Origin of the sequence: Variovorax frigidus (genome assembly GCF_051216515.1) — a bacterium.
Lineage (GTDB): Bacteria > Pseudomonadota > Gammaproteobacteria > Burkholderiales > Burkholderiaceae_C > Variovorax.
Window position 1 is genome coordinate 56,458 of the sequence record NZ_JBPJZF010000003.1, and the last position, 113,397, is coordinate 169,854.

The 113,397-nt window shown below is 69.2% G+C and carries 93 protein-coding genes, 5 tRNA genes, 1 pseudogene and 1 riboswitch (2 of these 100 cut by a window edge); of the genes and pseudogenes, 64 read left to right on the forward strand and 35 right to left on the reverse strand.

The window, feature by feature from the left end; translation table 11 throughout:
• The 12 genes from folC to ACSFBC_RS09670 form a co-directional block, all read left to right on the forward strand.
• Positions 1-968, forward strand: the 3' portion of a protein-coding gene (folC, locus tag ACSFBC_RS09615) for a bifunctional tetrahydrofolate synthase/dihydrofolate synthase (protein ID WP_435510104.1). It extends 328 nt beyond the left edge of the window; the window shows 968 of its 1,296 coding nt (coding positions 329-1,296); its start codon lies beyond the left edge, outside the window; the stop codon is at positions 966-968.
• Between the two features lie 60 nt (positions 969-1,028).
• On the forward strand, positions 1,029-1,898 hold the full coding sequence (locus tag ACSFBC_RS09620) for an SPOR domain-containing protein (RefSeq protein ID WP_435510105.1): 870 nt from the start codon (positions 1,029-1,031) through the stop codon (positions 1,896-1,898).
• 15 nt (positions 1,899-1,913) lie between these two features.
• Positions 1,914-2,402, forward strand: a complete 489-nt coding sequence (locus ACSFBC_RS09625) for a CvpA family protein (RefSeq protein ID WP_435510106.1) — start codon at positions 1,914-1,916, stop codon at positions 2,400-2,402.
• A gap of 14 nt (positions 2,403-2,416) precedes the next feature.
• Complete coding sequence (gene purF, locus ACSFBC_RS09630) at positions 2,417-3,919, forward strand: amidophosphoribosyltransferase (RefSeq protein WP_435510107.1); 1,503 nt, start codon at positions 2,417-2,419, stop codon at positions 3,917-3,919.
• Between the two features lie 14 nt (positions 3,920-3,933).
• Complete coding sequence (locus ACSFBC_RS09635; protein ID WP_435510108.1) at positions 3,934-5,160, forward strand: O-succinylhomoserine sulfhydrylase; 1,227 nt, start codon at positions 3,934-3,936, stop codon at positions 5,158-5,160.
• Positions 5,161-5,167: 7 nt separating this feature from the next.
• A complete protein-coding gene (gene gltX / locus ACSFBC_RS09640; protein ID WP_435510109.1) occupies positions 5,168-6,556 on the forward strand; it encodes a glutamate--tRNA ligase in 1,389 nt (462 codons plus the stop codon).
• A gap of 36 nt (positions 6,557-6,592) precedes the next feature.
• Positions 6,593-6,668, forward strand: a tRNA-Ala gene (locus tag ACSFBC_RS09645).
• A gap of 61 nt (positions 6,669-6,729) precedes the next feature.
• Positions 6,730-6,805 (forward strand) — tRNA-Glu (locus ACSFBC_RS09650).
• A gap of 70 nt (positions 6,806-6,875) precedes the next feature.
• Positions 6,876-6,952, forward strand: a tRNA-Asp gene (locus ACSFBC_RS09655).
• Positions 6,953-7,068: 116 nt separating this feature from the next.
• Positions 7,069-7,144 (forward strand) — tRNA-Glu (locus ACSFBC_RS09660).
• Between the two features lie 71 nt (positions 7,145-7,215).
• Positions 7,216-7,292: transfer RNA gene (locus ACSFBC_RS09665), tRNA-Asp, on the forward strand.
• A gap of 170 nt (positions 7,293-7,462) precedes the next feature.
• A complete protein-coding gene (locus tag ACSFBC_RS09670; protein WP_435510110.1) occupies positions 7,463-7,948 on the forward strand; it encodes a GFA family protein in 486 nt (161 codons plus the stop codon).
• Positions 7,949-7,962: 14 nt separating this feature from the next.
• On the opposite strand, the gene ACSFBC_RS09675 is transcribed toward ACSFBC_RS09670, so the two are convergent.
• Genes ACSFBC_RS09675 through ACSFBC_RS09685 form a run of 3 tightly spaced genes read right to left on the reverse strand, consistent with a single transcriptional unit; the run spans position 7,963 to position 12,923 of the window.
• Positions 7,963-8,697 (reverse strand): amino acid ABC transporter ATP-binding protein, encoded by a 735-nt coding sequence (locus ACSFBC_RS09675; protein WP_435510111.1) that lies wholly within the window; start codon positions 8,695-8,697, stop codon positions 7,963-7,965.
• Positions 8,694-9,959: a M20/M25/M40 family metallo-hydrolase gene (locus ACSFBC_RS09680; protein ID WP_435510112.1), complete on the reverse strand. Its 1,266-nt coding sequence runs from the start codon at positions 9,957-9,959 to the stop codon at positions 8,694-8,696. The genes ACSFBC_RS09675 and ACSFBC_RS09680 overlap by 4 nt, the downstream gene beginning before the upstream one ends.
• Before the next feature lie 9 nt (positions 9,960-9,968).
• Complete coding sequence (locus tag ACSFBC_RS09685; RefSeq protein ID WP_435510113.1) at positions 9,969-12,923, reverse strand: FAD-dependent oxidoreductase; 2,955 nt, start codon at positions 12,921-12,923, stop codon at positions 9,969-9,971.
• Positions 12,924-13,025: 102 nt separating this feature from the next.
• Here ACSFBC_RS09685 and ACSFBC_RS09690 point away from each other — a divergent pair, with 102 nt between their 5' ends.
• From ACSFBC_RS09690 to ACSFBC_RS09710, 5 genes are all read left to right on the forward strand, one after another.
• The gene (locus ACSFBC_RS09690; protein WP_435510114.1) at positions 13,026-13,922 is read left to right on the forward strand and encodes a dihydrodipicolinate synthase family protein; all 897 of its coding nucleotides are present in this window, start codon (positions 13,026-13,028) and stop codon (positions 13,920-13,922) included.
• A gap of 52 nt (positions 13,923-13,974) precedes the next feature.
• Positions 13,975-14,805, forward strand: coding sequence for an ABC transporter substrate-binding protein (locus ACSFBC_RS09695; protein WP_435510115.1), 831 nt, complete (start codon positions 13,975-13,977; stop codon positions 14,803-14,805).
• A 44-nt stretch (positions 14,806-14,849) separates the two neighbouring features.
• Positions 14,850-15,572 carry an amino acid ABC transporter permease gene (locus tag ACSFBC_RS09700; RefSeq protein WP_435510116.1) on the forward strand — a complete coding sequence of 241 codons (723 nt, stop codon included), beginning with the start codon at positions 14,850-14,852 and terminating at the stop codon, positions 15,570-15,572.
• A gap of 13 nt (positions 15,573-15,585) precedes the next feature.
• Positions 15,586-17,040, forward strand: a complete 1,455-nt coding sequence (gene hydA / locus ACSFBC_RS09705; protein ID WP_435510117.1) for a dihydropyrimidinase — start codon at positions 15,586-15,588, stop codon at positions 17,038-17,040.
• A gap of 69 nt (positions 17,041-17,109) precedes the next feature.
• Positions 17,110-17,796, forward strand: a complete 687-nt coding sequence (locus ACSFBC_RS09710; protein WP_435510118.1) for a GntR family transcriptional regulator — start codon at positions 17,110-17,112, stop codon at positions 17,794-17,796.
• 1 nt (position 17,797) lies between these two features.
• Here ACSFBC_RS09710 and ACSFBC_RS09715 read toward each other — a convergent pair whose 3' ends face one another.
• Together ACSFBC_RS09715 and ACSFBC_RS09720 are read right to left on the reverse strand one after the other, a co-directional pair.
• Positions 17,798-18,271 carry a LysR substrate-binding domain-containing protein gene (locus ACSFBC_RS09715; RefSeq protein WP_435510119.1) on the reverse strand — a complete coding sequence of 158 codons (474 nt, stop codon included), beginning with the start codon at positions 18,269-18,271 and terminating at the stop codon, positions 17,798-17,800.
• 5 nt (positions 18,272-18,276) lie between these two features.
• Positions 18,277-18,714, reverse strand: coding sequence for a LysR family transcriptional regulator (locus tag ACSFBC_RS09720; protein ID WP_435510120.1), 438 nt, complete (start codon positions 18,712-18,714; stop codon positions 18,277-18,279).
• Between the two features lie 99 nt (positions 18,715-18,813).
• Here ACSFBC_RS09720 and ACSFBC_RS09725 point away from each other — a divergent pair, with 99 nt between their 5' ends.
• From ACSFBC_RS09725 to ACSFBC_RS09735, 3 genes are read left to right on the forward strand one after another with little or no spacing between them, the layout of a single operon-like run.
• Entirely contained in the window at positions 18,814-19,806 is a 993-nt protein-coding gene (locus ACSFBC_RS09725) for a Bug family tripartite tricarboxylate transporter substrate binding protein (protein ID WP_435510121.1), read from the forward strand.
• Positions 19,806-20,843: a hydroxyacid dehydrogenase gene (locus ACSFBC_RS09730; RefSeq protein ID WP_435510122.1), complete on the forward strand. Its 1,038-nt coding sequence runs from the start codon at positions 19,806-19,808 to the stop codon at positions 20,841-20,843. The genes ACSFBC_RS09725 and ACSFBC_RS09730 overlap by 1 nt, the downstream gene beginning before the upstream one ends.
• On the forward strand, positions 20,840-21,532 hold the full coding sequence (locus tag ACSFBC_RS09735; RefSeq protein ID WP_435510123.1) for an RraA family protein: 693 nt from the start codon (positions 20,840-20,842) through the stop codon (positions 21,530-21,532). The genes ACSFBC_RS09730 and ACSFBC_RS09735 overlap by 4 nt, the downstream gene beginning before the upstream one ends.
• 163 nt (positions 21,533-21,695) lie before the next feature.
• Here ACSFBC_RS09735 and ACSFBC_RS09740 read toward each other — a convergent pair whose 3' ends face one another.
• Positions 21,696-22,418: a GAF domain-containing protein gene (locus tag ACSFBC_RS09740; RefSeq protein ID WP_435510124.1), complete on the reverse strand. Its 723-nt coding sequence runs from the start codon at positions 22,416-22,418 to the stop codon at positions 21,696-21,698.
• Between the two features lie 7 nt (positions 22,419-22,425).
• A complete protein-coding gene (locus ACSFBC_RS09745; RefSeq protein ID WP_435510125.1) occupies positions 22,426-22,659 on the reverse strand; it encodes a YegP family protein in 234 nt (77 codons plus the stop codon).
• A gap of 362 nt (positions 22,660-23,021) precedes the next feature.
• Between ACSFBC_RS09745 and ACSFBC_RS09750 the strand changes: the two genes are divergently transcribed.
• Positions 23,022-24,332 (forward strand): D-amino acid dehydrogenase, encoded by a 1,311-nt coding sequence (locus tag ACSFBC_RS09750; protein ID WP_435510126.1) that lies wholly within the window; start codon positions 23,022-23,024, stop codon positions 24,330-24,332.
• Positions 24,329-25,414, forward strand: a complete 1,086-nt coding sequence (gene alr, locus ACSFBC_RS09755; RefSeq protein WP_435510127.1) for an alanine racemase — start codon at positions 24,329-24,331, stop codon at positions 25,412-25,414. Before ACSFBC_RS09750 ends, alr begins: the two co-directional genes overlap by 4 nt.
• A gap of 18 nt (positions 25,415-25,432) precedes the next feature.
• Here alr and ACSFBC_RS09760 read toward each other — a convergent pair whose 3' ends face one another.
• Positions 25,433-26,374, reverse strand: a complete 942-nt coding sequence (locus ACSFBC_RS09760) for a LysR family transcriptional regulator (RefSeq protein ID WP_435510128.1) — start codon at positions 26,372-26,374, stop codon at positions 25,433-25,435.
• Positions 26,375-26,479: 105 nt separating this feature from the next.
• Here ACSFBC_RS09760 and aptA point away from each other — a divergent pair, with 105 nt between their 5' ends.
• Positions 26,480-27,832 (forward strand): omega-aminotransferase AptA, encoded by a 1,353-nt coding sequence (gene aptA / locus ACSFBC_RS09765; RefSeq protein ID WP_435510129.1) that lies wholly within the window; start codon positions 26,480-26,482, stop codon positions 27,830-27,832.
• Between the two features lie 21 nt (positions 27,833-27,853).
• Here aptA and ACSFBC_RS09770 read toward each other — a convergent pair whose 3' ends face one another.
• Positions 27,854-28,318: a winged helix-turn-helix transcriptional regulator gene (locus ACSFBC_RS09770; protein WP_435510130.1), complete on the reverse strand. Its 465-nt coding sequence runs from the start codon at positions 28,316-28,318 to the stop codon at positions 27,854-27,856.
• 387 nt (positions 28,319-28,705) lie between these two features.
• Between ACSFBC_RS09770 and hglS the strand changes: the two genes are divergently transcribed.
• The 5 genes from hglS (at position 28,706) to ACSFBC_RS09795 (ending at position 35,456) form a co-directional block, all read left to right on the forward strand.
• Positions 28,706-30,064: a 2-oxoadipate dioxygenase/decarboxylase HglS gene (hglS, locus tag ACSFBC_RS09775; protein ID WP_435510131.1), complete on the forward strand. Its 1,359-nt coding sequence runs from the start codon at positions 28,706-28,708 to the stop codon at positions 30,062-30,064.
• Positions 30,064-31,278 (forward strand): aminotransferase-like domain-containing protein, encoded by a 1,215-nt coding sequence (locus ACSFBC_RS09780; RefSeq protein ID WP_435510132.1) that lies wholly within the window; start codon positions 30,064-30,066, stop codon positions 31,276-31,278. Before hglS ends, ACSFBC_RS09780 begins: the two co-directional genes overlap by 1 nt.
• A 355-nt stretch (positions 31,279-31,633) precedes the next feature.
• Positions 31,634-32,227 carry an amino acid synthesis family protein gene (locus ACSFBC_RS09785; protein WP_435510133.1) on the forward strand — a complete coding sequence of 198 codons (594 nt, stop codon included), beginning with the start codon at positions 31,634-31,636 and terminating at the stop codon, positions 32,225-32,227.
• Positions 32,228-32,333: 106 nt separating this feature from the next.
• Positions 32,334-34,685: a DUF6351 family protein gene (locus ACSFBC_RS09790; RefSeq protein WP_435510134.1), complete on the forward strand. Its 2,352-nt coding sequence runs from the start codon at positions 32,334-32,336 to the stop codon at positions 34,683-34,685.
• A 90-nt stretch (positions 34,686-34,775) separates the two neighbouring features.
• The gene (locus ACSFBC_RS09795; protein WP_435510135.1) at positions 34,776-35,456 is read left to right on the forward strand and encodes a Crp/Fnr family transcriptional regulator; all 681 of its coding nucleotides are present in this window, start codon (positions 34,776-34,778) and stop codon (positions 35,454-35,456) included.
• A 16-nt stretch (positions 35,457-35,472) separates the two neighbouring features.
• Here the strand turns inward: ACSFBC_RS09795 and ACSFBC_RS09800 are convergent, their stop codons facing one another.
• Positions 35,473-36,375 (reverse strand): LysR family transcriptional regulator, encoded by a 903-nt coding sequence (locus ACSFBC_RS09800; protein WP_435510136.1) that lies wholly within the window; start codon positions 36,373-36,375, stop codon positions 35,473-35,475.
• 123 nt (positions 36,376-36,498) lie between these two features.
• On the opposite strand from ACSFBC_RS09800, the gene ACSFBC_RS09805 reads away from it, so the two are divergent.
• From ACSFBC_RS09805 to ACSFBC_RS09830, 6 genes and pseudogenes are all read left to right on the forward strand, one after another.
• On the forward strand, positions 36,499-37,887 hold the full coding sequence (locus tag ACSFBC_RS09805) for an L-serine ammonia-lyase (RefSeq protein ID WP_435510137.1): 1,389 nt from the start codon (positions 36,499-36,501) through the stop codon (positions 37,885-37,887).
• A gap of 297 nt (positions 37,888-38,184) precedes the next feature.
• Positions 38,185-38,574 (forward strand): annotated as a pseudogene (locus ACSFBC_RS09810) (HU family DNA-binding protein); the annotation flags it as partial.
• Positions 38,575-38,887: 313 nt separating this feature from the next.
• Positions 38,888-38,997, forward strand: a riboswitch (glycine riboswitch).
• 55 nt (positions 38,998-39,052) lie between these two features.
• Positions 39,053-40,369 carry a D-amino acid dehydrogenase gene (locus ACSFBC_RS09815; RefSeq protein WP_435510138.1) on the forward strand — a complete coding sequence of 439 codons (1,317 nt, stop codon included), beginning with the start codon at positions 39,053-39,055 and terminating at the stop codon, positions 40,367-40,369.
• A 143-nt stretch (positions 40,370-40,512) separates the two neighbouring features.
• Positions 40,513-41,838, forward strand: coding sequence for an MFS transporter (locus ACSFBC_RS09820; RefSeq protein WP_435510139.1), 1,326 nt, complete (start codon positions 40,513-40,515; stop codon positions 41,836-41,838).
• A 33-nt stretch (positions 41,839-41,871) separates the two neighbouring features.
• Positions 41,872-43,311, forward strand: coding sequence for an FAD-binding oxidoreductase (locus tag ACSFBC_RS09825; protein WP_435510140.1), 1,440 nt, complete (start codon positions 41,872-41,874; stop codon positions 43,309-43,311).
• A gap of 49 nt (positions 43,312-43,360) precedes the next feature.
• Positions 43,361-44,308: a LysR family transcriptional regulator gene (locus ACSFBC_RS09830; RefSeq protein WP_435510141.1), complete on the forward strand. Its 948-nt coding sequence runs from the start codon at positions 43,361-43,363 to the stop codon at positions 44,306-44,308.
• Positions 44,309-44,372: 64 nt separating this feature from the next.
• Here ACSFBC_RS09830 and ACSFBC_RS09835 read toward each other — a convergent pair whose 3' ends face one another.
• Positions 44,373-44,735: a DUF4148 domain-containing protein gene (locus tag ACSFBC_RS09835; protein ID WP_435510142.1), complete on the reverse strand. Its 363-nt coding sequence runs from the start codon at positions 44,733-44,735 to the stop codon at positions 44,373-44,375.
• Positions 44,736-44,950: 215 nt separating this feature from the next.
• Between ACSFBC_RS09835 and recC the strand changes: the two genes are divergently transcribed.
• The 4 genes from recC to ACSFBC_RS09855 all read left to right on the forward strand — a co-directional run bounded on the left by recC (position 44,951) and on the right by ACSFBC_RS09855 (position 56,410).
• A complete protein-coding gene (gene recC, locus ACSFBC_RS09840; RefSeq protein WP_435510143.1) occupies positions 44,951-48,409 on the forward strand; it encodes an exodeoxyribonuclease V subunit gamma in 3,459 nt (1,152 codons plus the stop codon).
• The gene (gene recB, locus ACSFBC_RS09845; RefSeq protein WP_435510144.1) at positions 48,406-52,098 is read left to right on the forward strand and encodes an exodeoxyribonuclease V subunit beta; all 3,693 of its coding nucleotides are present in this window, start codon (positions 48,406-48,408) and stop codon (positions 52,096-52,098) included. Before recC ends, recB begins: the two co-directional genes overlap by 4 nt.
• Positions 52,095-54,080, forward strand: a complete 1,986-nt coding sequence (gene recD / locus ACSFBC_RS09850) for an exodeoxyribonuclease V subunit alpha (RefSeq protein ID WP_435510145.1) — start codon at positions 52,095-52,097, stop codon at positions 54,078-54,080. The genes recB and recD overlap by 4 nt, the downstream gene beginning before the upstream one ends.
• A gap of 140 nt (positions 54,081-54,220) precedes the next feature.
• Positions 54,221-56,410 carry a putative bifunctional diguanylate cyclase/phosphodiesterase gene (locus ACSFBC_RS09855; protein WP_435510146.1) on the forward strand — a complete coding sequence of 730 codons (2,190 nt, stop codon included), beginning with the start codon at positions 54,221-54,223 and terminating at the stop codon, positions 56,408-56,410.
• A gap of 4 nt (positions 56,411-56,414) precedes the next feature.
• Here ACSFBC_RS09855 and ACSFBC_RS09860 read toward each other — a convergent pair whose 3' ends face one another.
• The 6 genes from ACSFBC_RS09860 to ACSFBC_RS09885 form a co-directional block, all read right to left on the reverse strand.
• The gene (locus tag ACSFBC_RS09860; RefSeq protein ID WP_435510147.1) at positions 56,415-56,933 is read right to left on the reverse strand and encodes a murein hydrolase activator EnvC family protein; all 519 of its coding nucleotides are present in this window, start codon (positions 56,931-56,933) and stop codon (positions 56,415-56,417) included.
• A gap of 47 nt (positions 56,934-56,980) precedes the next feature.
• Positions 56,981-58,765, reverse strand: a complete 1,785-nt coding sequence (locus ACSFBC_RS09865) for an ABC transporter ATP-binding protein (RefSeq protein ID WP_435510148.1) — start codon at positions 58,763-58,765, stop codon at positions 56,981-56,983.
• A 19-nt stretch (positions 58,766-58,784) separates the two neighbouring features.
• Positions 58,785-59,258, reverse strand: coding sequence for a CreA family protein (locus tag ACSFBC_RS09870; protein WP_435510149.1), 474 nt, complete (start codon positions 59,256-59,258; stop codon positions 58,785-58,787).
• A 7-nt stretch (positions 59,259-59,265) separates the two neighbouring features.
• Entirely contained in the window at positions 59,266-59,820 is a 555-nt protein-coding gene (locus tag ACSFBC_RS09875; RefSeq protein WP_435510150.1) for an NUDIX hydrolase, read from the reverse strand.
• Positions 59,821-59,823: 3 nt separating this feature from the next.
• Positions 59,824-60,525, reverse strand: coding sequence for a fumarylacetoacetate hydrolase family protein (locus ACSFBC_RS09880; protein ID WP_435510151.1), 702 nt, complete (start codon positions 60,523-60,525; stop codon positions 59,824-59,826).
• A gap of 129 nt (positions 60,526-60,654) precedes the next feature.
• Entirely contained in the window at positions 60,655-61,716 is a 1,062-nt protein-coding gene (locus ACSFBC_RS09885) for a porin (protein WP_435510152.1), read from the reverse strand.
• A 235-nt stretch (positions 61,717-61,951) separates the two neighbouring features.
• Between ACSFBC_RS09885 and maiA the strand changes: the two genes are divergently transcribed.
• Complete coding sequence (maiA, locus tag ACSFBC_RS09890; RefSeq protein WP_435510632.1) at positions 61,952-62,602, forward strand: maleylacetoacetate isomerase; 651 nt, start codon at positions 61,952-61,954, stop codon at positions 62,600-62,602.
• Positions 62,599-63,345 carry a peptidoglycan editing factor PgeF gene (gene pgeF / locus ACSFBC_RS09895; RefSeq protein ID WP_435510153.1) on the forward strand — a complete coding sequence of 249 codons (747 nt, stop codon included), beginning with the start codon at positions 62,599-62,601 and terminating at the stop codon, positions 63,343-63,345. The genes maiA and pgeF overlap by 4 nt, the downstream gene beginning before the upstream one ends.
• On the opposite strand, the gene ACSFBC_RS09900 is transcribed toward pgeF, so the two are convergent.
• Positions 63,277-63,597 (reverse strand): hypothetical protein, encoded by a 321-nt coding sequence (locus ACSFBC_RS09900; protein WP_435510154.1) that lies wholly within the window; start codon positions 63,595-63,597, stop codon positions 63,277-63,279. The genes pgeF and ACSFBC_RS09900 overlap by 69 nt on opposite strands.
• 112 nt (positions 63,598-63,709) lie before the next feature.
• Here ACSFBC_RS09900 and phaC point away from each other — a divergent pair, with 112 nt between their 5' ends.
• Genes phaC through ACSFBC_RS09930 form a run of 6 tightly spaced genes read left to right on the forward strand, consistent with a single transcriptional unit; the run spans position 63,710 to position 69,075 of the window.
• Positions 63,710-65,416 carry a class I poly(R)-hydroxyalkanoic acid synthase gene (phaC, locus tag ACSFBC_RS09905; protein WP_435510155.1) on the forward strand — a complete coding sequence of 569 codons (1,707 nt, stop codon included), beginning with the start codon at positions 63,710-63,712 and terminating at the stop codon, positions 65,414-65,416.
• A 49-nt stretch (positions 65,417-65,465) separates the two neighbouring features.
• Positions 65,466-66,644: an acetyl-CoA C-acetyltransferase gene (locus ACSFBC_RS09910; RefSeq protein WP_435510156.1), complete on the forward strand. Its 1,179-nt coding sequence runs from the start codon at positions 65,466-65,468 to the stop codon at positions 66,642-66,644.
• A gap of 37 nt (positions 66,645-66,681) precedes the next feature.
• Positions 66,682-67,806: a saccharopine dehydrogenase family protein gene (locus ACSFBC_RS09915; RefSeq protein WP_435510157.1), complete on the forward strand. Its 1,125-nt coding sequence runs from the start codon at positions 66,682-66,684 to the stop codon at positions 67,804-67,806.
• A gap of 17 nt (positions 67,807-67,823) precedes the next feature.
• Positions 67,824-68,174 (forward strand): DoxX-like family protein, encoded by a 351-nt coding sequence (locus ACSFBC_RS09920; protein WP_435510158.1) that lies wholly within the window; start codon positions 67,824-67,826, stop codon positions 68,172-68,174.
• Entirely contained in the window at positions 68,171-68,647 is a 477-nt protein-coding gene (locus ACSFBC_RS09925; RefSeq protein WP_435510159.1) for a DUF2269 family protein, read from the forward strand. Before ACSFBC_RS09920 ends, ACSFBC_RS09925 begins: the two co-directional genes overlap by 4 nt.
• The gene (locus tag ACSFBC_RS09930; protein WP_435510160.1) at positions 68,644-69,075 is read left to right on the forward strand and encodes a putative toxin-antitoxin system toxin component, PIN family; all 432 of its coding nucleotides are present in this window, start codon (positions 68,644-68,646) and stop codon (positions 69,073-69,075) included. Before ACSFBC_RS09925 ends, ACSFBC_RS09930 begins: the two co-directional genes overlap by 4 nt.
• Here ACSFBC_RS09930 and ACSFBC_RS09935 read toward each other — a convergent pair.
• Both ACSFBC_RS09935 and ACSFBC_RS09940 read right to left on the reverse strand, forming a co-directional pair.
• Positions 69,069-69,980: a BUD32 family EKC/KEOPS complex subunit gene (locus tag ACSFBC_RS09935; protein WP_435510161.1), complete on the reverse strand. Its 912-nt coding sequence runs from the start codon at positions 69,978-69,980 to the stop codon at positions 69,069-69,071. The genes ACSFBC_RS09930 and ACSFBC_RS09935 overlap by 7 nt on opposite strands.
• Positions 69,977-71,728, reverse strand: a complete 1,752-nt coding sequence (locus ACSFBC_RS09940) for an FMN-binding glutamate synthase family protein (RefSeq protein WP_435510162.1) — start codon at positions 71,726-71,728, stop codon at positions 69,977-69,979. Before ACSFBC_RS09940 ends, ACSFBC_RS09935 begins: the two co-directional genes overlap by 4 nt.
• On the opposite strand from ACSFBC_RS09940, the gene ACSFBC_RS09945 reads away from it, so the two are divergent.
• Entirely contained in the window at positions 71,727-72,542 is an 816-nt protein-coding gene (locus tag ACSFBC_RS09945; protein WP_435510163.1) for a UPF0149 family protein, read from the forward strand. The genes ACSFBC_RS09940 and ACSFBC_RS09945 overlap by 2 nt on opposite strands.
• 24 nt (positions 72,543-72,566) lie before the next feature.
• On the opposite strand, the gene ACSFBC_RS09950 is transcribed toward ACSFBC_RS09945, so the two are convergent.
• Genes ACSFBC_RS09950 through ACSFBC_RS09965 form a run of 4 tightly spaced genes read right to left on the reverse strand, consistent with a single transcriptional unit; the run spans position 72,567 to position 74,535 of the window.
• Complete coding sequence (locus ACSFBC_RS09950; RefSeq protein WP_435510164.1) at positions 72,567-72,875, reverse strand: GNAT family N-acetyltransferase; 309 nt, start codon at positions 72,873-72,875, stop codon at positions 72,567-72,569.
• Between the two features lie 19 nt (positions 72,876-72,894).
• Positions 72,895-73,386 (reverse strand): nuclear transport factor 2 family protein, encoded by a 492-nt coding sequence (locus ACSFBC_RS09955; RefSeq protein WP_435510165.1) that lies wholly within the window; start codon positions 73,384-73,386, stop codon positions 72,895-72,897.
• Positions 73,383-73,904, reverse strand: a complete 522-nt coding sequence (locus ACSFBC_RS09960; protein ID WP_435510166.1) for a CinA family protein — start codon at positions 73,902-73,904, stop codon at positions 73,383-73,385. Before ACSFBC_RS09960 ends, ACSFBC_RS09955 begins: the two co-directional genes overlap by 4 nt.
• Positions 73,905-73,929: 25 nt before the next feature.
• Entirely contained in the window at positions 73,930-74,535 is a 606-nt protein-coding gene (locus ACSFBC_RS09965; protein WP_435510633.1) for a phosphatidylglycerophosphatase A family protein, read from the reverse strand.
• Between the two features lie 146 nt (positions 74,536-74,681).
• On the opposite strand from ACSFBC_RS09965, the gene ACSFBC_RS09970 reads away from it, so the two are divergent.
• Genes ACSFBC_RS09970 through ACSFBC_RS09980 form a run of 3 tightly spaced genes read left to right on the forward strand, consistent with a single transcriptional unit; the run spans position 74,682 to position 76,974 of the window.
• Positions 74,682-76,139, forward strand: coding sequence for an MFS transporter (locus ACSFBC_RS09970; protein WP_435510167.1), 1,458 nt, complete (start codon positions 74,682-74,684; stop codon positions 76,137-76,139).
• Entirely contained in the window at positions 76,136-76,621 is a 486-nt protein-coding gene (locus ACSFBC_RS09975; protein WP_435510168.1) for a DUF2165 family protein, read from the forward strand. Before ACSFBC_RS09970 ends, ACSFBC_RS09975 begins: the two co-directional genes overlap by 4 nt.
• Positions 76,618-76,974, forward strand: coding sequence for a tetratricopeptide repeat protein (locus tag ACSFBC_RS09980; RefSeq protein WP_435510169.1), 357 nt, complete (start codon positions 76,618-76,620; stop codon positions 76,972-76,974). Before ACSFBC_RS09975 ends, ACSFBC_RS09980 begins: the two co-directional genes overlap by 4 nt.
• On the opposite strand, the gene thiL is transcribed toward ACSFBC_RS09980, so the two are convergent.
• From thiL to apaG, 5 genes are read right to left on the reverse strand one after another with little or no spacing between them, the layout of a single operon-like run.
• Positions 76,962-77,963, reverse strand: coding sequence for a thiamine-phosphate kinase (thiL, locus tag ACSFBC_RS09985; RefSeq protein WP_435510634.1), 1,002 nt, complete (start codon positions 77,961-77,963; stop codon positions 76,962-76,964). The two genes, ACSFBC_RS09980 and thiL, sit on opposite strands and share 13 nt — an antisense overlap.
• Positions 77,963-79,093 (reverse strand): YbdK family carboxylate-amine ligase, encoded by a 1,131-nt coding sequence (locus ACSFBC_RS09990; RefSeq protein ID WP_435510635.1) that lies wholly within the window; start codon positions 79,091-79,093, stop codon positions 77,963-77,965. The genes thiL and ACSFBC_RS09990 overlap by 1 nt, the downstream gene beginning before the upstream one ends.
• A 53-nt stretch (positions 79,094-79,146) precedes the next feature.
• A complete protein-coding gene (locus ACSFBC_RS09995) occupies positions 79,147-80,430 on the reverse strand; it encodes a cation:proton antiporter (RefSeq protein ID WP_435510170.1) in 1,284 nt (427 codons plus the stop codon).
• Positions 80,427-82,415: a site-specific recombinase gene (locus ACSFBC_RS10000; RefSeq protein WP_435510171.1), complete on the reverse strand. Its 1,989-nt coding sequence runs from the start codon at positions 82,413-82,415 to the stop codon at positions 80,427-80,429. The genes ACSFBC_RS09995 and ACSFBC_RS10000 overlap by 4 nt, the downstream gene beginning before the upstream one ends.
• A gap of 20 nt (positions 82,416-82,435) precedes the next feature.
• Positions 82,436-82,831 (reverse strand): Co2+/Mg2+ efflux protein ApaG, encoded by a 396-nt coding sequence (apaG, locus tag ACSFBC_RS10005; RefSeq protein WP_435510172.1) that lies wholly within the window; start codon positions 82,829-82,831, stop codon positions 82,436-82,438.
• A gap of 50 nt (positions 82,832-82,881) precedes the next feature.
• Here apaG and rpe point away from each other — a divergent pair, with 50 nt between their 5' ends.
• Positions 82,882-83,568, forward strand: a complete 687-nt coding sequence (rpe, locus tag ACSFBC_RS10010) for a ribulose-phosphate 3-epimerase (RefSeq protein ID WP_435510173.1) — start codon at positions 82,882-82,884, stop codon at positions 83,566-83,568.
• 85 nt (positions 83,569-83,653) lie between these two features.
• On the opposite strand, the gene ACSFBC_RS10015 is transcribed toward rpe, so the two are convergent.
• The gene (locus ACSFBC_RS10015) at positions 83,654-83,905 is read right to left on the reverse strand and encodes a hypothetical protein (protein ID WP_435510174.1); all 252 of its coding nucleotides are present in this window, start codon (positions 83,903-83,905) and stop codon (positions 83,654-83,656) included.
• 97 nt (positions 83,906-84,002) lie between these two features.
• Between ACSFBC_RS10015 and ACSFBC_RS10020 the strand changes: the two genes are divergently transcribed.
• The 3 genes from ACSFBC_RS10020 (at position 84,003) to ligD (ending at position 88,551) form a co-directional block, all read left to right on the forward strand.
• Entirely contained in the window at positions 84,003-84,962 is a 960-nt protein-coding gene (locus ACSFBC_RS10020; protein WP_435510175.1) for a succinylglutamate desuccinylase/aspartoacylase family protein, read from the forward strand.
• A 92-nt stretch (positions 84,963-85,054) separates the two neighbouring features.
• On the forward strand, positions 85,055-86,008 hold the full coding sequence (gene ku, locus ACSFBC_RS10025; protein ID WP_435510176.1) for a non-homologous end joining protein Ku: 954 nt from the start codon (positions 85,055-85,057) through the stop codon (positions 86,006-86,008).
• 14 nt (positions 86,009-86,022) lie between these two features.
• The gene (ligD, locus tag ACSFBC_RS10030; RefSeq protein WP_435510177.1) at positions 86,023-88,551 is read left to right on the forward strand and encodes a DNA ligase D; all 2,529 of its coding nucleotides are present in this window, start codon (positions 86,023-86,025) and stop codon (positions 88,549-88,551) included.
• A gap of 6 nt (positions 88,552-88,557) precedes the next feature.
• On the opposite strand, the gene ACSFBC_RS10035 is transcribed toward ligD, so the two are convergent.
• Positions 88,558-89,376, reverse strand: coding sequence for a transglutaminase-like domain-containing protein (locus tag ACSFBC_RS10035; protein WP_435510178.1), 819 nt, complete (start codon positions 89,374-89,376; stop codon positions 88,558-88,560).
• Positions 89,377-89,676: 300 nt separating this feature from the next.
• Here ACSFBC_RS10035 and ACSFBC_RS10040 point away from each other — a divergent pair, with 300 nt between their 5' ends.
• Complete coding sequence (locus ACSFBC_RS10040; RefSeq protein ID WP_435510179.1) at positions 89,677-89,823, forward strand: hypothetical protein; 147 nt, start codon at positions 89,677-89,679, stop codon at positions 89,821-89,823.
• A 47-nt stretch (positions 89,824-89,870) separates the two neighbouring features.
• The gene (katE, locus tag ACSFBC_RS10045; protein ID WP_435510180.1) at positions 89,871-92,048 is read left to right on the forward strand and encodes a catalase HPII; all 2,178 of its coding nucleotides are present in this window, start codon (positions 89,871-89,873) and stop codon (positions 92,046-92,048) included.
• Positions 92,049-92,127: 79 nt separating this feature from the next.
• Here katE and ACSFBC_RS10050 read toward each other — a convergent pair whose 3' ends face one another.
• On the reverse strand, positions 92,128-92,835 hold the full coding sequence (locus ACSFBC_RS10050) for a glutathione S-transferase N-terminal domain-containing protein (protein WP_435510181.1): 708 nt from the start codon (positions 92,833-92,835) through the stop codon (positions 92,128-92,130).
• A gap of 235 nt (positions 92,836-93,070) precedes the next feature.
• Between ACSFBC_RS10050 and ACSFBC_RS10055 the strand changes: the two genes are divergently transcribed.
• Together ACSFBC_RS10055 and ACSFBC_RS10060 are read left to right on the forward strand one after the other, a co-directional pair.
• Positions 93,071-93,556 carry a GNAT family N-acetyltransferase gene (locus tag ACSFBC_RS10055; RefSeq protein WP_435510182.1) on the forward strand — a complete coding sequence of 162 codons (486 nt, stop codon included), beginning with the start codon at positions 93,071-93,073 and terminating at the stop codon, positions 93,554-93,556.
• Positions 93,553-94,185, forward strand: a complete 633-nt coding sequence (locus ACSFBC_RS10060) for an FMN-dependent NADH-azoreductase (RefSeq protein ID WP_435510183.1) — start codon at positions 93,553-93,555, stop codon at positions 94,183-94,185. Before ACSFBC_RS10055 ends, ACSFBC_RS10060 begins: the two co-directional genes overlap by 4 nt.
• Positions 94,186-94,270: 85 nt before the next feature.
• Here the strand turns inward: ACSFBC_RS10060 and ACSFBC_RS10065 are convergent, their stop codons facing one another.
• Positions 94,271-96,088 carry a glutamine--tRNA ligase/YqeY domain fusion protein gene (locus ACSFBC_RS10065; protein ID WP_435510184.1) on the reverse strand — a complete coding sequence of 606 codons (1,818 nt, stop codon included), beginning with the start codon at positions 96,086-96,088 and terminating at the stop codon, positions 94,271-94,273.
• Between the two features lie 172 nt (positions 96,089-96,260).
• Between ACSFBC_RS10065 and ACSFBC_RS10070 the strand changes: the two genes are divergently transcribed.
• The 6 genes from ACSFBC_RS10070 (at position 96,261) to ACSFBC_RS10095 (ending at position 112,139) form a co-directional block, all read left to right on the forward strand.
• Complete coding sequence (locus ACSFBC_RS10070; RefSeq protein WP_435510185.1) at positions 96,261-96,626, forward strand: hypothetical protein; 366 nt, start codon at positions 96,261-96,263, stop codon at positions 96,624-96,626.
• A gap of 340 nt (positions 96,627-96,966) precedes the next feature.
• A complete protein-coding gene (locus ACSFBC_RS10075; protein WP_435510186.1) occupies positions 96,967-97,707 on the forward strand; it encodes an STN domain-containing protein in 741 nt (246 codons plus the stop codon).
• Between the two features lie 2 nt (positions 97,708-97,709).
• Complete coding sequence (locus tag ACSFBC_RS10080) at positions 97,710-98,222, forward strand: RNA polymerase sigma factor (protein WP_435510187.1); 513 nt, start codon at positions 97,710-97,712, stop codon at positions 98,220-98,222.
• 99 nt (positions 98,223-98,321) lie between these two features.
• Positions 98,322-99,326 carry a FecR family protein gene (locus ACSFBC_RS10085; RefSeq protein ID WP_435510188.1) on the forward strand — a complete coding sequence of 335 codons (1,005 nt, stop codon included), beginning with the start codon at positions 98,322-98,324 and terminating at the stop codon, positions 99,324-99,326.
• Between the two features lie 316 nt (positions 99,327-99,642).
• Positions 99,643-111,315, forward strand: coding sequence for a filamentous haemagglutinin family protein (locus ACSFBC_RS10090; protein WP_435510189.1), 11,673 nt, complete (start codon positions 99,643-99,645; stop codon positions 111,313-111,315).
• An 80-nt stretch (positions 111,316-111,395) separates the two neighbouring features.
• A complete protein-coding gene (locus ACSFBC_RS10095) occupies positions 111,396-112,139 on the forward strand; it encodes an RNA polymerase sigma factor (RefSeq protein ID WP_435510190.1) in 744 nt (247 codons plus the stop codon).
• 3 nt (positions 112,140-112,142) lie between these two features.
• Here ACSFBC_RS10095 and ACSFBC_RS10100 read toward each other — a convergent pair whose 3' ends face one another.
• The gene (locus tag ACSFBC_RS10100) at positions 112,143-112,961 is read right to left on the reverse strand and encodes a LytR/AlgR family response regulator transcription factor (protein WP_435510191.1); all 819 of its coding nucleotides are present in this window, start codon (positions 112,959-112,961) and stop codon (positions 112,143-112,145) included.
• Positions 112,958-113,397 carry the end of a sensor histidine kinase gene (locus ACSFBC_RS10105; RefSeq protein ID WP_435510192.1) on the reverse strand. Its footprint extends 628 nt past the window's final position, so only the last 440 of its 1,068 coding nucleotides appear in the window; its start codon lies beyond the right edge, outside the window — the gene reads right to left on this strand; its stop codon occupies positions 112,958-112,960. The genes ACSFBC_RS10100 and ACSFBC_RS10105 overlap by 4 nt, the downstream gene beginning before the upstream one ends.

Sequence of the window (113,397 nt, forward strand, 5' to 3'; positions counted from 1 at the left end):
CGCTGACCTACTTCGAGCTGACCACGCTGGCGATCCTGCGCTGCATGGCCGCCAGCAAGTCGGACGTGGCGATTCTCGAGGTCGGCCTGGGCGGGCGGCTCGATGCGGTCAACATCATCGATGCCGACTGCGCGGTGATCACCAGCATCGACCTCGACCACATGGAATACCTCGGCCCCGACCGCGAGAGCATCGGCTTCGAGAAGGCCGGCATCCTGCGCACCGGCCGGCCGGCCATCGTGAGCGACCCGATGCCGCCGCAGAGCGTGATCGACCATGCGCGCGAAATCGGTGCCGACCTGTGGCGCTTCGGGCAAGACTTCAATGTGTCGGGCGACAAGCAGCAGTGGGGCTGGAGCGGCCGCGGCCGCCGATATAGCGGCCTGGCCTATCCGGCGCTGCGCGGTGCCAACCAATTGCTCAACGCGGCCGGCGTGCTGGCCGCGCTCGAAGCGCTGCGCCAGCGGCTGCCGATCACCGCCCAGGCGGTGCGCACCGGCCTGGCGATGGTCGAGCTGCCCGGGCGTTTCCAGATCGTGCCGGGCGAACCCACGCTGGTGCTCGACGTGGCCCACAACGCGCACGCCGTGGCCGCGCTGGCCGAGAACCTCGACGCGATGGGTTTCTTCCCGACAACCCATGCCGTCTTCGGTGTGATGGCCGACAAGGACCTGGCGCCGATGCTCGCGCGCATCGGGCCGCTGATCGACCGCTGGTACTTCACCGACCTGCCCACGCCGCGCGCGGCGTCCGCGGCCGACCTGCTGGCCCGGTGGCAGGCCCAGAACACGCGCAAGGACGCGAGCGGCAGCGTGCACGCGGGACCCATGGCGGCGCTGCAGGCGGCCATCGATGCCGCAAGCCCCACTGATAGAATCGTGGTCTTCGGATCGTTCTTCACGGTGGGTGGCGTGCTCGCGCACGGGACGCCCCGCCTGCAGGCCAAACACCTGCTCTCAGGCGCCTGATCGGCGGGTGTCCGGGCCCTTCGCAACCACACCGCGCAGCTCTCATCAGGGATCGAACTCATGGCGTTTTTCAAGTTCCGCTCGCGTGGCCAACCCACCAATGAAGGGCGCAACGCCAGCGTGGCGGCGGCTCCGGCCGAAAGCGTGGACGCCATGCGGCGCCGCGCCCGCCATCGGCTGCTGGGCGCCGCGGTGCTGGTGCTGGTCGGCGTGATCGGCTTCCCGCTGCTGTTCGATACCCAGCCGCGTCCGGTGGCCGTCGACATCCCGATCGAGATCCCCGACCGCAACAAGGTCGCGCCGCTGCCGGCACCGGTCGCGCCCGCGGCCCCCGTCGCCCAGTCGCCCGCACCTGCCCCGGCGGCTCCAGCCCCCGACAACCGCACCCGCGTGGCCAGCAACAGCCCCTCGTCCGGCGGCGTCATCACCGAGACGGCCGATGGCCGCGAGCTGCCGGCCGAGCGGCCGGTGGCGGCGGCACCGCCGGCCGAGACCCGGCCGGAGCCCAAGCCCGAGGCCAAGCCGAAGCCCGAACCCAAACCCGAGGTCCGCCACGAGGCCAAGCCCGAAGCCAAGCCGGCCGCGCCCGCCAAGCCGCCGGCCGACGACGGCGCGCGTGCCCGCGCGCTGCTCGACGGCAAGCCGCCGGCCGCTGCCGCCGCGGCGGCGGTCAAGCCCGCCGCCGCCACCACCAACGACGCCGGACGCTTCGTCGTGCAGGTCGGTGCCTTCGCCGAGGCCGACAAGGCGCGCGAAGTGCGCCAGAAGCTGGAGAAGGCGGGGCTCAAGACCTACACCAACGTCGCGAAGACGGCCGACGGCGAACGCACGCGTGTGCGGGTCGGTCCCTTCGCCTCGCGCGCCGAGGCGGAGCGCGCGGCGGGTCGCGTCAAGGGCTTGTCCTTGCCCGCGTCCGTCCTCAGCTTGTAGTCACTGCGCGCCGACGTGGCCCTGCTCGACTGGATCGCCGTCGCGCTGCTCGCGGTGTCGTTGATGTTCGGCCTGGTGCGCGGGCTGGTGTTCGAAGTGATTTCGCTGGCCGGCTGGGTGGTCGCCTTCTTCTGCGCGCAATGGTTTGCGGCGGATGTGGCCGCATGGCTGCCCATCAGCGGCGACCCGGAGGCTTCCTGGCGCTATGCGCTGGCCTTCGTGCTGCTGTTCGTCGGCGTGGCTTTCGGTGTGGGCCTGGTGGCCTCGCTGACGCGCAAGCTGATCGCCGCCGTGGGGCTGCGCCCGGTCGACCGCCTGCTCGGCGCGGCCTTCGGACTGGCCCGCGGCGCGGTGGCGCTGCTGGCGATGGCGGTGGTTGTTCATTTGCTGACGTTGAGCGACAGCGCCTGGTGGCGCGAATCGCACAGCGCAGTCGTCCTGGATGCGGCGTTGCAGGGATTGAAGCCTGCACTGCCAGAGAAGTTGGCCAGTTACCTGCCCTGAGAAGGAAAGACCCCATGTGTGGAATCGTCGGCGTTGTCAGCAACGCGCCCGTCAATCAGCTGCTCTATGACGCGCTGCTGCTGTTGCAGCATCGCGGCCAGGATGCGGCCGGCATCGTCACGCTGCTGGAACGCAAGTTCTTCATGCAGAAGGCCAAAGGCATGGTGCGCGACGTGTTCCGCACCCGCAACATGCGCGCGCTGCCGGGCGACGTCGGCCTGGGCCAGGTGCGCTACCCGACCGCGGGCAACGCCTACAGCGAGGAAGAGGCCCAGCCCTTCTACGTGAACGCGCCCTTCGGCATCGTGCTGGTGCACAACGGCAACCTGACCAACGCCCACGCGCTGCGTGCCGAGCTGTTCTCGACCGACCACCGCCATACCAACACCGAGAGCGATTCCGAAGTGCTGCTCAACGTGCTGGCGCACGAACTCGAGCGCTCCTCGCGCGGCGTGCCGCTGAACCCGCCCGAGATCTTCGAGGCGGTCAAGAGCATGCACAAGCGCCTGCGCGGCTCCTATGCCGTGGTGTCGCTGATCGCCGGCCACGGCCTGCTGGCGTTCCGCGATCCCTACGGCATCCGCCCGCTGTGCATGGGCCGCAACCCGGCCGACGGCACCGTGATGGTGGCCAGCGAATCGGTGGCGCTCGAGGGCTCGGGCCATGTGTTCGAGCGCAACATCGAACCCGGCGAAGCGGTGTTCATCGACCTCGCGGGCAAGGTGCATTCGATGCAGTGCGCCGAGTCGCCGAGCCTGAATCCCTGCATCTTCGAATTCGTCTACCTCGCGCGTCCCGACTCGGTGCTCGACGGCATCTCGGTCTACCAGGCGCGCCTGAACCTCGGCGAAACGCTGGCCAAGCGCGTGGTCTCGACCGTGCCGCCCAACGAGATCGACGTGATCATCCCGATCCCCGAGTCGAGCCGCCCGAGCGCGACGCAACTCGCGCACCTGCTGGGCGTGCCGTACCGCGAAGGCTTCGTGAAGAACCGCTACGTGGGCCGCACCTTCATCATGCCGGGGCAGGGCGTGCGCAAGAAGTCGGTGCGCCAGAAGCTCAACGTGATCGCGAGCGAGTTCAAGGGCCGCAACGTGCTGCTGGTCGACGATTCGATCGTGCGCGGCACCACCAGCCGCGAGATCGTGCAGATGGCGCGCGATGCCGGCGCCCGCAAGGTCTACCTCGCGAGCGCGGCGCCGCCGGTGCGCTACCCCAACGTCTACGGCATCGACATGCCGACCAAGGACGAGCTCGTGGCGCACGACCGCACCGTCGAGCAGATCCGCGAGCTGATCGGCTGCGATGCGCTGATCTACCAGGACGTCGACGCCATGAAGCGCGCCATCGGTTCGCTCAACCCCAAGCTCGCGGGCTTCGATGCCTCGTGCTTCGATGGCGTGTACGTGACGGGCGACATCGACATCGATGCCATCAACCGCATGAACGGCAACCGCCCGCGCATCGAGGAAACCGAGGAAGACTCGTCGCGCCTGTCCCTGCCCAATCCGAGCTGAACAAGAGGCCCCCCGTGACCGACCGCACCCTGCCCGAAGGCCTGCACCGCGACACGCTCGCGCTGCGCACCGGACTGGCGCCGAGCCAGCATGGCGAGCATTCCGAAGCGCTGTTCCTGACCAGCGGCTTCGTGCAGCCCGACGCAGAAACGGCGATGCGCCGCTTCGCCGGCACCGAGGACGGCTTCACCTACTCGCGCACCTCGAACCCCACGGTGGCCAGCTTCGAGCAGCGCCTGGCGGCGCTCGAGGGCACCGAGGCAGCGATCGGCGCCTCGACCGGCATGGGCGCGATCCTCATGATGTGCATGGGCCTGCTCAAGGCCGGCGACCATGTGATCTGCTCGCGCTCGGTGTTCGGCTCCACGCTGAACCTGTTCGGCAAGGAGTTCGCCAAGTTCGGCGTGGAGACCACCTTCGTCTCGCAGACCGACGTGGCCGAGTGGCGCGCGGCGCTCAAGCCCCACACCAGGCTGCTGTTCGCCGAGACGCCGACCAACCCGCTGACCGAGGTCTGCGACATCCGCGCGCTGGCCGACCTGGCGCATGGCGCGGGTGCGCTGCTCGCGGTCGACAACTGCTTCTGCACGCCGATCCTGCAGCGCCCCGCCGAACTGGGTGCCGACCTCGTGATCCATTCGGGCACCAAGTACCTCGACGGCCAGGGCCGCGTGATGGCGGGTGCGATCTGCGGTCCGTCGAAGCTCATCGTCGACGTGTTCGGCCCGGTGGTCCGCACCGCCGGCATGGCGCTGTCGCCGTTCAACGCATGGGTGGTGCTCAAGGGCATGGAGACGCTGGGCATCCGCATGCAGGCGCAGTGCGCCAATGCGCTGGCCGTGGCGCAGTGGCTCGAGCAGCAGCCCGGCATCGCACGCGTCTACTACCCCGGCCTCGCCTCGCACGGGCAGCACGAACTCGCGATGCGCCAGCAATCGGGGCAGGGCGGGGCGGTGGTGTCCTTCGACGTGGTCGGCGACAACCCCGAGACCGCGCGCGCCAATGCCTTCCACGTGATCAACAGCACGCGCGTGCTGAGCATCGCCACCAACCTCGGCGACACCAAGTCCATCATCACGCACCCCGGCACGACCTCGCATGGCCGCCTCACCGAGGCGCAGCGCCAGGCCGCGGGCATCGGCCAGGGGCTGATCCGCCTCGCGGTCGGCCTCGAGTACATCGACGACATCACGGCCGACCTCTCCCGAGGTCTTTGCGGCCTGAGCACCCTGAATTCCTGAGAACCACATGACCGGCAAAGTTAGAACCCGCATCGCACCGTCGCCCACCGGCTTCCTTCACCTGGGCACGGCCCGCACCGCGCTCTATTCGTGGGCCTATGCGCGCCACCACGGCGGCGAGTTCGTGCTGCGCATCGAGGACACCGACGTGGCCCGTTCCACGCAGGACTCGACCGACCAGATCCTCGCGTCCATGCACTGGCTGGGCCTCGACTACGACGAAGGCCCGATCTACCAGATGCAGCGCCTCGAGCGCTACCGCGAAGTTGTCGCGAAGCTGATCGCAGAGGGCAAGGCCTACCACTGCTATTGCTCGCCGGCCGAACTCGACGAGATGCGTGAGGCGCAGCGCGCGCGCAACGAAAAGACGCTGTACGACCGCCGCTGGCGCCCCGAGCCCGGCAAGGTGCTGCCGCCCGTGCCCGAAGGCGTGCCGCCGGTGGTGCGCTTCTGCAACCCGCCCGAAGGCGACGTGAGCTGGAACGACCTGGTCAAGGGCGAGATCACCATCAACAACCGCGAGATCGACGACCTGATCATCCTGCGGCCCGACGGTGTGCCGACCTACAACTTCGCGGTGGTGGTCGACGACTGGGACATGGCGATCACGCACGTGTTCCGCGGCGACGAGCACATCAACAACACGCCATGGCAGATCAACATCTTCCGCGCGCTGGGCGCCGCGCTGCCGGCCTTCGGCCATGTGCCGGTGATCCTGGGCGACGACGGCCAGAAGCTGTCGAAGCGGCGCGGCGCGGTGAGCGTCACGGCGTATGAAGAGAACGGCTACCTGCCCGAAGCGATGCTGAATTACCTCGCGCGCCTGGGCTGGAGCCACGGCGACGACGAACTGTTCACGCGCGAGCAGATGGTGAGCTGGTTCGACGGCTCGCACCTGTCCAAGAGCCCCGCGCAGTGGGATGCGGCCAAGCTCGCCTGGGTCAACGCCCAGTACATCAAGGCCAGGACCGGCGACGAACTCGCGCCGCTGGTGGCGGCGCAGCTGCAGAAGCGCGGCATCGTGGCCGATGAACGGCTGGGTGCGATCTGCACGCTGTTCAAGGACCGTTGCGAGACCACCGTGGCCCTCGCCGGCTGGGCGGCGGCCTTCTATGCCGACATCGAAGTGAGCGAGGCCGATCGCGCGCAACATCTCACCGATGCGGTGAAGCCGGCGATCGCCACACTCGTTGAAAAATTGATGACAGTCGCCTGGGATCGGGCCTCGATCGCAGCTATGATCAAGGAAGTTCTCGCCGCACATGCATTGAAGATGCCGGTGTTGGCGATGCCAGTACGAGTGCTTGTGATGGGAACATCGCAGACACCGTCCCTCGATTCGGTGATCGAAATTTTTTCCCGCGAAAAAGTTATCGAACGTCTGAAAAGGGCCTGATTTTTCGGGCTATAATTCGAGGCTCGACACCCACACGGGGGTATAGCTCAGCTGGGAGAGCGCTTGCATGGCATGCAAGAGGTCATCGGTTCGATCCCGTTTACCTCCACCATTAAAGTGTCGAGAGTTTTGAAGAAGAAAAGTGCTGATCTCAGCACGGTTCCTAAGGTTTTGACCCTATCGTCTAGAGGCCTAGGACACCACCCTTTCACGGTGGCTACCGGGGTTCGAATCCCCGTAGGGTCGCCAGTTTCACGCAAGTGAAGCAGGCAACGAGTCGTCAGCACTCGGCTCCGCAAGGAGTGAACGTTGTCTACCAGGAGTGGTAGTTCAGTTGGTTAGAATACCGGCCTGTCACGCCGGGGGTCGCGGGTTCGAGTCCCGTCCGCTCCGCCAAGGTTCACGAGGTTCGCCTCGAAAGTACCCACGAAAGTGGGTATTTTTTTGTGCCGAACAAGTCTCGCAAGAGCAAAGGACAAGCGCTGATCGCAGCGCGGTTCCCCAGGTTTTTCGACCCTATCGTCTAGAGGCCTAGGACACCACCCTTTCACGGTGGCTACCGGGGTTCGAATCCCCGTAGGGTCGCCAATTTCACGCAAGTGAAGCAGGTCTACGAGTCGTCAGCACTCGGCTCCGCAAGGAGCGAACGTTGTCTACCAGGAGTGGTAGTTCAGTTGGTTAGAATACCGGCCTGTCACGCCGGGGGTCGCGGGTTCGAGTCCCGTCCGCTCCGCCAGTATCGATAAGGGTTAGCAGGTAAGTATCTGCTAACCCTTTTTTTGGCTCGGCTGTCCTGCCAGTGTCCTGCGCGGCCCGACTGTCCGCTCGCTCTTCATGTGCGGGCCGATGACCCACAGGTATAGAGTGGTGCGACAACGGATCTCTCCGATACGTTTGCAAAGACCTATGCACCTCGAAGGCTCCTGCCATTGCCGCGCTGTTCGTTTCTCGCTCGAAGCCGACAGCCCCGTTCCGTTTCTGCACTGCCATTGTTCGATCTGCCGCAAGACGGCCGGCGGCGGTGGCTACGCCATCAACCTGGGCGGTGACGCCCGCACCCTGAAGGTCCAGGGCGAGAAGCACCTGGGCACCTACCACGCCGTGATGCGGGAGGAGGGCAAGCGCGCCACCCGCTCGAAGGCCCAGCGCCGCTTCTGCCTCAAGTGCGGCAGCGCGCTGTGGCTGTGGGACCCGCGCTGGCCCGAGCTGATCCATCCGCAGGCCTCGGCCATCGACACGCCGCTGCCCAGGCCGCCCGAGGTGGTGGAGGCGGCGCTGGACTTCGCCGTCGGCTGGGAGGATGTTCCCAAGGGGCGGGGCCACAAGCACTTCGCGCGCTTTCCCTCCGAGTCGCTGGCAGAGTGGCACCAGCGGCACGGCCTCGAGGGTTAGCGCACGGGCCTCGCTCAGTGCTGCAGGATCTTCGAGAGGAACTGCTGTGCGCGGTCGGAGCGCGCGGACGGATTGCCGAAGAACTCTTCCTTGGGGCAATCCTCGACGATGCTGCCGCGGTCCATGAAGATCACGCGGTGCGCCACCTTGCGCGCGAAGCCCATCTCGTGCGTGACGCACATCATGGTCATGCCTTCGCGTGCCAGCTGCACCATCACGTCGAGCACTTCATTCACCATCTCGGGATCGAGCGCGGACGTGGGTTCGTCGAACAGCATCGCGATCGGGTCCATCGCCAGCGCGCGCGCGATCGCCACGCGCTGCTGCTGGCCGCCCGAGAGCTGCGAAGGAAACTTGTGCGAATGGGCCTGCATGCCGACGCGTTCGAGCAGCGCCATGGAACGCGTGCGCGCCTCGCTCGACGAGCGCTTGAGCACCTTGACCTGCGCGATCGACAGGTTCTGCTCGATCGAGAGATGAGGAAAGAGCTCGAAGTGCTGGAACACCATGCCCACGCGCGAGCGCAGTCGGTTGATGTCGATCTTGGGGTCGCCCACCGAGACACCATCGACCGTGATGCTGCCTTGCTGGAAGGGCTCGAGCGCGTTCACGCACTTGATCAGCGTGGACTTGCCCGAACCCGAGGGGCCGCAGACCACGACGACCTCGCCCTTGCGGACCTGCGTCGTGCAATCGGTCAGCACCTGGAAGGCGCCGTACCACTTGCTCACCTGGTTGATTTCGATCACGGGGTTTCCTTTGCTGGCGGCGCCAGGAGTTGCAGGAGCGTGTTGGCGACGACCACGGTCGCCTTGCGCAGTTCGTCGAGCGGCACGCGTTCGTCGGCACGGTGGCCGTTGGCTTCGAGCAGCGATTCGGGGCCGGCGCCGTACATCACGGTCGGGATGCCGGCTTCGCTGTAGAGCCGCGCATCGGTGTAGAGCGGCACGCCGATCGGCGTCACCGGCTTGCCCATGACCGCGCTGGCCTCGCGGCACATGAGCTCGGCGAATTCGGCCGCGCCGGCGGCGGGCGCGAAGGGGCGGGCCAGCAGGATCTGCCGGATCTCGACCGCGATGCCCGGCAGCGCGGCGCAGGCGTCCTCGATGACCTGGCGCAGTTCGGCCTCGACGGCCTCGGGCACTTCTTCCGGCACGATGCGGCGGTCGATGCGCAAGCTCAGCCTGTCGGCCACCACGTTGGTGTTGATGCCGCCCTCGACCAGGCCGACGACCATCGTCGGATGCGTGATGCCGGGGGTCTGCGATGGCCGGTGCACCAACTGGTTGCGGTAGCGGTACAGCGCGGGCAGCAATGTCGCGGCGGCTTCGATGGCATCGGCGCCGGTGTCGGGCCACGCCGCGTGCGCGGAGGTGCCGCGCAGCGTCACCTCGAGGTGCAGGCAGCCGTTGTGCGCCACGACCACGTGGTGCGAGAAGGCGGCCGAGATCACATAGTCGGGACGGCTCAGGCCCTGCGAAAGAATCCAGCCGGGGCCGGTCATGCCGCCGGTTTCCTCGTCGTAGGTCAGGTGCAGTTCGACCGTGCCGGCCAGCGGCATGCCGCTGGCGCGCAGTTCCTTCAAGGCACGCAGCGCGAAGGCATAGGTGGTGAAGTCCGACTTCGAGACCGCGGCGCCGCGCCCGTACAGCCAGCCGTCGCGTACCTCGCCACTGTAGGGCGAGCGGCTCCAGCCGGAGCCCGGCGGCACCACGTCGCCATGCGCGTTGAGCGCGATCACCGGGCCGTCGCCGAAGCGCTCGCGCACGATCAGGTTGGTCACGCTGCGCATGCCGTGCTGCTGCGCGAAGGCGGGCGGCACGGCGTGGCGCTCGACCACCAGGTCCATGTCCTCGAGCAGGCGGGCCGTGAGTTCGGCATGCGGCGCGCAGTCGCCGGGCGGGTTGTCAGAGGGGCATTGCACCAGCCGCGCCAGGGTTTGGACCTGGGCTTCGAAGTGCGTGTCGATGAATTGGCGCAGCACGTCGCGCGCGCGAGAGGGGTCGGTCATGGGGCTCCGTCAGAGGAATCGGTCGATGCGGAAAGGCGTGATGTCGATGTCCGTGCGCCCGCGCACGATCAGGTCGGTGACCAGGCGCGCGGCGATCGGCGCCAGCGTGTAGCCGTTGGAGGTGACGGCGGTGTAGAAGCCGGGCACGCCGGGCACGTCTCCCAGGATCGGCGCGCCGTCGATGTTGACGTTCATGCCGGCCCAGCAGCGCACCATGTGCAGGCCACTCACGGCCGGCAGCACCTGGCGCGCGACCCACAGGCCGCCCTCGATGCTGTTGCGCTCGGCGCGGTTGAGCCGCATGCCTTCGTGGAAGGCCGCGGTCCAGCCGCCGCCGATGATCAGACCGCCGGTGGCCGCCTGCTTGAGGCTCAGGTGCCGGTCGGCATGCGCGACCAGGTGGTTGACCAGCGGCGGCGCGGGCTCGGTCACGATCATTTGCAGCGGCGCGCCCTTGACCGGGATCGGCACGCCGAGCATGTCGCCCACCTTGCTCGACCACGCGCCGCTGGCGTTCACCACCCGGCCCGCGTGGATCACGCCGCGCGAGGTGTGGACCACGAAGCCGGCGCCGTCGCCGGGGCGGCGTTCGATGTTCTGCACGTCGCAGCCGCGCAGGAAGCGCGCGCCCTGCTGCCGCGCGAGCGCGGCCACGGCGTAAGTCGCGCGCAGCGGATTGATCTTGCCTTCCATCGGGCAGAGCTCGGCGCCAAGCAGTTGTGGTGACAGGGCCGGCGACAGCCGGCGCAGCGTGGCGGCATCGATCACCTGCGCGTCGATGCCGTGGCTGCGTTCCAGCGCGGCCTTGGCTTCGATGAAGCGCATGCCGGCCTCGGAGTCGGCCACCATCAGGCCGCCGGTGATCTTGATCTCGAGGTCTTCGCCGCTCTCGGCCTCGATCTCCTGCCACAGCCGCACCGACATCGGGCCCAGCGGCAACGTGGCCGCGGCCGGGCCGCCGCCTTCCTGGGCCTTGGCGCCGAAATCGAAGGACAGCAGCTGCACGTGCAGGCTGCCCGCATTGGCGCCCGAGGCCTGGAGGTTGAGGTCGTCGCGGTCGACCACCGTCACGTCCTGGCCCGCCTTCGACAGGTAGTGGCCGAGGCAGGAGCCGAGCACGCCGGCGCCGATCACCAGCACGTCGGTGCGCAGCAAGTCGAAGGGCGCGTGCTCGACCGGGCGCGCGAGGTTCGGCGTGATGGCCGGCTTGTGGCCGCCCCATTCGGGTTTCTCGAAGCCCAGCGCGCCGGCCGGCACCGGCTTGGCCGGCGGACGCGGCGCGAAATACTGCTCGACCTCGAGCGGCCTTCCGGTCATCTCGCTGACCAGCCTGGCCGCCGTGACCGCGCAATAGCGGCCCTGGCAGCGGCCCATGCCCAGCCGCGTGTTGCGCTTGAGCGCGGCCAGCGTGTCGCGGCCCGCGCGGATCTGTTCGCGCACCGAGCCGAAGGTGATCTCCTCGCAGCGGCACAGCAGCGTGTCATCGCCGACCGCGTCCAGCGCCACGGGCGGGGCGTCGTAGAGCGACCAGAGCGCCTGCTGGAAGCACTCGGCCTGGCGCAGCTGCGTGCGGATCTTCGCGGGCGCGACGGCGGTCGGCAACGACAGACAGAGCTTGTGTGCCGCGGCCCGGCCGGCCAGCGTGCCGCGCGCCAGCGCCACGCGCGAGCCGCCCATGTCGGCGCCGTCGCCGACCACGAACACGTCGGCCAGGCTGGTGGCGCCGTTCTCGGCAGTCACGGTCGCGAGATAGCCCAGGTGGCGATCGACCACGCGGTGTTCGCAGCCCAGCATGCGCGCCAGTTCGGTCGAGGGGATGAAGCCGTAGCCCAGGCACAGCGTGTCGGCCTCGAAGCGGATCGGCGGCGCGGCCGTGGCCCGGCCGTGCGCGTCCAGCGCCACGGCCTGCACCGCCTGCAGTTCGCCGTCGCCTTCGGCCGCCACCACCGCATGGCGCCAGAGCACCGGCACCTGGTGCGCGCGCAGTTGCCGCAGGTAGGCCCACCCCTGGCGCACCAGGTCGGGGGCGGTGCGCGCGGTCGTCAGCAGCTCGCGCCAGTCGCGCAACGAGGGGCGTGCCGCCGATTCGAGCACCGCGAGCACCTGCGCGCCGCCGGCCAGCAGTTCCGCCGCAAGCTGCAGGTTGAGCGGGCCGTTGCCGGCGATGACCACGCGCCGGCCCGGTGCCACGCGGTAGGCCCGCGCCAGTGTCTGCGCCGCGCCGGTCGTCATCACGCCGGGCAGGGTCCAGCCGGGGAAGGGCACGGGCCGTTCGTAGGCGCCCGGGGCGATCACCAGCTGGCGGCAGCGGATGTTGGTGGCCCGGCCGTCGATCAGGGCGCTCACTTCATGCGCCGAGAACGCGGCCCAGACCTGCGCACCCTGGGCCACGGCAACGCCCGCGGCCAGCACCGCGCGTTCGAGCGCCAGGCCGTCGGCGAACTGGCGGTCCGCGGGGCGGGGCGCCTGCTGCGAGGGCGCGAGCGGCTTGTAGAACTGGCCGCCCGACTGCAGCCGCTCGTCGAGCACCAGCACGCTGGCGCCGGCCTGGCGCGCGGCCAGCGCGGCCGACAGGCCGGCCGGTCCGGCGCCCACCACCAGCACGTCGACCTCGCGCTCGGCCGGCCGGGCGTCGGCGGCCGGGGCCATCGGCTGCAGCGGATCGGCCGGCGTGCCGGCGGGCATGGCCGAGCGGACCTGCTGGCCGTCCGCCACCTTGGTCAGGCAGGCGCGCTGGCTGGCCACGCCGTCGACCGTCACCAGGCAGTCGAAGCAGGCGCCCATGCCGCAGTAGAGGCCGCGGCGCTCGCCGTCGCGCGTGTGCCGCAGCTGGCGGAGGTGGCTGGCCGCGAGCGCGGCCGCCACGGTCTCGCCCTCGAGGCCATCGACGGGCTGGCCGTCGTACCAGAAGCGGATCGGCCGGCCGGCGGCGGCGATGGAGGAATGGGTGAGGCGTGCGCTCATGAACAGGTTCGAAACAAAAAACCGCTTGGTGCGATTGAACGTATACGTATACTAGTCGTATACAAATACTTCGTCACCCGATTTTTTACCGAGGACCGACCCATGACAGCGTTTCGTGGCACCTATACGGTGCTGATCACCCCGATGACCGCCGACGGAAAGCACGTTGACGTGCCTGCGCTCAAGAAGCTGGTCAACTGGCAGATCGAAGAGGGCATCCACGGGCTGATTCCCCTGGGCAGCACCGGCGAATTCCTGTCGTTGACGCCGGAAGAACGGCAGTTGGTGATCGAGACCTGTGTGCAGACCAGCGCAAAACGCGTGCCCGTTTTGATCGGCACCGGCGCGGAGTGGACCGACGAGTGCGTGCGGTTGAGCCGCGAGGCCGAGCGCATGGGCGCCGACGGCGTGATGATCATTCCGCCCTTCTACAGCTCGCCCACCGACGACGAGCTGTTCGCCCACTACCGCAAGGTGGGCGAGGCGATCAACGTGCCGATCATGGTCTACAACAACCCGGCCACGGCCAATGTCGACCTCAGGCCCGAGCTGGTCGCGCGCCTTTCGCACATCGACAACTGCCTCTACATCAAGGAGTCGACGCTCGAGGTCACGCGGGTGCGCGACATCATCGAACTCTGCGGCGACCGCATGACGGTGTTCGCGGGCATCCTGGGTTACGAGTCCTTCTGGCTGGGCGCGCAGGGCTGGGTCGCGGTCTGCTCCAACCTGATCCCGAAGATGTCAGCCCGCCTGTTCGAGCTCGTGGCCGACGAGCAGGACATGCCCGCCGCGCTGGCGCTCTACAAGAAGATGCTGCCGATCGTGCGCTGGGTCGGCGGCCACCGCTATGTCGCGGCCTCGAAGGACGGCCTCTCGATGATGGGTCTGCCCGTGGGCCAGCCGCGCGCCCCGCGGCTGCCGCTGCCCGCAGCCGATGCCGCCGACCTGCGCCTGGCACTCGACCGGCTCGGCCTGCTCGACTCCATCGCGCGCTGAGCGCCGCCTTTCCCCACTCCCTGCCTCGTTCCACCTTCACCAGGACATCACCATGAAACTGCTCTCCGCTCTCGCCACGGCCGCTGCTCTTTCCATTCTCGGGACGGGGATCGCCAATGCCCAGGCCTGCACCTCGCCGGTGCCCGACGCCGCGCTGGTGAAGAAGGGCACGCTGATCATGTCGGTCAACCCGACCCTGCCGCCAATGCAGTTCGTCGACCAGACCGGTGCGCTCAAGGGCATGCGGGTCGAGTTGGGCGAGGCGATCGCCAAGCGGCTGTGCCTGAAGCCCGAGTACGTGCGCATCGAGTTCTCGGCCATGATCCCGGGCCTGCAGGCCGGCCGCTGGGACGTCATCAACACCGGCATCTTCTACACCGACGAGCGCGCCAAGCTGATGCAGATGCTGCCCTACGAAGACCAGGCCATCAGCATCAGCACCGCCAAGGGCAACCCGCTGAAGATCGCCAAGCCCGACGACCTCTCGGGCAAGAGCATCGGTGTGGAGATCGGTGGCTTCGAAGAGCGCAAGGCGCGCGAGCTCGACAAGCAACTGACCGACAAGGGCATGAAGGGCATGACCATCCGCACCTTCGAGAACTTCGCGATGGCCTTCCAGTCGCTGCGCGCGGGCCAGGTCGATGTCGCGCTGTCGATCGACTCCACCGGTGCCGAGTACCAGAAGCGCGGCGACTTCGACCGCGTGCTGCACGGCCTGTTCCCGACGCCGGTCGCGCTGGCCGCGAAGAACAAGGAGCTGTCGAACGCGGTGGCCAAGGTGCTCAACGACATGAAGGCCGACGGTTCCTTCGCCAAGCTGTTCGACCAGTACGGCGTCAAGGCGATCGACGGTGCCGTGGTCGTCAAGGGTCCCGCGAGCTGAGCGCGCGTCGCGTTCGTCACTGACTCCGCAATCAAGGAAATTCCATGGGACAAGGCTGGAACTGGTCGGGCTTCTTCGACTATCTGTTCAACCCGTACATCCTCGAGGGTGCGCTCACGACGCTGTGGCTGACGCTGGCGTCCATCGCGGGCGGACTGGTCGTGGGCTGCGCGCTGGCCTTGGCCCGGCTGTCCCGCCACCGCTGGCTCGCGGCGCCGGCGCACTTCTACATCTGGGTCTTCCGCGGCACGCCGCTGCTGGTCCAGCTGATCATCATCTACACCGGGCTGCCGCAGCTGGGCGTGAAGCTGTCGGTGGTCGAGTCGGCGCTGCTCGGCCTGATCCTCAACGAGGCCGCCTACCTGGCCGAGGTGGTGCGCGGCGGCATCCAGGGGGTGTCGGCGGGGCAGACGAACGCTGCGCGCGCCGTGGGCTTCAGCAGCGCCCAGAGCATGCGCTACATCGTGATGCCGCAGGCCATGCGCCTGATCATCCCGACGCTGGGCAACAGCATCAACGGCCTGCTCAAGACCACGTCCATCACCTCGGTGATCTCGATGGAGGAACTGCTGCGCCGGACCCAGGTGCTGATCCAGGAGAAGTTCATGGTGCTCGAACTGTTCGTCGTGGCTGCCATCTACTACCTGCTCATGACCACGGTGTGGGACTTCATCCAGCGCCGCATCGAGCGCCACTACGGCCGCGCCTACGGCAACGCGACCGAGCCGGTAGCGCCCCCCGCCGACGCGGTGCTCGAGCAGCGCTAGCCGGAGAAGCCTCATGCAGCACTACGACCTGATCCTGCGCAACGCCGACATCGCCACGGTCGGCGACCGCTACACCGCCGACATCGGCGTGCGTGACGGGCGCATCAGCGCGATCGCGCAGCAGCTCGACGGCAGCGCCGCGCGCGAGATCGACGCGGCCGGCCGGCTGGTCACACCCGGCGGCGTCGACGGCCATTGCCACTTCGACCAGCCCACCAGCGACGGCTCGCGCTTCTCCGACGACTTCTTCACCGGCACGCGTTCTGCCGCCTGCGGCGGCACGACGACCGTGCTGCCCTTCGCCGCGCAGCAAAAGGGCGGCAGCATCCAGGACGCGGTCGACGACTACCACCGCCGCGCCGACGACAAGGCCGTGATCGACTACGCCTTCCACCTGATCGTGTCCGACCCCACCAAGGACGTGACGCAGCGCGAGCTGCCGGCGCTGATCGAGAAGGGCTACACCTCGTTCAAGGTCTACATGACCTACGAGGACCTGAAGCTGGACGACCGCCAGATCATCGAGGTGCTCGCGGTGGCGCGCCGCCAGGGCGCGATGACCATGGTCCATGCCGAGAACAGCGACTGCATCGCCTGGCTCACCGAGCAGCTGCTCGATGCGGGCCTGACCGCGCCGCGCTACCACAGCAGCTCGCGGCCGATGGCTGTGGAGCGCGAGGCCACGCACCGCGCGATCGCGCTGGCCGAACTGATCGACACGCCGATCCTGATCGTGCACGTGTCGGGCCGCGAGGCCGTCGAGCAGATCCACTGGGCGCGCGGGCGCGGGCTGCCGATCTTTGCCGAGACCTGCCCGCAGTACCTGTTCCTGAGCGCGGAAGACCTGGGCATCGACCCCGACGACCCCATGCACGGCGCCCGCTGCATCTGCAGTCCGCCGCCGCGCGACAAGGCCAACCAGCAGTTCATCTGGAACGCGCTCTCCAGCGGGCTGTTCACGATCTTCTCGTCGGACCATTCGCCCTTCAACATGAACGGCCCCGACGGCAAGCGCGTGGCCGGCGACGACGCCTCCTTCGACCGCATTCCCAACGGCATCCCCGGCGTCGAGACCCGGATGCCGCTGCTGATGAGCGAGGGCGTACTCACCGGGCGCATCGACATCCACCGTTTCGTCGAACTCACGGCCACCAACCCGGCGCGCATGTACGGCCTGTACCCGAAGAAGGGCACGATCGCGGTGGGCGGCGACGCCGACTTCGTGGTCTGGGACCGGTTCGACGCCGGCCAGGAGAAGGTGATCGCCAACGACATGCTGCATCACGCAGCCGACTACACGCCCTACGAGGGCATGCGGCTGCGCGCCTGGCCCGGCATCACGGTGTCGCGCGGACGCGTGGTGTGGCAGGACGGCGTCTTCTCCGCCGAACCCGGCTCGGGCCAGTTTCAGCCCTGCCTGCGGCCACGCGCGCCCAACGCCGGCAGTCCGCTCGACAAGTGGCTGTGAGACCATCCACACCGCAGCGGCCGGCCTGCTAAGCTTTTTGCCCCGTCTGTGGAAACTCTCTTCTCTCGCATGCCAAGTCTTCCCAGCCCGGCCCAGCCCGCCACCATCACCATCGCACCGCTCGAGGTGCGCTCCGCCAGCCTCGCGGAACAGGCTTACACGAGCCTGCGCACCCTGATCCTGGACCGCAAGATATCGGCCGGCAGTCCCTTGCAGGAAGGCCGGTTGGCGGAAGAACTGAGGATCTCGCGCACACCGATGCGCGAGGCGCTCGTGCGGCTCGCCGGCGAAGGCTTGCTGGTGCGCCGCGATGCGCGTTCCTATGCGGTGCGTGCGCTGGGCACCAAGGAGTACTTCGACTGCATGCGCGCGCGCGAGATCATCGAGGGCGAGGCCATCGTGCTCGCGGTCGACAAGATCAGCGACGCGCAGATCGATGTGCTCGAGGCCGACCTCAAGTCACTCGACGCGGGCGAGCACGACGAGACCGAGCACTGGCATTTCGACGACCGCTTTCATCAGATCATTTCAGCCGCCAGCGGCAACGTCGTGCTGCCTCGACTGGTCGAGGAGTTGCGCGTGAACGCGCGTCTGTTCCGGCTGCACAGCCCGCTGCACCGTCAACGCGAGAACCACGACGAGCACGGCGAGATCATCCTGGCGTTGCGCGCGCGCGACCCGGTGCGCGCGCGTGCCGCCATGTGCGCGCACCTGCGCAGCCTTCAGGAAGACGTCAAGCGCGCGATCGTCGGCTAGTCTAGAGCCCCTGCGCCTCGGCCATCAGGCCTGCACCGCGCGACTGCAGCAGCGACACCAGCCTTTGCGCAGCCGGCGACAGGTAGGCACTGCGCCGGTAGGTCACGCCCAGAGTGCGTTGCAGCGTGGTTTCGTGCAGCGGCACCTCCTTCAAAACGCCCTGGCTGCCGCTGCCCAGCGTGCGCCGCGAGACGAAACTCAGCAATCCGGTACGCAGGATCAGCGCGGGCAGCAGCGGTATCGAGTTGGCAGTGATCTGCACCCGAGGCAGCGGCAGGCCGTGCGACTGGAACACCATGTCCAGCCACTGGCGACTCGGGATCGATGTCACGGGCAACACCCAACCGTAAGTCGAAAGGGCCTGCAGCGTCACCCTCGGCGATGCAAACACGGGGTGCTGAGGGCTGGTGGCCACCACGACGGCATCGTCGAAGATCGGGTGCGTCTCGAACTGCGGATCGGGTGGCGGAACCAACCCGATCAGCAGTCGATGCGGCCCTCGTGCAGCTGTTCACGCAGCGCCATGCTCGGGCCGACGGTGATGTCGATCGTGGTGCCGGGGGCTTCCGACAGCAGCAATTGGCACAGAGCGGGCAGCACATGGTCGGCCGCGATCGGGCCGCTGCCGATGCGCACGTGCCCGGCATTTCCCTGGGCGAAGTCGCTCACTTCACGCTGGGCTTCTTCCGATGCGCTGCGCAGCAGCCGGGCCCGCACCAGCAGGACCTCGCCCACGGCCGTGAGCTGGATGCCCCGTCCGGCGCGGCTGAACAGCGGCGCACCGAAGGCGTCCTCCAGCCGCTGCATGCACTTGCTGAGCGCCGGCTGTGTGCGCCCAAGCCGCTCGGCGGCCTGGCCCAGGTGGCCCAGTTCGGCGACCACCTCGAAGTACCCCAGGTCACGCAGGTTGATGCTCATTCATAACTTAAAGAGATGATTGAATGAATAGTAGCAAATGGACGGAATGGGTTTGGCTCCTCAGAATTCGCGGCTCACGCCAACACCAGGAGACAAACCATGGTTCAAAGACGCACCCTTCTCACCGCGATCACCGCGGCCGCCCTCCCGTGGATCGCCTCCGCCCCGGCCTGGGCTCAGACCGGCGGCGCCTGGCCGCAGCGGCCGATTCGCCTGGTGGTACCTTTTCCGCCCGGCGGCAGCGCCGACTTTCTCGGTCGGCTGGTGGCCGAGAAGATCACGGCGGCCACCGGCTGGGCGGTGGTTGTCGAAAACCGAGCCGGCGCGGCAGGCAATATCGGGCTCGATGCGGTGGTGCGCGCGCTGCCCGACGGCTATACCTTCGGCATCGGGCAGACCGCCAACATGGCGATCAATCCTTCGCTGTACACGAAGATGCCTTTCGACCCGCTCAAGGACCTGCAGCCGATCGCGCTGGTCGCATCGCAGCCGATGGTCGTCACCGTCAAGGCAGCGTCTCCGTTCCGCACCCTGAGCGACCTCCTGGCCGAAGCCAGGAAGCGCCCCGATCCGATGCGTGTGGCCTTTGCAGGCAACGGCACGGTGGGCCACCTGGCGATCGAATTGCTGGAGCGCCGCGCCGGCATTGCGCTGCTGAATGTTCCATACAAAGGTGCCGGTCCGGCCGTGAACGACCTGCGCGCCGGACATGTGGACTTCTATGTCGGCAACTCGGTGTCGGTGCTGGGCCAGGTCAAGGGCGGTGACTTGCGCGCACTGGCGGTCACCTCGCCCGGCCGGCTGCCGGCCTTGGCCGCGGTGCCGACCGTGGCCGAGTCGGGCTTTCCGGACTTCGATGCCCAGACCTGGTCGGGTGTGGTGGCGCCGATGGGTGTGCCGCCGGCCATCCTCGAGCGCATGTACGCCGAAGTCAGCCGGGCGCTGGCGCGGCCCGATGTGCTGGCCAAGTTCGCCGCCGAGGGCAGCACGGCCGCCACGGGCCGCAGCACGCAGCAATTCGCCGAGCTGATCGGCAAGGAGCACCGCGTCTGGGGTGACGTGGTGCGCCAGGCCAAGATCCAGCTCGACTGATGTCCAAGCGCACACCACCCCTTTCCTCGACAGCGCGGCCGCCCTTCACCGTGCTGGTCACTGCGCCCACACTGGCAGCGCCCGGGGCGGCGTTGTTGGACGACGCCGGTTGCCGTGTGCTGTACCTGCCGTCGGGCGCGGGCGACGACGCGGTGGCCCGCATGCTGGCGGCCGAGCCGATCGACGCCGTCATCTCGCGCACCCTGGCGCTCACCGCGCGCGACATGGCGGCCTGCCCGACGCTTCGCATCATCTGCAAGCACGGCGTGGGTGTGCCCAACATCGACGTGGCCGCAGCGACACGGCGCGGCATCCCGGTGTGCGTCACGCCGGGGGCCAACGCGCAGTCGGTGACGGAGATGACGCTGGGGCTGATGTTCGCCGCGGCTCGGCGGATTCCCTGGATGGACGCCGAGCTGCGAGCGGGTCGCTGGTCGCGCGCGCAGAACGGGCTGGAGCTGCATGGCCGCACGTTGGGCCTTGTCGGCATGGGCGCGGTCGGGCAGCGGGTGGCCACCGTGGCCATGGCACTCGGCATGCCCGTGGTGGCGTTCGATCCGTCTGTGTCGGCGCTGCCCGCCGCTTTGTCGGGCGCGCGCCTGCTGCCCTCGCTGGATGCCGTGGTGGAGGTCGCCGACGTGCTGAGCCTGCACGTGCCGCTCACCGCCGCGACGCGCGGACTGATCGACGCGACACGCATCGCGCGCATGCGCCCCGGCGCGATTCTGATCAACACGGCGCGTGGCGAGGTGGTGGACGAAGCGGCGCTGGTCGCCGCCTTGCGCAGCGGCCGGCTGCGTGCGGCAGGCCTGGACACCATGGCCGTCGAGCCGTTGCCGCCCGGTCACCCGCTGATCTCGCTGCCCAACGTGGTGCTGACGCCGCACGTCGGCGGCTCGACCCCGGCGGCGCTGGACGCCATGGCGCTGGGTGCCGCGCGCACCGTGCTGGCGTATCTGCAGGGTGGACCGCTGGACCCTGCCACCTGCATCAATGCTTCCGACCTTTACCTTCTTCGTGAACGAGACGCGCCATGAACACCTCTGCCTCCTTCCCCCCCGGCTATCAGATCAACCCGCGCGCAGACAGCCTGCCCGCCGCACTGGTGGACGCCTTTCGCCGCATTCCCGTGGCCGTGGCGGGTGACTGCATGGGCCGCAGCGTGGGCGCCATCGGCCTGCATGGCTATCACGGCAGCCTGGATACGGTGCTGTGCGGGCCGGCCTTCACCGTGCGGGTCCGTCCCGGTGACAACCTGATGATTCACAAGGCGTTGATGATGGTGCAGCCGGGTGACGTGCTGGTGATCGACGGCGGCGGCGACCTCACCCAGGCATTGATGGGCGGGCTGATGCGCGCCACCTGCCAGGTGCGCCAACTGGGTGGCCTGGTGATCGATGGCGCATTGCGCGACCGCCTGGAGTGGGCCGAAGGCGGTCTGCCTGTGTTTGCGCGTGGCCATACCCACCGCGGTCCGAGCAAGGAAGGCCCGGGCGAGATCAACGTGCCGGTGGCCTGTGCCGGACTGGCCGTGATGCCGGGCGACCTGGTACTGGGTGACGCCGACGGGGTCATTGCCATCCCTGCAGCCGAAGCCGCGTTGGTGCTGCAGCGCGCCAAGTCGCATCTGGAGAAAGAAGCCCGCATCCGCGCCAGCAACCTCGCGGGCACGTCCGACCCGGAGCGTTTCAACGCGCTGCTGCGCGCCAAGGGTTTGCCGGTGTGAGGGGAAGGCCGACCGAGCATTGCTTTGACGGCAAAGGCAAAGGAGTCGTCGATGCTCTTGACGAAACTCACATGACCCCGACGGCCTTGCTGAGAAAAATCCGGCACTGATGGACGGCAGCGCGGCCATCAGCGAAGAGGGAAAGAAGGTATGGGGCCGACGCCTAGCCGGGGGCCGAGCCGGTCGTCGGTGCCAGGGGCGGCACCGCGGCCAGGGCCGGTGACGGCTCCGGCAGATAGTGCACGAACACCTCGGCCACGAGCCGAAGCAGTTCGAAGTCCTCGTCTGGGAGCGCCAGCGCGGCCGTGTCGAAGTGGCAGATGGTGCCGAGCACCCGGCCCTGCATGGAGACCAGCGGCACGGCGTGGTACGAATTCAGCACGCCCTGGTAGACGTTGCCGTCCAGTCGCGTGTCGCGGGCGGAGTTCTCGGTCCTGAACTGCCCGTCGCGGATCGCGTACTGGCAGAAGCTCTGGTTGTAGGCGACCGATCGCAGGTTCGGTGGGATGGCCTCGTGCTGTTTGTCGAAGAAGCCGACGTTCACCAGGCGCTGCGCATCCGCCATCGCATAGACAGCGCTGTAGCGGTGACCGATCGTCTGATTGAGCACGCCCAGCGCCGCGTCGAGTCCCTGCGTCCTCAGCGCGCCGCAAACCTGTATGAAGGTCTCGGTCATGCGTGCGGTCGGCCCCGCGGAGAGACGGTCCGGCAGGGTCTCGATCTCGACCGGGGCATCGGGGATGCAACGGCACACCTCGTCGGCATTGAGGACCGCGCGCGCATAGGTCGCGAAAGTGCCGCAGCTCTCCGCCATGCCCAGCCCGTCGGGGCTGTGCAATTCCCATCGCCAGCGGCCGGTGGCATCGAGGGAAACGGCTACGCGCATGGTGATGTCACCTGGATGCCTTTTCGTTGGGCGTCGACCGGCCCGCCAGCGCGTCGAGACTCGCGCCCGTCGGCCCCAGCTCCCGTGCGGCGGCGACCCCGTGCCGCAGCGCCTGGATCGCGTGTTCGACCTGGATGCGTTCGCCGTAGCTGCCGACGCTTCTGGAGATCGCTAGGCCGTCTGCGTTGCGAAGCTCCCATGACCAACGATCTCGGTGCTCGGGAATGATCACGAATTTCATGCGGGCTCCAGGGCCTGCCCTCTTTGCCGTCCGAACGGAGAAGCGCCGGAAGAGCGCCTCTGGGGGGCCATTGGGCGAAGGATACTCGCGTCGCCCGCAGATCCGTCGTCGCATCGACCGTCAACGCCGGGGCCGGCGCGCGACCGCGCCAGCACCTTCGGCCGACGACCCGTTTCACCGCGCATGCCCTGCGAGCATCGCAGTCGACATCGCCCGACGCCGGGCCTTTCACTTCCGGCACCGCGTTTACGGAGGCGCGCCAGCAAGATTCACTGCCAGAGGCCCGAAGTTCGATCGAACTTGCGGGGCCTCCCGCCCTAAATTCGTGGGATCACTCCATCCATCACACACAGGGTCTCGCCATGAAAGTCATCGTCCTCGGCGGCGGCGTCATCGGAATCAGCAGCGCCTACTACCTCGCGAAATCGGGTGCCGAAGTCACGCTGCTCGACCGGCAGCCGGGGCCGGCGCTCGAAACCAGCTTCGCCAATGCGGGCCAGGTCTCGCCGGGCTATTCCACGCCCTGGGCCGCGCCCGGTATCCCGCTGAAGGCCATCAAGTGGATGTTCCAGAAGCACGCGCCACTCGCGATCCGGCTCGACGGCAGCCTGTTCCAGCTGCAGTGGATGGCGCAGATGCTGCGCCATTGCTCGCCCGAGCGCTACGCGATCAACAAGGAACGCATGATGCGCGTGGCCGAGTACAGCCGCGCCTGCCTGCAGCAACTGCGCGCCGACACCGGCATCCAGTACGAGCAGCGCACCGGCGGCACGCTGCAGCTGTTCCGCACGCAGGCGCAAGTCGATGCGGTGCAGCGCGACATCGCGGTGCTGGAGGAATGCAACGTGCCCTACGAGCTGCTCCGCGCCGACCAGCTCGCTTCGGTCGAGCCCAGCCTGGCGCAGGCCCGCGACCGGCTCGCGGGCGGCCTGCGCCTGCCCAAGGACGAGACCGGCGACTGCCATCGCTTCACCACGGCGCTGTGCGCGCTCGCGCGCGGGCTGGGCGTGGACTTCCGTTTCGGCCAGTCGGTCGACGGGCTGGTCACCGAAGGCGGCCGCATCACCGGCGTGCGCTCCGGCGGTCAGGTGTTGAAGGCCGATCGCTTCGTGCTGGCCTTCGGCAGCTATTCGCGCGACTTTCTGCGTTCGGCCGACATCGACCTGCCGGTCTACCCGGTCAAGGGCTATTCGCTGACCGTGCCGCTGGTCGATCCGGCCTTCGCGCCGCAGTCGACCGTGCTCGACGAGACCTACAAGATCGCGGTCACACGCTTCGACGACCGCATCCGCGTGGGCGGCATGGCCGAACTCGGCGGCTTCGACCTGCGGCTCGATCCGCGGCGCCGTGCGACGCTCGAGCACGTGGTCAGAGACCTGTTCCCCGGTGGCGACGTGGCGGCCGCGAGCTTCTGGACCGGCCTGCGGCCCATGACGCCCGACAGCACGCCGGTGATCGGCGCAACGAAATACCCGAACCTGTTCCTCAACACCGGCCACGGCACGCTGGGCTGGACCATGGCCTGCGGCTCGGCCAAGCTGATCGCCGACATGGTGACGGGCCGGCGCCCGGAGATCAGCAGCAGCGGGCTGGGCATCGACCGCTATGCGAGCGACGGCGCGCGCCATCGCGCGCTCCAGCCCTCGGCGGCCTCGGCCCCAGCCTCCGCATGACCCGGCCCTCCCGTGCGCGCATCGACCTCGGTGCGCTGCGCCACAACTACGCCCTGGTGCGCCGGCTGCACGGCGGGCGGGCGCTGGCGGTGGTCAAGGCCAACGCCTATGGCCATGGTTCGGTGCGCTGCGCGCAGGCGCTGGAAGGGCAGGCCGACGGTTTCGCGGTCGCCTTCCTCGACGAAGCCGCGACCTTGCGCGCGGCCGGCATCCGCTCGCCCATTCTCGTGCTCGAGGGGCTGTTCGATGCCGACGAACTGGCGGCGGCCCATGCGCTGGACCTCTGGACCGTCGTGCACCACGAGGCGCAGCTGCGCATGATCGAGCGCGATCCGTATCCGGGCACGCTGCAGGTCTGGCTCAAGGCCGACTCCGGCATGGGCCGGGCCGGCTTCGCGCTGGCCGACATGCCGGCCGCCCATGCGCGCCTGCGCGCCAGCGGCAAGGTCTCGGACATCGTGCTGATGACGCACCTGGCGTTGGCCGACGAGCCCGGCCGGGACATGACGGCGCGCCAGCTCGCGGCCTTCGATGCCGCGACCCGCGAATTGCCCGGCGACCGCAGCCTGAGCAACTCGGCCGGCCTCCTCGGCTGGCCCGGGGCCCGTCGCGACTGGGCGCGGCCCGGCATCTGCCTCTACGGCGCGGACCCGATGCCGCCGGCCTGGCGCGAGGAAGCGAGCGGGCGCGCGCAACCGCTGCGGCCGGTGATGCATTTCGAGAGCCAGGTCTTCGCGGTGCGCACGCTGCAGCCCGGCGATGCGCTGGGCTACGGCGCCACCTTCGTGGCCGATGCCCCCACGCGCGTGGGACTGGTGGCCGCGGGCTACGCCGACGGCTATCCGCGCCTTGCCGGCACGGGCACGCCGGTGGCGGTCGACGGCGCGGTGACGCGGCTCCTCGGCCGGGTCTCGATGGACATGCTGACGGTCGACCTGAGCACACGGCCCGAGGCCGGCATCGGCAGCCGCGTCGAACTGTGGGGCGCGCAGATCGACGTGAACGAAGTGGCGCGGCGCGCGGGCACCATCGCCTACGAGCTGCTGTGCAACCTCAAGCGCGTGCCCGTCGTCTGCGAATAGAAGAAGAGGCGGCGGGCTTCAGGCCGGCGCATGCGCCGCCACCAAGCAGTCGGCGAACATCTGCGTGGCGCGCGACGGTGCGGGCGACTTGCGCACCAGGCTGACGAACTGGCAGGCGTAGTGGAAGCGCTTCGGCGCGATCACGCGCATCAGGCCGCGCTGCTCGAAAGCCTCGGCATAGTGATTGGGCAAAAAACCGAGGAACTCGCCCGAGAGGATCAGCGTGGCGATCGACTCCTGGTCGAAGCCCGTGGCCTTGCGCGGCAGCTCGGCGCGGTGGCTGAGTTCCATGTTGGGCGAGTGGTAGCCCAGGCCCGCGAAGGCGTGCGTGCGCAACTTCGCCCAGGTCAGGCCGGTGTGCGAGGCGCCGAACAGCGGATGTTGCTGCCCGCAATAGAGCAGCATGGTCTCGCCGAACAGATCGGCATAGGCCAGGCTCTCGGAGCTGCGGTGGGAGGGAATGACGCCGACCTGGAAGCGGCCGTCGATCACGCCGCGCTCGATGGCGTTGATGCTCGCCACGTGCAGCGACAGGCGCACGCCCGGTGCGGCCGCGCGGAAGCGCGCCACGGCCTCGCCCAGCCGGGCCTGCGGATTGGTCGCGGTCTTGTCGAACACCGCCACGTCGAGCTGCCCGCCCAGGCGCTGGTGGATGTCGTCGATGCTGCTGCGGAAGGCATCGACCGAGGCCAGCAACCGCAGCGTCTGCTCGTAGACCTGCTGACCCTCGGAGGTGAGCGCGAAGCCGGCCCGGCCGCGTCGGCACAGCACCATGGCCAGTCGCGTCTCGAGGTCCTTGACGTGGCGGCTCACGGTCGAGGCGCCGATGTTGAGCTCGAGCTCCGCCGCGGTCATGCCGCCGCATTCGACGACGGTCTTGAACACCCGCAGCAGGCGCAGGTCCATGTCGCTCAACTGGCCGAGCAGGGCGCGCGATTTCGGCCTGGTACTTACTTTCATGGATCGGCAAGTGAACGTGGATATCGCGTCATTCTCGCCGGTGACGCGAAGGCCAAGAATCGCGGCTTCTCCACCGCTTCGAGCCGCGTTGCCGCGGGCCGCCCCATGTCCATTTCGACCGTCGCCCCACCCGCATCGCCGCAGCGCACCGACGCCCAGTCGCTCGACGCCTACTGGATGCCCTACACCGGCAACCGCCACTTCAAGGCCGACCCGCGGATGATCGTGGAGGCCAAGGGCACCTACTTCACCGACGGCGAAGGCCGCAAGGTGTTCGACGGCCTGTCGGGCCTGTGGTGCACCGGCCTGGGCCACGGCCGCCCCGAGATCACCGAGGCCGTGAGCCGGCAGATCGCCAAGCTCGACTACGCGCCGGCCTTCCAGTTCGGCCATCCGCTGGCCTTCGAGCTGGCCAACCGCATCAAGGAACTCACGCCCGCGGGCCTGGACCGCGTGTTCTTCACCAACTCCGGCTCCGATGCGGCCGACACCTCGCTCAAGATGGCGCGGGCTTACTGGCGCGCCAAGGGCAAGGCGAGCAAGACCCGCCTCATCGGCCGCGAGAAGGGCTACCACGGCGTCAACTACGGCGGTCTGTCGGTGGGCGGCATCGGCGGCAACCGCAAGGTCTTCGGCGCCGGCATCGAAGCCGACCATCTGCCGCACACGCTGCTGCCCGGCCACACGTTCACGCGCGGCATGCCCACGCAGGGCGCCGAACTCGCCGACCGCCTGCTCGACCTGATCGCGCTGCACGACGCCTCGAACATCGCGGCGGTGATCGTCGAGCCGATGTCGGGCTCGGCCGGCGTGGTGGTGCCGCCGCAGGGCTACCTGCAGCGCCTGCGCGACATCTGCACGGCCCACGACATCCTGCTGATCTTCGACGAGGTCATCACCGGCTTCGGCCGCTGCGGCGCGATGACGGGCGCCGAGGCCTTCGGCGTCGTGCCCGACATCATGAACATCGCCAAGCAGGTCACCAACGGCGCACAGCCGCTGGGCGCGGTGGTCGCCAAGGACGAGATCTACCAGACCTTCATGGAGGCGGGCGGCCCCGACTACATGGTCGAGTTCGCGCACGGCTACACCTACTCGGCGCACCCGGTGGCCTGCGCGGCCGGTGTCGCGGCGCTCGAGGTGCTGAAGGCCGAGGACATGATCGGCCGCGTGAAGACGCTGGCACCGTATTTCGAGGACGCGGTCCACAGCCTGAAGGGCCTGCGGTACGTGACGGACATCCGCAACTACGGCCTGGCCGCGGGCATCACGCTGGCGGCGGTGCCGGGTGAACCCGCGCGCCGGCCCTTCGAGGTCGCGATGGCGTGCTGGCGCAAGGGCTTCTACGTGCGCAGCGGCGGCGACACGATCCAGCTGGCGCCCGCCTTCGTCACCGAGAAAGCGGAGATCGATCGGCTCATCAACGCCCTGGGCGAGGCGCTGGCCGAAACCGCCTGAGCGTGCGCGGCGCAGGGCCGCTCAGCGGTCCATGCGCAGCGCCATGCTCTCCTTGATCTCTTCCATCACCACGTAGCTGTGGGATTCGGCGGCGACCGGCAGCTTCTTGAGGATGTCGCCGAGCAGGCTGCGGTATTCGTCCATGCCGCCCAGCCGGGCCTTGACCAGGTAGTCGAAGTTGCCCGAGACCAGATGGCACTCCTGCACGTCGGGCACGTGCAGCAGTTCCTGGCGCACCTTGTCGAAGACCTCGCCCGACTTCGCGGCCAGCTTGATCTCGACGAAGACCAGCAGCGTCTTGCCCAGCGCATGCGGCGACAACTGCGCGTGGTAGCCGGTGATCACGCCCTCGCGCTCCATGCGCTTGACCCGCTCGGAACACGGCGAGGTCGACAGGCCGATGCGCTGCGCGAGTTCGGTCATGGCGATGCGGCCCTCGCGCTGGAGGATGTCCAGAATCTTCCGGTCGGTGCGGTCCAGTTCCATCGTCGTCGCTTCGTTCAACGCGCCCAAGCGGCGCGACAGGAATTCTTGCTGGGAATCGCCGCAAGCACAATCGAATCGACTGGGTTTTTGCGTGTTTGGCGGATCAATTCATGGTGATCGGGGCATTCCACCGAAGGCCGATGCCAGGCCGAATGACACCGTCGCCGACGTTGGGCGTCAATGTCGCTAAGGGTGGGGTGGGGTGGGGCGGCGAGGCATGACGCCAGAGGTTCATTCCGAAATCAGATGAAGTCCTTCCGTAATGTCGTTTGCGCGGCCGTGCGGACCTACCTACGATGCCTTCCTCCCCATGGGCGTGCCATTCCATCCTGTCATGACCGGATGGCGCGGCCTGCGCCCGCACAGCACTCTGAACGAAGCCCTTCGATGCCAGCCAGCTCCCTGCTTTCCCCGGACGCGATCCGCGCCGATTTTTCCGCCGCGTTGTCGGCCATGTACCGCGAGGAGGTGCCGCAGTACGGCCTCCTCATGGACCTGGTGGCCGACGTCAACGCGCAGGCGCTGAAGGCGGACCCCGCGCTGCGCGACGCACTGGCGGCCGGCGACCAGATCGCGCGCCTCGACCAGGAGCGCCACGGCGCGATCCGCGTGGGGACCGAGGAAGAACTGGCGTGCATCGCGCGCATGTTCGCCGTGATGGGCATGGCGCCCGTGGGCTACTACGACCTGGCCGAGGCCGGCGTGCCGGTGCACTCGACGGCCTTCCGGCCCGTGTCCGATGCCTCGCTCGCGGCCAATCCCTTCCGTGTCTTCACCTCGCTGCTGCGGCTGCCGCTGATCGAGGACCCGGCCTTGCGCGAAGAGGCCGCGGCCATCCTCGCGCGCCGGAACATCTTCACGCCGAAAGCGCTGGCGCTGCTGGAACTGGCCGAAGCCCAGGGCGGCCTGGATGCGGCGCAGGCCGCGGCCTTCGTGCCGGCGCTGCTCGACACCTTCCGCTGGCACGGCGACGCCACGGTCGACGCAGCGACCTATGCACGCCTGCTGGCATCGCACCGCCTGGTGGCCGACGTCGTGTGCTTCCGCGGCCCGCACATCAACCACCTGACGCCGCGCGCGCTCGACATCGATGCCGCACAGGCCGAGATGCCGCGCCGCGGCGTCGGAGCCAAGGCACTGATCGAGGGACCGCCGACGCGGCGCCATCCGATCCTGCTGCGCCAGACCAGCTTCAAGGCGCTGGAGGAACCGATCGCCTTCGCGGGCGCCGACGGCGCCGACGGTGCGCACACCGCGCGCTTCGGCGAGATCGAGCAACGCGGCGCCGCGCTCACGCGCACCGGCCGCGCGCTCTACAACCGTCTGCTGAGCGAGGCACGCGATGGCGACGCCAACGTGCCCTACGCCGAGCGGCTCGTGCGTGCCTTCGAGGCTTTCCCCGACGACCTGGGCGAGATGCGGCGTGCGGGCCTGGCCTTCTTCCGCTACCGGGCGGTGGGCGCAGCCGATGCCGATGCGGCGTCGCAGTCGATCGATGAGTTGATGGCGCGCGGCATCGTGCAGGCCGAGCCGATCACCTACGAAGACTTCCTGCCAGTGAGCGCGGCCGGCATCTTCCGCTCGAACCTCGGCGATGCGAGCGGCCCGACCTACGACGCGCCCGGCAGCCGGGCCGAGTTCGAGCGCGCGCTGGGCCGCGCGGTGCACGACGAGATCGCACTCTACGAAGCGGCCGAGCAGCACTCGATCGCCGAGGCGCGCGCGGCGCTCGCACGGGCCTCGTGATGCCGATGCACCCGATCCCCTTCGCCTCGCCCTTCGCCGATCCGGCCGGCTCGCCGATCCGCGAGCTCTTTCCCTACCTGAGCCGGCCCGGGATGATCTCGCTGGCCGGCGGCTACCCCTCGGCCAGCCTGTTCGACCAGGCGGGTCTGCAGGAGGCCGGCCTGCGCGCACTGGCACGGCCCGGCGTATCGCTGCAGTACAGCGCGACCGAAGGGCTGCCCACCTTGCGCGATGCGCTTCGGCAGCTGAGCGCCGCGCGCGGCGTCCATTGCGCGAGCGACGAACTCATCGTGACCACGGGCTCGCAGCAGGCCTTCGACCTGCTGGTGCGCGTGCTGATCGAACCCGGCGATGGCGTGTACGTCGAGTCGCCCACCTATCCGGCCACGCTGCAGGCGCTGAAGCTCGCGCAGGCGCGCATCGTGCAGGTGCCCGCCGACGAACAGGGCCTGCAGGTCGATGCGCTCGAAGCCCTGCTGGCCGGCACGCCGGCGGCGCGCCGGCCCAAGCTGCTCTACACCGTGCCCAACTTCTCGAACCCCGGCGGCACGCTGCTGCCGGCCCCGCGGCGCGAGGCGCTGGTGCAGCTGGCGATCCGCTACGACTTCCTGATCGTGGAAGACGACCCCTACGGTGCGCTCGACTTCGGCGACGGCACGCCGGCCACGCTGTTCGAGACCGCGCGCGCGCTGGCGCCCGAGCGCAACCCGGTGCTGTATCTGTCGAGCCTGTCGAAGACCGTGGCGCCGGCGCTGCGCATCGGATGGATGGTGGCGCCGCCCGAGGTGCTGCGGCGCTGCGCGATCGCCAAGCAGACCGCGGACCTCTGCACCTCGTCGTTGGCGCAGGCGATCGCCGCCGAGTACCTGGCGGGCGGCAGCGCAGATGCGGCCGTCGCCGCGATGCGCGCCGAGTACGGCCTGCGCATGCGGCACATGGTGGGCGCGCTGCGCGACCGGCTCGGGCCGCGCGTGGCCTTCGTCGAGCCGGCCGGCGGCATGTTCGTGTGGCTGCGCACCGCGCCTTCGATCGATCCGCAGCGCCTGTTCGAGGCCGCGGTCGAGGCCGGCGTGCTGTTCGTGCCGGGCCATGCCTTCTTCGCGGCCGACGGCGATCCGCACTGCATGCGGCTGACCTATGCGTCGCCGGACGTCGCGCAGATCTCCGAGGGTGTCGCGCGCCTCGCGCAGGCCTTCGACCGCGCCGGCCACTGAGACCACTGAGACGTCTGCCGCGCCCACGAAAAAGCCGCCTCGAGGGCGGCTTTTGTCTGGGAGATTGGTCGTGGGCTCTTACGCGACCCACGTTACGGCACATTCACATGCAGGAACACTCTGTAATTTTTCTCGTCGTGAGCGTTCTGTATCGACGTACCGCCGTGAGATTCGGCGCTGCCTGCAGGGCAAGCCCAATGCAACCTTGGGCGTCTCGTATTATACACAAAAGTTGAATGCTGTCATTTCCATTCAAGGAAACCGGAATGAAGGCGCCGGTGAACCCTTCTGCACCGGCTTTTGACACGCGCACTGATGCTGTTCACGCGGGCAGGGCCTGCCTAGGCTCGATGCCATGCCTTCCACCTCCTCGCCGACCCTCCAACTGCGCAAGCGCAGCCTTCAGATAGAGACCATCTTCCACGAGGGCGGTCCGCCCGCCAGCCGTCCGGTCCGGGTGGCCGCAGCCTGCGCGGTGGTGCGCAATCCCTATGCCGGGCGCTTCGAGCCCGACCTGTTCGCGTTCATGGAAGCGCTCAAGCCGCTGGGCCAGAGCCTGGCGGAGGAACTGGTCGCCACCTTGGGCCGGGACCGGGTCGAAGCCTACGGCAAGGCCGCCATCGTGGGCGTGAACGGCGAGATGGAACACGGCGCCGTCTGGCACGAGGCGGGCGGCTGGGCGATGCGCGAAGCACTCGGCGCGCCCCAGGCCATCGTGCCCTCGGTCAAGGCGGTCGCAGGCACGGGCTATCGCCTGATGGTGCCGCTGCACCACGTGCATGCGGCCTACGTGCGCAGCCACTTCAGCGCAGCCGAGATCGGCATCCAGGACGCGCCGCGGCCCGACGAGATCCTGTTCGCGCTGGTGATGTCCGACGGCGGCCGGATCCATGCGCGCGTGGGCGGGCTGAGGGCGGAGCAGATCTCGGTGGGCGACGGGCAGCGCTAGGGTTAGTCCCGACGAAGGCCTTCGGCCAATTGTCGTCACCGCCACAAACTCATCGGAGGTGCAGTCCTAGCATTCGTTGGCTTTCACAAAAAAACGGAGACAAGCCATGCGAGTTCAGTCGAGATTCATCTTCCATGCGTCGGCTGCGGCCGTTGCCGCGGGACTGTTGGTCGGTTGCGGTGGCAGTGGCGGTGGCGATGCCGCGCCCCCGAGCACGGGTGGCGGGGGCACGACGCCTCCGGCCGCGACCGGTGCGCTGGCGCTCAAGACGCTGTCGAACCGCGCCGACATGATCAGCGACGGCGACGCATTGGTGGAGGTGGTGCTGCCCGCGGGTCTGGCCGCCGGCGACGTGCGCCTCGACCTGAACGGCTCGGACGTGACCGGCGCCTTCGCCGCGCGCGACAACGGGCGGGTGATGGGATTGCTGACCGGTCTGCGCGACGGCGAGAACCTGCTGTCCGCGACGGTCAAGGGCAAGGCCAGCGGCGCACGCCTCACGATCACCAACTTCTCGCGCGGCGGCAACATCTTCGCCGGCGCACCGATCCAGCCCTGGGTGTGTGCCACGCGCACGGGCAGCACCGTCCTGGTCTCGCCGGAAGGCACCAACCTGTCGGGCACGGCGACCACGCGCCTGAACGGCCTGGACTCTGAGCCCCTCGATGCGGACTGCAATGCGCCGGCCAAATACAGCTACTACTACCAGCCCAAGGCCAAGGAAGGCACGGCCTGCACCTTCACGGTCGGCGACCCCAATGCCTGCCTGCTGCCTTATCCCGCCAATGCACGGCCCCAGGACGTCGACATCGCCGACTTCACCAACGACCGCGGCGACAAGGTCAAGGCGCTGCTGCGCGTGGAACTCGGCACCATGGGCCGCGGCATGTACCAGATCGCCACGTGGTTCGATCCGGCGCAGCCCTGGGCGCCCTGGGCGCCGCAGAAGGGCTGGAACGGCAAGTTGCTCTGGAAGATGGGCGCATCGGCCTCGGGCAACCGCTTCCAGCAGCAGCCCGGCAACGCGATCTTCGACGACAACGCATTGCGCGCGGGCTTCGCGACAGTGAACTCGCAGCTCACCAACCACCAGGACAACAACAACGAAGTGCTGGCCACCGAGAACATCATGATGGTGAAGGAGCACCTGATCGACACCTACGGCGAGGTGCGCTACACGATGAGCGACGGCGGCTCGGGTGGCTCGATGATGCAGACCGTGCCGGCCTCGGTGATGCCCGGTCTGCTCGACGGCCTGCAGACCGGCGTGAGCTATCCCGATGCCGTGAGCACCTGGATGGAGACGCGCGAGTGCGGCATGCTCACGCACTACTACGCCACCACAGCAGGCTCGGCCCTGAGCGACACGGCGCGCGCGGCGGTGAACGGCCACCCCAGCGCCGTCCATTGCTTCACCTGGGCGCTGTCCTTCATCAACCCGCAGGACCCGAAGCTGCCCGACAACTGCGGCAACGGTTTCCCCGCGGGCATCGTCTACGACCCCCGCCTGCGGCCGACCGGCGTGCGCTGCTCGATCCACGACGTGCTGACGCCGGTGGTCGGCACGGTCACCGACACCGACCGCACGGTGAAGCCCAACCTGCCCTACGACAACGCGGGTGTCCAGTACGGCCTCAAGGCCTTGCAGGCCGGCGCGATCACGTCCGAGGAATTCGTTGCGCTCAACGAAGGCGTGGGCAGCTACGACCTCGACATGGTCTGGTCGGGCGGCTCGGCGACGGCGCCGACCATCCCTGCGCCGCGGGCCCGCGTATCGCCCACGGCGATGGTGCCCTTCTACAAGAGCGGCCTCGTGAGCGTGGGCAAGAACCTGGCGCAGGTGCCGATCATCGATCTGCGCCCGGAGATGGGACCGGACATCCACATGGCCTGGCGCTCGTACGCGCAGCGCGCCCGCCTCGACGCGGCCAACGGCGGCCACGCCAACCACGTGATGTTCGGCAGCGCGTCCTACTATGTCGACGGGACGGCCCTCAATCGCAAGGCCTTCCACACAATGGACCGCTGGCTCGCCGCCATGGAGCAGGACAAGTCGGCGGACCTGAAGCCGGCCAAGGTGCTGCGCAACAAACCGCGCGATGCGGTGGACTTCTGCATCGCCACGGCCGGGGTGACCGACGCCGAACTGGTGGACGTGGGCTTCGGCAGCGCGGCCTGCGCGGTCAAGCCCTATGAATCGCCGCGCATCGTGGCGGGCGGTCCGCTGTCGGAAGACGTCTTCAAGTGCCAGCTCAAGCCGCTGGACTTCGCGTCCACCGACTACGGCAGCGCCACCTTCTCGGCAGGGCAGCGGGCGCGGCTGAGCGCGGTGTTCACCGACGGCGTGTGCGACTGGCGCAAGCCGGGCGTGGGCCAGACCGCCTGGGCACCCACGAGCTTCCGCGCCGGGCCGGGCGGGCAGCCGTTGCCCGCGGTGCCGACGTCGACATCGTTCTGACAGAAAGGCGGGCACCGGGGCGCGCGCCCCGGTGCTCTACATTCAGCCGATCGCGGCCCGCCGCCCACCCCACGCCGAACACGTTTTCCCATGCCGCCTTCCCGGGAACTCCGTCCTTTCTTCGAACGCTGCATCTGGCCGCGTGCGCTGACCCACGCGGAATGCACCAAGGCCTTCGATTCGCTCTACGTCAAGCACCACGAGACGCACGCTTCCGTGTGCCAGCGCGACGAGATCGCCGACAGCTGGATCGGCGTGCTCGAGGGCTTCCTGCGTGTGCAGGACACCACCGCCGACGGCCGGCTCGTGATGTTCACCGGCGTGGCGGCCGGCGGCTGGATCGGGGAGGGCTCGCTGCTCAAGCCCGAACACCGCAAGTACGAGATCATGGCCACGCGCCCGACGGTCACGGTGCACCTGCCTCGCGCCACCTTCTCCTGGCTGCTCGAGCGCAGCATCCCGTTCAACCACTTCATGCTGTCGCACCTCAACGAACGGTTGGGCCAATTCATCGCGATGGTGAAGTTCGACCGGCTGCTCGAACCCACGGCCCGTGTGGCGCGGGGCATCTCGAGCCTCTTCCATCCCGTGCTCTATCCCAACACCGATGCCACCTTGCACATCAACCAGGAAGAGCTGGGCCTGCTGGTCGGCGTGTCGCGCCAGCGCGTGAACACGGCGCTGACCGAGCTGGCATCGGCCGGGCTGATCCAGCGCGGCTACGGCTACATCACCGTGACCGACCGGCAGGCGCTGGCCCGCTACCCCTGAACTTTCAAGCGCGCGCTCAAGGCTTCAGCGACTTCGCCGTGCGCAGCAGCTGTTCGACGAACACGCGGATCGCCGGGTGGGTCCGCTCGCCCTGGCGGAAGGCGGCCGAGATGTGCCGGTGGACCCTGGGCCGCAGCGGCACCGCGGCGAAGGTGCCGCGCATCTGGCCCAGGCGCAGGCCGGGGATGATGGAGACGGCGCAGCCCGCGCTGACCATGGCCGCGATGATCTCGGAGCCCAGGCACTCGGCGCTCACGCGTGGCGTGTAGCCCGCGCGGCGGCACAGGCCCAGCACGAACTCGCCATACACGCTGCTCGCGGAGTCGAGCGCCCACTCCTCGTCCTTGAGCTCGGCCAGCCCCAGCGTCTTCTTGCGCGCGAGCCGGTGCCCGGTGGCCAGGATGACGTGCAGCTCGTCGTCGATCAGCGGCACGTGCTTTACCGTCTGGCCGCCGCGCGTCTGGCGCCCGCCGAGGTCGTCCACGATCGCGATGTCGGTGCTCCACGAGCCCAGCGCGGCCAGTCCTTCGGCGGGCTCCATCTCGACCAGCGTGATCTGCAGCCGCGGGTAGGCCGCACGCAGCGCCTGGATCACGGGCGGCAGCAGCGCGGCCGCGGCCGTGGCGAAGGCCGCGACGCGCAGCGTGCCCGCGATCTCCTGGCGGATCTGCGCCAGCTCGGACTTCGCCTCGTCCAGCACGGTGAGCACGCGTTCGACATGCCCCACCAGCACCTCGCCCGCGTGCGTGAGCTTCACGCCCCGGCCGCGCCGCTCGGTCAGCGCCACGCCGACCTCCGCCTCGAGCTGCGCCAACTGCTGCGAGACCGCGGACGGTGTCAGGCACAGCACATCGGCCACGGCCGTCATGGTCTGGCGGTTCGAGAGTTCCCGCAGTGCCCTGAGTCGTGCGAAGTCCATGGCAGGCCCGTCGATAGTTAAGAATTTATTGAATATATCCAAAGAAATGATCAATGGTGCTGATCTGAAAGCCGCCCTAGGATCGCGCCGTTTCCTGCTTTTCATTTCAGAACGGACCTCCTCTTGGCAGTCAGCGTCTTCGACCTCTTCAAGATCGGCATCGGGCCTTCGAGCTCGCATACGGTCGGCCCGATGCGGGCCGCGCGCCTGTTCACGAAGGCGCTGGAGGACACGGGCCTGCTGGGCGGTGTGCGCCGCGTCGTGTCTGAAATGTTCGGCTCGCTGGGTGCGACGGGCAAGGGCCACGGTACCGACGTGGCCGTGCTGCTGGGCCTGGCCGGCCACGAGCCCGACACCGTCGACGTGGATGCGGTGCCGGCCCTGTTGGCCGACATCCGTGGCCGCAAGTCGTTGCACTTGGCCGGCGTTCACACCATCGCTCTGGACGAGAAGGCCGACCTGTTGCTCTACAGCCTCAAGGCACTGCCTTTCCATCCCAACGGCATGCGATTCACGGCCTTCGATGGCGACGGCGGCAGGTTGCTGGAGAAGACCTACTACTCCGTGGGCGGCGGATTCGTCGTGAGCGAGACCGTGGCCGGCGACGGTTCGCGGCAGAAGCTGATCGCGCCGGACACCGAGATCCTCGAATGGCCCTTTCACAGCGGTGCCGATCTGCTGGGCCTGACCACGCAGCACGGCTGCAGCATCGGCGACGTCATGCGGCGCAACGAACGGCATTGGCGGACCGACGAAGAGACCGATGCGGGCCTGCTGCGGATCTGGCAGGTGATGCAGGCCTGCGTCGAGCGCGGCTGCCGCACCGACGGCGTGCTGCCCGGGCCGTTCCGCGTCCGGCGCCGGGCCGCGGCGTTGACGCGGCGGCTCGGGGACTTCCGCGCGGCCATGGTGGACCCGCTCACGGTGATCGACTGGGTCAACGTCTTCGCCCTGGCCGTCAACGAGGAGAACGCCGCGGGCGGCCGTGTGGTCACGGCACCCACCAACGGCGCGGCCGGCATCGTGCCCGCGGTCCTGCACTACTACATGCGCTTCGTGCCCGGCGCCAGCGAGCGCGGGGTCGTCGACTTCCTGTTGACCGCCGCGGCCATCGGCCTGCTCTACAAGGAGAACGCTTCGATCTCCGGCGCCGAGGTGGGCTGCCAGGGCGAGGTCGGCGTGGCCTGCTCGATGGCCGCGGCCGGGTTGTGCGCGGTGCTGGGCGGCAGCCCCGAGCAGGTGGAGAACGCGGCCGAGATCGGCATGGAGCACCACCTGGGCCTGACCTGCGACCCGGTGGGCGGGCTGGTGCAGATCCCCTGCATCGAGCGCAACGCCGTGGCCTCGGTCAAGGCCATCAACGCGGCGCGCATGGCGCTCTACGGCGACGGCGTGCACCACGTGAGCCTCGACCAGGTGATCAAGACCATGCGCGAGACCGGCGCCGACATGATGACCAAGTACAAGGAAACCTCGCGCGGCGGGCTGGCCGTGAACATCGTGGAATGCTGAAGCTGCGGTCTGCATTCGCGCAAGGGACTGAAGCGGGGGCCGATGCGCACGCGTTGTCTCGACAGAGAAGGCAGCACCGGGCGATTTGGGTTCATGGCTGCGCGAGGGTACTTTCCAGAGGGGTCGCCGGGCTATCGGGTGTCTGAAGAGGGCTCAAATCCGGTGCGCGCAGAAGGGTGCCCGGAGGGCGATTTCCGCGGCACTGTTGCGGCTCCGGCTACACTCCGCGCCGCATTGCAGCCGTATCAGGCCTTGCGGCCGTTGAGAGAAACGGCCAACTCATCTTAGGAAAATTCAGTGAACCGTATCGAACTCGTCGAGAAAATCGCCACCGCCCACAACACCAGCAAGGCCGAAGCGGCCCGCATCCTGGAGACCATCACCGGTGCCATCGTCGCCGCGGTCAAGAAGGGCGACCCGGTCCAGATCGTGGGCTTCGGCACCTTCAAGCAAGTCGCACGCGCTGCACGTTCGGGCTTCAACCCGCAAGCCGGCACGAAGATCAAGATCGCCGCCCAGAAGGTGCCGAAGTTCGTTCCGGGCGCTGCCTTCAAGGCCGCCATCGACCCCAAGGCTGCCAAGCGCAAGGCCGACAAGGTCGCTGCAAAGCCGGCTGCTGCACCCGCCAAGAAGGCTGCCGTGGCTGCCAAGCCCGCTGCCGCACCCGCGAAGAAGGCTGCTGCCGCTCCTGCCAAGGCACCTGCCAAGGCTTCGGCGAAGGCTGCCGCACCTGCGAAGGCTCCGGCAAAGGCCGCAGCGGCCCCCGCCAAGGCACCGGCCAAGAAGGCTGCCGCCAAGAAGTAATTGCTGTTCGCAGCATGATGGACGACGGCCCTTCGGGGCCGTTTTCTTTGGGCCCACCGATCGCGGTGTGAAGCCGCGGAGTTGCCAGCCTTCGTGCAATGGCGGGATAATGCAAGCCTTCCAGGAGAAGCAACGACCCCCAGGGGTCGTTCTACCGAAGGCGCATCCCCGAAACGCTCAGGTCCCGTACTGGATTCATCATCAAACTGGAGAGTGCTGCCGGCGTCATGCCGAGCCGCCGCCGAAGGTGCAAACCGCGTCGCAGGACGCGGTGAATCTCTCAGGCAAAAGGACAGTGGGGCCGACGACCAATTCTGGTCGCCGGCCCTTTTTCTTTTGCGTTTTCGAACTGGAGATGATGATGAAAGTGATCGTGATGGGCGCCGGCGTGATCGGCGTCGCCACCGCATGGTACCTGCGGCAGGCCGGCCATGAAGTGACCGTGCTCGAGCGCAATGTCGGTGCCGCGCGCGAGACCAGCTTCGGCAACGGCGGCCAGATCTCGGTGAGCCATGCCGAACCCTGGGCCAACCCCTCGGCGCCGTTCAAGCTGCTCAAGTGGCTGGGCCGGGAAGATGCGCCACTGCTGTTCCGCCTGCGCGCCGACCCCGCGCAATGGCGCTGGGGCCTCAAGTTCCTCGCCGAATGCGGCGCGAAGCGCTCGACCCGCAACATGGTGCAACTGCTCAACCTGGGCACCTACAGCCGCGACAGCCTGCAGCAGCTGCGCCGCGACACCGGCATCGCCTACGACCACCTGACCAAGGGCATCCTGCACTTCTATACCAGCCAGAAGGAGTTCGATCTGGCGCTCGAGCCGGCGCGCATCATGCGCGAGCTGGGCTGCGAGCGGCAGGTGATCGATGCCGACGAGGTGGTGCGCATCGACCCCGCCATGGCCGCGATCCGCCCGCGGCTGGCCGGCGCCACCTACACCAGCGCCGACGAATCGGGCGACGTGCACAAGTTCACCACCGGCCTCGCGCAGAAGGCGGCCGAGCAGGGCGTGCAGTTCCGTTACGGCGTGCGCGTCCAGCGGCTGCGCACCGAAGGCGGTGCGATGCGCGGAGTGGAGATCGCGAGCGAGAGCGGCATGTACGAGGTGGTGCAGGGCGATGCCTACGTGCTCGCGCTGGGCAGCTTCAGCGCCCCGCTCGCGCGCGGCGCGGGTGTGTCGCTCGACATCTATCCGGCCAAGGGTTACTCGGCGACGCTGCCCATCCTCGATGCCGACAAGGCGCCCAGCGTGAGCCTGACCGACGACGAGCACAAGCTGGTCTTCTCGCGCTTCGGCGATCGGCTGCGCATCGCGGGCACGGCCGAGCTCAACGGCTACGACCTGTCGCTGAACCCGGTGCGTTGCGAAGCCATCGTGCGCCGCACGCTCGACATCTTCCCGGGCGTGAGCCGGCCCGAGCTCGCGAGCTACTGGGCCGGCCTGCGTCCGGCGACGCCAGGCAACGTGCCCTACATCGGCCGCAGCAAGGTGCAGGGCCTGTTCCTCAACACCGGCCACGGCACGCTGGGCTGGACGCACGGCTGCGGTTCGGGCCGCGCGCTGGCCGAACTGATGTCGGGCCGGCGGCCCGAGGTCGACTTCGCCTTCTGCGGGCCGACCCCCGCGCGGGCCGTCGTCTCGACCGTGCTGGCGCCGGATCGGCGCGGCCGCGCGGCCTGAGCCATCTCGGCGCGAGATGCGCGCTTCGCCCATCGGTATGAATTTTCCGCGTTAACCCGCTGCGGCGGGCGGCGGTGCGCGCGCGACGATTCGCGCATCGCCGGGCGTGAGAACATGCCCGGCTGTCACCCGGGACCTTCTCCATGAACACCTCTGCCATGCCGCGCCCTTCGTCGGGCGCCGGCGCCTCCCTCGCCGCGGACGCGGTCTACCGAAAAGTCAGCTGGCGGCTGATCCCGCTGCTCTTCGTCTGCTACATCGTCGCCTACCTCGACCGTGTCAACGTGGGCTTCGCCAAGTTGCAGATGCAGGACGCGCTGCAGTTCAGCGAAGCCGTCTACGGCCTGGGCGCGGGCATCTTCTTCATCGGCTACTTCCTGTTCGAGGTGCCGAGCAACGTGATCCTGCACAAGGTCGGCGCCAAGCGCTGGATCGCGCGGATCATGGTGACCTGGGGCCTGCTGTCGGCCGGCACGATGTTCGTGACGACGCCCATGTCCTTCTACCTGGTCCGCTTCTTCCTGGGCGCGGCCGAGGCGGGCTTCTTCCCCGGCATCATCCTGTACCTCACCTACTGGTACCCGGCGGCGCGCCGCGGCAAGGCGACCTCGCTGTTCCTGGCCGCCATTCCCTTCGCGGGCATCCTCGGCGGGCCGTTCTCGGGCTGGATCCTGCAGAGCATGGCCGGCGTCAACGGCTGGCAGGGCTGGCAGTGGCTGTTCCTGCTGCAGGGCCTGCCGACGGTCGCCATGGGCTTCCTGGTCTGGCGCTACCTCGACGACCGCGTGAAGGACGCGCGATGGCTCGAGCCGGCCGAGCGCGAACTGATCGCGCGCGACATCGCGGCCGACGGCAGCGGGAAGTCCGAGGCCAAGGTGCTCAGCGTGCTGACCAACGGCCGCGTGTGGCTGCTGGCGCTGGTGTACTTCACCTTCACGGCGGGGCTCTACGGCATCTCGTTCTGGCTGCCCAGCATCATCAAGTCGATCGGCGTGAAGAGCGCGCTCGACATCGGCCTCTTGAGCGCGATCCCCTGGTCCTTCGGCGTGGTCGCGATGTACCTGGTGGCCCGCAGCGCCGACAAGCGGCTCGAACACCGATGGCACTCGGCCGTCGCCGCGGTGGTGGGCGCGCTCGGCCTGGTGCTGAGCGTGGCCATGCACGGCAACGCGGTCTGGGCCATGGCGGGCCTGACCATCGCGACCATGGGCATCATGGCCACGCTGCCGGTGTTCTGGGGCCTGCCGACCAGCTTCCTGGGCGGCGCGGCCGCGGCGGCCGGCATCGCCTTCATCAATTCCTTCGGCAACCTCTCGGGCTTTGCCGCGCCCTTCCTGATCGGCGTGATCAAGGACATCACGAAGAGCACCGACTCGGGCCTGCACATGCTGGCCGGGCTGCTGGTGCTCGGGGCCGTGCTGGTGCTGGTGTTGGCCAAGCCCACGGCTGCGTCCCGCGGCAACCGCTGAGCGGCGGTACGCCCTTTTTTGACAGGAGCCCCCATGTCCCCCCACGCGAACACCGCAGCGGGCGCGCCGCTGCATGCCCCGCGCCGCTCACCTTCGCCCGCGCTGACCGCGCAACTGCAGGCGCATTTCGGCGCGCGTTTCTCCACCGGCGCTTCGGTGCTGCTGCAGCATGGCAGCGACGAGTCGGCCTACCTGCCGGTGCCGCCCGATGCGGTGGTCTACGTGCACAGCACCGAAGAGGCCGCCTTCGTGGTGCGCGCCTGCGCGGCCGAACGCGTGCCGCTGATCGCCTTCGGCGTCGGCTCGTCGATCGAGGGCCACCTGCTGGCCGTCGAAGGCGGCGTCTGCATCGACTTCTCGCAAATGAACAAGGTGCTCGCGATCCGCACCGAGGACCTCAACGTCACTGTCGAGGCCGGCGTCACGCGCAACCAACTCAACGCGGCGCTGGCCGGCACGGGCTTTTTCTTCTCGGTCGATCCCGGCGCCGACGCCACGGTGGGCGGCATGGTCGCGACCGCGGCCTCCGGCACCAACACGGTCCGCTACGGCACGATGCGCGACAACGTCGTCAACCTCACCGTGGTCACGGCCGACGGCGAGATCGTGCGCACCGCGACCCAGGCGCGCAAGAGCTCGGCCGGCTACAACCTGACGCAGCTCTACTGCGGCTCCGAGGGCACGCTCGGGCTGATCACCGAAGCCACCGTGCGCGTGCACCCGCACCCCGAGGTGGTGGCCGCGGCGGTGGTGCATTTCCCCGCCGTGCGCGACGCGGTCGACTGCGTGATCGAGGCGATCCAGCTCGGCGTGCCGCTCGCACGCGCCGAGATGCTGGACGCGCTGACGATCCGCGCTGTCAATGCGCACAGCCGCACGGCGCTGGGCGAACACCCCACGCTGTTTCTCGAGTTCGGCGGCAGCCAGGCTCAGATCGACGAGCAGGCTGCGATCGTGCGCGAGATCGCGGCGGGCCACGGCGGCGGCGCGTTCCAGTGGGCCACGCTGCAGGAGGAGCGCTCGCGGCTCTGGACGCCGCGCCACCACGCCTATTTCGCGTCGCTGCAGTTGCGCCCCGGCTGCCGCAGCATGACCACCGACGCCTGCGTGCCGCTGTCGGCGCTGGCCGCCTGCATCGGAGAGACGCAGGAAGACATCGGCGCGCACGGCCTGCTGGCGCCGGTGTTCGGCCACGTGGGCGACGGCAACTTCCATTGCCTGGTGCTGTTCGATCCGCTGAACGCCGACGAGGTCGCGGCGGCCGAGGCCTTCAGCCACCGGCTGGTGCAGCGCGCGCTGCGCCACGGCGGCACCTCGACCGGCGAGCATGGCGTGGGCCTGCACAAGATGCCTTACCTGGTCGAGGAGCACGGGGTGCATGCAGTGGCGCTGATGCGCGCCGTGAAACACGCGCTCGACCCGCACAACATCTTCAATCCCGGCAAGGTGGTGCCCTTCGAAGCGCTGCGCTGACGCCGTCGGCGCGCGGGTCCGACGACAATGGCCGCTGGAGGCTCCTGCGTTGGAACTGCGTCAATTCAAGTATTTCCTGTCGATCGCCGACAGCGGCAGCGTGTCGCGCGCGGCGCAGCAGCTGCACGTGGCGCAATCGGCGCTGAGCCGGCAGCTGTCGGAACTCGAGGCCGAGCTCGGCACGCAGCTGCTGCTGCGCAGCCGCAACGGCGTGGTGCTCACCGACAGCGGCAAGGTGTTCTACGAATACGCGCAGGGCATCACCAAGCAGATCGAGGACGCGCGGGCGGCCGTGCACTGCGCGGCCGATGCGGTGGTGGGCTCGGTGGTGGCGGCCTTGCCGCAGAGCGTGGCCGCCACGCTCGCGCTGCCGCTGCTGCGGGCCGCGGCGAAGCGCTATCCGAACATCGTTTTCCATCTCAACGAAGAGCTGACCGGCAACATGGCCGACCAGATGCTGCGCGGCCGCGTCGACGTGGCGGTCTTCACGCCCGGCATGCTGCCGCAGGACATCGCCTTCACGCCGCTGGTCGACGAGGCCTTCGTGCTGATCCACGCCGCGCAGGACGAGGGCGCGCCGCCGCCCGGCGACGTGACGGTGGCGCAGGCCATCGCGCGGCCGCTGGTATTGCCCAGCAATCACCATGGCCACTGCACGCGCTGGATCGTCGACGCCGCGCTCGAGGCCGGCGCGTACCGCGCGCAGCGCATCGCCGCCGAAATCAATTCGGTCTACGTGCTCAAGAGCGCGGTGGAGGCCGGCATCGGACCGACCATCATGCCGCTGGGCCTGGCGCAGCGCGAGGTCGAGGACGGCCGGCTGGTGGCGCATGCGATCGCCTCCGACGCGATGGTGCGGCGGCTGGGGCTGTGCGTCTCGCGGCACCTGCCGATGACCAATGCCAAGCGCGCGATCTGCCAACTGATCCGCGATGTGGTGCGCGAGTTGTGCGAGCAGCAGAAGTGGGCCGGCGCGCGCCTCGTCGCGGAAGACTGAGGCGCGCGAAAAAGCCGGCCCTCGCTTGCGCGCGGGCCGGCTTTTCTTTCAGATCAAGCGTCGATCAGTTGGCGGCGGCAGGGCGTTGCTGCTGCGCCTGCACCGGTGCCGAGGTGCGCGCCATCGTCGAGATCACGCGGCTGTTGACCTTGGAGCCGCTCGACACGTTCTGGTCGGGTGCGCTGGCTTGCTTGACCGCATCGGCGTAGACCGCATCGCGGCTGGCCGTCGAGGTGAAAGGCTCGGCGCCGCGCGAACCGCGTGCGACGTTCTGGTTCGGCGAGGCGGCGGTGCGTTCGGCTTCGGCGGCGACTTCGGCGCGGCTTTTCACCGAGTTGGCGGCGTGCACGCCGTCGTAGGTTTCGGCGTGGGCCAGCGAGAAGATCGACAGCGACAGGGTGGCGGCGATGAGCGAGAGCGTTTTCATGAGAGGTCCTTGGAAGTGGATCTGCAGGGTGATCGGTTCGGCTGGCCATCGCATGGCAACACCGTGTCGCAAGTGTGTTGATGTTTTGTGTCCCACACAGCGCCACTTCGTGCACGCCGTGTTTCCATCGCGCGAACAATCGCTCTAGAAATGCCATGCGGCGAGAATCAGGCGCACTCGGCTACGCTTCAATTCCTCCGACGCTCCTTCCCCGCATGACACCCTCCGACCTCCAGCCCGGACTTCTGGTCCTCCACGGCAACCGCGCCGAGCTGCTGGGCGATGCGTTGTTCGAATGGACCCGGCGCCACCCGCTGCAGCCATTGGAGGAGGAGATCTTCCTGGTGCAGAGCAACGGCGTGGCCGAGTGGCTGAAGATGACAATGGCCGCGCGCAGCGGCGTGTGTGCGGCCGCCCGCGTCGAATTGCCCGCGCGTTTCCTCTGGCGCAGCTACCGCCAGGTGCTGGGCCGCGACGCCGTGCCTGCCCGCTCGGCGCTCGACAAGCAGGCGCTGACCTGGCGCCTGATGAACCTGCTGCCCATGCTCGCGCCGCAGCCGGGCTACGAGCCGCTGGCCGGCTTCCTGCGCGACGGCGACATGGGCCGGCGGCTGCAGCTCGCGGGCCGGCTGGCCGATCTCTACGACCAATACCAGGTCTACCGCGGCGATTGGCTCGCGGCCTGGGAGGCCGGGCGCGAAGTGCTGCCGGGCCCCAGGGGCGAGACCGCATTGCCGCCCGACCAGTGCTGGCAGGCCGCGCTGTGGCGCGAACTGCTCGATGGCCTGAGCGGGGAAGAGCGCTTCGCCGCGCGCTCGAATCTGCACCGTCGCTTCATTGCCGCACTGGATGCCGGCAAGGTGCCGGCCACGCCGGTGGCGCGCCGCGTGATGCTGTTCGGCATGACGCACGTGCCGATGCAGACGCTCGAGGCGCTGGCCGCGCTGTCCGCGCACAGCCAGGTGCTGCTGGCCATCCCCAACCCCAGCCGCTACCACTGGGCCGACATCATCGAAGGCCGCGAACTGCTGCGCATGGAGCGCCGCCGCCAGCCCTTGCGCGGCGAACGCGACCTGGCGCTGGTGCCGCTCGAGCAGATGCATGCGCACGGCCATCCGCTGCTCGCGGCCTGGGGCCGCCAGGGCCGCGACTTCGTGCGCCAGCTCGACGCCTTCGACGACGCCGACGCCACGCGCCAGCGCTTCGGCGACAGCAAGATCGACCTGTTCGACGAGGCCGAGCCGCAGACATTGCTGCAGCAGGTGCAGGCGCACATCCGCGACCTGCTGCCGCTGGGCGAGCACACGCATCCGGCGGTCGACGCAGCCGACCGCTCGATCGTCTTCCACATCGCGCACGGCGCGCAGCGCGAGGTCGAGATCCTGCACGACCAGCTGCTGGCACTGCTCGCGAATCCCCCGGGCGGCACACCGCTGAACCCGCGCGACATCGTGGTCATGGTGCCCGATGTCGCGGCCTTCGCGCCGGCCATCCGCTCGGTGTTCGGCCAGCACACGCGCGGCGATGCGCGCTTCATTCCCTTCGACATCGCCGACCTGAGCGAGCGCGGCCACAACCCGCTGCTGGTCGCGCTCGAATGGCTGCTGCGCCTGCCGCAGCAGCGCTGCGGCCTGACCGAGATCCGCGACCTGCTCGACGTGCCGGCCGTGGCCGCGCGCTTCGGCCTCGATGCCGACGCGTTGCCGCGCCTGGCGCGCTGGATGGAAGGCGCGGGCATCCGCTGGGGCCTCGACCTCGCACACCGCCGCGACCTCGGGCTGGCCGAGTGCGGCGAGCAGAACACCTGGCTGTTCGGACTGCGCCGCATGCTGCTGGGCTATGCGAGCGGCGAGGCGGCCGAGGGCGTGGACGGCAGCTTCCTGGACATCGAGCCCTATGCCGAAGTCGGCGGCCTCGAAGCCACCATCGCGGGCGCGCTGGCCGACCTGGTCGAGGTGCTGGGCGACTGGTGGGTGCAGGCCTCGACCGATGCCACGCCCGCGGCCTGGGCCGAGCGTTCGCGTGCCTTGCTCGAAGCGTTGATGGCGCCGACCGACGAACGCGAACGGCTGGCGCTGGCCGCCGCGCAGGAGGCGTTGGGCCAATGGCTCGAGGCCTGCGAGCTGGCCGGCTTCGACGCACCGGTGTCGCTGGCCGTGGCGCGCGAGGCCTGGCTTGAGGGCATCGACGAGCCCGGCTTGAGCCGCCGCTTCCGCGCGGGCGGCGTCACCTTCTGCACGCTGCTGCCGATGCGCGCCGTGCCCTTCGAGGTCGTGTGCCTGCTGGGCATGAACGACGGCGACTATCCGCGCAGCAGCCCGCGCAGCGACTTCGACCTGATGGGCCTGCCGGGCCAGCGCCGCCCCGGCGACCGCTCGCGCCGCGACGACGACCGCCAGCTCATGCTCGAAGCGCTGCTGTCGGCGCGCCGCGTGCTCTACCTGAGCTGGACCGGCCGCAGCGTGCGCGACAACAGCGAGCAGCCACCCTCGGTGCTGGTCTCGCAACTGCGCGACTACCTGGTGGCGGGGTGGCACGAGGATGTGATCGAGCGTCGCACCACCGAGCATCCGCTGCAGCCCTTCAGCCGGCGCTACTTTGAAGGCGCTGAAGGCGATCCCCTGTTCACCCACGCGCGCGAATGGCGCACCGCGCACGAGGCCACGGCGGAACAGGCCGTGCCCGCGCTGCGCCCCGAAGGCAGCGCGGCCAGCGGCGAGCGCGCGGTGCCGCTCACGCTCGCGGCGCTGACCAGCTTCCTCAAGAACCCGGTGAAGGATTTCTTCCGCCGGCAGCTCGATGTCGTGTTCCAGGAAGACGAGGCCGCGATGGAGGACCACGAGGCCTTCGCGCTCGACGGCCTCGAACAGTACGGCCTGCTCGACGAGGCGCTGACGGCCTTGCGCGATGTCGACGACGCGGCCGTGCTGTCGCGGCGCGTCGATGCGCAACTGCAGCGCATCCGCCGCAGTGGCCGCCTGCCGATGGCGGAGCTGGGCCGGCGTGCCGAGCGCGCGCTGGCCGACACGCTGCAGCCCATGCTCGCGCGCTGGCGTGCGCTGCACGCGCTGTACCCGGTGGCGGGCGTGAAGGAGCCGTTGCGCTTCGCGCACGAAGGCCTGCTGCTCGACGACTGGCTCGACGGACTGCGGCTGTCCTCGCTCGAATCGGGCGAGCCGGTGTGGATGGGCATGCTGCCCACGCGGCTCGCGTCGGAGAAGGGCGTGGTGCGGCCCGACAAGCTGATCGCGCTGTGGGTGAACACCCTCGTCAGCAGCGCCTGCGGCGCGCCGGTGCAGGGCGTGCTGGTGGGGCGCGATGCGACGGTCACGGCCCTGCCCCTGCAGGCCGACTACGCGATGGCCACGCTGCGCACCCTGCTCGATGTCTGGCGTGAAGGCATGGGCCGGCCCTTGCCGCTGGCGCCGCTGACGGCCCTCGAATGGCTGGCCGGCGGCAAGCCCGAGCAGGCTTACGAAGGCGGCATGTTCGTCGGCGGAGAGGTGCAGGAGCCCTGCCTGGGGCGCGTGTATCCCGACCATGAAGCGCTGCGCGCGGGCGGCGAATTCGAAGACCTGGCCGAGGCGCTGTTCGCGCCGCTGCGCGACTGGGCCGCGACGCAACTCACGGTGGAACTGCATGCGGCCGGCGGGTCGGAAGGAGACCTGGCATGAGCATCGCGCTGAACGCACTCACGCTGCCTTTGTGGGGCAGCCGGCTGATCGAGGCCAGCGCGGGCACGGGCAAGACCTGGACCATCGCCGCGCTGTACCTGCGGCTGGTGCTGGGCCATGGCGGCGAGGACGAAGACAAGGACGAAGGTGGTGGGCCCACCGCCTTCGCGCGCCCGCTGGTGCCGGCCGAGATCCTGGTGATGACCTTCACCCGCGCGGCCACGCGCGAGCTGTCGGACCGCGTGCGCGCGCGGCTGCTGGAAGCCGCGCGCTGCTTCCGCGGCGAGACCGAGCCCGTGGCCTTCGATGTCTTCCTGCGCGAACTCATGGCCGCGTACCCCGAAGGCCCGGCACGCACGGCCGCCGCCTGGCGGCTCGCGATGGCGGCCGAGAGCATGGACGACGCAGCGGTCCACACCATCGACGCCTGGTGCCAGCGCATGCTGCGCGAGCACGCTTTCGACAGCGGCAGCCTGTTCGACGAAGAACTGGCCGCCAACGAGCGCGCGATGTTCGACGAGGCCGCGCAGGACTACTGGCGCCAGCAGTTCTATCCGCTCACGGGCGACGCGCTCGATGCCGCGCTGGCCGCCTGGGGCAGCGTCGAGGCGCTCGCGAAGGATGCGCGTGCGTTGGCCGAGCAGCCCTTGCCGGCCGATGCGGGGCAGGGCAGCCTGGGCGACCTGATCGCCAGCACGATGGCCGAGCGCCAGCGCGCGCTGGTCGACCTGAAGCAGGGCTGGGCCGCGCGCATCGAGGCCATGCGCAGCTGGCTCGAAGGCCAGCTGGGCGGCAAGACCAGCGTCTTCAACAAGACCAAGCTGCGCGCGCAGTACTACGAACCCTGGCTGCGCGAACTGCACGGCTGGGCGACAAGTGCGCGCAGCGATCGGCCGGTGCTGAACAAGGGCGAGTTCCGGCTCACGCCCGCGGGCCTGGACGATGCGTGCAAGGGCGATGCCCCGCCCGTCTGGCCGGCCGAGTTCAGCGCCTTCGCGCAACTGATGGCGGCGCTCGATGCCTTGCCGCCCATCGCGCCGCGCCTGCGGCTGCACGCGGCCGCACAGATCGCGCGGCGCATGGCCGAGCTCAAGAAGCAGGCGGGCAGCTTCGGCTTCGCCGACATGCTCGAACGGCTCGATGCGGCGCTCGATCCGGCGCGCAACGGCGAGGCCGCGGTGCGCCTGCGCGAACGCATGCTCGTGCAGTACCCGGTGGCGCTGATCGACGAGTTCCAGGACACCTCGCCGGTGCAGTCGCGCATCTTCGACCGGCTCTACCGCATCGCCGACAACGCACCGGCCACGGGCCTGCTGCTGATCGGCGATCCCAAGCAGTCGATCTACGGCTTCCGCGGCGCCGACATCCATGCCTATCTCACGGCACGCCGCGCGACCGAGGGCCGGCACTACGTGCTGGGCACCAACCACCGCTCGACCGCCTCGGTGGTCGCGGCCGTGAACCACCTGCTCGCGCAGCCCGAGGCGCGCGAAGGCGAGGGCGCCTTCATGTACCGCAGCGCGGGCGACAACCCGCTGCCCTTCGAGGCGGTCGATGCGCGCGGGCGGGGCGAATCCTTCGTCAGCGCAGACGGTGCGGAGCCGGCCGTGACCATCGCGCTCGATGCCGAACTGCTCAACGCCGAGGGCAGCCGGCGCCGCTTTGCGGCGCGCTGCGCCGAGCGCATCGTCACGCTGCTCAACGACGAGACGGCCGGCTTCGCCGAGCCCGACCAGCCCTTCGTTCGCCTGCGCCCGGCCGACATCGCGGTGCTGGTGCGCACCGGCAAGGAAGCCGCAGCCGTGCAGCGCGAGCTGCGCCGGCGCCGCGTGGCCTCGGTCTATCTGTCGGACAAGGATTCGGTGTTCGCGAGCGGCGAGGCGCACGACCTGCTGCACTGGCTCAAGGCCGTGGCCGCGCCGCTCGACGTGCGGCTGGCGCGCGCCGCGCTCGCCACGCGCACCGTGGGCCTGTCGATCGACGAGCTGCGCGTGCTGGCGCGCGACGACGAGGCTTTCGATGCGCGCAGCGAGCAGCTGCGCGAACTGCACGGCGTGTGGCAGCAGCAGGGCGTGCTCACCATGCTGCGCCGCACGCTGCACCGGCTCGACCTGCCTGCGCGCTGGCTGGCCGCGCCCGACGGCGAGCGCCGGCTCACCAACTTCCTGCACCTGGCCGAACTGCTGCAGGCCGCGAGCGGCATGCTCGACGGCGAGCAGGCGCTGGTGCGCTGGCTCGGCGACCAGCTGCGAGGCGAATCGGCCGGCGGCGACGAGCAGGTGGTGCGGCTCGAAAGCGATGCCGACCTGGTCAAGGTGGTCACGGTCCACAAGTCCAAGGGCCTGGAGTACCCGCTGGTGTTCCTGCCTTTCGCGAGCGGCTTCCGCGGCGTGAAGAAGGCCGGCACCTCTCACCTGAGCCTGGCCGATGCAGAGGGCGAACGCACGCTGCACCTGCACCTGAGCGATGCCCACGTGGCCGAGGCCGACAAGGAGCGGCACCGCGAAGACCTGCGCCTGCTGTACGTGGCGCTCACGCGCGCGCGGCATGCCGTCTGGGTCGGGCTGGCCGCGCTCAAGGAGGGCAGCGCCAACGCGCCGACGCTGCATCGCAGCGCCATCGGCTATGTGCTGCACGGCACCGAGACGGTGCTGCCCGAGCAGCTGCAGGCGCGCATCGCGCAGGCGGTGCAGGGCTGCGCCGATATTTCGCTGATGCCGGCCGCCGAGATGGCGGGCCTCGCCACCACGCCGCTGCAGCCGCGCGGTGCGCCGCCCGCGTTGCGCGCGGTGGTGGCCTACCAGGCCAGCTTCGACCGGCGCTGGTCCATCGGCAGCTTCTCGGCGCTGGTGCGCACGCTGCCCTCGATGCCGGGCGTGCTGGCGTCGAGCGTGGCGGCGGTGCGCAACGACGAGGTCAGCGACGAGGTGCCGGAACCCGTGGCCTCTGCATCGGGCGACGCCCCCTGGCACCGCTTCCCCCGCGGCGCCTTCGCGGGCAACTTCCTGCACGACCAGCTCGAATGGCTGGCCGGCGAAGGCTTCGACCTCGCGGCCTCGGAAGAACGCCAGCAGCAGTTGCTGCGCCGCTGCGAGCGTCAGGGCTGGGGCGAGCGTGCGCCCGAGGTGCTGGCCTGGCTGCTGCAGGTGCTGCAGACGCCGCTGCCGCCGATCGGCACCGCGCTCGAAGGCTTGCCGACCACGCTGCCCGAAATGGAGTTCTGGCTGCCCAGCCGCAGCCTCGATGCGCTGCAGATCGATGCGCTGTGCAGCGTCCACCTGCTGGCCGGCCGCGCGCGGCCGCCGCTGCCCGAGCGTGAACTGCACGGCATGCTGATGGGCTTCGCCGACATCGTGTTCGAGCATGGGGGCCGCTACTGGGTGCTCGACCACAAGTCCAACCACCTGGGCGACGCCGATGCCGACTACACGCACGATGCGCTCGAGGCCGCGATGGCCGCGCACCGCTACGACGTGCAGGCCGGCATCTACCTGCTGGCCCTGCATCGCCTGCTGCGCGAGCGGCTCGGCGATGCCTACGACCCGGCTGCGCACCTGGGTGGCGCGGTCTTCCTGTTCCTGCGCGGCGTGGCCGGACCGGCCAGCGGCTGCTACCACGTGCAGCCGCCGCTGGCGCTGCTCGACGGGCTCGACCAACTGCTGGGTTCGGCGCAGGAGGCCGACGCATGACCATCGCATCCACGGCATCGACACGCCCGCTGATCGACACGCTGCGCCGCTGGGCCGCCCAGGGATGGCTGCGCCGGCTCGACAGCGCCTTCGCCGCCTTTCTGGGCGAGCTGCAATCCGACACGCCACCCGAGGTGCTGATGGCCGGTGCGCTGGTCGCGCACATGGAAGGACGCGGCCACGCCTGCCTGCTGCTCGACGAGCTGCGCGACGACCCTGCGGCACTGCTGAACTGGCCGGCCGAGGCGCTGGTCGAACTGCAGGCCGCGATGGCCGCCTTGCCGCCGACGGCGCAGTGGGCCGACGCCTTGCGCGCCAGTCCGCTGGTCGCGAACGGCGACGGCGCGGCGGCAGGCCGCGGCGAGCCGCTGGTGTTGCAGGCCGGCAAGCTCTACCTGCGCCGCTACTGGGCCTACGAGCAGCGCGTCGCGGCCCAGGTGCTGGCGCGCGGCGCCGCGCCGCGCAAGGTCGACGAAGCGGCGCTGCGGGCGCAACTCGACCTGCTGTTCGGGCCCGCGAAGCCGGACGGCGATGCGGTCGATTGGCAGAAGATCGCGTGCGGCATCGCGTTGCGCGGCCGGCTGTCGATCATCACGGGCGGCCCGGGCACGGGCAAGACCTACACCGCCGCGCGCCTGCTGGCGCTGTTGTTCGCGATGGACCGCTCTCCCGAGCGCCTGCGCGTGATGCTGGCCGCGCCCACGGGCAAGGCGGCCGCGCGGCTCAAGCAGTCGATCGATGCCGCGCTGGGCGAATTGAGCGAGCAGGTGGGCGACCGCCTGCCATTGAACGAACTGGCCTCGCACATCCAGCCCGCGCGCACGCTGCATTCGCTGCTGGGTGCACGGCCCGACACGCGGCGCTTCCGCTTCGATGCGGCGCGTCCGCTCGAGGTCGACGTGCTGATCGTCGACGAGGCCTCGATGATCCATCTGGAGATGATGGCCGCGCTGCTGGAAGCATTGCCGCCGCAGGCGCGCGTGGTCTTCCTGGGCGACAAGGACCAGCTGGCCTCGGTCGAAGCGGGCGCGGTGCTGGGCGACCTGTGCCGCGATGCCGAAGCCGGCCGCTACAGCGCGCGCACGCTGGCCTTCATCGAGGCGGCGACCGGCCAGCGCGTGCCCGACAGCTTCGCGGGCGAGGGGCCGCCGCTGGCGCAGCAGACCGTGATGCTGCGCGAGAGCCGACGCTTCGGCGGACCCATCGGCCAGCTGGCGCTGGCGGCCAACCGCGGCGACGTGAAGGCGTCCACGCAGTTGCTGCACGCCAAGGCGAAGGGCGAGCTGGCCTGGCTCGATGCGCCCTCGACCGCGGTGGTCGTGCAGCTCGCCTTGCATGGCCGCGCCGATGCACCGGGCGGCTTCGCAGGCTATCTGCAGGCGCTGCGCCAGCGTCCCACGGTGCCGGATGCGCAGACGCACAGGGACTGGGTGCTGTCGGTGCTCAACGCCTTCGAGCGTTTCCGCCTGCTGTGCGCGGTGCGGCAGGGCGACTGGGGCTCGGAAGGGCTCAACCTGGCGATCGAGCGCGCGCTGGTGTCGGCAGGCCTGCTGGTCAAGCGCGGCGCCTGGTACGAGGGGCGGCCGGTGATGGTGACCCGCAACGATGCGGGCGTGGGCGTGTTCAACGGCGACATCGGCATCGCGTTGCCGCCCGCCACGCCCGGTGCCCCGTTGCGCGCCTACTTTCTCGACGGTGCCGAAGCGCGCTCGGTCGGCGTGAGCCGGCTGGCTGCGGTCGAGACCGCATTCGCCATGACGGTGCACAAGTCGCAGGGCTCGGAGTTCGAGCACACGGTGCTGGTGCTGCCGCGCGACCCGAGCCGCGTGCTCACGCGCGAACTGGTCTACACCGGCATCACGCGCGCGCGCAAGGCCTTCACGCTGGTCACGCCGCGCGCACAGGCCTTCGGCGAGGCGCTGGCGCAGCGCACGCGGCGCGCCAGCGGCCTGCTGGAGCGGCTGCAGAGCGAGGACGCCTAGCGATTCGCGGGTCGCCCCCAAAGCCGGACCACGGCGATCACCCTTGGGCTGCGGCCCCTCATGACCGATGAGGCGTCCCCGCAGCGACTTCCACTTTCTTCGATGCGGATCCAACTCCTGATCTGCTGCGTACGTATCCCGTGAACTCTCCACTCCCATCCGACTTCCTCCCCTCCCAATACAACCTGTGGGCCGTCGCCGCTTCGGTGCTGATCGCGATGCTTGCGTCCTACGTGGCGCTCGATCTGGCGCGGCGCGTGCGGCAGTCGGACGGTCGGCTCCACGCCATCTGGTGGGTCGCCGGGTCCTTCACACTGGGCACGGGCATCTGGTCGATGCACTTCGTCGGCATGCTCGGCTTTTCCCTGCCGGTCGATCTCGGCTTCACCGTGGGGGCCACGCTGGCCTCGTGGATTGCCGCGGTGGGCGCGTCCAGCATCGCGCTGTGGGTGGCCAGCCAGGGGCGGTACGGGGTCCAGCGACTGATGATGGCCTCCGTTGCCATGGGGGCGGGCATCTGCGCCATGCACTACATCGGAATGGCTGCGCTCGACATGGCGCCGGGCATCGTCTGGCATGCGCCGACGATCGCGCTCTCGGCCGCCATCGCGATCGGCGCCTCGGCGGCCGCGCTGCTGATCTTCAAGCACCTCGGCGATGCGGCGCCCGAGCGGCGGGTGCCGCTGCAATTGCTCGCCGCGCTGGTGATGGGGCTCGCGATCTGCGGCATGCACTACACCGGCATGGCGGCCGCGGCCTTCCCTGCCGGCTCTGTCTGCCTGAGCGCCGACGCGCTGCATGGCACCGGGCTCACCACCGTCGTCGGGCTCGCGACCAGCATCCTGTTGCTGGGCACGCTGTTCACCTCGACCCTGGAAGCGCGGCTGCAGGTCGTGGCCCAGCGCCTCGCGCATTCGCTGCAGGAGGCCAACACCGAACTCACGCGTGCGAACCAGGAGCTGCACCAGCGCGCCTTCACCGATGCACTCACCGGGCTGCCGAACCGCGTGCTGTTCGAGGACCGCTTGCACCATGCCTTGCTGCGCATGGGGCGCGCCAACCAGATCAAGGTGGAGGAGCGAATCGCGGTGCTGTTCGTCGACCTGGATGGTTTCAAGCCCATCAACGATTCCTTCGGCCATGCGGCGGGCGACCACATCCTGCGCGCGACGGCGGACCGGCTGGCGCGCCTGGCCGGCGAGAGCGACACCGTCGCGCGGGTGGGGGGCGACGAGTTCCTGATCTTGCTGGAAGGCGTGCGCGACGACGCCGAATGCGCCCAGGCGGCGAACAAGGTCCTGCGTGCGCTGTCGGAGCCGTTCAGCATCATGGGCAAGCAGTTGCAGATCGCCTGCTCGATCGGCATGGTGCTGCACCCCGACCAGGGCGAACCGGACAAGCTGGTGTCCAACGCCGACGCGGCGATGTACGCCGCCAAGCGCGCGGGAGGTGGCAACTACGCGATGTTCGAGTCCTCCATGGGGGCCGACGCCTCCTTGCAGCTCGAGCTGCAGAGCGACCTGCGCCAGGCGCTCGAGCTCAAGCAGTTCGAGCTGTACTACCAGCCCAAGATCGACGGGCAGAGCAAGCACACGAGCGGCGTCGAGGCGCTGGTGCGCTGGAACCATCCGCAACGCGGGCTCATCGCGCCGGTGCATTTCATCGGCCTGGCCGAGCGCTTCGGCCTGATCGTGCGCCTGGGCGACTGGATCATCGACGAGGCCTGCCGCCAGATCGCCCAGTGGCAGGCGCAAGGCATGACCATGTCGGTGGCCGTGAACCTGTCGGTCATGCAGCTGCGCGAGGCCGACTTCGCGGAGCGTGTGGGGCAGTCGCTGGCGCGGCACGGCGTGCCGGCGTCGCTGCTGCTGTGCGAGATCACCGAGTCGCTGGCGATGGAGGACTTCCGCGCCACCGAACGCACGATCGCGGGCCTGGCACGCATCGGCGTGTTCCTCTCGATCGACGACTTCGGCACCGGCTACTCGAGCCTGAGCCATCTGCGCCAGTTGCCGGCGCGCCAGGTGAAGATCGATCGCAGCTTCGTGCAGGACCTCGAGACCCAGGAGGACGCACGTGCCGTGGTCGACGCCGTGATCCGCCTGGCGCACGCGCTGGGTTTGGGCGTGGTGGCCGAGGGAGTGGAGACGCAGGCGCAGCGCGACCTGCTGCTGGCCATGGGCTGCGACGAACTGCAGGGCTTTTTCTATGCCAGGCCGATGGATGCACCGGCCCTGCTCGACTGGTTCGATGCGCGCAATACCGGCGATGCAGGCGGCTTGAGTGCCGCCGCGGGCGGGCGTCTTTCGCCCGGCCTGCCGCAGGCCTGAAGGCCTAGCGCGCCGCGCCGTTGAGGTAGGGCTCGGGATTGACCGCCGTGCCGTTCTTGCGGATCTCGAAGTGCAGCTTCACGCGGTCGGCGTCGCTCTGGCCCATCTCTGCGATCTTCTGGCCCTGGCGCACGATCTCGTTCTCCTTGACCACGATCGCCCGGTTGTGGGCATAGGCGGAGAGGAAGGTCTCGTTGTGCTTGATGATGACCATGTTGCCGTAGCCGCGCAGCTGCCCGCCCACGAAGACCACGCGGCCGTCGGCCGAGGCGACGATCGGGTCGCCCGCGTTGCCTGCGATGTCGAGTCCCTTGTTGCGGTTGCCGTCGAAGCGCGCGAGCGTGGCACCGGGTGCGGGACGGATGAAGATCGCTTTGGCCTGCGGCGCCGCGGCCGGGGCGGACTTGCCCGGGCCCGGCGTGGGTGTGGTGGTGGTGCAGGCCAGCAGGCCGAAGGTGGCCAGCGCCGCGAGGCCGCCGCGCAGCATGGCGCGCAGGGAGGGGGGTGAAGTGGAACGGGACATGGGTCGATTGGAACGCATTTGCCCGGCAGGGTTCCCCAAAGCCGGACTCACTGCGGCGCGACCATGCGCTGCAGCAACGGTTGCCGGGCCAGCACGGCCTCGCGCGGGCCGGCGTCGAGCACGCGGCCGGCTTCCATCAGCACCACGGTGTCGAAGCGGTCGAGCAGGCTGAGCCGGTGGATCGAGGCCACCACGCAGGCTTCGGGGAAGGCGTTCGCGATGCGTTCGAGCACGCGCGCCTCGGTGGCGGCGTCGAGCGCGCTCGTGGGCTCGTCGAGCAGCAGCAGCGTGCTGCCCTGCGCCGCGAGCACGCCGCGTGCCAGGCACAGCCGCTGGCGCTGTCCGCCCGAAAGGTTGAAGCCGCGTTCCGACAGCGGCGTGTCGAGGCTGCCCTGCGTGGCGGCAAGCACTTCGTCGAAGGCGCTGGCATGCAGCGCGGCCAGCAGCGTGGCGTCGTCGCCGGGGCGGCCGAAGGTGAGGTTCTCGCGCACGCTGGCTTCGAACACCTCGGTCTCCTGCGGGATCAGCGTGGCGATCTGGCGCAAGCGACCCCACTCGGCGGCCTGTCCGTCGAAGGCCAGCGTGCCGGCCTGCGGTGCGTAGAGGCCGGCCAGCAACCGCAGCAGCGTGCTCTTGCCGCCGCCGCTGGGGCCGACCAGCGCGACGCGCTGGCCGCGGCGCAGCGTGAGTGCCACGTCGTGCAGCCCGCTGCGCACGGTCTCGCCTTCGACGGCCGTACCGCGCCGCGCGTAGTCCCAGACTAGGCCCGCCAGCGTGAGTTGCGACCAGCGCGCGTCGGCGTCGATGCGCTCGTGCGCGGGCACCTGCTCGGGCGGGGTGGTCAGCGCCGGGCCGTGCGGCGCTTCCCAGATCGGCGTCGCGCTGCCGTAGTCGGTGTGCATGCGCGCGAAGAACTGGAAGTTGGCCGCCATCGACGACACCACGCCGGCCGCCTGCTGCGCGTACTGGTAGATCATGAAGACCGAGCCCAGCAGCACCGCCTGGCCCGGCGTGCGCGACTGCCACACGTACAGCACCACCAGGCCCCAGGTCAGCATCAGGCCCAGCATGTCGACGGTGAACCACTTGCCTTCGTTGAGGACCACGGTGCGCTTGAGCGGCACCGAGATGGCCGCCATGCGTGCGCGCAGCAGCAGGCGCGAGGCACCCTGCAGGCGCAGCCCGATCACGGTCGAGGTGTTGCCGACGAAATCGAGCAGCGCGGCCACATAGCGCCGGTCGGCGTCGTTCTCGGTGCGTGCGAGCCGCATCAGCGCGCGGTCGATGCGCAGGATGATCAGGCCGATCACCACATAGCCTGCGAGCGCGGTGATCCCGCTGGTTCGCGACAGCAGCGTCAACGCCACCAGCGGCCCGACGATGTTGACGCCGTTGGTGAGCCAGATGAACTGGTTCTGCGCGAAGTCCGAGAGTGCGCGGCTGGCCTGGTGCACGCGGTGCTGCAGCTCGCCCGAATGGTGGCCGTCGTGCCAGACCAGCGGCGCTGCGGCGAGGCGCACATAGAGCTGGTCGGCCAGCGATTCGCGCACATGCACGCCGACGTTGCGTTCGAGGATGCGGCCGGGGCCGTGCAGCATCCACGAGAAGAGGTAGACCCCTGTCAGCGTGGCGATCCAGCCGCCCGAGCCGCGCAGGTCGCCGCGTTGCAATGCGTTGATGGCCTGGCCCGCGAGATAGGGCAGGGTCAGCTTGACCAGTTGCGAGCCGGTGAGCAAGGCCGTGGCGCCCAGCAACTGGCCGCGCGCGCCTTCTGCGAAGCGCCACAGCGCGGCATAGAGTTCGCGGACGGCGTTGCCGGGGGCTGTGGTCATCCGTGCGGGGCCGCTTTCCCTACTTCACCGGAATGGGCATGGCCCGGTCCACCGGCACCGCGGTCACGCTGTTCTGCGGCGAGCCCTCGACCAGCCGGTCGGAGTAGCTCAGGTAGATCAGCGTGTTGCGCTTGGGGTCGACCATGCGTACCACGCGCAGGCGCTTGAACATGATCGACTGGCGCTCGCTGAAGATCTCGTCGCGCTTCTTGAGCGCTTCGGTGAAGCTCACCGGGCCGACCTGGCGGCAGGCGATCGACGCCTCGGCCTTGTCCTCGGCCAGGCCGAACGCGCCCTTCACCCCGCCCGTCTTGGCGCGCGAGACATAGCAGGTCACGCCGGCGACCTGCGGGTCGTCGTAGGCTTCGACCACGATCTTGTGGTCGGGGCCGATGAACTTGAAGACCGTGTCGACCTCGCCCACCTGCTCGGCACCGGCCGTGCAGGCGGCGATGGCGCCGAGGAAAACGAAGGCGAGGCGTTGGATCTTCATGAAAGGCTCACGTGATGTCGAGGGTGTGGACGCGGTCGAAATCTCCGCGGCGGCGGTCGTCGAAGTAGCAGCGCAGCGTCTCGCGCACGGTGCGGAAGGCGATCTCGTCCCAGGGAATCTCTTCCTCGGTGAAGAGCTTCGCCTCGATGGTCTCGTGGCCCGGATCGAACACGTCGTCGAGCAGGCGGGCGCGATAGAACAGGTGGACCTGGCCGACGCGGATCACGCTCATCACGGCGAACAGGCCTTCCATTTCGTAATGCGCGCCGGCCTCTTCATCGGTCTCGCGCGCGGCACCCTGGGCCGTCGATTCGTTGAGCTCCATGAAGCCGGCCGGCAGCGTCCACTTGCCCCAGCGCGGCTCGATGTTGCGCTTGCACAGCAGCACGCGATCGCCCAGCACGGGGATCGTGCCGACCACGTTGACCGGATTCTCGTAATGGATGGTGTGGCAGGCCGGGCACACGGCGCGCTCGCGCGTGTCGCCGTCGTCGGGCACGCGGTAGACCACGGCCGTGCCGCAGTTCTTGCAGTGCTTGATGGGGAGGTGGACGACGCTCATCGCTCAGACGATCTTGACGGTGAGCGACGGCAGGCCGGCCACCGTCCCGACCAGCGTGTCGCCCTTGACCACCGCGGCCACGCCTTCGGGCGTGCCGGTGAAGATCAGGTCGCCGGGCTGCAGATCCCAGGCGGCCGACAGATGCTCGATGGTCTCGGCGATGTTCCAGATCAGCTTGCTCACCGTGCTGCGCTGGCGGTCGGTGCCGTTCACCTGCAGCGCGATCTCGGCGTTGGGCGCATCGCCGGCCTGGGCCACCGGCACGATCGGGCCGATGGGCGCGCTCTGCTCGAAGCTCTTGCCGATGTCCCAGGGGCGGCCCTGCTTCTTCATCTCGCCCTGCAGGTCCCGGCGGGTCATGTCCAGGCCCACGGCGTAGCCGAAGATGTGCTTGTGCGCATCGGCCGCGGCGATGTTCTTGCCCCCGGTGCCGATCGCCACCACGAGCTCGATCTCGTGGTGCAGGTTGTGCGTGAGCGAGGGGTAGGCCATGGTGCCGGTCTGGCCCGCATCGACCACCACCACCGCGTCGGCCGGCTTCATGAAGAAGAAGGGCGGCTCGCGGCCGGTGAAGCCCATTTCCTTGGCATGTTCTTCGTAGTTGCGGCCCACGCAGTAGATGCGGTGCACCGGGAAGCGGGCGGGCTGGCCGGCGACGGGGATGCTGACCACGGCCGGCGCGGGGAAAACGTACTCGGAAGCCATTTGCTTGTTCGTCCTTTGAAGCGAGAACGGCAGTTTGCCAGAGGCGCAACGAAGACGTGCCGCGGCGCCCCTTCGCAGGGGCGGCGCGGCACGCGTCAAGTCAGGGCCGGTGGAGGCGGCCGGCGGGGATCAGAAGCTGTGGCGCAGGCCCAGTTCGTAGCCGGAGACGTTGCTGCCCAGCGCGATGGTCGGGCTGGCGAGCGAGGACGAGGACACGGCCAGGCCGCGGTTGGCGCGGTCGTCGTTGCTCACGCGCGAGATGGTGCCGTAGAGCTGCGTGCGCTTGGACAGGTTGTAGCCGTAGCCCAGTGCCAGCTTGTCCGAGTCGGCGTTGTCGATGTCCTTGCGCTGGAAGTGGCTGTAGGCCGCGCGGATCTCGCCGGCGCCCACGGGCACGGTGACGCCCACGCCCAGCAGGTCGACGCGGCGGCCGTTGCCGCGCTCGGTCGCGAACAGGATCATCGGCTTGGCGACGCCGAAGTTGTACGAGGCGCCGATGTTGGCCGACTTGTAATCCACGCCCACGGCGGTGGTGCCGCCGCGCGTCTCGCCGTAGCCCAGGGCCGCGTTCAGCGGACCCGAACCGTAGCCCAGGCGCAGGGCGACCGAATCGCGCAGCGTGTCGTTGATCACGTTCGAGACCTGCTCGCCGAAGGCGTACTGGACCTGGCCGTAGAAGCCGCCCAGCGTGGCGGGCAGCAGGTAGCTGATGCCGTTGCTGGTGCGCTTGGGCGCGCTGCCTTCGGGCGTGCCGACGGCCGAGCTGGCGCTGCCGACCAGGTTCGAGCCGCCGATGCCGCCGACGCCGACGTCGCCGAAGGGATCGAAGGTCTCGATGTTCAGGTAGGCCGGCGACTTGTCGCGGCCCAGGCGCAGCTCGCCCAGTTCGTTGGTCGACAGGCTCACGGTCGAGCGGCGGTCGAAGGAGAAGCCGGCGCTGTTGCCGTTGTCGACGTTGATGCCGGCTTCGAGCCAGAAGCCCGCGGCCAGGCCGCCGCCGAGGTCTTCGACGCCGCGGAAGCCCAGGCGGCTGCTCGACTGGCCGCCGTTGGCCAGGCCGGTGATGCTGGCATTGCCGGCCTTGATGTGGGCCAGCGAAGCATCGAGCACACCGAACAGTTGGACGTTGGATTGGGCGAAGGCGCCGGCGGCGGCGGTCAGGGCCGCGATGGCGACGAGGGTGTGTTTCATGGAGGTCGTTTCTTCGTTGGAGGGATGCCGGCGGCCTGCTTGCGCGAGGGCGCCGGACATGCGCATGGCGCCCGTTGCCGGGTGCCTCCCGATTAGAGAAACCTTGTGTGACAGCTCAGGGTAAACCCGTGCAGCGAGGGGGCATGCGCCGCGCTTCGTCATCGGGGCGTGATAGGCCCCGGATCCCGTGGGCCGAGCCCTCGGCGCGCAGGGGCCGCGATATGCTCGATGCATGATGAAGCTGCACAACTACTTTCGCTCCTCCTCCTCGTACCGCGTGCGCATCGCGCTGAACCTCAAGGGCCTGGCCTACGACTACGTGCCGGTGCACATCGCGCGCGGCGAGAACCTGCAGGCGCCGTTCAACACGCTGTCGGCCGACATGCTGGTGCCGGTGCTGGAAGAAGACGCGTCGGCGGGCGGCGAGCTGTTCTCGCAGTCGATGGCGATCATCGAATACCTCGACGAACTGCACCCCGAGCCGCCGCTGCTGCCGCACGACCCGGTCGGCCGCCAACGCGTGCGTGCGCTGGCGCAGATGATCGCCTGCGAGATCCACCCCATCAACAACCTGCGCGTGCTCAAGTACCTGGTGCGCGAGCTCAAGGTCGACGAGGCCGCCAAGAACGCCTGGTACCGCCACTGGGTGCGCGAAGGGCTGGAGGCTTTCGAGCGGCAGCTGGCGCGCCTGCCCGCGAGCCTCTACTGCTACGGCCACACGCCCACGCTGGCCGACTGCTGCCTGGTGCCCCAGATCTTCAACGCCCAGCGTTTCGATGCCGACCTGAGCGGCCTGCCGCGCACGATGGCGGCGTATGAAGCGGCGATGCAGCTCGATGCCTTTCAACGGGCTCAACCTTCCCGTTGCCCCGACGCTGAGTCATGACGCCAGCGGTGGACTGGCTGCAGCCCGACTGGCCCGCGCCGGCGGGCGTGCATGCCGTGTGCACCACGCGTGCCGGCGGCGTCTCGCAGGGCGCCTGGCGCGGCCTGAACCTCGGCGACCACGTGGGCGATGACCCGGCGCACGTCGCGGCCAACCGGGCGCAACTGCGCGCGGCCATCGGTGCGCAGGCTGTGTTCCTTCAGCAAGTCCATGGCGCCGACGTGCTGGCGCTGCAGGCCGACACGCCCGACGGGGCGGTGGCCGATGCCTGCACCACGACGCACCAGGGCCTGGCCTGCACGATGATGGTGGCCGACTGCCTGCCGGTGCTGTTCACCGACCTGCAGGGCCGGCGCGTGGCGGCCGCGCATGCGGGCTGGCGCGGCCTGGCCGCGGGCGTGCTCGAGCGCACCGTCGACCGTTTCGAAGGCGAGCGGCCCATCGCCTGGCTCGGCCCCTGCATCGGACCCCGGGCCTTCGAGGTCGGCGACGAGGTCAAGGCCGCCTTCGAGGCCCGGTCGGCCGAGGCTGCGCAGTGCTTTCACCCGACCGGCACCGCCGGCAAGTGGTGGGCCGATCTGCCAGCGCTCGCGCGTCAGCGGCTGCAAGCCGCGGGCATTGCCGGGATCTACGGCAACGACGGCAGCGAGGCCTGGTGCACGGTGCGCAATCCGTTACGGTTTTTCTCGCACCGGCGCGACGGTGTCAGCGGGCGTTTCGCCGCCTGCATCTGGCGTGGTTGATGCCGCGGCAGCCGCGGCCTTGTCCGCGGCCGCACGGCGCGCCGCCTCCTGTGCCGCAGCCTCCTTTTCCTTCAGCACGCGGCGCCGCGCGGGCGTGCTCATCAGGTAAACCACCAGGGAGAGTGGCAGCAGGCCATAGAGTAGAAAGGTGAAGATGGCGCCGAGCACCGTGCCGTTCGTGTTGGTGGCTTCGGCCACGGCCATCATCACGGTGACGTAGAGCCAGGCGATGATCACGAGGTAGAGGGACATGGGGTGCGAATGAGGGAAGGAGAAAGCTGAAATGAAGGGGGCGTCGCGTTGTGGCGGCCCATCGAATGCAGGATACTCAAATTCAAAAGCAGTCCAGGAACCAGGAGAACCCATGAAGCAGCAGGCCGCATCCTCCGATGCCTTCACCCCGTTCCAGGAAGCACTGACCCAAGGCTGGCAGAAGGCCCTGACGTCCTTCCAGTCGATGGGCACACCGGGTGCCGCACCCGAGATACCGCGCTTCACCTTCGCCGCCGACAAGCTCAAGGCGATCCAGGAACAGTACGTGGCCGAAGCCGGCACGCTCTGGCGCCAGGGACTCACCGCCCAGCCGGCCGCCGACAAGCGCTTCGCCGGCGAGGCCTGGACCCACAACCCGTTGTCGGCCTTCGCCGCCGCGGTCTACCTGCTCAATGCACGCACGCTGCTCGGCATGGCCGATGCGGTCGAGTCCGATGCCAAGACGCGTGCCCGCCTGCGCTTCGCCATCGAGCAATGGCTGGCGGCGTCCTCGCCCAGCAACTCGCTGGCCTTCAATGCCGAGGCCCAGCAGAAGGCGCTGGAAAGCCGTGGCGAAAGCATCGCCAAGGGCGTGCAGAACCTGGTCCACGACATCCAGCAGGGCCACCTGAGCATGACCGACGAGAGCGCCTTCGAGGTGGGTCGCAACGTCGCGACCACCGAGGGCGCGGTCGTGTTCGAGAACGAGCTGTTCCAGCTGCTCGAATACAAGCCGCTCACGGCCAAGGTCCACGAGCGGCCCTTCCTGCTGGTGCCTCCCTGCATCAACAAGTTCTACATCCTCGACCTGCAACCCGAGAACTCGCTGATCCGCTATGCGGTCGAGCAGGGCCATCGCGTGTTCGTCGTGAGCTGGCGCAACCCCGACGAGTCGATGCGCGAGTTCACCTGGGACCGCTACATCGAGGACGCGGCCATCAAGGCCATCCACGTGGTGCAGGAGATCGGCGGCCAGGGCAAGGACGCGAAGATCAACGCGCTGGGCTTCTGCGTCGGCGGCACGATCCTGGGCACCGCGCTGGCCGTGCTGGCCGCGCGCGGCGAGAAGCCGGCGGCCTCGGTCACGCTGCTGACCACGCTGCTCGACTTCCAGGACACCGGCATCCTCGACATCTTCATCGACGAGGCGATGGTGAAGCTGCGCGAAGCGCAGATGGGGCAGGGCGGCGTGCTGCCGGGCATGGACCTGGCGTCGACCTTCAGCTTCCTGCGCCCCAACGACCTGGTGTGGAACTACGTGGTGGGCAACTACCTCAAGGGCGAGACCCCGCCGCCCTTCGACCTGCTCTACTGGAACAGCGACGCGACCAACCTGCCGGGCCCGTTCTATGCCTGGTACCTGCGCAACACCTACCTCGAGAACAAGCTGGCCCAGCCCGATGCGCTGACCGTCTGCGGCGAGAAGATCGACCTGGGCCGCATCGACATTCCGGCCTACATCTACGGCTCGCGCGAGGACCACATCGTGCCCATCGGCGGCGCCTACGCCTCGACCCAGCTGCTGACCGGCAAGAAGCGCTTCGTGATGGGCGCCTCGGGCCACATCGCCGGCGTGATCAACCCGCCGGCCAAGAAGAAACGCAGCCACTGGATCCGCGAAGACGGCAAGCTGCCGCAGGCGCAGTCGGACTGGCTGGCCGGCGCGGTCGAGCATCCGGGCAGCTGGTGGACCGACTGGTCGCAATGGCTCAAGGGCCATGCCGGCAAGCAGATCGCGGCACCCAAGGCCTACGGCAAGGGCCGCAGCTATGCCGCGAGCGAACCGGCGCCGGGACGCTACGTCAAGGCCCGCGCCTGAACATCCTTTTCCTTTTTCTATTCAAGCCCAAAGCAACGGAGCATCCATCATGGAAGACATCGTCATCGTTTCAGCCGCACGCACGGCCGTCGGCAAGTTCGGCGGCTCGCTGGCCGGCATCGCCGCCACCGACCTCGGCGCCATCGTGATCAAGGAAGTGCTGGCGCGTGCCGGCCGCTCGCCCGAGGAGATCGGCGAAGTCATCATGGGCCAGGTGCTGGCCGCGGGCGCGGGCCAGAACCCGGCGCGCCAGGCCTTGCTCAAGGGCGGCCTGACCAAGGCCACGCCGGGCCTGACCATCAATGCGGTCTGCGGTTCGGGCCTGAAGGCCGTGATGCTCGCGGCGCAGGCCGTGGCCACGGGCGACAGCGAGATCGTGATCGCGGGCGGCCAGGAGAACATGAGCCTGGCGCCGCACGTGCTGCCGAATTCGCGCAACGGCCAGCGCATGGGCGACTGGAAGCTGGTCGACACCATGATCGTCGACGGCCTGTGGGACGTCTACAACCAGTACCACATGGGCATCACGGCCGAGAACGTGGCCAAGCAATACAACATCGACCGCGCATCGCAGGACGAACTCGCGCTGGGCAGCCAGACCAAGGCCGCGGCCGCGCAGGACGCCGGCAAGTTCAAGGACGAGATCACGGCCGTCACCATCCCGCAGAAGAAGGGCGACGCGATCGTCTTCGACCAGGACGAGTTCATCAACCGCAAGTCGAGCGCCGAAGGCCTGGCCGCACTGCGCCCCGCCTTCGACAAGGCCGGCGGCGTGACGGCCGGCAACGCCTCGGGCCTCAACGACGGCGCCGCCGCCGTGATGGTGATGACGGCCAAGAAGGCCGCCGCACTGGGCCTGACGCCGCTGGGCCGCATCGCGAGCTACGCCACCGTGGGCCTCGACCCCGCGATCATGGGCATGGGCCCGGTGGGCGCATCGAAGAAGGCGCTGGAGCGCGCGGGCTGGAAGGCCGCCGACCTCGACGTGCTCGAAATCAACGAAGCCTTCGCGGCCCAGGCCTGCGCGGTGAACCGCGAGATGGGCTGGGACGTGAGCAAGGTCAACGTCAACGGCGGCGCGATCGCCATCGGCCATCCGATCGGCGCGTCCGGCTGCCGCATCCTCGTGACGCTGCTGCACGAGATGAAGCGCCAGAACGCCAAGAAGGGCATCGCCTCGCTGTGCATCGGCGGCGGCATGGGCGTCGCACTCACGATCGAGCGTTGAGCGCGTTCTTGAGCGGCGGCCGCTGGGCCGGCGCTTCGTGAAGACCCTGGTCCTGGGCGGCTACGGCAATTTCGGTGCGCGCATCGTGCGCGCGCTGGCCGGCGATCCCGCCATCGCGCTGTGCATCGGCGGCCGCGACCTGCGGCGCGCCGAGGCGTTGGCGGCCGAGGTCGGGCACGGTGCCGTCGGCATCGCCATCGACCTGTCGGCCGCCGACTTCGCCGCGCAGTTGCGCCGGCTCGGCATCGGGCTGCTGATCCACACGGCCGGGCCGTTCCAGGTGCAGGGCTACGGCGTGGCCCAGGCGGCCGCGGCGGCCGGTGCGCACTACATCGATCTCTCGGACGGGCGCCGCTTCGTCTGCGATTTTCCTGCTGCACTCGATGCGCGCTTTCGCGCCGCCGGCCGCAGCGCCGTCTGCGGCGCGAGCACGGTGCCCGCGCTGTCCTCGGCCGTGGTGGACGAACTCGCGCGCGGCTGGCAGCGCATCGACGTGATCGACACCTGCATCGCGCCGGCCCAGACCGCACCGCGCGGCGAGGCCACGATGGCGGCGGTGCTGGGCTACTGCGGCGCGCCGATCGCGGTCTGGGACGACGGCCGCTGGCAGATGCAGCGCGGCTGGGCCCGGCCTGCGCGCGTGCGCTTCGAGCGGCTGCGTCCGCGGCTGGGTGCGCTGTGCGACATCCCCGACCTCGAACTCTTTCCGGCGCGCTATGGCGTGTCGCAGCGCGTGATGTTCCGCGCCGCGCTCGAGCTGGGCTTCGCGCAGCGCGCCTTCGCCACGCTGGCGGCGCTGCGCGGCGCCGGCCTGCTGCCCGATCCCGCGCGCTGGGCGAAATGGCTCAACACGGCCGCGGGCACCATCGATTTCCTCGGCTCCGCGCTGGGCGGCATGGTCGTGCGCGTACAGGGCCTCGACGCGGCAGGCCAGCCGGCCCGCGTGGCCTGGCACATCGCGGCCGACGACGACCACGGCCCCGAGATCCCCTGCATGGCCGCGATCCTGCTGGCCCGCCGCTGGGCGCGCGGCGAGCCCGCCCCCGTGGGCGCATTCACGAGCAGCGGCCTGTTGGCGCTGGCCGACTTCGCGCCCGAGTTCGCGCGCTGGGGCATGGTGACCGATCTGCGCGTCGAGACCGCATCGGACGTCTGGTCGTGAACGCGGCGTCTCGTGACATGTCGTGGCTGCGCTTCAGCCTGGTCTTCGTGTGGCTCGCGACCGCGGTGGCCAGCGTCTGGGAGCTGAACGGCCAGAGCACCGCGCTGCTGGTCGCGGCCGGCCTCGACGACCCGGCGTTGCGGCGCGGCCTGATCCTCGGCGGCGCGGCGGTCGATGCGGTGCTGGGCCTGCTGCTGTGGCTGCGACCGACGCGCGCCGTGTACCTCGCCGCGCTGGCCGCGATGCTCGGCATGACCGTGGTCGCGACGGCGTTGCTGCCCGCGCTGTGGCTGCATCCGCTCGGGCCGCTGACCAAGAACCTGCCCATCGCCGCGGCGCTGTGGCTGCTTTCGAGCCAACGAACATGAGCCTCTACCTGACCCTCAAGTGGGTGCACATCCTGTCGAGCGTGGTGCTGGTCGGCACCGGCTTCGGCTCGGCCTACTACATGTTCTTCGCCAACCGCAGCGGCAGCGTGGCGGCGCAGGCCGTGGTGGCACGGCTGGTGGTGCGGGCCGACTGGTGGTTCACCACGCCCACCATCGTGCTGCAGCCGGCCACCGGCCTCGCGATGGCGCACCTCGCGGGCCTGCCGCTGAGCACGCCCTGGCTGATGCTGTCGCTGGTGCTGTTCGTCGTGGCCGGCGCCTGCTGGCTGCCCGTGGTGTGGCTGCAGTTGCGGCTGGCCGCGATGGCGCAGACGGCCGCGCGCGATGGGACGCCGCTGCCCGAGCGCTTCGCCCGCTATGCGCGCTACTGGGAATGGCTGGGCTATCCGGCCTTCGTGGCGATGCTGGGCATCTTCTATCTCATGGTGGCCAAGCCGGCCCTGTTCTCGTGACCCTCGATCCTTCTTCCGACAGCGCTGCGATCGTCATCGACACCAACATCGTGCTCGACCTGCTGGTGTTCGACGACCCGCGCTGGGCCGCGTTGCGCACCGCGCTGGCCGCGGGCCTGCTGCAGTGGCTGGCCACGCCGGCGATGCGCGTCGAACTCGCGCGCGTGCTGGGCTATCCGCTGATCGTGCGGCGGCTCGCGAAGGATACGCGCGCGCCCGAGGCCGTGCTGGCCGCCTTCGATGCGCAGGTGCAGGTGGTGGCCGACACGCCGCCGCGCGCGCGCTTCGTCTGCAAGGACCCGGACGACCAGATCTTCATCGACCTCGCGGTGGCGCACCGTGCGCGCCTGCTGAGCAAGGACCAGGCGGTGCTGGTGATGCGCAAGCGGCTGGCCACGCTGGGCGTGGCGGTCGGGCCCAGCTACTGAGGGGCGTCCGGGTACCAGCGCCCCAGCAGCCGTGCCAGCGCGCGCACACGTTGTGTGTCGCGGCCCCAGCGTCGGCTCGCGGGCAGCTTGCGCAGCCAGCGCATGCGGCGCGAGGCCTCGGCGATGCGCTCGCGCACGGCCTCGCTGGCGCCGGCTTGCGCTGCGTGCCACTGCTCGCCCGCGGCCTGGGGCGCTGCGGCGCGCACCAGCATCGCGGTGGAGTGCAGGTAGCTGAGCCAGTCGCGCACCTGGCAATCGGTCAGGTCCAGGGTCTCGCCCGGGTCGTCCTCGAAGTCGATGTAGCCGATCACGCCATCGGGGCACTGGACCAGATTGCGGTCGAAGGCCTGGCTCAGGTAGACGCCGCGTGCATGCACCGCGGCGATGGCTTCCAGCCCCTCGCGCCACACGGCCAACAGCGAGGCCGGGCCGGCTGCGGCGGCCTGCTCGATGCGTTCCTGCACGGTCACGGTGGCATGGCTCTGGCCCAGGTCCGACAGCAGCAGGCCGCCGGCTTCCTGCGCCAGCACCACGGGCACGCGCAGCCCGGCCGCGCCCAGTTCGCGCAGGCGCCGGGCCTCGATGGCGACGGCCGCCTCGCCGCCCGGATTGGGCACCGGCTTGATGATGTCGAGCCGCAGTGCATGGGCGAACAGCGCCATCACGCGGTAGCCCCATTTGCCGTGCCGCGGACCGGCCTTCTTGAGCCACACGCGCTCCTGGCCGAGCCGGTGGCTCGCGACGGTGTCGGCTTGCCGGGGCAGCATGGTGTGCAGGAAATCGGCGTAGCCGTCGTGCTGCACGTCGGCGGTGGCGGGGCCGAGCGGTGCCGGCGCGGAGGCCATGCCCTTGCGCATCTGCACGCGCGTCGACGTGCTGCCGCGGCCGCGTTGCAGGGGGGTCATGCGGCGAGGGCCTGGTCTTGGGGTTCAGGCATGTCCTGGGCCATGGGCTGGAAGCTCCGCGCACTGGCCAGCGGCCAGTACATGCGGAACACCGTGTGCTGCTGGTCGAGTGGCCCGAGCAGGGCGCCGGGCTGCACTTGCATCACGAGGTTGCTCAGCAGGCGGACTTCGGTGTCGGAGATGCGCCGCACGATGTGGTGCGCGGTGATCTGCTGCGGATGGTCGAGGCCCGCGGCCTGCACCAGTTCCTGCAGCGCATGCAGCGTGCTGCGATGGAAGTTGCGCACCCGGTCGGCCTTGGCCGGCACCACCAGCGCCTGCTGGCGCACCGGGTCCTGGGTGGTGACGCCGGTCGGGCAGTGGCCGGTGTGGCAGCTCTGCGCCTGGATGCAGCCCAGCGCGAGCATGAAGCCGCGGCCCGCGTTGCACCAGTCGGCGCCCAGCGCCATCATGCGTGCCAGGTCGAAGGCGGTGATCACCTTGCCGGCGCAACCGACCTTGACGCGGCTGCGCAGGCCCACGCCCACCAGCGTGTTGTGCACCAGCAGCAGGCCTTCCTGCAGCGGCGCGCCCACATGGTCGATGAACTCCACCGGCGCCGCGCCGGTGCCGCCCTCGGCCCCGTCGACCACGATGAAGTCGGGCGTGATGCCGGTCTCGAGCATGGCCTTGACGATCGCGAACCACTCCCACGGGTGGCCCAGGCAGAACTTGAAGCCGGTCGGTTTGCCGCCCGACAGCTCGCGCAGCCGGGCGATGAAATGCATCATCTCGATCGGCGTGGAGAAGGCGCTGTGCGAGGAGGGCGAGATGCAGTCGATGCCGATCGGCACGCCGCGCGCGGCCGCGATCTCGGCCGTGACCTTGGGCGCCGGCAGCACGCCGCCGTGGCCGGGCTTGGCGCCCTGGCTCAGCTTGATCTCGATCATCTTCACCTGCGGATCGCGCGCGTTGACGATGAAGCGGTCCTCGCTGAAGCTGCCATCGTCGTTGCGACAGCCGAAATAGCCCGAGCCGATCTCCCAGATCAGGTCGCCGCCGTGCACCCGGTGGTGCTGCGAGATCGAGCCCTCGCCGGTGTCGTGCGCGAAGCCGCCCATCTTCGCGCCCTGGTTGAGCGCGAGGATCGCGTTGGCCGACAGCGCGCCGAAACTCATGGCCGAGATGTTGAACACGCTGGCGCTGTAAGGCTGGGTGCAGGTGAAGCCCGAGGGCGTGGCCGGGTTGGGCGTGCCGCCGATCACGATGCGGAAGTCGTGGTCGACCAGTTGCGTCGGCTGCATCGAATGGTTGATCCACTCGTAGCCCGAAAGCGTGACGTTGAGCTGCGTGCCGAAAGGCCGGCTGTCGGGTTCGCCCTTGGCGCGCTGGTAGACCAGCGAACGTTGCGCGCGCGAGAACGGTGCGGCTTCGCTGTCGCTCTCGATGAAGTACTGGCGCATCTCCGGCCGGATGAATTCCAGCAGGAAGCGCAGGTGGCCGATCACCGGGTAGTTGCGCAAAATCGCATGCCGCTCCTGGCGCAGGTCGTGCACGCCGACGCCGGCGAGCGTGGCGAACACGGCCAGCGCGAGCCAGGCCAACCATGCCTGCGGCAGCAGGACGGAGGCGACGACACTGGCGACAAGGCCCGCCACGCACAGCGCAAAGGCGGTGTAGCGGGCCGGAAAGAAGGAAAACGTGGGGGATGAAATGGTGTCTCTCCGGGAGCCTGCTGCATCATAGAGGGCTCTATCCGGCCTTTTCATGACCACGACACCCGATACCCCCGCTTCCCCGCCCTCCGACGACACCCCTGCGACCTCGGTGAACCCGAACGCGGAAAAGGCGCTCGGCCCCGAAGATTTCGACCTGCTCGACACCCTGCTCGACGCGATGCGCGAGAAGGACGACGAGATCCCGCAGTGGGAATTCTGCGAGGGCTTCCTCGCCGCGCTGGTCTGCTCGCGCCGCGCCATCCCGCCGTCGGAGTACTGGCCCGTGCTGCTGGGCGACAGCTTCGTCGCCGCGCAGCAGATGGAATTCGTCTGGCACTGGAAGCGCCGCTGGCGCGAGGTCGAGCAGGCGCTCGATGCCGACGTCGAGGCGCTCGACGACGACCGCAGCTACCAGCCCGAGGTGCTCGACACCCGCGGCGCGATCGCCTCGCTGCCCGAGGAAGAGCGCGAGGAAGTGGCCGGCGAGGCCATCCCCTCGTTCGCCCAGGTCTATGCGCTGGGCTTCATGTTCGCGGTCGAGAACTGGCCCGAGGACTGGGCCGCACCGCGCGACAAGGAAGCCGCCGGCATGCTCGACGACGCGCTCAATTCGATCGTCGCGCTGACCGAGGACGACACCGGCAAGCCCGAGCTCTCGATGTTCAGCGAGGACGGGCCGCCCAGCGTGAGCCAGCGCCGGCTCGACGAATTCGGCGAGGCCATCTGGGCCGTCTACGACCTGCGCCAGCTCTGGAAGAGCATGGGCCCGCGCGTCGAGACCATGCGCAAGGAAGCCACGCCGGGACGCAACGACCCGTGCCCTTGCGGCAGCGGGAAGAAGTTCAAGAAGTGCCACGGCGCGTGAGCGCCCGAGGGCACGTCGGCGTTCTCAGATCTTGAAGGCGCGCTGGATGTCCGGCCGCACCAGGTCCGCGTAGTCGCGGTGCTTGCGGATGTAGCCGGCGATGAACTGGCACACCGGGATCACGTGCTTGCCCTCGCTGCGCGCGGCGTCGAGCACGTGCTTGGCGAGCGCCGAGCCCACGCCCTTGCCTTCGTTCTCGGGCAGCACCTCGGTGTGCGTGAACATGATGGCGTCGGTCAGCAGGTTGTACTCGCAGTAGCCGGCCAGCGCGTCGCCGGCAAAGGCCTCGTAGCGGTGCAGTTCGGCGTTGTTGGTGATGCGGAGGTCGGCCATGGCGTGCGATCTTTCGGAGTCAGGGGTTGCGGGCAAGGAAGGCCTTGAGGTTGGCGGCCGCGGTGCCGCGCACCTTGCGGCGCAGGCTCGGCGACCAGCCCAGCAGCAGGCCCGGCAGGCCCAGCGCCTGGCGGGCCCAGGTCCAGAAGGAAAAGCTGTCGCGGTGCGTGGCGATCAGGCCTTCGGGCGTGAAGGTGAAGCGCGCATCGACGGCGTTGTCCACGGTGCGGCCGGTGGCGCTGAAGCGGTAGTGCGCGTCCCAATGGGCTTCGCCCTTGGTGCCGTCGGCCTTGACGTCGCGGTAGGTGAGCTTCCAGATGTCCGCGCCCTTGGCCTTGGTGCTGCTGCCCAGCAGCTTCCACATGCCGCCGATCTCGCGCGTGCCGCGCAGGTCGAACACTTCGTCCTTGAAGGTCGCGTCGGGCGCATAGCAGGCGGCCATGGTGTCGGCATCGAGCCGGGCGAAGGCGTCGTAGAAACGGCGGATGGTTTGTTCGGGCGTGGTGGTCATGGTGCTGGAGATGCTGGAGAAGGTGAGTCGGCCAGGAGCAGGGCCAGCGTCTGCAGGGCATGGTGGGCGGTAGCGCCGCGCACGGCGGCGCGGTCGCCGTCGAAGCGGCGGCGCTCGCTGCGCAGCACGCCGTCGACCGACCAGCCGAACCACACGGTGCCCACCGGCTTGTCGGCCGTGCCGCCGGTCGGGCCGGCCACGCCGGTGACGGCCAGCGACACCTGCGCCTGCGCATGGGCGACGGCGCCCTCGGCCATCGCGCGCACCACGGGTTCGCTGACCGCGCCGTGCGCCTCGATCAGCGCCGCGTCGACGCCGATCGATTCGTGCTTGGCGGCATTGGAGTAGGTGACGAAGCCGCGTTCGAACCAGGCGCTGGAGCCGGAGAGTTCGGTGCAGGCCGCGGCGATCAGCCCGCCGGTGCAGCTTTCGGCCGTGGCCAGCATCCAGCCGCGGCGCTGCAGCAGCGTGGCGACCTCGGCGGCGAGGGCGGGCAGGGTGGAATAGGCGTCGTGCATGGGCGCCGAGTATGCAATGTCCGACTCAGCCGACATTCACCAGGCGCGCCCACAGCGCGATCACCACCAGCGTGCAGAAGGCGGCCACCAGGTCGTCGAAAATGATGCCGAAGCCGGCCACGCTCCAGCGCATGGTGTCGGCCGTGGCGGTCTTCTGCTTGCACAGCGCATCGGCCCACCTCACCGGTCCGGGCTTGGCGGCGTCGAAGAAGCGGAACAGCCCGAAGGCGATGAGCTGGCCCCAGAAACCGGCCGGTGTGACCAGCCAGAGAATCAGCCAGAAGGCCACGATTTCGTCCCACACGATGGCGCCCGGGTCGGACACGTTCATGTGGCGCGCGGTCACGGTGCAGGCCCACCAGCCGATCGGCAGCGAGGCGAGGATCACCCAGCCGATGGTGGCCGGCGAGAACCACAACTGCATCACGAGGAAGGCCACCCAGGCCCACAGCGTGCCCACGGTGCCCGGCGCCCGGCGCGGCAGCCCCGAGCCGAAACCCAGGGCGATGAGGTGCGCCGGGTGCGCGAGCATGAAGCGGAAGGTCGGGCGCATCGAGGTGGCGAGCGGGCGCGGCGCGGAGCCGGAAGAAGCGGTGGGCGGCAGGGCGCCGGATTCGGGTGCGGTGGACATCATCACCCGGCAGTGTCGCGCATCTTGGGTGCACAGGGCTGCGTCGCCATTAATGCAAGCAATAGCTTGTTTAATTAAGGGTGCAAGCCTAATATCCCAGGTCTGACTTGGATTAACGCCGGCATGCCCCGGCTTCTCGATCGCTCATGACTTCGCATGCTTCGGCGGCCGACGCCGCCCCTTCCGCCGCCGACCACACCGCCGGCTGGTCCGAACTCTTCACCGGCCGCAACGGCTGGCGCGCGCTCGCGCTGACCGGCGGCGTGGCGCTGCACGCGGTCAACGTGCACATCGTGACCACGGTGCTGCCCTCGGTGGTGCGCGAGATCGGCGGGCTCGACTGGTACGCATGGAGCACCACGCTGTTCGTGGTCGGCTCGATCGTCGGCGCGTCCCTGTCGGTGCGCCTGCTGGCCGCGCTGGGCCCGCGCGGCGCCTGCCTGGCTGCGCTGGCGGTGTTCGCCGCAGGCTCGGCGGGTTGCGCCCTGGCGACGTCCATGCCCTGGCTGCTGGCCGGTCGCACCGTGCAGGGCCTGGGCGGCGGCATCCTCGCGGCCCTGAGCTATGCGCTGATCAGCCGCGTGTTCGAACCGCGGCTGTGGCCGCGCGCGGTGGCGCTGGTCTCGGGCATGTGGGGCGTCGCGACCTTGTGCGGCCCGGCGGTGGGCGGTCTGTTCGCCCAGGCCGGCCACTGGCGCTGGGCCTTCTGGGCGCTGCTGCCGCTGGCCGTGCTGCAGGGGCTGCTGGTGAGCTGGCAGTTGTCGCCCAGGGCCGGCGTGCAGCATCAGCGGCCCGACACCCTGCCGCGCGTGCCCGCGCCCCAGATCGCGCTGCTGGCGCTGTCGGTGCTGGCGATCGCCACGGGCGGCCTGCTGGATTCGCTGGTGGCGCAGGCCGTTGCGGTGGGGGTCGGCCTGGCCCTGGGCTGGCTGGCCAGCCGCCGGGACCGGCGCGCCACGGTGCGCCTGCTGCCCACCGGCGCCTATGCGCTGGGTCGGCCGCTGGGCGCGATCTACGCGGCCATCGCGCTGCTGCTGGTCGGCACCACCACCGAGATCTTCGTGCCCTATTTCCTGCAACTGCTGCAGGGCCACAGCCCGCTGGCCGCGGGCTATCTCACGGCCGCGATGGCGGCGGGCTGGAGCGTGGGTTCGCTGGGCTCCTCAGGCCGACACGGGGCCGCGGCCGACCGTCTGCTGCGCATCGGTCCGGTGCTGTCGGCGCTGGGCCTGGGCGTGCTGGCCTGGGCCGTGCCCACGAGCGGCGCGCTGGCTGCCGGCCCGACGCTGGCGATCATGGCGCTGGCGCTCAGTGCCGTCGGCCTGGGCGTGGGCATCGGCTGGCCCCACCTGCTGACGCGCGTGATGGCCCTCGCTCCCAAGGGCGAAGAGGGTATTGCCTCGGCCTCGATCACCACGGTGCAGCTCTACGGCATGGCCGTGGGCGCGGCCATCGCCGGTCTGGTGGCCAATGCGGCCGGGCTGAGCGCGCCCGGCGGCGTGGCCGGCGCGCAGTCGGCAGCGCTGTGGCTGTTCGCCAGCTTTGCGCTGGCGCCGCTGGCGGCCGCCCTGCTGGCCCGGCGCGCGACGCGAGGCATCGCATGACCCTCGATGCCACCGCACTGTTCGCCGGCACGCAGGCGCTGGGGCTCGCGCTCTGGGCCAGCCTCGCGGTGCTCAACAACATCCAGGACTTCCAGGGCGCCGCGGCCGCGGTCGGCCGCACGCTGTCGATGGCGCCGCTGGCCGAGGCACCGGCCATCGACACGCCCCTGCGCCGGCGCGCGATCCGCTCGCCGATGCTGCACCGGCTGGGCTTGATCGGCGTGGTGTCGCTGCAATTCGTCGCCGCAGCCGCGCTCTGGACCGGCTGCGCGCTGTGGGCCTTGCACGGCACGCGCGTGGCCGCCTTGCCCTGGTTCGATCTCGGCCTGGCCGCCTTGTCGGCCGCGGTGATGGCGATGCTGCTGGGCGGCCTGGCGACGGCCTACTGGATCCGGCAGGAGTCGCTGCAGCAGACCCACTTCCTGCTGCTGCTGTGGATCCTCGCGGCCTTCGGCGTGCTGCACTTCGGCGTGGCCGCATGACGACGCCGCAGGCGAGCGGCCCCGTGCCGGAGGCCCTGGAACGGCTGCTGGCCAGGGGCACCGACAACGCGCTGCTGCGCATGGGTCTGGCGCTGGCCTACCACCGGCGCGGCGAACTGGCCCGCGCGCGCGGCCATGTCGAACAGGCGCTGGTGCACCAGCCGGGCTTCGCTGCGGCAGGCCGTCTGCATGGGTTGATCGCGCTGGAACAGGGCGAGCCCGCGGTGGCGGCCGAAGCCTTCGCGCAGGCGCTGGACGCCGCGCACAGGCAGGGCGAGCGGCAGCTGGAGCGCGAACTCGCGGTGCGGCTCAAGCGCCTGCAGCCGCCTGCTTCAACCGCTCAGACGAAGTGATCGAATGACGTGAAGCGCTGTTCGACCGGCGCACGCGCCGCATCGACGATGCGCACGCCGGGCGCGGCCTCGATGCGGCCGATGCGCGTCACCGCGGTGGCGCTCACGCGACCGGCCTGGGCCACGGCTTCGCGCGCCGCGGCCGGTGCGGTGAACACCAGCTCGTAGTCGTCGCCGCCCGAGAGCGCGCACAGGCGTTGCATCCCCACGCCCAGCACCTCGGGATCGAAGGCCGGATGGGCCCGGGCCGCGATGCAGCCGGCCGCGGCATCGGCGTCGACCACCGCGCCCACGCCGCTGGCCCGCAGGATGTGCGACAGGTCGCCCAGCAGGCCGTCGCTCACGTCGGCGGCCGCGCTCGCGATGCCGCGCAGCGCCTGGCCCAGCGCCACGCGGGGCGCGGGCGTTTCCATGCGTGCGCGCGCCAGCGCGAACAGTTCGGCCGGCAGTTCGAGCGTGCCGCGAAAGACTTCGAGCGCCAGCCGCGCATCGCCCAGCGTGCCGCTGACCCAGAGGTCGTCGCCGGCCTTGGCGCCCGAGCGCAGCAGCGCGCCGCCCTGGGGCACTTCGCCGAAGACCGTGATGCAGATGTTGAGCGGGCCGCGCGTGGTGTCGCCGCCCACCAGCGCGCAGCCGTGTGCGTCGGCCAGCGCGAACAGGCCGCGCGAGAAGCCGTCGAGCCAGCCCTCGTCGACCGAAGGCAGCGACAGCGCCAGAGTGAAGGCCAGCGGCCGGGCGCCGCAGGCCGCCAGGTCGCTGAGGTTCACGGCCAGCGACTTGTGGCCGAGCCGCACCGGGTCGACGGTGGAGAGGAAGTGCCGGCCCTCGACCAGCATGTCCGTCGACACGGCCAGCTGCATGCCGGGCGCGGGCTGCAGCAGCGCGCAGTCGTCGCCCACGCCGAGCACCACGGCGCCCGCGGCACCGGTGGCCGCACGGCCCTGCGCCGGGCGCGTGAAGTAGCGCGCGATCAGGTCGAACTCGCCCATCATGGCCACTTCGGCGGGTTGCGGAAACGCAGCGCGGCCTGCCGGACCACTTCGGCCAGCAGCTTTTCCTTCGACTGCTTCTCGCGCAGCCAGCGCGCGTCGTTCTGGCCGGCCTCGACGTCGGTGCGCAGCTGCGCGATCGAACGACTCGCATTGATCGCCTCGCTGTGCCACTCGAGCTGCGTCATGGTCATCAGGATGTGCTCGCGCAGCGGCATGTGCTGGCCGGTGGCCGGGTCGACATACACCGCGTCGAGCCCGAAACGGCAGGCCTGGAAGCGGTTGTAGGTGTAGACCAGGTAGTCGTCCTCGGTCGGCGTGAAGGGCTGCTCCTGCAGGAACCAGGCGCCCAGCGATTGCACGTAGCCCGCGAGCGCGGCCGCGCGCTCGACCGTCAGCGGCGTGTCGAACACGCGGATCTCGATGGTGCCGAACTCCGGCTTGGGCCGGATGTCCCAGTAGAAGTCCTTCATGCTGCGGACCACGCCGGTGCGGGTCATGCGCTCGAAGTAGTTCTCGAATTCGCGCCAGCTGAGCGTGAAGGGCGCGCGGCCCGACAGCGGGAACGCGAACACCGAGTTGAGCCGGGCCGAGTCGAACTGCGTGTCCTGCCCCTGCACATAGGGCGAGGAAGCCGACAGCGCGATGAAGTGCGGGATGTAGCGCGACATGCGGTGCAGCATCAGCAGCGCGGCGTCGGCATCGGGGCAGCCGATGTGCACGTGCTGGCCGAAGATGGTGAACTGCTTGCTCAGGTAGCCGTAGAGTTCCGACAGCTCGCGAAAGCGCGGCTTATCGTAGATGCGCTGCTCGTGCCACTGCTGGAAGGCATGCGTGCCGCCGCCGAGCACCGCGATGTTGAGCTTGTCGGCGCTCTTCACCAGCGCGTCGCGGATCGGCGTGAGCTGGTCGATCACGTCCTGCGCCGAATGGCAGATGTCGGTCGAGATCTCGATCATGCTCGAGGTCATCTCGGGCACCACGCTGCCAGGCAGCGGCGTCTGCGCCATCAGGCGCAGCATGTCCTCGGCATAGGGCGCGAGGTCGTAGTCGTTGGTGTTCACCAGCTGCAGCTCGAGCTCCACGCCCAGCGACAGCGCTTCCGATTTGTTGAAGGGCTCGAGCCGGATGCCGCGGTCGGCGGGCCGCGCCGGCTTCGCATCGGACGAAGGGGTCTGCGTGCTCATCGTTGGGTGTCTCTCGTGTCGCGTTCCTCGGGGCGGGCGAAGGCTTCGGGCGCCCAGGGCCGGTGGCTCTCGCCCGAGGCATGGATCGCCACGGTGGCGAGCACCGCGCCCAGCACTTCCATCAGCAGGATCGCGGGCAGGATGATCTGCGTGATCATCGCGCCCAGCAGCGGCGAGGCGCTGGCGAAGTTCGAGGCGATCAGCAGCGCGATCGACGACAGCGGCGACATCGCGCAGCCGACCCAGAAGGCCTGCTTCCAGCTCGTGCCGCTACCCTTGTTGGCGATCGCGACGCCCGCGATCTTGGCCACCAGCCGCACGCCGATCACGGCCAGCACCAGGCTGGCCACCGGCATGCTCCAGTCGCCCTGTGCGGCGACGATCGACACCAGCACGAACATCAGCATGGTCAGCAGCGAGGCCGCCGTGCCCAGCTGGCGCGGCCAGGCCCAGGGTTTGGGATTGAGCTGCTTGAGCAGGATGCCGCCGATCAGCGCGGCCAGCGGTGCGGCGCCGCCGAAGTGGGCCGCCAGCGCCGCGCCCGCGCCGATCAGGGCGAGCAGCAGGATCGAGGTGTTCTCGCTGGTCGGGCTCATGAACCGCAGCGCCGAGCGCATCGCGAGCGCGAGCACCGCCCCCACCACGAAAGACACGCCCAGCACCACCAGCACCGGATAGAGCTTGCTGATCAGACCGGCCGGACCGCGCTCGAGCAGGCCGGCCTGCGCATAGCCCAGGGCCAGCGCATAGAAGGTGTTGAGCGTGGCGAGCGTGAGCGCGCGCTCGGTCACCGGGCCGGACGCGCCGGTGTCCATCACCACCCGGCTCAAGACGGCCGGCGAGGCGACGATGGCGATCAGCGCGACCGGGTTGGCCACCGGGTCGGGCACGCCCAGCCAGTGCAGGGTCCAGAACACGCCGAAATAGGTCAGGGCCGATTCGAGCAGGCTCTGCAGCAGCAGCATCGGGTTGTGGCGGAACCAGCGCAGCGGCAGCCGGCCGCCGGCCTCGAACAGCACGATGGCCACGCCCAGCTCGAGCAGGAACAGGCTGATGCCCTGCAGCGGCCAGACGGCGCCTTCGAAGCCGGCCAGGCCGACCAGCGTGCCGACGATGGCGTAGCCCACCACCTTGGGCATGCCCATGTAGCGTTGCACCAGGTGGCCCGAGGCCGCGGCCGCCGCGATCAGCAGCGACCACAGCACGGTCGGCAGGCCGGCCGAGGGGCGCACCCATTCGGCCCAGAAGCCCAGGAGATCGGCGGGAATGAAAGAGGTCATCGGGCAGGCACGAAGAAGCTGGCAGGCCGGCTGCGCCATCGGGCCCAGATCGCGGAACGGATGCGCGCGCGGTCGACAGCGTTCACGCTGTGGGCGCGCAGGGCGAGGCGGAAGGCGAAATAGAAGCTCACGCTCACGTTGAGCGCGCCGATCAGCGGCACGGCCGCGACCGCCCACCACAGCGCGGTCATGTGCAGCGCGGCCGGACCGAGCGCGCCCGCCGCGGCGGCGATCTGGCCGGCCGAGAGCGTGACGTGGCGCACGTCCAGGCCCACGCCGAAGAAGGCCGCGAACGCCGGCACCAGGCCCAGCATGAGGCCCAGCGAGATGTTCGAAGCGAAGCCGGAGATGTGTGTGCGCATGAAGTCGGCCCAGCGGCGGGCACGGGCGGCGCCGAGGAAGGCGCCGATGCGGGGGTTGTAACGCATGGCCGAGTCCAGACGATGCAGGACAAAGGCGTTTTCGGTCCAGCCGGCCACGATGCTGGACGCGAACAGCAGCGCTCCGGTGAAGGCCGCATAGAGCACGGTCGGCCCCGCCAGCGACAGGCCGTGCAGCACGTCGACCGCATGCACCGCGTCGAGCGGCGCCGCGCCCAGCAGCTGCTGCGCCGCCGCCACGATCGCCAGCACCACCGGCACCACGACCAGCACGTTGCCCAGCACCGCTGCGACCTGCGAGCGCACCAGGTGCGTGACCTCGTCGACGAAAGCATCGACCGCGCCTTCGGACTTCAGGTCGCGCAGCTTGGCGGCCATGGCCGGCGCGGTCATCGCGGGCTGCTTGGTGGCCAGTGTCAGGTGCAGCAGTTGAATCGCGACGAAGCTGGCCGCATACATGAGCCCGGCCCACAGGCCGCCCCAGAAGGCCGACAGCCCGAGCGCCAGGATGGCGAACTTGAGCAGCACCGTGATCGAGGTCAGCGCGCCGCCGCCCGCCGCCTTGCGCACCATCTGTGCATAGGCGCCGCGGTCGCGCGTGATGTAGTGCTCGCCGGCCTCGGCGCTGCGCTCGGTGACCTTGGCCGCGAGCATCGAGGAGTTGGAGGCGATCAGCGCGCGGATGCTGCTGCGCTCGCCGCCGGCCGTCACGAGTTTGCCGACCAGCCGCGCCACGCTGGCCTGCGGCGCCGGGGTCATCAGGCAGTCGAGCAGCTCGCGGATGCGCAGCACGCGCTCGCGCAGCTGCCGCAGCCGGAACACCAGGCCGACCGAGATGCCGTGGTCCTCGAGGTGCGTGTAGACCGAGGAGGCGCCCAGCCGGCAGGCATCGAGCCGGTCGCGAAAGGCGAGGTAGGCGGCCTGCCATGCGGCCTCGTCGCGCGGCGCGCGGAACATCTCGTCGCGCAGGTCGTCCAGGCTGGACATCAGCGTGTGGAAGGGACGCGACTGCCGCACCGGGTCGCTCATGCGCAGCCGCAGTTCGGGCGAGAAGCCAGCGGCGACGACCTGGCTGCTGCAGTAGGTGATGGCGTCCATCACGGTGTGGCGCCAGCGCGGGGCTGCGTCGGATTCATCCGATGCGTCGGCCGCCGGCGCATCGGCCAGCAACTCGCCCACGCGCACCAGCGTGGCCTCGTCGAGCAGCGCGATCCAGTGGGCATCGAAGTCGCCGGGCAGCACCATGCGGAACAGTTCCGATGCGTCGGTGGTCTCGGGCGTGCCGGGCAGCAGCTTGCGGCGCAGGCGCTCGCTCAGCTCGCTGAGGAAGGCGGTGCGCGGCGCGAAGCCGTGGTCGGCCAGCAGGGCCGTGAGGTCGACGTCGCGCGTGAAGGCCGACCACCAGGCCCGCACGCGCTCGCGCAGCGCGGGCCGCCCGTCGATGGCGTCGAGCAGCAGGCGCACGCGCGCCGCCGCGGCCTGCGGTGTGCCGCGTTCGCCGCGCAGCCAGTCGAACAGGTCGATCAGCCAGACGTGGCGCTCGGGGGTGCCGGCCGCCGGGTCGAGTCGGGCGAGCAGCGTCGACAGATCGCTCTGGGCGCGCATCCTGAAGCGGGGCGCCGGGCTTAGTGCAGCACGCGCGCAGCAGGCGCGCCGTCGGTGTTGGCTTCGAGCAGGAACAGCGGCACCGGCACGTCGTGGCGCCCGCCGTGTTCGTCCACCACGAAAAAGCTGCCGTGCATGGTGCCGCTGGCGGCCTGCAGGCGGCAGCCGCTGGTGTAGCGGAAGGATTCGCCCGGCGCCAGCAGCGGTTGCTGGCCGATCACGCCCAGGCCCTTGACTTCCTGGGCGTGGCCGGAGGTGTCGTTGATCAGCCAGTGGCGCGCGATCAGCTGGGCCGCGACCTTGCCGATGTTGGTCACGGTGATGGTGTAGGAGAAGGTGTAGACGTGGTCGTCCGGCGAGGATTGCTCGGCGAGGTAGCGCGGTTCGACCTGGACGCTCATGGGGGACTGGGACATGCGGGAATGGTAACTGTTGGCCCCGGCGGCACGCTGCGACAATCCGAAGCATGAGCAGCCCCACCTACCGCATCGCGCCCTCGATCCTGTCCGCCGACTTCGCCCGCCTGGGGGCCGAGGTGACCGACGTGATCGCTGCCGGCGCCGACTGGATCCATTTCGACGTGATGGACAACCACTACGTCCCCAACCTCACCTTCGGACCGATGGTGTGCCAGGCCCTCAAGCCGCACGCCAGGAAGCCCGACGGCACGCCCGTGCCGATCGACGTGCACCTGATGATCCAGCCGGTCGACGCACTGGCCGCGGCCTTCGCGCAGGCGGGCGCCGACTACATCAGCTTCCATCCGGACGCCTCGCCGCACGTGCACCGCAGCATCCAGGCGATCCGCGCCGCGGGCTGCAAGCCGGGCCTGGTGTTCAACCCCGGGGCCGGGCTCGAGGCGCTCGACTGGGCGATCGACGACATCGACCTGATCCTGATCATGAGCGTGAACCCCGGTTTCGGCGGCCAGAGCTTCATCGATTCGGCGCTGCGCAAGATCGAATTGGCGCGCAAGCGCATCGAGCAGAGCGGTCGCGACATCCGGCTCGAGGTCGACGGCGGCATCAAGGCCGACAACATCGCGCGCGTGGCCTCGGCCGGCGCCGACACCTTCGTGGCCGGCAGCGCGATCTTCAACACCAAGGACTACGCCGGCGTGATCTCGTCGATGCGCGCCAACCTGGCGGCCTGAACACCTGCGGGCGGCGTGCTGCCTGGACCGTGCGGGCTGTTCAGACCGCTGTGAGCTGATCGCCTCTCTCGCTGCCCGGTGTGGCTCAGCGCTTGACCTTGTCGTTGTAGACGCGGTCCGTCACCGGGCCGCGGTCGGTGTCGACCGCGCCGCGTTCCACGTCGTCGTGCGCACGCTTGCCCACCTCGGTGGCCGTGCCGTCGGTGTTGCGCTGGCTGTCGGAGGATTCGTCGCGCTCGTGCGGCAGGCGCGGTGAGGATTCGCCGCCCTGCGTGGCGCGGGTCTTGCCGTCGTCGGGCTGGTCGGGCTTCTGCGGGGTCTTCTTCGTTGCGGTCATGGGGGCTCCTTGGGCTTTCGCCTGTGGTTCGGTTATGGCGTGGGCTTCGGAAAAGCCCGGTAGGACCGCCCAACCGCGCACTGTAGGATCGCCGGCGATGCTTTCATTTCCGCCCGACGACCTCCTGCGCATCCACAGCTTCGTCTCGGCCACGCCCGGCCCGCGGCTGATCGTGCTCGGCGGCGTGCACGGCGACGAGACCTGCGGCACCGTGGGCATCGAGCGCCTGCGGGCCGAGCTCGACAGCGGCGCGCTGCGGCTCGCGCGCGGCGAACTCACGCTGGTGCCGGTGGCCAATCCGCTCGCGCGGCGGCTGCTGCGGCGCGAAGGCGAGCGCAACCTCAACCGCTCCTTCCGCCCCAGCGACGCACCGGCCGACCACGAGGCACGGCTCACCAACCTGCTGTGTCCGCTGCTCGCGCGCCACGAGGTGCTGCTCGATCTGCATTCCTTCCAGAGCGCGGGCGAGGCCTTCTCGATGATCGGCCCGCGCGACAACAGCGGCACGCTCGAGCCCTTCGCCCGCGCCTTCGAGGAAGGCCAGCTGGCGCTGCACATCGGCACGCCGCGGGTGGTCGAGGGCTGGCTCGACATCTATGCCGCGGGCCTCGCGCAACGCGCGGGCGGCCAGCCGGCCGACGAGGCGGCGCTGGCCTTCGGCTGGGGCACCAACGAGTACATGCGCAGCCAGGGCGGCTACGGCGTCACGCTCGAATGCGGGCAGCACACCGACCCGGCCGCGCCCGAGGTGGCCCATGCGGCCATCCACTCGGCGCTGCGCCTGCTCGGCATGGTCGATGCGCCGGCCCCGGCTGCACCGCCGCAGCCCGCGCTGCTGCGGCTGGTGAGCGTGACCGACCGCGCCCACGAGGACGACCAGTTCGTGCGCGAATGGGCCACCTTCGACGCGGTGGCCCAGGGCGAAGCCATCGGCGTGCGCGCCGACGGCAGCGTGCTGCGCGCCGAGCGCGACGGCTTCCTGGTGTTTCCCAACACCGAGGCGCTGCCGGGCACCGAGTGGTTCTACTTCGCGGTGGCGAGCGAACGCCGACTCTGAACGCATCGGTGCCACCCCACGAAGGGGAAGGCCGGGTTCCTACAAACGCAGCCGAAGCACAAGGCTAGCTTGCAGCCTGGAGGAATCCCGCCATGCCTGCTGCTGCCAAATCGTCGACCCCCCGCGTGCTCTGGAAAGGTGCCATCAGCTTCGGGCTGGTGCACATCCCGGTCGCGCTCTATTCGGCCACCACCGACCACAGCATCGACTTCGACTGGCTCGACAAGCGCACCATGGACCCGGTGGGCTACAAGCGCGTGAACAAGAAGACCGGCAAGGAAATCGCGCGCGAGCAGATCGTCAAGGGCATCGCCTACGAAGACGGGCAGTACGTGGTGCTGACCGATGCCGAGATCGCCGCGGCCTACCCCAAGACCACGCAGACGGTCGAGATCGAGACCTTCGTGCCGGCCGACAGCATTCCCTTCGTCTACCTCGAACGGCCCTATTACGTGGCGCCGATCAACCGCGGGGCCAAGGTCTATGCCTTGCTGCGCGAAACGCTGCAGCGCACGGGCCGGGTCGGCATTGCGCGCGTCGTGATCCAGACCAAGCAGCACCTGGCCGTGCTGGTGCCCGCCGGCCCCGGCCTGGTGCTCAACCTGCTGCGCTGGGGCGCGGACATCCGCCCCTGGAAGGACCTGCCGCTGCCGGCCGAGGGTGCCAAGGCGGCGGGTCTCACGGAGCGCGAACTCAAGATGGCGGGCGAACTGGTCAAGGACATGAGTTCCGACTGGGATCCCGACGAATTCAAGGACTCGTTCAAGGACGAGATCATGCGTCTGGTGGACCGCAAGGTCGCGGACGGCGACACCGAGTCGGTGACGCAGCCCGAATCGGCCGAGGACGGTGGCCGCGGCAGCGCGAAGATCATCGACCTCACCGAACTGCTGCAGCGCAGCCTGCGCAAGGGCGCCAAGGCTGCGGCTGCGCCGCCCGAAGAAGACGAGGAAGAAGCGCCTGCAGCCAAGACGGCCGCCCGCAAGAAGCCCGCGCGCAAGACCGCGCCCGCCAAGAAGACCCCTGCCCGCCGCCGCGCGGCCTGACGCCCGGAATCGCCATGGGTGCGAAGGAGGCGCTCGCGCACTACCACCGCAAGCGCGATTTCAGCAAGACGCCGGAGCCGCGCACAGGCGGCCAATCCGCCAAGGGCACGCTGTCCTTCGTGATCCAGAAGCACCACGCGAGCCGGCTGCACTACGACTTCCGGCTCGAGCTCGACGGCACGCTCAAGAGCTGGGCCGTGCCCAAGGGCCCGTGCCTGGACCCGCACGTGAAGCGCATGGCGGTGCGGGTCGAGGACCATCCGCTGTCGTACGGCGGCTTCGAGGGCACGATCCCGCCGGGCCAGTACGGTGCCGGCACGGTGATCGTCTGGGACCGCGGCACGTGGCAGCCCGACGGCGATGCGCGCGCGGCGTTGGCCGCGGGCAAGCTCAAGCTCGCGCTGCATGGCGAAAAGCTCCAGGGCCACTGGACGCTGGTGCGCATGAAGGGCAAGGGCGAGAAGCAGGAGGCCTGGCTGCTGATCAAGGAAAACGACGATGCAGCACGGCCGCTCGAGGGCTATGACGTGACCGAGGCGCTGCCGGACAGCGTGATCGCCCCGGCCCTGGCGAAGCCCGCCGCCGCACCTGCGAAGAAGACGGCGCCCGCCGCGAAGCGAGCCACCACGCGCCGCCGCGCGACGCCGCTCTTGCTGCCCGAAAGCTTCGCCCCCCAGCTCGCCACGCTGGCCACGGCGCCCCCGCCCACGCCGCAGGATTGGCTCTGGGAACTCAAGTTCGACGGCTACCGGCTGCTGACCCGGATCGAGAACGGCACCGTGCGCTGCTTCACCCGCAACGGTCACGACTGGACCGCCAAGCTGCCCGAACTGGCGCGCGCGCTGGCAACGCTCGGTGTGCGCTCGGCCTGGCTCGACGGCGAGATCGTGGTGCCGGGCGAGCGCGATGCGCCCGATTTCCAGGCATTGCAGAACGCCTTCGACCAGCGCACCACCGCCTCGATCGTCTACTGGCTGTTCGATGCGCCCTGGCTCGACGGCGAAGACCTGCGCGTGCTGCCGGTCGAGCAGCGGCGGGAACGCCTTTCCGCGCTGCTGACCGACGATCTCGCGCCGCGCCTGCGCTTCAGCGAGAGCTTCGATGCGCCGCCGCGCGACCTGCTGGCCTCGGTCAGCGCGCTGGGCTTCGAGGGGCTGGTCGGCAAGCGGCTGGGCTCGGGCTACGTGTCGCGCCGTTCGCCCGACTGGATCAAGCTCAAGAGCCAGCAGCGCCAGGAATTCGTGATCGGCGGCTACACCGCGCCCAAGGGCTCGCGCGCCGGCTTCGGTGCGTTGCTGCTGGGCGTGTACGACGCGCAGGGCGCGCTGCGCTACTGCGGCAACGTGGGCACGGGTTTCGACGGTGCGCGGCTGGCAGACATCAAGGCGAAGCTCGATGCCGTCGCGAGCACACGCTCTCCATTTGCCGAGGGTGCGCACGGCGTGCCCCGCACGGTCAAGGCGCAGTGGGTCGAGCCGCAACTCGTGGCCGAGGTCGCGTTCGGCGAATGGACGCGCGAGCATCGCGTGCGCCACAGCGTCTTTCAGGGGCTGCGCAGCGACAAGCCCGCACGGCAGATCACGCGAGAACAGGCGGTCGCCGTGGCGCCCGCCAAGGAAAGTGCCATGACGAAAAAGAAAAGCGCTGCGCCCAAGACACCGCGCATCACCAACGCCGAACGCGTGATCGATGCGCAGAGCGGTGTGACCAAAGGCGAACTGGTCGCCTACTACGTCGAGGCCTCGCCCCTGATCCTGCCGCACCTGAAGGGCCGTCCGGTCTCGCTGGTGCGCGCGCCCGAAGGCATCGGCGGCGAACTGTTCTTCCAGAAGCACGCCAAGGGGACGGAGATGCCGGGCATCACGCTGCTCGATCCGTCGCTCGACCGCGACCACGATCCGCTGCTGCAGATCGACCGCGGCGAAGGGCTGCTGTCGGCCACGCAGCTCAACGTGGTGGAGTTCCACACCTGGAACGCGGTGTCGGCCGCCATCGACAAGCCCGATCGCATGACCTTCGACCTCGACCCGGGCGAGGGCGTGCCCTGGGAGCGGGTGCAGGAGGCTGCCTTGCTCACGCGCACATTGCTAGAGGAGGTCGGGCTGGTCGGCTTCCTCAAGACCAGCGGCGGCAAGGGCCTGCACGTGGTGGTGCCGATCCGCCGCCATTTCGGGTGGGACGCGGTCAAGTCCTTCTCGCAGGCGCTGGTGGTGCACCTGGCCCAGACCATTCCCGACCGCTTCGTGGCCAAGAGCGGCCCGCGCAACCGGGTGGGGAAGATCTTCGTCGACTACCTGCGCAACGGCTTCGGCGCCACCACCGTGAGCGCCTGGTCGGTGCGCGCACGCCCGGGGCTGGGCGTGTCGGTGCCGGTGGCCTGGGACGAACTGCCCACGCTGGGTTCGGGCGCGCACTGGAACCTGCATTCGGCGCCCGAACGCTTCGGCGTGGGCAACATGCCCTGGGCCGACTGGGAGCAGGGGCGCAAGGGCCTGGCGGCGCCGATGAAAGTGATCGGGTTCACGCCCGACGCCGCCGCCTGAGCCGCCTCAGCCCGTCACTTCCAGCGTGGTCACCTCGAAGCGCTGCAGCGTGTTGGCGCCGAACACCATGGTGATCGGCACGTCGGCGGCGTCGCGACCCCGCGCGATCACGATGCGGCCGATGCGCGGCGTGTTGTGGCGCGCATCGAAGGTGTGCCAGCGGTCGCCCAGGTAGACCTCGAACCAGGCGCTGAAATCCATCGGGTAGGGCACGGGCGGAATGCCGATGTCGCCCAGGTACCCGGTCACGTAGCGCGCCGGGATGTTCATGCAGCGGCACAGCGTGATCGCCAGGTGCGTGAAGTCGCGGCACACGCCCACGCGCTCGCGAAAGCCCTCGAGCGCGGTGCGCGTGGCGCGCGCCTGCTGGTAGTCGAAACGCAGGTGGTTGTGCACGAAATCGCAGATCGCCTGCACGCGGTGCCAGCCCGGCGTGACGCCGCCGAACTGCGCCCAGGCAAAGGCCAGCAACTCGCTGTCGACCTCGCAGTAGCGGCTGGGCAGCACGAAGGGCAGGGTGGACACCGGCAGGTTGGCCGGGCCGTGCTCGATGGCGCCGTAGTCGACCGGGTCGTGCCAACCCGCGTCGTAGACCACCGCCTCGTTGCGCAAGCGCACGCTCTGCACGCCGTAGGGCACATGCACCCGCGCGCAATGGTTGTCGAAGCTGTCGCGGTAGTGGTCGGTCGGCAAGGGCGGGCTGATCGTGATGTGCTCCCCATCGGGGATGTCGGCCGCACGCGAGGGATGCACCTGCAGCATGTAGACGAGCGCGGTGGGAGCGCTGACGCCGATTTCGATGTCATAGCCGATCTGGATGAGCATGGCGTCGCTTCGCAAGAGTGGAGTGGAAATGCTGAAGCATGTTCGGTGCCCGCTTTGGCCCATCGTAGCCGCGGACTTGTCCGTGCGCCGCACGGGAGCCCGTCATTGCGTAGGCCGAAGACGCTGCGTCGGCCCATGCCTACCGGAACAACCCCCGCCGGCCTACAGACCCGAGCGCGCGGCCACTACGGGGGGGAGCGGTGCCAGGCCCCAAGCTCCTTCGGTCGAGGCAATCGATCCGTCGGACTGCAGCACCCAGCCTGCTGTCACGGCGCCCCTTTCTTTCCAAACGAGGCAAACATGGTGCTTTCCACTCTGGTCGACCTGCTGAACAGCCCCATCATGGATGAATTCCTGATCTGGTCGGTGGCCGCGGTGGCCGGCACCATCGGTCTCGTTGCATTGGTGAATGCGCTGGACATCGTCCTCGACGCAGAAGCCCGCTGAATTTTCCGCGCCGTGAGGCGCCCCCACCACGATCCCGAGGATTCGGAATGACCCCAAGAAACAGGGCCGCGGCCAACCGCCGCCCGAAGGCCGGCGACGGCCCGAACGGCAAGCAGATGCAGCTGGCGGGCTTCACCCAGGAGGGCGCGGCGCAGCTCACGACCAACCAGGGTCTGCACATCCCCGACAACCACAACTCGCTCAAGGCGGGTGTGCGTGGCCCGACGCTGCTGGAGGACTTCATCCTCCGCGAAAAGATCACGCACTTCGACCACGAGCGCATTCCCGAGCGTGCCGTGCATGCCCGCGGCTCGGCCGCCCATGGCTACTTCGAGGTCTACAAGTCGATGTCGCAGTTCACCTGCGCCGATTTCCTGCAGGACCCGGCCCAGAAGACGCCCGTTTTCGTGCGCTTTTCGACCGTCGCGGGCGAACGCGGCTCGGCCGACACGGTGCGCGACGTGCGCGGCTTCGCGGTCAAGTTCTACACCCGTGAAGGCAACTACGACCTGGTGGGCAACAACGTGCCGGTGTTCTTCATCCAGGACGCCATGAAGTTTCCCGACCTGATCCATGCGGTGAAGCCCGAGCCGCACCATGCGATGCCGCAGGCCGCGAGCGCGCACGACACCTTCTGGGACTTCGCCTCATTGATGCCCGAGACCACCCACATGCTGATGTGGGCCATGAGCGACCGTGCGATCCCGCGCAGCTACCGGATGATGGAAGGCTTCGGCGTCCACACCTTCCGCTTCGTCAATTCGCGCGGCGAGTCGCACTTCGTCAAGTTCCACTGGAAGCCCAAGCTGGGCGTGCACGGCCTGGCCTGGGACGAGGCGCAGAAGATCGCCGGCAAGGACGCCGACTTCCATCGCCGCGACTTCTGGGACGCGATCGAGAACGGCGACTTCCCCGAGTGGGAGCTGGGAGTGCAGATGATCCCGCAGGACAAGGAGCACTCGCTGGGCTTCGACCTGCTCGACCCGACCAAGCTGATCCCCGAGGAGCTGGTGCCGGTGCAGAAGATCGGCCGGCTGGTGCTGGACCGCAACCCCGACAACTTCTTCGCCGAGACCGAGCAGGTGGCCTTCCACCCGGGCCACGTCGTGCCCGGCATCGACTTCTCGAACGATCCGCTGCTGCAGGGCCGGCTGTTCTCGTACACCGACACGCAGATCTCGCGGCTCGGCGGCGCCAACTTCCACGAGCTGCCGATCAACAAGGCCGTGTGCCCCTTCCACAACTTCCAGCGCGACGGCATGCACCGCCAGACCATCGCGCGCGGCCAGGTGGCCTACGAGCCCAACACGCTGGCCACGGGCGCGGAGTACCGCGTCGATGGCGAGAGCGGCGGCTTCCAGACCTTCCCCGAGGCGATCGAGTCGCCCAAGGTGCGGCGCCGCAGCGCCTCCTTCGACGACCACTTCACGCAGGCGCGCCTGTTCTTCAACAGCCAGAGCACGGCCGAGAAGGAGCACATCGTCGCGGCCTTCCGCTTCGAGCTGTCGAAGCTCGACGTGCCCGCGATCCGCCAGCGCATGGTGGACAACCTCGCGCACGTCGACGAGAAGCTGGCGCGGCGCGTGGCCGAACCGCTGGGCATCGGCGCCCCCGACGCCAAGGCCGCGGCCGGGCGCCCGGGTTTCCGCGACCACCGCATCGCATCGGCGATCGAGGAGTCGCCCGCATTGCGCATGGTCGACAGCGGCGACGGTTCCATCAAGACCCGCAAGATCGCGATCCTGGTCGCCGACGGCGTGGACTCCGCATCGCTCAAGCCGATCCGCGAGGCGCTGGAAAACGCCGGTGCGATCTGCAAGGTGGTCGGTCCGCGGCTGGGCACGGTGGCCAGTGCATCGAAACGCCAGATCGACATCGACGCCACCTTCGTCAACATGCCTTCGATCATGTTCGACGCGGTGCTGGTGCCGGCCGGCAAGGACGGCGCCGCGGCCATGTCACAGAACGGCGACGCCGTGCATTTCGTGCTCGAAGCCTTCAAGCACTGCAAGGCGATCTGCGCGGTGGGCGAGGGCGTGCAACTGCTGTCGACGCTGGGTGTGACCGCGGACGCGCCCGCACCGGCCGGCGTGGTGGTGGCGGCGACGCCGGTTACCAACCTGGGCGACATCACCGCGGCTACCGACATCGCCGCGGCCTTCGTGGCGGCGATCGCCAAGCACCGGCACTGGGATCGGGCAGGGGTGGAGTCGGTCCCGGCCTGAGCGGTCTTGAGCGTCTGTCTCTCGATCGAAAAAAGGGACGCCGGGTGGCGTCCCTTTGCATTTCAGCGGATGGCCGCGCTCAGCCGCGCGCCGGAATCGCCAAACCCTTGATCACCGCCGGCCGGGCCACGAAGGCTTCGAGCACGCGGTTCAGGTTGGGGAAATTCTCGAAGCCCACCAGCTCGCGCGCTTCGTAGAAGCCGATCAGGTTGCGCACCCACGGGAAGGTCGCGATGTCGGCGATGCTGTAGTCGGCGCCCAGGATCCAGTCGCGGCCGGTCAGCCGCTGTTCCAGCACACCGAGCAGACGCTTCGATTCCGCGACGTAGCGGTCGCGCGGACGCTTGTCCTCGTAGGCCTTGCCGGCGAACTTGTGGAAGAAGCCGAGCTGGCCGAACATCGGGCCGATCCCGCCCATCTGGAACATCACCCACTGCAGCGCCTCGTAGCGGCCGGCGGCATCCTGGGGCATGAAGCGCCCCGTCTTCTCCGCGAGATAGAACAGGATCGCGCCCGACTCGAACAGCGCGAGCGGCCGGCCGCCGGGTCCGTCCGGGTCGATGATCGCGGGGATCTTGTTGTTCGGGTTCAACGAGACGAAGGCCGGCGACAGCTGGTCGTTGGTCTCGAAGCTCACCAGGTGCGGCTCGTAGGGCAGGCCCAGTTCCTCGAGCAGGATCGACACCTTCACGCCGTTGGGCGTGGGCAGCGAGTACAACTGGAGGCGCTCCGGGTGCTGGGCGGGCCACTTCTGCGTGATGGGGAAGGCGGAGAGGTCGATGGTCATGGTGTGCGCACGGTGCGAAGAAGAAGGGTGCCGGATGCAGCGGTGAGCGCTGCTGGTCTGGATTCTGCATGGCAGCAGGGATCTCGTCCGGGCCCGGGTTTCTGCGCCTGTGGCGGGGCCTCGGGGCCGCCTGTGAGAAAGCGATGGCCCCTTGGTCCGCCGGGCGCCATGGCCCAGTCGCGAAAGCGCGTTCTTGGCTCTACCGCGACCGGGGCGTGCTGCCTAGAGTCGCTGCATGACCGAAGCCCAACCCCTTTACTCCCCGCCGATCGACGCCACCCTGCGCCATGCCGAGACCGATGCCGAACTGCGCGCCTGCTGGCCCGTGATGCAGCAGTTGCGGCCGCACCTGCAGAGCGCCGACGACTTCATCGCCCGCGTGCACCGCATGCGGAACGACGGCTACCGCCTGCTCGCCGTGTGGCAGGGCGACACACCGCGCGCGCTGGCGGGCTATCGGCTGCAGGAGAACCTGGTCTATGGCGGGCGCTTCCTCTACGTCGACGATCTCGTCACCGACGAGGCGGCGCGCGGCACGCAATGGGGCGCGCGTTTGATCGAGGCCACCACGCGCGTTGCGAATGAGGCCGGCTGCGTTCGGTTCGTGCTCGACACGGGTTTGTCGAACGCGCTGGCGCAGCGTTTCTACTTCCGCCAGGGACTGCTGACCGAGGCGATCCGTTTCGGCCGCACGCTGGGCGCTGCGGGGGCCGCCGCATGAAGAAGATCCTGCACATCGTCTGCAGCCCGCGCGCCGAGGGCTCGCACAGCACGCGCTTCTCTTCGCAGATCGTCGAGCGCCTGGTGGCGAAGCATCCGCAGGCCCAGGTGGTCGTGCGCGACCTCGCCGCCGTGCCGCTGCCGCAGGTCGACAGCGACTACGCCCACACACTGGCCGGCGCCCGGCCCGACGTGGCCGCGCCGGGTTCGCTCGCGCGCTCCGACCACCTGATCGCCGAGCTCGAACACGCCGACGCCGTCGTCATCGGCACGCCGATGCACAACTACACCGTGCCGTCTTCGCTCAAGGCCTGGATCGACCACGTGCTGCGCATCGGCCGCACCTTCGTGCCCACGCCCGAGGGCAAGAAGGGCCTGTTGCCCGACCGGCCGGTGTATGTGGCCGTGGCCTCGGGCGGCCTCTACCTGGGCGAGCACGCGCGCCAGCCGGATTTCCTCACGCCCTACCTGAAGGCTGCGCTGGGTACGGTCGGTTTGCGTACCTTGCACTTCTTTGCGCTGCAGGGGATGGTGCGAGGGGAGGAGGCTGTGGCGGCGGAGTGGCGAGGGGCGATGGCCCGACTCGATGTTCAATTGCCTTTGCTGTGCGCGACAGCGTCGGCCGCTTGAGATGCGGACCATCGCGCTCGTGCATCCGCCGCGACGGTCGGCAGTCCGGTGACACGGCCGCAAAGCACGTGTCACCGCATGGGGTTCACTTTCCCCAGCCGTCCCGCATCCCCGCCGCCCGATTGAAGACGCGCGCACCGTTGGCGCTCGCCTTCGAATCGACCACGAAGTAGCCGTGGCGCTCGAACTGGAAGCCCGCGCCGCCGGCCTCGGCGCCCGCCAGTGAAGGCTCGACGAAGGCCGTGATCGTGCTCAGGCTGTTCTTGTTGAGTTCTTCCAGCAGCTCGCCGCCGCCCGGCCTCTCCGCCGCGAAGAGCCGTTCGTACAGGCGCACTTCGGCCGGCACCGCATCGGCGACGGCGACCCAGGTGATGTTGCCCTTGACCTTGACCGCATCGGCACCCGGCGTGCCGCTCTTGGTGTCGGGCACCAGCGTGGCCTGGATTTCGAGCAGCTTGCCGTCGGCGTCGCGCGTGGCGCCGGTGCATTCGATGGTGTGGCCGTATTTCAGGCGCACCTTGTTGCCCGGGAACAGGCGGAAGAAGCCCTTGGGCTGCACGTCCTCGTAGTCGGTGCGTTCGACCCAGACCTCGCGGCCGATCTTGAAGTGGCGCAGGCCGGCTTGCGCGTCGCGCGGGTTCAGGGGCGCGGTGCAGTCGTCGAGCACCGCGTCGCCGCCCATCAGTTCGCCCCAGTTGGTGATCACCAGCTTGACCGGGTCGAGCACGGCCATGGCGCGCGGGGCGATCGGGTCGAGCGTGTCGCGCAGCGCCGCCTCCAGGCTCGCGTAGTCGATCCAGCCGCCGGACTTGGTCACCCCGCTGCGTTCGCAGAACAGCTTGAGCGCCTCGGGCGTGTAGCCGCGGCGGCGCAGGCCGGCGAGGGTGGGCATGCGCGGGTCGTCCCAGCCGTCGACGTGGCCTTCCTCGACCAGCTGGCGCAGCCGGCGCTTGCTGGTGATCACGTGGGTCACGTTGAGGCGCGCGAACTCGTACTGGCGCGGGTGCGGGCTGGCGATCAGGCCGCCTTCGGCCAGGCGGTCGAGCAGCCAGTCGTAGAACGGGCGCTGGTCTTCGAATTCCAGTGTGCAGATCGAGTGCGTGATCTGTTCCAGCGCGTCCTCGATGGGATGCGCGAAGGTGTACATCGGGTAGATGCACCAGGTGTCGCCGGTGTTGTGGTGCGTGGCCCGGCGGATGCGGTACAGCGCGGGGTCGCGCATGTTGATGTTGGGGCTCGCCATGTCGATCTTCGCGCGCAGAACGGCGGCGCCGTCCTCGAGCTCGCCGTCGCGCATGGCACGGAAGCGCGCCAGGTTCTCGGCCGGCGTGCGGCTGCGGAAGGGGCTGTCGGTGCCGGGGGTCACGAAGTCGCCGCGGTTGGCGCGCATCTCATCGGGTGTCTGCTCGTCGACGTAGGCCAGGCCGGCCTCGACCAGGTACTCGGCGGCGCGGTACATGAAGTCGAAGTAGTTGCTGGCGAAGTATTCGTGGGGCTGCAGCGTGCCGGGCGCGCTGGGGCGGTCGGCCAGGTAGGTTTCGTAGCCCAGCCACTTCACCGCGTCGCGGATCGAGTCGACGTATTCCTGCTCTTCCTTCTCCGGGTTGGTGTCGTCGAAGCGCAGGTGGCACACGCCCCCGTATTCCTTCGCCATCTCGAAGTTGAGCCAGATGCTCTTGGCGTGGCCGATGTGGAGGTAGCCGTTGGGTTCGGGCGGGAAGCGCATGCGGACCTGGGCCGGGTCGGCCATGCCCTGTGCATGGTGGGCGGCATCGCCGGGGGAACCGCCCCATTGGCGCTGGGCATAGGTCTTCTGCTCGAGATCGTTTTCGATGACGTGACGCAGGAAATTGCTGGGGGCAGCGGGCGTTTTGCTGCCGCTTTTGTCTACAGGGGAGGTCATGGGATCATTCTAGGCGGCGGGTCGAAGCGTTACCTTTGGCAACGAACTTCACGAGCCCGAGTGAACCTGATTCACAGCTGACGCGTTCAATACATGCAAAGGCGCTTTCCGCCTCCCGTCGACAAGCCGGCGTTTCGCCGGTGACCCGATCCAGTTTTACAGGAGTCCCGTCATGAGCCTCACACGTTCTACCTTCTTCAAATGGGCTGCCGCCGGTGCGGTGGCCGCCGCCGCACTGTTCGGCGCCTCGGCCGCCAGCGCCCGTGGCGACGTCAGCTGGTCCATCGGCATCAACACGCCCGGCGTGGTGTTCGGCGCCCCCGCTCCCACGTACTACGCGCCGCCGCCAACCTACTACGCACCGCCGCCGACCTACTACGCGCCGCCGCCGCCGGTGTATTACCGGCCCGCCCCGGTCTATTACGCGCCGCCGCCGGTGTATTACCGTCCGGCCCCCGGCTATTACCGGGGCGGCGACCGCGGCGGCCACCGCGGCGGCTACTATCGCCACGACCACGGTCGCCGCGACTGGCGCTGAACCCGGACGACAGGGCGCCGTGCGCGCGCCTGCGCTTCCCCAAGCCGACCTCCTTCCGGAGGCCGGCTTTTTCATTTAACCATGACGTCAGCACCGAATTTGGCTGACGTTCGCTAAGGCTCGCCACAGCGAGTCAGGCCCAGCCCCAGTCCGGCGTTGCCGGGAGGTCGGGGGCTCGATGGCATATGTAACCAAATGGTCACGATCGGCTGCCACCATGGCACTTCCTGAATGGTGCCCAACCCTTGCCGAGCCGATCCCCTCTTCTGTCAGTGTGTCCGCGCCGCCGGTGCAGGGTTGACGTCGCCCGTGGCAATGCAGGGCACGAGGGTTGGCCTGGATGCGATTTCCCCCAGCCGCGCTGATCCGCCACGGCGCTGCGTGGTGGGGCGCCTGCGCGCTGCTGGCCTGTGTTCCGGCGCAGGCGTCGGAGGGACACGATGCCCCTGCTGAGGGCGCGTCCGGGATCGCGTCATCCAATGCAGCCGGACTGCCGATCCAATTCGACATTCCCGCCCAGACGCTTGCCACTGCGCTGGACCGATTCGCAGCGCTATCCGGCCGGTCTGCACTGTTCAGCAGCACCTTGGCTGTCGGTCGTACTGCGCCGTCGGTGCATGGCCGCTACACGCCATTGGATGCCCTGCGCCGGCTGCTCGAAGGCACGGGCCTGACGGCGGAGGAAGTGATCACAGGCTCGCTGTCCGCTTTGGTGGTGAAGCAAGCCAGCCCGCAGGCGCTGGCGAGCGCGGCGGCACAGCGGGCTGCCGCGCAAGACCGGCTACGGGCGTACGACAGCCTGTTGCAGGCTCGGGTATGGGAAGCGCTCTGCGCCGATCCCCGGACGGCACGACAAGACTACCAATCCCTGATTCGCTTCCAGGTGGGCGCCGGCGGCCAAGTCACGGGCGCCGAATTGCTCGGCACGACCGGCGAGCGGAGGCGCGATGCCGCCTTGGTGTCGGCACTGGGCCGCGTGCAGATCGGTCGTGCGCCACCGCCCGATCTGGCGCAACCCGTCACCCTGCTGATTCTGCCCCCGCAGGATGGCGGACCGGCCTGTGCAGCGGAGGCGACATAGCCATGTCCGAAGAGGTCCGACTCCAACTGCTGGATTTCCTGACCCGGAACTATGGCGATCTGCGGCGTCGCCTGACCCGGCACATGCGCAGCCCGGAACTCGCGGACGACGCGCTGCACGACACCTGGCTGCGCGTGCATCGTCTGGAAAATCAGACACCTGTGCTGAATCCGCGCGGTTTCCTGCTGCGGATGTCGGTCAACATCGCCATCAACAACCTGCGCAACCAGGGCAGCGCCGTGCCACGCAGCGAGGTCGATGCCCTGCTGGAAGTCGCCGACCCGGCACCTGGGCCCGAACAAACCGTCGTTGCGCGCTCGGAGATGGCGGCGCTGCTGGAGATCATCCAGCGCATGCCGCAGCGTCGCCGTGACGTGCTGCTGCTGGTGCGATGGGAGGGCATGGCGCAGAAGGACGTCGCCAAGCGCCTGGGCGTGTCGCTGCGCACGGTCGAACTGGAGCTGAAGTTGGCCAACGACCATTGCGCGGCTCGCATGGCCCGCAGCAATAAATAGCGGGTTTGGACGATGCGAAGTGTCTTCTTGGGAAGGGATCACCCAAACTGCCATTCAGGGCAAGCGGTGCGGCCCAGTATCACGCGATGAAATGACAGGATGAAGACCCCCATGCCCGCTTTGGATGATGATCAGGTGCCAACCGATGTGCTCCGCGAGGAAGCCCGCATCTGGTTGAGCCGTCTGGCCATCGGCGAGATCAAGCAAGTGGAACTGCAGGCATTCAAGCGGTGGCAGCGCACCAGTGCCGCCCACGCCGCGGCCTTCGAGGACGCCAAGTACCAATGGCAGACGATGAAGCCGGCCGTGGGCGAATTGCTGCGCACCGATTCGAAGATCGCCGCCCGCCACGAACGCCTGGTGCGCGGAGAGAGGGTCATGGGGCGGCGCGCCTTCCTGGGCGCGGCAGCCAGCGCTGCCGCCGTCGCCGGCGTGGTGGTGATCCATCCGCCACTGGGCCTGTGGCCCTCGCCCGATGAATGGGGCGCCGACTACCGAACGGCCACCGGCGAACAACAGGCTGTGGCCCTGGCGGATCGGGTACGCATCACCCTCAACACCCGTACGAGCATTCGCAAAGGCGCAGTGGGCAGCGATGCCAGCGGGATCGATCTGCTGGCCGGCGAAGCAGCCATTGACCTGAGCGGTACCGTGGCGCCCTTCAGCGTTGTCGCTGGCGTGGGCCGTGCTGTGGCGGAGTCTGGCCGCTTCGAGGTGCGCAATCTGGCCGGCCTCGTCTGCGTGAGTTGCATCGAGGGCGCGCTGCGTGTGGAACATCCGGCGGGTGTTCGCCGCTTGCAGGCCCGGCAACAGACGATCTACAACGCCATCTCGGTCGGCAATGTGGCCGGCATCGAACCGGACGACGTGTCGGCCTGGCGCCGGGGCGAACTGGTCTTCAGGCAGACGCCACTGGCACAAGTGGTGGACGAGATCAATCGCTACCGCCCTGGCCGCCTGATGTTGACGGCGACGTCCAAGCGGGAACTGCCCGTGAGTGGGCGCTTTCGCATCGTCGGTCTGGACGAGGCGATCTTGCAGCTCCAGCACACCTTCGATCTGAAGGCGCGATCGTTCCCTGCCGAGGTGCTGGTGCTCAGCTGAGGTCTTCCTCCTCTGCTTTCTCCCGTCGTCGTTCGCGACGAAATGAGGGGGATCGCATGGGTGTCATTGGCGCGGGACAGTGTGTCCGAGAGTGGGATTGCGCGTGTTTTCGCAGGGCCGTGTCGTCGGTTCTTCTGCCGATCCTCGGCCTGGGTGAAATATTTAGCGGGTTTCGAAGTTGCCGCGTGTCTTGAAGGGAGACGGACCGACCAGCCCCAGGCGTGCAACGCCGACGGTATCGCGGTCCACGTGAACTTGGCTGGCCGACCGGTGCGGACAGCCGATCCGGCATCGCCTCAACTTCGGCAGGAACTCAATGACCACACGCGCACGCAACGGCAAGGATCAATCGAAACGCACCGAGGAGCGGGTGTTCCGCATGGCGCCCATTGCGCGTGCCATCGCCATCACGCTGGCGGCCGGTGGGGTGATCGGCCATGCCCAGGCCCAGCGTGCCTTCAGTCCTGCATGGTTTTCGGACAAGGGGGCGATTCAGAACACGGCCTCGCAAACGGGCCGGCTGCCCAATGGCATGCCCGCGTCCTCGTTGACCAACCCGCCGGGCCAGCAGCAACGCGCCAATGATCAGCTCCAGCGCTCGATCAATAACCTGAATCTGGCTGCACGCGGGATTGCCGCCCAACAGGCCGCGCAGGAAGCCGCACGGAGAGCCGCCGGCCTTGCCCCCTCCGACATACCGGACGGTTTGGGCGAAGGTGGCTTGAAGGTCGATACGAATTCCCTTACCGCCGGCTGGCTCGACGCCAAGGACCCGACGCAGTCGGTGATCGGCGGCAAGACCACGGTGACCATCGAGCAGATCAAGGACAAGGCGATCCTGAACTGGGAGACCTTCAACGTCGGGAAGAACACGACGGTGAAATTCGATCAGCGCGCCGGCACCCACGCCAAGACCGGCGCCAACGAATGGATCGCCCTCAATCGCATCAACGACCCGAGCGGCCGACCCAGCGAAATTGCCGGCCGGATCGAAGCTGACGGCAGCGTCTACCTCATCAACCGCAACGGTGTCGTCTTCACCGGAAGCAGCCAGGTCAACGTGCGCAACCTGGTCGCCTCCAGCCTGAAGCTCAGCGACGAACAGTTTAAGGCCGGCCTCAATGCGCGCCTGGGCGCGAACCCGGGCGACCCAGGCTACTGGAGCGGCCTCGAGATCGCGATGGGGGTTCCCACTTTCGGCGAGAACCCCACCCGGATGCCGGAGGATTCGTCCGTCTTGTTCGATGACATGGGGCCGGCCTTCGATCCCGGCGCGGCCCCGGGCAAGGTCGAGGTGCAGGCGGGCGCGCAGATCACGGGCCAGGGCGGCCACGTCCTGCTGTTCGCACCCAAGGTCAGCAATGCCGGCCGCATCCTGACGCCGGGCGGTCAGACGCTGCTGGCCGCGGGTGAAAACATCTGGCTGGAAGCCAAGGAAATCAGTCCCACCGTGCGCGGCTTCGATGCCGTCGCCTCGGCGGTGCGGCCCTGGGCCTTTCCGGCCAAATATGCCGTCAATCCGCTGGCGGGCACTGCCTACCAGCAATATCTGATCGGACGCATCGTGTCCGACATCATGCCGCTGATGGCGCAGCGCGCGGCCGAGGTCGGCTACAGCGTGCTGAACACCGGCACCATCCAGGCAGAACACGGCGACATCACCATGGTGTCGCGCGAGATCGGCCAGAACGGCATCCTGCAGGCCAGCACGGCGCTGAACAATCAGGCGGGTTCCATCCGTCTGCGCGCCTGGGGCCAGGGCGTCTACAACATCGACAACTCCTTGGACCGCTCCGCCACGCACCTGGTGGCCTGGTCGGGCGGCACGCTGACCCTGGGGCCGGACAGCATCACGCAGGTCGTCAACGATTGGCAGGACCTCACCAAGATCGAAAGCGGTGCCATCGGCCAGCGCTACCAGCCCGGCCGCATCGAGCTCTACGGCAAGACCATCGACGTGCAGGCGCGCGCGCAGGTGACAGCGGCGGCGGGCGACATCGACATTCAGGCCCAGGCCAACCCTGCAGCCCTGCGGCGCAACGCCGAGGTGGGCGATGGCAGCCGCATCCTCATCGGTGAAGGGGCCACCATCAGTACCGCCGGACTGCTGGAAATGCCGGTGGACATGGTCAGCAACTTCGTCGAGGCCGAACTGCGCATCAACGAACTGCGCGACTCGCACCTGCAGGCGGACACCTGGCTGTACGGCAGGAAAGTCATCGTGGATCGGCGCAAGTCCGGCACCTTCAGCGGCCTGATGGCGGGCGTTGAATGGGTCACCGACGAATCCGGCAAGGTGGTCAAGGGCTTCTGGGTCGGAACCCCGCTGGCGGACGTGACGGGCTGGGTGGGCAATGGCCTGGTCACTCTGTCCGAATTGGCGGCACGGGGTGGCGACATCACCATCCAATCCAACGGCTCGGTGATCACGCGCCCTGGCTCCATTCTGGATGTGTCCGGCGGCTCGGTGCGCTACGGCGACGGCTGGAATACCGAAACCCTGCTGCGCGGCGCGGACGGGCGCAGCTATCTCATGTCGTCCGCTCCGGCGGACATGACCTACGTGGGCATTGCGGGCCAGTACCAGCAGACGCATGCGCGCTGGGGTGTCACGCAGACCTATGTCAGTCCGCTGCTGTCGGGGCGGCGCTGGGAGCCGGGCTACGAGGAGGGCCGGGAGGCAGGTTCGATCGAGATCCTGGCCGGCAGTGCCTTCATTCTGGAAGGCGAGTTCAGGGGCTCGGTGCAGCCGGGCGACCGGGCACAGCAGCAGGCCGACCTGCCCCGGGCCGGCCGCCTGACGCTGGGCTCCGACCGGGCGCAGGAGGGCATGTGGACCCTGGGCCAGGTCGTCATCAGCGACAGGCCCGCGCTGCTGCCGACCAATTTCGCCATCGACAGCCTGTTGGGAGAGGACGCCTTCCTCGCCGAGCCGGAAGGGCAATCCCCCGGCGCGGGCGCGGGTCCGCACCGCACCACCTGGCTGTCGGCCGCGGGGCTGAGCCGTTCCGGTCTGGGGACCATTGCGTTGAACCTGAGCACCGGCTTCGCGCTGGAAGAAGACGCGGTGGTGAACCTGGCGCCGGGCGCCAGCTTCACGGCCGCGGTCTACGACGGCCAGGGCAACCCCGGAAATTTCGACATCCAGGGCAGCCTCATCGCACCGGGCGGCGCCATCAACCTGAGCGCCGGCGGCGTCGCGGACAGCGTGCTGCGCCTGGGCGCCAACAGCCTGCTGAGCGTCGCGGGCCAGTGGATCAACGACACCGCCGGTGGCGTCACGCTGGGCCGCGCCATCCACGGCGGCGCCATTGCCCTGGGCACGCCATCGAAGGAGGGCCTGGGCACGGTGTACGGCAAGGTGGAGGTGGCCGCCGGTGCGACGCTGGACGTGTCCGGCGGAGGCTGGTTGCCCGGTGCCGCGTCAGGGGGCAGGGTAGGCAAGACGCGGGCCGGCGACGGCGGCGCCATGACCCTGATGGCCTTGGACAGCACGGCGCTCCATACGCTGGACCTGCGCGGCTGGTCGGGGGGCGATGCATCCCGGCTCACCATCAGGGCCACCGGCGACGTGCAGGTCGGCGGCGCGGCGCCTGCCGCCGCGGACACGCTGCACCTGCCGGAAACCCTGTTCGCCGAACGCGGCTTCGGCGCGATCGGCATCCGCTCGATCGGCGGGGACATCGTGGTCGCAGATGGCGCCAGGGTGCACCTCCAGCCGATGGGTTGGGACATGCCTGCGGCCGTGTCGGCGCTGCGGGCGCTGCCCAGCGGAAGCTCACTGGGCCAGACCTTGGCCCCTGTGGCGCTGGACGAACTGAGCGGACAGGACCGCGCTGCGCGCGCGCCCGGCAGCTTGTCGCTGGCCACCGCCGCGTCCGGCGGGGGCATCCGCATCGACGCGGGCGCCAGCATCCAGGTGGAAGCCGGCGGCGCGGTGTCCCTGGACGCGGACGGGTCCGAGCAGTTCGCTTCCGTGGTCGTGGCCGGCCGCATTCTGGCGCCTGCGGGCACGCTGAACATCCGTGCCAAGAACACCTTGACGCTGGCCGACGGGGCCGAGCTGCTGCTGCCCGGGGCGGCGCAGATCTTCTACGATCCCGCCACGCAGTTGCACAAGGGCCAGGTGCTGCCGGGTGGCAAGGTCACGTTGAACGCCGGCACGCTGGACGCGCAGACGGGCGCCCTGATCGACGTATCGGGCACGCGGGGCTCGGTGGACTACTGGGATCGCGACGCGGGTGTGTTCGGCGCGCGCCGTCGCGTGACGCAGGAATGGGGGAGTGGCGGCGGTGAGGTGGCGATTGCGGCAGCGAGCGGCGGCGCCATCAACGCCACGCTCCGCGCCCACGGCGGCAATGCGCAGGCGGCGGGCGGCTCCTTGTCCATCATGGACACCAGTTCGGCCGGGAGTCCGACCGGGGATCTGGTGGCGCCGGACATCGGCTCCTTCCTCTTCTACAAGAATCCGGCCGGAACCTACACGTTCGACGGAGAAAGCTATTCGCGAATCATCGGCACCAGCGGCAACCTCGACGTGCGCGACGAGTATGCCGGCGAGGTCAAGATGGCGAGCGCCATGCGCACCGCGATCAACAGTTCGCTGCCGACGTTGGTTTCCAGCAGCAACGGGCTGGTCATCGACGCGGGCACGGCGCTTGTTGCGGGGCCGGGTGGGGGCATGGCGCCGTCGGAATACAACCCGACCATCGACCAGCGGGTGGTTGACCTGCTCAACAAGTATTTCTGGAGCGGGACCGGAACGGCACTGAGCCACAAGATCAACATCGGCAACATCGCCACCAGGGACAGCACCCTGCACGTATCGGCGGGGGTGCTGCAAAACACAGGCTTCTCGGCGGTGGATCTGCATTCCACGCAAGTGGGTGTGCAGTTGTCCCGCGGTGTGGATGTGAACGTCGACGGTCGCTTGAGCATCACCGCCCCGGTCATCAGGAGCGACGGGCAGGGCGGCGTGGCGCGCCTGCATGCCAACCACCTGCAACTGAAACCGTTGGCGGGCACCGTCAGCGCCGCGGCCGGCAAAGCTGGTCAATTGATCCTGTCGGCCAGCCAAGCCATCGACATTGTGGGCAGCAGCGTGAAGGGTGGGAGTGGCGACGCGCAGTCCGTCAAGCTGCAGGGCTTCGAGCGCACGGCGCTGGAGACCGGCGATCTGCGCTTCGTGGCGGGGGCCTACAGCGAAGGCGGCACCGACTACGACAACGCCCAGCTCAGGGCCACGCTGGTGGTGGATGGCGCGCTGGAAATCAAGGCTGCACAGGTCTACCCGGCCACGGCCGTCACGGCGGAGATCAAGGCGGGCGAGTCCATCACGGTGCGCGGCAACGGCGCTGCCTCCGCGCCGCTGTCGGCTGGCGGCAGCCTGACGCTGACCGCGCCCGTCATCGAACAATACGGCGTGCTGCGTGCGCCTTTCGGTCAGCTTGCGCTGAACGCCGGCAACCGCCTGGTGCTGGGGGCGGACAGCCTGACCTCGGTTTCCGGCGCGGGCCTGCGCGTGCTCTACGGCACCCTGCGCAACGCCGAATACTGGCTGGACCCGGCCAACCCCTCGGGCCGCAACCAGGTCAATGGTGGCGATTCCACCTATCTGGACGAAAACCGCTACCTGTCGTCCCTGCCGGAAAAGCGCGTGTCCCTGCAAGCGCCGGATGTGGCAATGGCCGCAGGTGCGGTGGTTGACATCGCGGGCGGGGGCGACCTGTACGGCTGGGAGCACGTGCCCGGCTCGGGCGGCTCGCACGATGTGCTGACGCTGCCGGGCATGTACGCGGTGATGCCGGGCTACCAGGGCCTGTCGCCCGTGGCCGGCGGCGCGGCGGGCCGGCAGGTCTGGCTGGCCGGCGGCGGCCTGGATGCCGGCTGGTATACGCTGCTGCCGGCACGCTATGCGCTGCTTCCCGGGGCCTTTGCCGTGCAGGGCACAGGCCAGGCTTTGCCGGCCTGGGCCGCGTCCCGCGGCGAGGTGGTCAGCTTGCGTGACGGCTCGATGATCGTGGCCGGGCGGACGCAAGACACGATCGGCGGCGCGCGGGATGCCACGGCCTCGGGCTGGCGTGTCCTGTCCGGCGACCTGGTGCGCCAGGTCAGCGAGTACAACGAAGCCCAGGGCAATGCCTTCTTTGCGTCGGATGCTTTCAAGCTGACGCAGTACCGCCTGACGGGGCAAGACGTCGTGACCCCGCGTCTGGCGCGCGACGGCGGCGCGGTGGTGTTCAAGGCCACCCACGCCCTGACGCTGGACGGCGAATTGCGCGCGCAGCCCGACGCGGGCGGACGGGGCAGCCTGGTGGACATTGCCGCTGCCAAGATCGCCATCGTCGGGGCTGGGCAGGACGACAGCGACCTGCGTGCCGACAACTACCTGATCGTGGATGCCGGCAGCCTGACGCGCTTTGGCGCAGGCAGCTTGCTGGTGGGCGGCACGCGCACGGGCGATGCGCTGGGCCTGCAAGTGGACGTGGCCGCCAGCGATGTGGTGCTGCGCAACACGGCAGGCACGGCGCTGAGCGGACCGGAAGTGATTCTGGCCGCGAAGAATCTGGTGTCGGTCGAGTCGGGCAGCGTGCTGCGCGCGAACGGCCAGGCTTCGGGCGAAGAGGTGGATCTGGTGCTCAAGCCGCAGGTGGCGGCCGTGTGGAGCAACAACAACACGCCGCACGACACCAGCGACGACTACATCACGACACCGTCCAGAGACGCGGGTGCGCTGGTGCGCGTGAGCAGCGGCCAGGCCGTGCGGGCGCTGCGCGAGAACGTGGACACCACGACGGGCGGCCAGGTGCGCATCGGCGCCGGCGCGCTGCTGCAGGGCGTCTCGGCGTTGCTGATCGACGCCACCAACACCACCGAGATGGCAGCCGGCGCGCAGTTGTCGGGCACGGCCCTGTCGGTGGCCGCGAGCCGCATCGGCATCGGTGGAGGCAGCGGCGGCCTGGTGCTGGACGCCGACACGTTGGCGCAGTTGTCGCGCACGCAGGCGCTGACGCTGCACAGCTACGGCAGCCTGGACTTCTATCGTGCGCTGGACATGCGCGGCCTGGCGCAGGTGGTGTTCGACGCTGCGGCCCTGCAAGGCCATGGCGCCCACGCCGTGCAGGTGCAGGCCTCGCACCTGACGCTGCAAAACACCGGCGCGTCCTTGAGCGGCACGGGCACCGGTGGCGGCCGCCTGGAACTGTCGGCAGACGAATTGGTGCTGGGCGCGGGCAACAAGACTGTTTCCGGCTTTGATCAGGTGGTGCTGTCGGCCAACCGGCGCATCGCCGGCGAAGGCGGCGGCGGCCTGGATGCCGGCACGGCGGCGCTGACGCTGCGCACGCCGGTGCTGCAAGGGATGTCCGGCTCGGACCAGACGCTGCGCACTCAGGGCCAACTGGTGTTGCAACAGACGGGGACGGCGCTGGACGCCGTCACGCTGGCCGAACTGGGTCGCGCCAGCCTGGGTGCGCGCCTGGCCCTGTCGGGTCAGGGCGTGGCCGTGGCGCTGCCGGTGCTGGCGCTGGGCGGCAGCATCGCCGTCGATGCCGGCACGGGCGACCTGACGCTGTCCGAGCAGGGCAGCTTGCGCGCGGGTGGCCTGGAAAAAGTCATCTTCGATGTGGCGCAGTACGTGGATGCCGGCCAGATCAGCCTGGCGACCCGGGGGGGCTTGATCGATCTGGCCGCGGGCAGCCTGCTGGACTTGTCCGCCCACCCGGGCGGCGGCGATGCCGGCAGCCTGACGGTGGATGCGTCGGCGGGCGGACGGGTGAACTTCGGCGGCGCCCTGCAAGCACAGGCCGGCGGCCACGGCGGCCGTTTTGCGCTCACCATCGACCAATTGGCCGACTTCGGCGCGCTGGCGCAAACGCTCAACGAGACGGGGTTCAGCCAATCGCGCCAGTTCCGCATCCGCCAGGGCGACCTGACCATCGCGGGCGCCACGCGGGTGGCCGACTTTGAAGTCATCACCGATCGGGGCGCGATCACCGTCGACGGCGCGGCACGCGTCGAAGCCAGCGCCGCCTACGGCGGCAGCATCCGCCTGGTGGGCGGTGGCGGGCTGACGATGCAGGCCGGCGCCGTGCTTGCCGCACACGCCGCCGACGCCGTCGATGGCCTCGGCAGCAGCCGCATCACCCTGGAAGCGGTCGACGGCAAGCTGCATCTTGCCGGTGGCACGCTGGACCTGAGCGGCGGCGAAGGCGGCAAGCTGCGGCTGCGGGCCCAGCGCACCGCAGGCAACGACGGCCTGAACGTCACGGCGCTGAACGCTGTCGTGCAAGGCGCGCGTTCCACGGTGCTGGAAGGCGTGCGCAGCCATGCCAGTGCCGATGGCACGGTGGAATCCGTCAAGGCCACAGCCATCGACGAAGCCAATGCCTTCGTGGGCAATCCCGGCGTGCTTGCGGGCCTGGGCGGCAACGCCGCGGCCTACACGCTGGCCGCAGGCATCGAGATCACCAGCGATGGCAACCTGACGCTGGGCAGCGACTGGAACCTGTTCGACAGCTTCGGCGCGGCTCACCGCGAAGGCACGCTGACGCTGCGCGCCGGCGGCAACCTGAACATCGACGGCCACCTGAGCGATGGTTTCGACGTCGCGGGTCGCGACAACGGCGCAGGCCAGGTGGCGCGCCTGCAGCAGGCGGCCTCGTGGAACCTGCGCCTGGTGTCGGGCGCGGACCTGAGTTCTGTCGATGCGCTGGCCACGCAGGCGCTGGGCGCGTTGGCGCCCGATGTCGGCACGATTCGCGTGGGAACAGCCGACACCGCGCCGGGCGTCGGCGGCGCCGGCAAGCTGGTGCGCACCGGCAGCGGCGACCTGACGGTACGCGCCGGGCGCGACATGGTGCTGGCGCACAAGGAATCCGTGCTCTACACGGCGGGCAGGGCCGAAGCCGATCCAACGCTGGGCGGGCGCTTCAGCACCGCCAGCGTCGATGCCCAGTACGGCATCGAAGGCGGCCACGTGGATATCACGGCCCAAGGCGGCGTGCGGGCACCCATCGCGCAGGGGTCGCGCTCGGACCAGATACTGACCGAATGGTTGTTCCGCCAGGGGCGCTATGGGGGCGAGCTTGGCAGTCCCACCGGCTATTACGATGCGTACAACATGGGCCCTTCTTGGGCACCTGTCATGTCCGCACGCGGCCAGCAGCCAAGTTGGTGGGTGAACTACGCCACCTTCCAGCAGGGCCTGGGCGCGCTGGGCGGCGGCAACCTGCGACTCTCTGCCGGTGGCGATCTGGTCAATCTGGTGGTGGCATTGCCCAGCACCATGCGGGTGACGGGCGGGCGCTCGGCCGGTGATGAGGCGGTGGCCATCGCCACGCGCAACGGCGGGCAGATGCAGGTGACGACGGGCGGCATCCTGAAGGCCGGCCAGTATTACGTGGGCCGTGGCGCGGGCGAGATCGAAGCGAGCGCAAGCGCCGCCGGCTATCGGCTGACCGGGCAGACAAACACCTGGTCCGCAGCCTCGGCCTATGCCTACGACATCGCGCCCGTGCTGGCGCTGTCGGACGCCACGCTCAAGCTGAAAACGCTGGGCGACCTGGTGGTGCAGACCGTGGTCGACCCGATGCAGATACGCCGTACTTTCGTCGATCAGGCCGACCGGGATGTTCAAGGCGGCTCCCATGCGGTCTTGATGAGCGGCTACACCGAGCGCAGCGCCGTCACACTGGTGTCCACCGGTGGCGACGTCAATCTGGTGAATCAGTCCGAATACGTCACGGGCAATGGCGTCGTCGGCCAGAACCCCACCAAGTTGGTGACCGGTGTGATGGACACCAATCTCCAGACAGACATGGTGGGCCTGTATCCCGCCAAGGTGAGCGTGTCAGCCCTGGACGGCAGCGTACTCGTCGGAGGCTTGCTGGCGATGGCACCGGCCAATGTCAGCGACCTGTCGCTGATGGCCGCGCAGGACCTGCGCTTCCTGCGCGGAAGCAGCGCGCTGAATACGGGGACCATCGTCATGACCCAGGCCACGCTGGACAAATGGCCGTCGATCCTCCGTCCGTGGGCGGGCCTCTGGACAATGCTGGACGGTGCCGTGGCGTTTGGGGCGCCGCTGAAGTCGGTGTATTCCGGCTTTGCGGTCACCAATACCTTCATGACGAACAGCCTCAACGGCGGGGAGGTATTCGACAACCCCGATACGCTGCCGATGCAGGCGCATGACTTCACCCCCAGCCGTCTGTACGCCGGCGACGGTTCCATCACCGACCTGAATCTGATCGCGTCCGAATCGGTGCGCGTGCAGGCCGGCACCGACATCCGCAACTTCGAACTGAGCGCGCGCAACCTGCGCGCCACCGACACCACCCGGCTGGCGGCGGGCAACGACATTCTGGCGGTCGCGAACAGACCCCTGTCGCACCGGTACGTGGTCTACGGCGGGTCTCCAGCGTCGTACTACTACGACAGGGGCAGCCGCGTCGCGCTGCAAGGGCCGGGAGAATTGCAGCTGCTGGCCGGGCGCGACATCCAAGGCAACAACCTGTCGCTGTACACCAATGCCAACCGCTATTGGGACTATGTCGCGGCCATGCCGCACGGCGAGGAAGCGAACCTCATCAAGGCCCTGCCCGTCGAAGGCGCCGACATCACCCTGATGGCCGGCATGAACGAAGCCGCCAGCTACGACATCTTCGAGCAGGCCTACCTGAACCCGGCCAATGTGGCCGCGATGCCGGACTACCTGAAGACCACGCTGGCCGACGGCACTGTGCTGCCGCTGTACCTGACCGATGGCGTGGAAACGCGCGAAGACCTGGAGAAGGTCACCCGCCGCGGGCTGGTGTCGTTCGTGGAGCGCATGACAGGGCAGGAAGAACTGTCCCCGCAGCAGTCCTGGGCGCACTACCAGCAGCTGCCGGCGCTGGCGCGCCAGCAGTTCCTGCGCCAGTTGTTCAGCTATGAACTGCGCGAAGGCGGCCGCAACCAGAACATGGCCGATGCCAAGGCGCAGCCGCTCAACGGCGGCTACAACCGGGGCTACGCAGCCATCGACACGCTGTTCCGGACCGCTGATGCGCAGGCGCTGCCCGTGCGCTACGCGCGTGACATTCCGGACGACTGGCAGAGCGACTGGGCCGGCCGGGGCGATATTGCAGCCACGCGCATGGCGGTGCGCACACACCAGGGCGGCGACATCAACGTGTTCACGCCGGGCGGTGGCTTGCAGGTGGCCGCGCTGGGCGCCACGGTGCCCGACGGCTACGGTCTGGTGACGATGGCCTCGCCCGGCCAGATCAATGTCTTTGCCGAGCAGGACATCGTCATCAACCGCTCGCGCCTGCTGTCTTTTGTGTCGAAGGCGCACCCGCTTGGCAGCGACCAGATGCTGTGGGCGACGCGGGGGGATATCGACGCCGGCCGCGGCACCAAGACCGTGCGCGTGGCGCAGGCACCGGACATCACGGTGGACGTGGACGGCAACGTCACCGTGTCGGAGAAGCTGGACATGAGCGGCAGCGGCATCGGCACGGTGGGCGAGGGCGACGTGGACCTGGTGGCGCCGAAGGGCACCATCAACGCTGGCGACGCCGGCATCCGGGTCGCCAGCAACCTCAACATCGCCGCGCTGCAGGTGTTCAACGCCGACAACATTCAGGTCGAAGGCGAAGCGACCGGGCTGCCGGTGGTGGCAACGGTGAACGTGGCTGCCCTGACCAATGCCAGTGCCGCGGCATCGCAAGCTGCAGGTGCGGCGCAGGAAGTCCTGCAGCGCGAGCGTGCATCGGCCCGCCAGAACCTGCCGTCGATCTTCACGGTCCGGGTGCTGGGCTTTGGCACGGAGTCGATGGAGGGCGGCGAGCAAGCGCCGCCACCCAAGCCGGGGCTGCAGTCCGGTGTTCCTTCCTATGACCCGAAGAACCGTGTCCAGGTCCTGGGTCATGGGCAGGATTTCAGACCCGAGTTGCTCTCGCGCCTCACGGCGGAGCAGCGGCGTCTGTTGCAACAGAACCGTTAAGCCCAGCAAGCGCCGTGTTTCTCATCTGTTCCCCGCCCTGGCGGGAACAGACGGAGGAAGCCTTTGCCAAGGATCAGCCCATGACTGCACTTCAACCTGCTTCTACCCCGGCGGGCATCGCGCCGCGCATGAGGCCGCTGCAAGCCGACGCGGTGTCAGGGAGTGGGCGTCACGTTCACCGCGGTCAGCCCATCGTGGACCTGGGCGCCTGGCATTTCCCCGCATCGTTGGAGGAGATGGATGCGGTTTTCCTTGAGACGCCCGCCGAGGACCACGGCGCCGCACTGCGCGAGTTTCTAGCCTCGAACTACACCCGCCTGCACCAGCGCCTGAAGCGCCATCTGGGCTGCTCCGACCAGGCGAGCGACTGCCTGCACGACGCCTGGCTGCGCCTGGGTGAGATGACCCTGTCCGAGCCCGTGCAAAGCCCCGAAGCCTACGTCTACCGGGTGGCCTGCAACGTGGCGATGGACCGCCTGCGCCGCAACCGCAAGTGGCAGTACGCGAGTGACCTGGAGTCCGGACTGGAGGCATTGGCCGATCACTCCCCCGGCCCCGATCTCATCGCAGAAGCCCGTTCCGAGCTGGAAGCGGTCGAGCGCGCCCTGGCGTGCCTGCCTCGCCGCCACCGCTCCGTGCTGATCGGGCTTCGTATCGAGGAGAAGACTCGCCAGGAAGTGGCCGACTGGCTGCGCATCTCCTTGCGCAGCGTGGACACCGCGCTGCGCAAGGCCCTGGACCGTTGCGCCGAAGCTTCCGGCCTGCATCTGGACCCGGCGGCCAAGGGCATGAAAGATCTGGCGGACAGCGGACCTGTTCCCTGAGCCTCACATCGCGCGAAACAGGTGGGCATAGAGCCGGCTCACCGGCAGCACCTCGCTGCGCCCGCGCAGCGTGAGCGACAGTTTGCCGGCGTCGTCGCGGTGCACCGCGGCGATCGCGTCGGCACGCACGGCCACCGCCCGGTGGACCTGGCGGAAGGCGTTGGCGTCGAGTTGCGGCAGCAGTTGCTTGAGGGGCGTGCGGATCAGGTATTCGCGCGTCGCGGTCAGCACGCGCACGTACTTGTCGGCCGCCTCGAAATACTGGACCTCGTCGACCGGCACCATGTGCACCGTCGCGCCCGAGGAGCCGGCCTCGCTGGCCGTGATGAACTTCAGCGGCGTGCCGGCCGGGTCGCCGGCCACGTTCAGCAACTTGCGCCACTGGGCCAGAGTACTGGCCAGCACGTCGTCGTCGGCCACGGCCGTCGAACGGCGCAGCGCCATCGTTTTCTTCAGCCGTGCCACGGTGCGTTTCAGCCGCTCGGCCTGGACCGGCTTGAGGATGTAGTCGATGGCTTGCGCCTCGAAGGCGCGCGCGGCGTACTCGTCGTAGGCGGTGACGAACACCAGCTCCGGAAGCGGGGCCTCGTCGGTCGGCCAGTTGTCGGCCAGTTCGTCCGCGGCGGCCAGGCCGTCGAGGCCGGGCATGCGGATGTCGAGGAATAGGATCTGCGGCAGCAGGCGCAACGCCTCGCGCACCGCGCTGAGGCCGTCGCCCACGCGCGCGACGACCTGCAGTTCGGGCCAGGCGAGCGCGAGCTCTGCGTGGAGGGCTTGCGCGAGCAGGGGCTCGTCCTCGGCGATCAGCGCGGTGGGGTTCATGGCGTCAGGGGGAACGAGATGCTCGCGCAGGTCCCACCCTCGTGCAAGGGGGTCAGTTGCAAGGCGCCTGCGTCTCCGTGCACGGCGGCCAGCCGTTCCCTGACCTGTGTCAGGCCGAAGCCGCCGCCCTCCGATGGTGTGTCGGTCGGCGCGTGGCCCAGGCCGGTGTCGCAGACGTCCAGCACCAGCCGTGCGCCCTCGCGCCGCGCGCGCACCGTGATCTCTCCGCCTTCCACCTGCGGCTCCAGGCCGTGCCGGATGGCGTTTTCCACCAGCGGCTGCAGCAGCAGCGGCGGCACCGGCACCTCGCGCAAGGCCGGGGGCAGGTCGAGCGTGTAGCGCAGCCGCGGCCCCATGCGCACGGCCATCAGTTCGAGGTAGTCGCCCAGCCGGTCGAACTCGGCCGACAGCGGATGCGACAAGGCGCGCGAACCCG

Excerpts from the sequence above, each read along its gene's own strand:
- rpe (WP_435510173.1), top strand. The coding sequence starts at position 82,882 with ATGAGCAGCCCCACCTACCGCATCGCGCCCTCGATCCTGTCCGCCGAC.
- ACSFBC_RS09935 (WP_435510161.1), bottom strand. The coding sequence starts at position 69,980 with ATGACCCCCCTGCAACGCGGCCGCGGCAGCACGTCGACGCGCGTGCAG.
- apaG (WP_435510172.1), bottom strand. The coding sequence starts at position 82,831 with ATGTCCCAGTCCCCCATGAGCGTCCAGGTCGAACCGCGCTACCTCGCC.
- maiA (WP_435510632.1), top strand. The coding sequence starts at position 61,952 with ATGAAGCTGCACAACTACTTTCGCTCCTCCTCCTCGTACCGCGTGCGC.
- ACSFBC_RS09745 (WP_435510125.1), bottom strand. The coding sequence starts at position 22,659 with ATGAAATTCGTGATCATTCCCGAGCACCGAGATCGTTGGTCATGGGAG.
- recB (WP_435510144.1), top strand. The coding sequence starts at position 48,406 with ATGAGCATCGCGCTGAACGCACTCACGCTGCCTTTGTGGGGCAGCCGG.
- purF (WP_435510107.1), top strand. The coding sequence starts at position 2,417 with ATGTGTGGAATCGTCGGCGTTGTCAGCAACGCGCCCGTCAATCAGCTG.
- hydA (WP_435510117.1), top strand. The coding sequence starts at position 15,586 with ATGCAGCACTACGACCTGATCCTGCGCAACGCCGACATCGCCACGGTC.
- ACSFBC_RS10040 (WP_435510179.1), top strand. The coding sequence starts at position 89,677 with ATGGTGCTTTCCACTCTGGTCGACCTGCTGAACAGCCCCATCATGGAT.
- ACSFBC_RS09725 (WP_435510121.1), top strand. The coding sequence starts at position 18,814 with ATGGTTCAAAGACGCACCCTTCTCACCGCGATCACCGCGGCCGCCCTC.
- ACSFBC_RS09695 (WP_435510115.1), top strand. The coding sequence starts at position 13,975 with ATGAAACTGCTCTCCGCTCTCGCCACGGCCGCTGCTCTTTCCATTCTC.
- thiL (WP_435510634.1), bottom strand. The coding sequence starts at position 77,963 with ATGGGCGAGTTCGACCTGATCGCGCGCTACTTCACGCGCCCGGCGCAG.
- ACSFBC_RS09800 (WP_435510136.1), bottom strand. The coding sequence starts at position 36,375 with ATGGACTTCGCACGACTCAGGGCACTGCGGGAACTCTCGAACCGCCAG.
- ACSFBC_RS09735 (WP_435510123.1), top strand. The coding sequence starts at position 20,840 with ATGAACACCTCTGCCTCCTTCCCCCCCGGCTATCAGATCAACCCGCGC.
- ACSFBC_RS09900 (WP_435510154.1), bottom strand. The coding sequence starts at position 63,597 with ATGTCCCTCTACCTCGTGATCATCGCCTGGCTCTACGTCACCGTGATG.
- ACSFBC_RS09910 (WP_435510156.1), top strand. The coding sequence starts at position 65,466 with ATGGAAGACATCGTCATCGTTTCAGCCGCACGCACGGCCGTCGGCAAG.
- ACSFBC_RS09760 (WP_435510128.1), bottom strand. The coding sequence starts at position 26,374 with ATGAAAGTAAGTACCAGGCCGAAATCGCGCGCCCTGCTCGGCCAGTTG.
- ACSFBC_RS10075 (WP_435510186.1), top strand. The coding sequence starts at position 96,967 with ATGCGATTTCCCCCAGCCGCGCTGATCCGCCACGGCGCTGCGTGGTGG.
- ku (WP_435510176.1), top strand. The coding sequence starts at position 85,055 with ATGCCTGCTGCTGCCAAATCGTCGACCCCCCGCGTGCTCTGGAAAGGT.
- ACSFBC_RS10000 (WP_435510171.1), bottom strand. The coding sequence starts at position 82,415 with ATGCGCGCCCAGAGCGATCTGTCGACGCTGCTCGCCCGACTCGACCCG.
- ACSFBC_RS10100 (WP_435510191.1), bottom strand. The coding sequence starts at position 112,961 with ATGAACCCCACCGCGCTGATCGCCGAGGACGAGCCCCTGCTCGCGCAA.
- ACSFBC_RS09785 (WP_435510133.1), top strand. The coding sequence starts at position 31,634 with ATGCCTTCCACCTCCTCGCCGACCCTCCAACTGCGCAAGCGCAGCCTT.
- ACSFBC_RS09790 (WP_435510134.1), top strand. The coding sequence starts at position 32,334 with ATGCGAGTTCAGTCGAGATTCATCTTCCATGCGTCGGCTGCGGCCGTT.
- ACSFBC_RS09720 (WP_435510120.1), bottom strand. The coding sequence starts at position 18,714 with ATGAGCATCAACCTGCGTGACCTGGGGTACTTCGAGGTGGTCGCCGAA.
- ACSFBC_RS09950 (WP_435510164.1), bottom strand. The coding sequence starts at position 72,875 with ATGGCCGACCTCCGCATCACCAACAACGCCGAACTGCACCGCTACGAG.
- ACSFBC_RS10095 (WP_435510190.1), top strand. The coding sequence starts at position 111,396 with ATGACTGCACTTCAACCTGCTTCTACCCCGGCGGGCATCGCGCCGCGC.
- ACSFBC_RS09865 (WP_435510148.1), bottom strand. The coding sequence starts at position 58,765 with ATGACCACAGCCCCCGGCAACGCCGTCCGCGAACTCTATGCCGCGCTG.
- ACSFBC_RS10015 (WP_435510174.1), bottom strand. The coding sequence starts at position 83,905 with ATGACCGCAACGAAGAAGACCCCGCAGAAGCCCGACCAGCCCGACGAC.
- ACSFBC_RS09700 (WP_435510116.1), top strand. The coding sequence starts at position 14,850 with ATGGGACAAGGCTGGAACTGGTCGGGCTTCTTCGACTATCTGTTCAAC.
- ACSFBC_RS09680 (WP_435510112.1), bottom strand. The coding sequence starts at position 9,959 with ATGACCGACCCCTCTCGCGCGCGCGACGTGCTGCGCCAATTCATCGAC.
- ACSFBC_RS09620 (WP_435510105.1), top strand. The coding sequence starts at position 1,029 with ATGGCGTTTTTCAAGTTCCGCTCGCGTGGCCAACCCACCAATGAAGGG.
- ACSFBC_RS09970 (WP_435510167.1), top strand. The coding sequence starts at position 74,682 with ATGACTTCGCATGCTTCGGCGGCCGACGCCGCCCCTTCCGCCGCCGAC.
- ACSFBC_RS09875 (WP_435510150.1), bottom strand. The coding sequence starts at position 59,820 with ATGAGCGTCGTCCACCTCCCCATCAAGCACTGCAAGAACTGCGGCACG.
- ACSFBC_RS09860 (WP_435510147.1), bottom strand. The coding sequence starts at position 56,933 with ATGTCCCGTTCCACTTCACCCCCCTCCCTGCGCGCCATGCTGCGCGGC.
- ACSFBC_RS09995 (WP_435510170.1), bottom strand. The coding sequence starts at position 80,430 with ATGACCTCTTTCATTCCCGCCGATCTCCTGGGCTTCTGGGCCGAATGG.
- ACSFBC_RS09920 (WP_435510158.1), top strand. The coding sequence starts at position 67,824 with ATGTCGTGGCTGCGCTTCAGCCTGGTCTTCGTGTGGCTCGCGACCGCG.
- ACSFBC_RS09820 (WP_435510139.1), top strand. The coding sequence starts at position 40,513 with ATGAACACCTCTGCCATGCCGCGCCCTTCGTCGGGCGCCGGCGCCTCC.
- ACSFBC_RS09880 (WP_435510151.1), bottom strand. The coding sequence starts at position 60,525 with ATGGCTTCCGAGTACGTTTTCCCCGCGCCGGCCGTGGTCAGCATCCCC.
- ACSFBC_RS09815 (WP_435510138.1), top strand. The coding sequence starts at position 39,053 with ATGAAAGTGATCGTGATGGGCGCCGGCGTGATCGGCGTCGCCACCGCA.
- ACSFBC_RS09975 (WP_435510168.1), top strand. The coding sequence starts at position 76,136 with ATGACCCTCGATGCCACCGCACTGTTCGCCGGCACGCAGGCGCTGGGG.
- aptA (WP_435510129.1), top strand. The coding sequence starts at position 26,480 with ATGTCCATTTCGACCGTCGCCCCACCCGCATCGCCGCAGCGCACCGAC.
- katE (WP_435510180.1), top strand. The coding sequence starts at position 89,871 with ATGACCCCAAGAAACAGGGCCGCGGCCAACCGCCGCCCGAAGGCCGGC.
- ligD (WP_435510177.1), top strand. The coding sequence starts at position 86,023 with ATGGGTGCGAAGGAGGCGCTCGCGCACTACCACCGCAAGCGCGATTTC.
- ACSFBC_RS09955 (WP_435510165.1), bottom strand. The coding sequence starts at position 73,386 with ATGACCACCACGCCCGAACAAACCATCCGCCGTTTCTACGACGCCTTC.
- ACSFBC_RS10070 (WP_435510185.1), top strand. The coding sequence starts at position 96,261 with ATGAGCCTCACACGTTCTACCTTCTTCAAATGGGCTGCCGCCGGTGCG.
- ACSFBC_RS10065 (WP_435510184.1), bottom strand. The coding sequence starts at position 96,088 with ATGACCTCCCCTGTAGACAAAAGCGGCAGCAAAACGCCCGCTGCCCCC.
- recC (WP_435510143.1), top strand. The coding sequence starts at position 44,951 with ATGACACCCTCCGACCTCCAGCCCGGACTTCTGGTCCTCCACGGCAAC.
- phaC (WP_435510155.1), top strand. The coding sequence starts at position 63,710 with ATGAAGCAGCAGGCCGCATCCTCCGATGCCTTCACCCCGTTCCAGGAA.
- ACSFBC_RS09825 (WP_435510140.1), top strand. The coding sequence starts at position 41,872 with ATGTCCCCCCACGCGAACACCGCAGCGGGCGCGCCGCTGCATGCCCCG.
- ACSFBC_RS09960 (WP_435510166.1), bottom strand. The coding sequence starts at position 73,904 with ATGCACGACGCCTATTCCACCCTGCCCGCCCTCGCCGCCGAGGTCGCC.
- ACSFBC_RS09885 (WP_435510152.1), bottom strand. The coding sequence starts at position 61,716 with ATGAAACACACCCTCGTCGCCATCGCGGCCCTGACCGCCGCCGCCGGC.
- ACSFBC_RS09980 (WP_435510169.1), top strand. The coding sequence starts at position 76,618 with ATGACGACGCCGCAGGCGAGCGGCCCCGTGCCGGAGGCCCTGGAACGG.
- ACSFBC_RS09770 (WP_435510130.1), bottom strand. The coding sequence starts at position 28,318 with ATGGAACTGGACCGCACCGACCGGAAGATTCTGGACATCCTCCAGCGC.
- ACSFBC_RS09685 (WP_435510113.1), bottom strand. The coding sequence starts at position 12,923 with ATGAGCGCACGCCTCACCCATTCCTCCATCGCCGCCGCCGGCCGGCCG.
- ACSFBC_RS10085 (WP_435510188.1), top strand. The coding sequence starts at position 98,322 with ATGAAGACCCCCATGCCCGCTTTGGATGATGATCAGGTGCCAACCGAT.
- ACSFBC_RS09945 (WP_435510163.1), top strand. The coding sequence starts at position 71,727 with ATGACCACGACACCCGATACCCCCGCTTCCCCGCCCTCCGACGACACC.
- ACSFBC_RS09940 (WP_435510162.1), bottom strand. The coding sequence starts at position 71,728 with ATGAAAAGGCCGGATAGAGCCCTCTATGATGCAGCAGGCTCCCGGAGA.
- ACSFBC_RS09670 (WP_435510110.1), top strand. The coding sequence starts at position 7,463 with ATGCACCTCGAAGGCTCCTGCCATTGCCGCGCTGTTCGTTTCTCGCTC.
- ACSFBC_RS10060 (WP_435510183.1), top strand. The coding sequence starts at position 93,553 with ATGAAGAAGATCCTGCACATCGTCTGCAGCCCGCGCGCCGAGGGCTCG.
- ACSFBC_RS09965 (WP_435510633.1), bottom strand. The coding sequence starts at position 74,535 with ATGTCCACCGCACCCGAATCCGGCGCCCTGCCGCCCACCGCTTCTTCC.
- ACSFBC_RS09710 (WP_435510118.1), top strand. The coding sequence starts at position 17,110 with ATGCCAAGTCTTCCCAGCCCGGCCCAGCCCGCCACCATCACCATCGCA.
- hglS (WP_435510131.1), top strand. The coding sequence starts at position 28,706 with ATGCCAGCCAGCTCCCTGCTTTCCCCGGACGCGATCCGCGCCGATTTT.
- alr (WP_435510127.1), top strand. The coding sequence starts at position 24,329 with ATGACCCGGCCCTCCCGTGCGCGCATCGACCTCGGTGCGCTGCGCCAC.
- ACSFBC_RS09870 (WP_435510149.1), bottom strand. The coding sequence starts at position 59,258 with ATGAAGATCCAACGCCTCGCCTTCGTTTTCCTCGGCGCCATCGCCGCC.
- ACSFBC_RS09780 (WP_435510132.1), top strand. The coding sequence starts at position 30,064 with ATGCCGATGCACCCGATCCCCTTCGCCTCGCCCTTCGCCGATCCGGCC.
- gltX (WP_435510109.1), top strand. The coding sequence starts at position 5,168 with ATGACCGGCAAAGTTAGAACCCGCATCGCACCGTCGCCCACCGGCTTC.
- ACSFBC_RS09750 (WP_435510126.1), top strand. The coding sequence starts at position 23,022 with ATGAAAGTCATCGTCCTCGGCGGCGGCGTCATCGGAATCAGCAGCGCC.
- ACSFBC_RS09740 (WP_435510124.1), bottom strand. The coding sequence starts at position 22,418 with ATGCGCGTAGCCGTTTCCCTCGATGCCACCGGCCGCTGGCGATGGGAA.
- ACSFBC_RS09795 (WP_435510135.1), top strand. The coding sequence starts at position 34,776 with ATGCCGCCTTCCCGGGAACTCCGTCCTTTCTTCGAACGCTGCATCTGG.
- ACSFBC_RS10050 (WP_435510181.1), bottom strand. The coding sequence starts at position 92,835 with ATGACCATCGACCTCTCCGCCTTCCCCATCACGCAGAAGTGGCCCGCC.
- ACSFBC_RS09690 (WP_435510114.1), top strand. The coding sequence starts at position 13,026 with ATGACAGCGTTTCGTGGCACCTATACGGTGCTGATCACCCCGATGACC.
- ACSFBC_RS10035 (WP_435510178.1), bottom strand. The coding sequence starts at position 89,376 with ATGCTCATCCAGATCGGCTATGACATCGAAATCGGCGTCAGCGCTCCC.
- recD (WP_435510145.1), top strand. The coding sequence starts at position 52,095 with ATGACCATCGCATCCACGGCATCGACACGCCCGCTGATCGACACGCTG.
- ACSFBC_RS10020 (WP_435510175.1), top strand. The coding sequence starts at position 84,003 with ATGCTTTCATTTCCGCCCGACGACCTCCTGCGCATCCACAGCTTCGTC.
- ACSFBC_RS10080 (WP_435510187.1), top strand. The coding sequence starts at position 97,710 with ATGTCCGAAGAGGTCCGACTCCAACTGCTGGATTTCCTGACCCGGAAC.
- ACSFBC_RS10055 (WP_435510182.1), top strand. The coding sequence starts at position 93,071 with ATGACCGAAGCCCAACCCCTTTACTCCCCGCCGATCGACGCCACCCTG.
- ACSFBC_RS09730 (WP_435510122.1), top strand. The coding sequence starts at position 19,806 with ATGTCCAAGCGCACACCACCCCTTTCCTCGACAGCGCGGCCGCCCTTC.
- pgeF (WP_435510153.1), top strand. The coding sequence starts at position 62,599 with ATGACGCCAGCGGTGGACTGGCTGCAGCCCGACTGGCCCGCGCCGGCG.
- ACSFBC_RS10090 (WP_435510189.1), top strand. The coding sequence starts at position 99,643 with ATGACCACACGCGCACGCAACGGCAAGGATCAATCGAAACGCACCGAG.
- ACSFBC_RS09835 (WP_435510142.1), bottom strand. The coding sequence starts at position 44,735 with ATGAAAACGCTCTCGCTCATCGCCGCCACCCTGTCGCTGTCGATCTTC.
- ACSFBC_RS09925 (WP_435510159.1), top strand. The coding sequence starts at position 68,171 with ATGAGCCTCTACCTGACCCTCAAGTGGGTGCACATCCTGTCGAGCGTG.